This window comes from Corynebacterium sp. KPL2734 (genome assembly GCF_040225595.1).
Lineage (GTDB): Bacteria > Actinomycetota > Actinomycetes > Mycobacteriales > Mycobacteriaceae > Corynebacterium > Corynebacterium rhinophilum.
In genome coordinates this window covers 56,758-172,100 of record NZ_JBEHFO010000001.1, presented here as the reverse complement: position 1 = coordinate 172,100, position 115,343 = coordinate 56,758, and the positions used below count along the sequence as shown (strand labels likewise).

108 protein-coding genes (2 of these 108 only partly in view) are annotated in these 115,343 nt (G+C 59.6%); 30 read left to right on the top strand and 78 right to left on the bottom strand.

Features of this window, described 5'->3' with window-relative positions:
• The 6 genes in view from smc to ABRP88_RS00795 are tightly spaced (at most 57 nt apart) and all read right to left on the bottom strand, a layout consistent with a single transcriptional unit that may run on beyond the window.
• Nucleotides 1-643, bottom strand: partial view of a chromosome segregation protein SMC gene (gene smc, locus ABRP88_RS00820; protein WP_349835741.1) — the 5' portion only. The gene continues 2,870 nt to the left of window position 1, outside the view; the window shows 643 of its 3,513 coding nt (coding positions 1-643); it begins with the start codon at nt 641-643; the stop codon falls past the left edge of the window.
• A 57-nt stretch (nt 644-700) separates the two neighbouring features.
• Nucleotides 701-979, bottom strand: coding sequence for an acylphosphatase (locus ABRP88_RS00815; RefSeq protein ID WP_023022945.1), 279 nt, complete (start codon nt 977-979; stop codon nt 701-703).
• Between the two features lie 30 nt (nt 980-1,009).
• Nucleotides 1,010-2,512: an alanine/glycine:cation symporter family protein gene (locus tag ABRP88_RS00810; RefSeq protein WP_284850011.1), complete on the bottom strand. Its 1,503-nt coding sequence runs from the start codon at nt 2,510-2,512 to the stop codon at nt 1,010-1,012.
• 53 nt (nt 2,513-2,565) lie between these two features.
• Entirely contained in the window at nt 2,566-3,381 is an 816-nt protein-coding gene (mutM, locus tag ABRP88_RS00805; RefSeq protein WP_284850010.1) for a bifunctional DNA-formamidopyrimidine glycosylase/DNA-(apurinic or apyrimidinic site) lyase, read from the bottom strand.
• Nucleotides 3,382-3,384: 3 nt separating this feature from the next.
• Complete coding sequence (gene rnc, locus ABRP88_RS00800) at nt 3,385-4,155, bottom strand: ribonuclease III (RefSeq protein ID WP_284769568.1); 771 nt, start codon at nt 4,153-4,155, stop codon at nt 3,385-3,387.
• Nucleotides 4,152-4,700 (bottom strand): YceD family protein, encoded by a 549-nt coding sequence (locus ABRP88_RS00795; protein WP_284850009.1) that lies wholly within the window; start codon nt 4,698-4,700, stop codon nt 4,152-4,154. Before ABRP88_RS00795 ends, rnc begins: the two co-directional genes overlap by 4 nt.
• A gap of 150 nt (nt 4,701-4,850) precedes the next feature.
• Here ABRP88_RS00795 and ABRP88_RS00790 point away from each other — a divergent pair, with 150 nt between their 5' ends.
• Nucleotides 4,851-5,468 carry a hypothetical protein gene (locus ABRP88_RS00790; protein WP_349835739.1) on the top strand — a complete coding sequence of 206 codons (618 nt, stop codon included), beginning with the start codon at nt 4,851-4,853 and terminating at the stop codon, nt 5,466-5,468.
• A gap of 102 nt (nt 5,469-5,570) precedes the next feature.
• Here ABRP88_RS00790 and ABRP88_RS00785 read toward each other — a convergent pair whose 3' ends face one another.
• Together ABRP88_RS00785 and gdhA are read right to left on the bottom strand one after the other, a co-directional pair.
• On the bottom strand, nt 5,571-6,350 hold the full coding sequence (locus ABRP88_RS00785; protein WP_284864407.1) for an SPFH domain-containing protein: 780 nt from the start codon (nt 6,348-6,350) through the stop codon (nt 5,571-5,573).
• A gap of 239 nt (nt 6,351-6,589) precedes the next feature.
• Complete coding sequence (gene gdhA, locus ABRP88_RS00780) at nt 6,590-7,936, bottom strand: NADP-specific glutamate dehydrogenase (RefSeq protein WP_284769564.1); 1,347 nt, start codon at nt 7,934-7,936, stop codon at nt 6,590-6,592.
• A 201-nt stretch (nt 7,937-8,137) separates the two neighbouring features.
• Here gdhA and ABRP88_RS00775 point away from each other — a divergent pair, with 201 nt between their 5' ends.
• Nucleotides 8,138-9,223 (top strand): glycerate kinase, encoded by a 1,086-nt coding sequence (locus ABRP88_RS00775; protein ID WP_349835736.1) that lies wholly within the window; start codon nt 8,138-8,140, stop codon nt 9,221-9,223.
• On the opposite strand, the gene ABRP88_RS00770 is transcribed toward ABRP88_RS00775, so the two are convergent.
• Nucleotides 9,220-9,618 carry a hypothetical protein gene (locus ABRP88_RS00770; protein WP_284769562.1) on the bottom strand — a complete coding sequence of 133 codons (399 nt, stop codon included), beginning with the start codon at nt 9,616-9,618 and terminating at the stop codon, nt 9,220-9,222. The genes ABRP88_RS00775 and ABRP88_RS00770 overlap by 4 nt on opposite strands.
• A 36-nt stretch (nt 9,619-9,654) precedes the next feature.
• Here ABRP88_RS00770 and ABRP88_RS00765 point away from each other — a divergent pair, with 36 nt between their 5' ends.
• Complete coding sequence (locus tag ABRP88_RS00765; RefSeq protein ID WP_349835734.1) at nt 9,655-10,857, top strand: amidohydrolase; 1,203 nt, start codon at nt 9,655-9,657, stop codon at nt 10,855-10,857.
• Nucleotides 10,858-10,926: 69 nt separating this feature from the next.
• On the opposite strand, the gene pyk is transcribed toward ABRP88_RS00765, so the two are convergent.
• From pyk to hisD, 14 genes are all read right to left on the bottom strand, one after another.
• Nucleotides 10,927-12,345: a pyruvate kinase gene (gene pyk, locus ABRP88_RS00760; protein WP_284769797.1), complete on the bottom strand. Its 1,419-nt coding sequence runs from the start codon at nt 12,343-12,345 to the stop codon at nt 10,927-10,929.
• 124 nt (nt 12,346-12,469) lie between these two features.
• A complete protein-coding gene (gene lgt / locus ABRP88_RS00755) occupies nt 12,470-13,450 on the bottom strand; it encodes a prolipoprotein diacylglyceryl transferase (protein ID WP_284782196.1) in 981 nt (326 codons plus the stop codon).
• A gap of 53 nt (nt 13,451-13,503) precedes the next feature.
• Nucleotides 13,504-14,334, bottom strand: coding sequence for an indole-3-glycerol phosphate synthase TrpC (locus tag ABRP88_RS00750; RefSeq protein ID WP_284782198.1), 831 nt, complete (start codon nt 14,332-14,334; stop codon nt 13,504-13,506).
• Nucleotides 14,335-14,420: 86 nt separating this feature from the next.
• On the bottom strand, nt 14,421-15,056 hold the full coding sequence (locus tag ABRP88_RS00745; RefSeq protein WP_284782199.1) for a TIGR02234 family membrane protein: 636 nt from the start codon (nt 15,054-15,056) through the stop codon (nt 14,421-14,423).
• Complete coding sequence (hisI, locus tag ABRP88_RS00740) at nt 15,056-15,418, bottom strand: phosphoribosyl-AMP cyclohydrolase (RefSeq protein ID WP_284622832.1); 363 nt, start codon at nt 15,416-15,418, stop codon at nt 15,056-15,058. Before hisI ends, ABRP88_RS00745 begins: the two co-directional genes overlap by 1 nt.
• On the bottom strand, nt 15,415-16,185 hold the full coding sequence (gene hisF / locus ABRP88_RS00735) for an imidazole glycerol phosphate synthase subunit HisF (RefSeq protein WP_284769556.1): 771 nt from the start codon (nt 16,183-16,185) through the stop codon (nt 15,415-15,417). The genes hisI and hisF overlap by 4 nt, the downstream gene beginning before the upstream one ends.
• Before the next feature lie 36 nt (nt 16,186-16,221).
• The gene (locus ABRP88_RS00730) at nt 16,222-16,992 is read right to left on the bottom strand and encodes an inositol monophosphatase family protein (RefSeq protein ID WP_284769555.1); all 771 of its coding nucleotides are present in this window, start codon (nt 16,990-16,992) and stop codon (nt 16,222-16,224) included.
• A 3-nt stretch (nt 16,993-16,995) separates the two neighbouring features.
• A complete protein-coding gene (gene priA / locus ABRP88_RS00725) occupies nt 16,996-17,784 on the bottom strand; it encodes a bifunctional 1-(5-phosphoribosyl)-5-((5-phosphoribosylamino)methylideneamino)imidazole-4-carboxamide isomerase/phosphoribosylanthranilate isomerase PriA (RefSeq protein WP_284782200.1) in 789 nt (262 codons plus the stop codon).
• A gap of 13 nt (nt 17,785-17,797) precedes the next feature.
• A complete protein-coding gene (gene hisH, locus ABRP88_RS00720; RefSeq protein ID WP_349835730.1) occupies nt 17,798-18,430 on the bottom strand; it encodes an imidazole glycerol phosphate synthase subunit HisH in 633 nt (210 codons plus the stop codon).
• Nucleotides 18,431-18,433: 3 nt separating this feature from the next.
• Complete coding sequence (locus ABRP88_RS00715; protein WP_349835728.1) at nt 18,434-19,684, bottom strand: MFS transporter; 1,251 nt, start codon at nt 19,682-19,684, stop codon at nt 18,434-18,436.
• A complete protein-coding gene (locus ABRP88_RS00710) occupies nt 19,681-19,839 on the bottom strand; it encodes a CG2302 family histidine operon protein (RefSeq protein ID WP_034659193.1) in 159 nt (52 codons plus the stop codon). Before ABRP88_RS00710 ends, ABRP88_RS00715 begins: the two co-directional genes overlap by 4 nt.
• Before the next feature lie 12 nt (nt 19,840-19,851).
• Nucleotides 19,852-20,454: an imidazoleglycerol-phosphate dehydratase HisB gene (gene hisB / locus ABRP88_RS00705; RefSeq protein ID WP_284769551.1), complete on the bottom strand. Its 603-nt coding sequence runs from the start codon at nt 20,452-20,454 to the stop codon at nt 19,852-19,854.
• A gap of 3 nt (nt 20,455-20,457) precedes the next feature.
• On the bottom strand, nt 20,458-21,570 hold the full coding sequence (locus tag ABRP88_RS00700) for a histidinol-phosphate transaminase (RefSeq protein WP_349835726.1): 1,113 nt from the start codon (nt 21,568-21,570) through the stop codon (nt 20,458-20,460).
• Complete coding sequence (hisD, locus tag ABRP88_RS00695) at nt 21,571-22,881, bottom strand: histidinol dehydrogenase (RefSeq protein WP_349835724.1); 1,311 nt, start codon at nt 22,879-22,881, stop codon at nt 21,571-21,573.
• Nucleotides 22,882-23,018: 137 nt separating this feature from the next.
• On the opposite strand from hisD, the gene ABRP88_RS00690 reads away from it, so the two are divergent.
• Nucleotides 23,019-23,918, top strand: coding sequence for a YbjN domain-containing protein (locus tag ABRP88_RS00690; protein ID WP_349835722.1), 900 nt, complete (start codon nt 23,019-23,021; stop codon nt 23,916-23,918).
• Here the strand turns inward: ABRP88_RS00690 and ABRP88_RS00685 are convergent.
• Nucleotides 23,905-24,336, bottom strand: coding sequence for a hypothetical protein (locus ABRP88_RS00685; protein ID WP_349835721.1), 432 nt, complete (start codon nt 24,334-24,336; stop codon nt 23,905-23,907). The two genes, ABRP88_RS00690 and ABRP88_RS00685, sit on opposite strands and share 14 nt — an antisense overlap.
• A 118-nt stretch (nt 24,337-24,454) precedes the next feature.
• On the bottom strand, nt 24,455-25,216 hold the full coding sequence (locus ABRP88_RS00680; RefSeq protein ID WP_349835720.1) for a hypothetical protein: 762 nt from the start codon (nt 25,214-25,216) through the stop codon (nt 24,455-24,457).
• Nucleotides 25,217-25,377: 161 nt separating this feature from the next.
• Here ABRP88_RS00680 and ABRP88_RS00675 point away from each other — a divergent pair, with 161 nt between their 5' ends.
• The 4 genes from ABRP88_RS00675 (at nt 25,378) to ABRP88_RS00660 (ending at nt 29,091) form a co-directional block, all read left to right on the top strand.
• Nucleotides 25,378-25,911, top strand: a complete 534-nt coding sequence (locus tag ABRP88_RS00675) for a TetR family transcriptional regulator (protein ID WP_349835719.1) — start codon at nt 25,378-25,380, stop codon at nt 25,909-25,911.
• A 101-nt stretch (nt 25,912-26,012) separates the two neighbouring features.
• Nucleotides 26,013-27,392 (top strand): exonuclease domain-containing protein, encoded by a 1,380-nt coding sequence (locus tag ABRP88_RS00670; RefSeq protein WP_349835718.1) that lies wholly within the window; start codon nt 26,013-26,015, stop codon nt 27,390-27,392.
• Between the two features lie 72 nt (nt 27,393-27,464).
• Nucleotides 27,465-28,082 (top strand): hypothetical protein, encoded by a 618-nt coding sequence (locus ABRP88_RS00665; protein ID WP_349835716.1) that lies wholly within the window; start codon nt 27,465-27,467, stop codon nt 28,080-28,082.
• Between the two features lie 10 nt (nt 28,083-28,092).
• Entirely contained in the window at nt 28,093-29,091 is a 999-nt protein-coding gene (locus ABRP88_RS00660) for a GTP pyrophosphokinase (protein WP_284769543.1), read from the top strand.
• On the opposite strand, the gene ABRP88_RS00655 is transcribed toward ABRP88_RS00660, so the two are convergent.
• From ABRP88_RS00655 to ilvA, 4 genes are read right to left on the bottom strand one after another with little or no spacing between them, the layout of a single operon-like run.
• Entirely contained in the window at nt 29,088-29,477 is a 390-nt protein-coding gene (locus tag ABRP88_RS00655) for an RNA-binding S4 domain-containing protein (RefSeq protein WP_284769542.1), read from the bottom strand. The genes ABRP88_RS00660 and ABRP88_RS00655 overlap by 4 nt on opposite strands.
• The gene (locus ABRP88_RS00650) at nt 29,477-29,716 is read right to left on the bottom strand and encodes a hypothetical protein (protein WP_284769541.1); all 240 of its coding nucleotides are present in this window, start codon (nt 29,714-29,716) and stop codon (nt 29,477-29,479) included. The genes ABRP88_RS00655 and ABRP88_RS00650 overlap by 1 nt, the downstream gene beginning before the upstream one ends.
• Complete coding sequence (locus ABRP88_RS00645) at nt 29,713-30,357, bottom strand: YigZ family protein (RefSeq protein WP_349835714.1); 645 nt, start codon at nt 30,355-30,357, stop codon at nt 29,713-29,715. The genes ABRP88_RS00650 and ABRP88_RS00645 overlap by 4 nt, the downstream gene beginning before the upstream one ends.
• The gene (gene ilvA / locus ABRP88_RS00640) at nt 30,357-31,625 is read right to left on the bottom strand and encodes a threonine ammonia-lyase IlvA (RefSeq protein WP_284769539.1); all 1,269 of its coding nucleotides are present in this window, start codon (nt 31,623-31,625) and stop codon (nt 30,357-30,359) included. The genes ABRP88_RS00645 and ilvA overlap by 1 nt, the downstream gene beginning before the upstream one ends.
• A gap of 122 nt (nt 31,626-31,747) precedes the next feature.
• On the opposite strand from ilvA, the gene ABRP88_RS00635 reads away from it, so the two are divergent.
• Nucleotides 31,748-33,640, top strand: coding sequence for a choice-of-anchor I family protein (locus ABRP88_RS00635; RefSeq protein WP_349835712.1), 1,893 nt, complete (start codon nt 31,748-31,750; stop codon nt 33,638-33,640).
• A gap of 249 nt (nt 33,641-33,889) precedes the next feature.
• On the opposite strand, the gene dnaE is transcribed toward ABRP88_RS00635, so the two are convergent.
• On the bottom strand, nt 33,890-37,462 hold the full coding sequence (gene dnaE, locus ABRP88_RS00630) for a DNA polymerase III subunit alpha (protein WP_349835710.1): 3,573 nt from the start codon (nt 37,460-37,462) through the stop codon (nt 33,890-33,892).
• A 45-nt stretch (nt 37,463-37,507) separates the two neighbouring features.
• Here dnaE and rarD point away from each other — a divergent pair, with 45 nt between their 5' ends.
• Nucleotides 37,508-38,383, top strand: a complete 876-nt coding sequence (gene rarD / locus ABRP88_RS00625) for an EamA family transporter RarD (RefSeq protein ID WP_349835709.1) — start codon at nt 37,508-37,510, stop codon at nt 38,381-38,383.
• Between the two features lie 257 nt (nt 38,384-38,640).
• On the opposite strand, the gene ABRP88_RS00620 is transcribed toward rarD, so the two are convergent.
• From ABRP88_RS00620 to lspA, 4 genes are read right to left on the bottom strand one after another with little or no spacing between them, the layout of a single operon-like run.
• Nucleotides 38,641-39,663 carry an HNH endonuclease signature motif containing protein gene (locus tag ABRP88_RS00620; protein ID WP_349835707.1) on the bottom strand — a complete coding sequence of 341 codons (1,023 nt, stop codon included), beginning with the start codon at nt 39,661-39,663 and terminating at the stop codon, nt 38,641-38,643.
• A 60-nt stretch (nt 39,664-39,723) separates the two neighbouring features.
• Nucleotides 39,724-40,263, bottom strand: a complete 540-nt coding sequence (locus ABRP88_RS00615; protein ID WP_349835705.1) for a hypothetical protein — start codon at nt 40,261-40,263, stop codon at nt 39,724-39,726.
• Complete coding sequence (locus tag ABRP88_RS00610; RefSeq protein WP_284769533.1) at nt 40,260-41,186, bottom strand: RluA family pseudouridine synthase; 927 nt, start codon at nt 41,184-41,186, stop codon at nt 40,260-40,262. The genes ABRP88_RS00615 and ABRP88_RS00610 overlap by 4 nt, the downstream gene beginning before the upstream one ends.
• Nucleotides 41,179-41,679, bottom strand: a complete 501-nt coding sequence (lspA, locus tag ABRP88_RS00605; protein ID WP_284782235.1) for a signal peptidase II — start codon at nt 41,677-41,679, stop codon at nt 41,179-41,181. The genes ABRP88_RS00610 and lspA overlap by 8 nt, the downstream gene beginning before the upstream one ends.
• 32 nt (nt 41,680-41,711) lie before the next feature.
• On the opposite strand from lspA, the gene ABRP88_RS00600 reads away from it, so the two are divergent.
• Entirely contained in the window at nt 41,712-42,656 is a 945-nt protein-coding gene (locus ABRP88_RS00600; protein WP_349835703.1) for a hypothetical protein, read from the top strand.
• Nucleotides 42,657-42,662: 6 nt separating this feature from the next.
• Here ABRP88_RS00600 and ABRP88_RS00595 read toward each other — a convergent pair whose 3' ends face one another.
• Complete coding sequence (locus ABRP88_RS00595) at nt 42,663-43,298, bottom strand: WKL family lipoprotein (RefSeq protein ID WP_349835702.1); 636 nt, start codon at nt 43,296-43,298, stop codon at nt 42,663-42,665.
• A 107-nt stretch (nt 43,299-43,405) separates the two neighbouring features.
• On the opposite strand from ABRP88_RS00595, the gene ABRP88_RS00590 reads away from it, so the two are divergent.
• Nucleotides 43,406-44,320 (top strand): asparaginase, encoded by a 915-nt coding sequence (locus ABRP88_RS00590; protein WP_284784514.1) that lies wholly within the window; start codon nt 43,406-43,408, stop codon nt 44,318-44,320.
• On the opposite strand, the gene ABRP88_RS00585 is transcribed toward ABRP88_RS00590, so the two are convergent.
• Nucleotides 44,317-45,702: a DNA polymerase IV gene (locus ABRP88_RS00585; RefSeq protein WP_349835700.1), complete on the bottom strand. Its 1,386-nt coding sequence runs from the start codon at nt 45,700-45,702 to the stop codon at nt 44,317-44,319. The two genes, ABRP88_RS00590 and ABRP88_RS00585, sit on opposite strands and share 4 nt — an antisense overlap.
• Nucleotides 45,703-45,781: 79 nt before the next feature.
• On the opposite strand from ABRP88_RS00585, the gene ABRP88_RS00580 reads away from it, so the two are divergent.
• Together ABRP88_RS00580 and ABRP88_RS00575 are read left to right on the top strand one after the other, a co-directional pair.
• Nucleotides 45,782-46,426 (top strand): GntR family transcriptional regulator, encoded by a 645-nt coding sequence (locus tag ABRP88_RS00580; RefSeq protein WP_349835698.1) that lies wholly within the window; start codon nt 45,782-45,784, stop codon nt 46,424-46,426.
• The gene (locus ABRP88_RS00575; protein ID WP_284849988.1) at nt 46,423-47,655 is read left to right on the top strand and encodes an MFS transporter; all 1,233 of its coding nucleotides are present in this window, start codon (nt 46,423-46,425) and stop codon (nt 47,653-47,655) included. Before ABRP88_RS00580 ends, ABRP88_RS00575 begins: the two co-directional genes overlap by 4 nt.
• 139 nt (nt 47,656-47,794) lie before the next feature.
• On the opposite strand, the gene ABRP88_RS00570 is transcribed toward ABRP88_RS00575, so the two are convergent.
• The 3 genes from ABRP88_RS00570 to ileS all read right to left on the bottom strand — a co-directional run bounded on the left by ABRP88_RS00570 (nt 47,795) and on the right by ileS (nt 54,185).
• Entirely contained in the window at nt 47,795-49,156 is a 1,362-nt protein-coding gene (locus tag ABRP88_RS00570) for a hypothetical protein (protein WP_349835696.1), read from the bottom strand.
• A 514-nt stretch (nt 49,157-49,670) separates the two neighbouring features.
• Nucleotides 49,671-50,576, bottom strand: coding sequence for a hypothetical protein (locus ABRP88_RS00565; protein WP_349835695.1), 906 nt, complete (start codon nt 50,574-50,576; stop codon nt 49,671-49,673).
• Nucleotides 50,577-51,020: 444 nt separating this feature from the next.
• Entirely contained in the window at nt 51,021-54,185 is a 3,165-nt protein-coding gene (ileS, locus tag ABRP88_RS00560; protein ID WP_349835693.1) for an isoleucine--tRNA ligase, read from the bottom strand.
• Between the two features lie 286 nt (nt 54,186-54,471).
• On the opposite strand from ileS, the gene ABRP88_RS00555 reads away from it, so the two are divergent.
• Entirely contained in the window at nt 54,472-55,470 is a 999-nt protein-coding gene (locus tag ABRP88_RS00555) for an HNH endonuclease signature motif containing protein (protein WP_349835691.1), read from the top strand.
• A 313-nt stretch (nt 55,471-55,783) separates the two neighbouring features.
• On the opposite strand, the gene ABRP88_RS00550 is transcribed toward ABRP88_RS00555, so the two are convergent.
• The 21 genes from ABRP88_RS00550 to ABRP88_RS00450 form a co-directional block, all read right to left on the bottom strand.
• Nucleotides 55,784-55,990, bottom strand: a complete 207-nt coding sequence (locus ABRP88_RS00550; RefSeq protein WP_284769522.1) for a zinc-binding dehydrogenase — start codon at nt 55,988-55,990, stop codon at nt 55,784-55,786.
• A 135-nt stretch (nt 55,991-56,125) separates the two neighbouring features.
• Nucleotides 56,126-57,322, bottom strand: coding sequence for a DivIVA domain-containing protein (locus tag ABRP88_RS00545; protein ID WP_349835688.1), 1,197 nt, complete (start codon nt 57,320-57,322; stop codon nt 56,126-56,128).
• 208 nt (nt 57,323-57,530) lie between these two features.
• Nucleotides 57,531-57,821, bottom strand: coding sequence for a YggT family protein (locus tag ABRP88_RS00540; RefSeq protein WP_005278444.1), 291 nt, complete (start codon nt 57,819-57,821; stop codon nt 57,531-57,533).
• A 93-nt stretch (nt 57,822-57,914) separates the two neighbouring features.
• A complete protein-coding gene (locus tag ABRP88_RS00535; RefSeq protein ID WP_349835687.1) occupies nt 57,915-58,388 on the bottom strand; it encodes a cell division protein SepF in 474 nt (157 codons plus the stop codon).
• A gap of 103 nt (nt 58,389-58,491) precedes the next feature.
• Nucleotides 58,492-59,190: a YggS family pyridoxal phosphate-dependent enzyme gene (locus ABRP88_RS00530; protein WP_349835684.1), complete on the bottom strand. Its 699-nt coding sequence runs from the start codon at nt 59,188-59,190 to the stop codon at nt 58,492-58,494.
• Nucleotides 59,183-59,920: a peptidoglycan editing factor PgeF gene (gene pgeF, locus ABRP88_RS00525; RefSeq protein WP_349835681.1), complete on the bottom strand. Its 738-nt coding sequence runs from the start codon at nt 59,918-59,920 to the stop codon at nt 59,183-59,185. The genes ABRP88_RS00530 and pgeF overlap by 8 nt, the downstream gene beginning before the upstream one ends.
• 24 nt (nt 59,921-59,944) lie before the next feature.
• Nucleotides 59,945-61,294: a cell division protein FtsZ gene (gene ftsZ, locus ABRP88_RS00520; protein ID WP_284769518.1), complete on the bottom strand. Its 1,350-nt coding sequence runs from the start codon at nt 61,292-61,294 to the stop codon at nt 59,945-59,947.
• Between the two features lie 310 nt (nt 61,295-61,604).
• Nucleotides 61,605-62,276: a cell division protein FtsQ/DivIB gene (locus ABRP88_RS00515; protein ID WP_349835680.1), complete on the bottom strand. Its 672-nt coding sequence runs from the start codon at nt 62,274-62,276 to the stop codon at nt 61,605-61,607.
• Nucleotides 62,276-63,739 carry a UDP-N-acetylmuramate--L-alanine ligase gene (gene murC, locus ABRP88_RS00510; RefSeq protein WP_349835677.1) on the bottom strand — a complete coding sequence of 488 codons (1,464 nt, stop codon included), beginning with the start codon at nt 63,737-63,739 and terminating at the stop codon, nt 62,276-62,278. The genes ABRP88_RS00515 and murC overlap by 1 nt, the downstream gene beginning before the upstream one ends.
• A complete protein-coding gene (gene murG / locus ABRP88_RS00505; protein ID WP_349835674.1) occupies nt 63,740-64,849 on the bottom strand; it encodes an undecaprenyldiphospho-muramoylpentapeptide beta-N-acetylglucosaminyltransferase in 1,110 nt (369 codons plus the stop codon). It lies immediately after the preceding gene.
• A 20-nt stretch (nt 64,850-64,869) separates the two neighbouring features.
• Complete coding sequence (locus ABRP88_RS00500; RefSeq protein ID WP_284853332.1) at nt 64,870-66,273, bottom strand: FtsW/RodA/SpoVE family cell cycle protein; 1,404 nt, start codon at nt 66,271-66,273, stop codon at nt 64,870-64,872.
• Nucleotides 66,274-66,298: 25 nt separating this feature from the next.
• Nucleotides 66,299-67,696 carry a UDP-N-acetylmuramoyl-L-alanine--D-glutamate ligase gene (gene murD, locus ABRP88_RS00495; protein ID WP_349835672.1) on the bottom strand — a complete coding sequence of 466 codons (1,398 nt, stop codon included), beginning with the start codon at nt 67,694-67,696 and terminating at the stop codon, nt 66,299-66,301.
• Nucleotides 67,697-67,736: 40 nt separating this feature from the next.
• Entirely contained in the window at nt 67,737-68,849 is a 1,113-nt protein-coding gene (gene mraY, locus ABRP88_RS00490) for a phospho-N-acetylmuramoyl-pentapeptide-transferase (RefSeq protein ID WP_005278411.1), read from the bottom strand.
• A 30-nt stretch (nt 68,850-68,879) separates the two neighbouring features.
• Nucleotides 68,880-70,409, bottom strand: a complete 1,530-nt coding sequence (locus ABRP88_RS00485) for a UDP-N-acetylmuramoyl-tripeptide--D-alanyl-D-alanine ligase (RefSeq protein ID WP_284769512.1) — start codon at nt 70,407-70,409, stop codon at nt 68,880-68,882.
• A 2-nt stretch (nt 70,410-70,411) separates the two neighbouring features.
• Entirely contained in the window at nt 70,412-71,947 is a 1,536-nt protein-coding gene (locus tag ABRP88_RS00480) for a UDP-N-acetylmuramoyl-L-alanyl-D-glutamate--2,6-diaminopimelate ligase (protein WP_349835671.1), read from the bottom strand.
• A 9-nt stretch (nt 71,948-71,956) separates the two neighbouring features.
• On the bottom strand, nt 71,957-73,825 hold the full coding sequence (locus ABRP88_RS00475) for a peptidoglycan D,D-transpeptidase FtsI family protein (protein WP_284783564.1): 1,869 nt from the start codon (nt 73,823-73,825) through the stop codon (nt 71,957-71,959).
• Between the two features lie 211 nt (nt 73,826-74,036).
• A complete protein-coding gene (gene ftsL, locus ABRP88_RS00470) occupies nt 74,037-74,867 on the bottom strand; it encodes a cell division protein FtsL (protein WP_349835669.1) in 831 nt (276 codons plus the stop codon).
• The gene (gene rsmH / locus ABRP88_RS00465) at nt 74,864-75,904 is read right to left on the bottom strand and encodes a 16S rRNA (cytosine(1402)-N(4))-methyltransferase RsmH (RefSeq protein ID WP_349835667.1); all 1,041 of its coding nucleotides are present in this window, start codon (nt 75,902-75,904) and stop codon (nt 74,864-74,866) included. The genes ftsL and rsmH overlap by 4 nt, the downstream gene beginning before the upstream one ends.
• Nucleotides 75,905-76,072: 168 nt before the next feature.
• Complete coding sequence (gene mraZ, locus ABRP88_RS00460; protein ID WP_034654127.1) at nt 76,073-76,507, bottom strand: division/cell wall cluster transcriptional repressor MraZ; 435 nt, start codon at nt 76,505-76,507, stop codon at nt 76,073-76,075.
• Nucleotides 76,508-76,948: 441 nt separating this feature from the next.
• On the bottom strand, nt 76,949-77,350 hold the full coding sequence (locus tag ABRP88_RS00455; RefSeq protein ID WP_284769508.1) for a DUF3040 domain-containing protein: 402 nt from the start codon (nt 77,348-77,350) through the stop codon (nt 76,949-76,951).
• A gap of 119 nt (nt 77,351-77,469) precedes the next feature.
• Nucleotides 77,470-77,913 carry an SAV_6107 family HEPN domain-containing protein gene (locus ABRP88_RS00450; protein WP_284783552.1) on the bottom strand — a complete coding sequence of 148 codons (444 nt, stop codon included), beginning with the start codon at nt 77,911-77,913 and terminating at the stop codon, nt 77,470-77,472.
• A gap of 234 nt (nt 77,914-78,147) precedes the next feature.
• On the opposite strand from ABRP88_RS00450, the gene ABRP88_RS00445 reads away from it, so the two are divergent.
• The 3 genes from ABRP88_RS00445 to ABRP88_RS00435 are packed head-to-tail and all read left to right on the top strand — an operon-like array spanning nt 78,148 to nt 81,365.
• Nucleotides 78,148-78,702, top strand: coding sequence for a GNAT family N-acetyltransferase (locus ABRP88_RS00445; protein WP_284783553.1), 555 nt, complete (start codon nt 78,148-78,150; stop codon nt 78,700-78,702).
• A 51-nt stretch (nt 78,703-78,753) separates the two neighbouring features.
• Nucleotides 78,754-79,833 carry a polyprenyl synthetase family protein gene (locus tag ABRP88_RS00440; protein WP_349835665.1) on the top strand — a complete coding sequence of 360 codons (1,080 nt, stop codon included), beginning with the start codon at nt 78,754-78,756 and terminating at the stop codon, nt 79,831-79,833.
• A gap of 8 nt (nt 79,834-79,841) precedes the next feature.
• Nucleotides 79,842-81,365 (top strand): alpha-(1->6)-mannopyranosyltransferase A, encoded by a 1,524-nt coding sequence (locus ABRP88_RS00435; protein WP_349835664.1) that lies wholly within the window; start codon nt 79,842-79,844, stop codon nt 81,363-81,365.
• Here ABRP88_RS00435 and ABRP88_RS00430 read toward each other — a convergent pair.
• Nucleotides 81,334-81,738 carry an Rv2175c family DNA-binding protein gene (locus tag ABRP88_RS00430; RefSeq protein ID WP_005278391.1) on the bottom strand — a complete coding sequence of 135 codons (405 nt, stop codon included), beginning with the start codon at nt 81,736-81,738 and terminating at the stop codon, nt 81,334-81,336. The genes ABRP88_RS00435 and ABRP88_RS00430 overlap by 32 nt on opposite strands.
• A gap of 9 nt (nt 81,739-81,747) precedes the next feature.
• Here ABRP88_RS00430 and ABRP88_RS00425 point away from each other — a divergent pair, with 9 nt between their 5' ends.
• Nucleotides 81,748-83,082: a serine/threonine-protein kinase gene (locus ABRP88_RS00425; protein ID WP_349835660.1), complete on the top strand. Its 1,335-nt coding sequence runs from the start codon at nt 81,748-81,750 to the stop codon at nt 83,080-83,082.
• A 6-nt stretch (nt 83,083-83,088) separates the two neighbouring features.
• On the opposite strand, the gene ABRP88_RS00420 is transcribed toward ABRP88_RS00425, so the two are convergent.
• Entirely contained in the window at nt 83,089-84,477 is a 1,389-nt protein-coding gene (locus ABRP88_RS00420) for a class II 3-deoxy-7-phosphoheptulonate synthase (protein WP_284769502.1), read from the bottom strand.
• 44 nt (nt 84,478-84,521) lie between these two features.
• Nucleotides 84,522-85,031: a polyadenylate-specific 3'-exoribonuclease AS gene (locus ABRP88_RS00415; RefSeq protein WP_284784644.1), complete on the bottom strand. Its 510-nt coding sequence runs from the start codon at nt 85,029-85,031 to the stop codon at nt 84,522-84,524.
• 75 nt (nt 85,032-85,106) lie between these two features.
• Here ABRP88_RS00415 and ABRP88_RS00410 point away from each other — a divergent pair, with 75 nt between their 5' ends.
• A complete protein-coding gene (locus tag ABRP88_RS00410) occupies nt 85,107-86,294 on the top strand; it encodes a glycosyltransferase 87 family protein (protein ID WP_349835658.1) in 1,188 nt (395 codons plus the stop codon).
• Here ABRP88_RS00410 and ABRP88_RS00405 read toward each other — a convergent pair.
• From ABRP88_RS00405 to ctaC, 12 genes are all read right to left on the bottom strand, one after another.
• Nucleotides 86,200-87,294 carry an acyltransferase family protein gene (locus tag ABRP88_RS00405; RefSeq protein WP_296088811.1) on the bottom strand — a complete coding sequence of 365 codons (1,095 nt, stop codon included), beginning with the start codon at nt 87,292-87,294 and terminating at the stop codon, nt 86,200-86,202. The two genes, ABRP88_RS00410 and ABRP88_RS00405, sit on opposite strands and share 95 nt — an antisense overlap.
• A 62-nt stretch (nt 87,295-87,356) precedes the next feature.
• Nucleotides 87,357-88,097 (bottom strand): lysophospholipid acyltransferase family protein, encoded by a 741-nt coding sequence (locus ABRP88_RS00400; RefSeq protein WP_284769499.1) that lies wholly within the window; start codon nt 88,095-88,097, stop codon nt 87,357-87,359.
• A 23-nt stretch (nt 88,098-88,120) separates the two neighbouring features.
• The gene (locus tag ABRP88_RS00395) at nt 88,121-89,053 is read right to left on the bottom strand and encodes an ROK family protein (protein ID WP_296088814.1); all 933 of its coding nucleotides are present in this window, start codon (nt 89,051-89,053) and stop codon (nt 88,121-88,123) included.
• A 38-nt stretch (nt 89,054-89,091) separates the two neighbouring features.
• Nucleotides 89,092-90,195, bottom strand: coding sequence for a glycosyltransferase family 4 protein (locus ABRP88_RS00390; RefSeq protein ID WP_349835654.1), 1,104 nt, complete (start codon nt 90,193-90,195; stop codon nt 89,092-89,094).
• Nucleotides 90,196-91,239 carry a C40 family peptidase gene (locus ABRP88_RS00385; RefSeq protein WP_349835652.1) on the bottom strand — a complete coding sequence of 348 codons (1,044 nt, stop codon included), beginning with the start codon at nt 91,237-91,239 and terminating at the stop codon, nt 90,196-90,198. It lies immediately after the preceding gene.
• Between the two features lie 121 nt (nt 91,240-91,360).
• Nucleotides 91,361-91,990: a C40 family peptidase gene (locus ABRP88_RS00380; RefSeq protein WP_005278362.1), complete on the bottom strand. Its 630-nt coding sequence runs from the start codon at nt 91,988-91,990 to the stop codon at nt 91,361-91,363.
• A gap of 1,622 nt (nt 91,991-93,612) precedes the next feature.
• Nucleotides 93,613-95,235, bottom strand: a complete 1,623-nt coding sequence (gene qcrB, locus ABRP88_RS00375) for a cytochrome bc1 complex cytochrome b subunit (RefSeq protein ID WP_349835650.1) — start codon at nt 95,233-95,235, stop codon at nt 93,613-93,615.
• The gene (gene qcrA / locus ABRP88_RS00370; protein ID WP_349835648.1) at nt 95,235-96,455 is read right to left on the bottom strand and encodes a cytochrome bc1 complex Rieske iron-sulfur subunit; all 1,221 of its coding nucleotides are present in this window, start codon (nt 96,453-96,455) and stop codon (nt 95,235-95,237) included. Before qcrA ends, qcrB begins: the two co-directional genes overlap by 1 nt.
• Nucleotides 96,452-97,339 carry a cytochrome bc1 complex diheme cytochrome c subunit gene (gene qcrC, locus ABRP88_RS00365; RefSeq protein WP_005283937.1) on the bottom strand — a complete coding sequence of 296 codons (888 nt, stop codon included), beginning with the start codon at nt 97,337-97,339 and terminating at the stop codon, nt 96,452-96,454. Before qcrC ends, qcrA begins: the two co-directional genes overlap by 4 nt.
• A 56-nt stretch (nt 97,340-97,395) precedes the next feature.
• Complete coding sequence (gene ctaE, locus ABRP88_RS00360; RefSeq protein WP_369707792.1) at nt 97,396-98,007, bottom strand: aa3-type cytochrome oxidase subunit III; 612 nt, start codon at nt 98,005-98,007, stop codon at nt 97,396-97,398.
• A 539-nt stretch (nt 98,008-98,546) separates the two neighbouring features.
• A complete protein-coding gene (ctaF, locus tag ABRP88_RS00355; RefSeq protein ID WP_005278348.1) occupies nt 98,547-98,978 on the bottom strand; it encodes an aa3-type cytochrome oxidase subunit IV in 432 nt (143 codons plus the stop codon).
• Between the two features lie 19 nt (nt 98,979-98,997).
• Nucleotides 98,998-100,071 (bottom strand): aa3-type cytochrome oxidase subunit II, encoded by a 1,074-nt coding sequence (ctaC, locus tag ABRP88_RS00350; protein WP_349835645.1) that lies wholly within the window; start codon nt 100,069-100,071, stop codon nt 98,998-99,000.
• Nucleotides 100,072-100,459: 388 nt separating this feature from the next.
• On the opposite strand from ctaC, the gene asnB reads away from it, so the two are divergent.
• Nucleotides 100,460-102,382, top strand: a complete 1,923-nt coding sequence (asnB, locus tag ABRP88_RS00345; protein WP_284795970.1) for an asparagine synthase (glutamine-hydrolyzing) — start codon at nt 100,460-100,462, stop codon at nt 102,380-102,382.
• A gap of 92 nt (nt 102,383-102,474) precedes the next feature.
• Here the strand turns inward: asnB and ABRP88_RS00340 are convergent, their stop codons facing one another.
• On the bottom strand, nt 102,475-102,819 hold the full coding sequence (locus ABRP88_RS00340; RefSeq protein ID WP_005283948.1) for a HesB/IscA family protein: 345 nt from the start codon (nt 102,817-102,819) through the stop codon (nt 102,475-102,477).
• Between the two features lie 142 nt (nt 102,820-102,961).
• On the opposite strand from ABRP88_RS00340, the gene ABRP88_RS00335 reads away from it, so the two are divergent.
• Together ABRP88_RS00335 and ABRP88_RS00330 are read left to right on the top strand one after the other, a co-directional pair.
• On the top strand, nt 102,962-103,642 hold the full coding sequence (locus tag ABRP88_RS00335) for a DUF3043 domain-containing protein (RefSeq protein WP_349835642.1): 681 nt from the start codon (nt 102,962-102,964) through the stop codon (nt 103,640-103,642).
• A 12-nt stretch (nt 103,643-103,654) separates the two neighbouring features.
• Nucleotides 103,655-104,431 (top strand): nicotinate-nucleotide--dimethylbenzimidazole phosphoribosyltransferase, encoded by a 777-nt coding sequence (locus ABRP88_RS00330; RefSeq protein WP_349835640.1) that lies wholly within the window; start codon nt 103,655-103,657, stop codon nt 104,429-104,431.
• Between the two features lie 59 nt (nt 104,432-104,490).
• Here the strand turns inward: ABRP88_RS00330 and ABRP88_RS00325 are convergent, their stop codons facing one another.
• Nucleotides 104,491-105,585 (bottom strand): branched-chain amino acid aminotransferase, encoded by a 1,095-nt coding sequence (locus ABRP88_RS00325; protein WP_288747406.1) that lies wholly within the window; start codon nt 105,583-105,585, stop codon nt 104,491-104,493.
• A 105-nt stretch (nt 105,586-105,690) separates the two neighbouring features.
• Here ABRP88_RS00325 and ABRP88_RS00320 point away from each other — a divergent pair, with 105 nt between their 5' ends.
• Both ABRP88_RS00320 and ABRP88_RS00315 read left to right on the top strand, forming a co-directional pair.
• Nucleotides 105,691-107,187 carry a leucyl aminopeptidase gene (locus tag ABRP88_RS00320; RefSeq protein ID WP_349835638.1) on the top strand — a complete coding sequence of 499 codons (1,497 nt, stop codon included), beginning with the start codon at nt 105,691-105,693 and terminating at the stop codon, nt 107,185-107,187.
• Nucleotides 107,188-107,225: 38 nt separating this feature from the next.
• Nucleotides 107,226-107,762: an isochorismatase family protein gene (locus tag ABRP88_RS00315; RefSeq protein WP_349835636.1), complete on the top strand. Its 537-nt coding sequence runs from the start codon at nt 107,226-107,228 to the stop codon at nt 107,760-107,762.
• 5 nt (nt 107,763-107,767) lie between these two features.
• Here ABRP88_RS00315 and ABRP88_RS00310 read toward each other — a convergent pair whose 3' ends face one another.
• Nucleotides 107,768-108,178, bottom strand: coding sequence for a hypothetical protein (locus ABRP88_RS00310; RefSeq protein WP_005283964.1), 411 nt, complete (start codon nt 108,176-108,178; stop codon nt 107,768-107,770).
• A gap of 125 nt (nt 108,179-108,303) precedes the next feature.
• Between ABRP88_RS00310 and sucB the strand changes: the two genes are divergently transcribed.
• The 5 genes from sucB to lipB all read left to right on the top strand — a co-directional run.
• Nucleotides 108,304-110,460 (top strand): 2-oxoglutarate dehydrogenase, E2 component, dihydrolipoamide succinyltransferase, encoded by a 2,157-nt coding sequence (gene sucB / locus ABRP88_RS00305; RefSeq protein WP_349835635.1) that lies wholly within the window; start codon nt 108,304-108,306, stop codon nt 110,458-110,460.
• A 296-nt stretch (nt 110,461-110,756) separates the two neighbouring features.
• On the top strand, nt 110,757-113,600 hold the full coding sequence (gene gcvP / locus ABRP88_RS00300; protein ID WP_349835633.1) for an aminomethyl-transferring glycine dehydrogenase: 2,844 nt from the start codon (nt 110,757-110,759) through the stop codon (nt 113,598-113,600).
• Between the two features lie 2 nt (nt 113,601-113,602).
• Complete coding sequence (gene gcvT, locus ABRP88_RS00295) at nt 113,603-114,715, top strand: glycine cleavage system aminomethyltransferase GcvT (protein WP_349835631.1); 1,113 nt, start codon at nt 113,603-113,605, stop codon at nt 114,713-114,715.
• 45 nt (nt 114,716-114,760) lie between these two features.
• Nucleotides 114,761-115,153 (top strand): glycine cleavage system protein GcvH, encoded by a 393-nt coding sequence (gene gcvH / locus ABRP88_RS00290; protein WP_284769478.1) that lies wholly within the window; start codon nt 114,761-114,763, stop codon nt 115,151-115,153.
• 103 nt (nt 115,154-115,256) lie between these two features.
• Nucleotides 115,257-115,343: the 5' portion of a lipoyl(octanoyl) transferase LipB gene (lipB, locus tag ABRP88_RS00285; RefSeq protein ID WP_349835629.1), read on the top strand. Its footprint extends 717 nt past the window's final position; only the first 87 of its 804 coding nucleotides appear in the window; it begins with the start codon at nt 115,257-115,259; its stop codon lies off the right edge, out of view.

The following is a 115,343-nucleotide window of genomic DNA, read 5'->3' as shown; positions in this document are numbered from 1 at the left end:
CGCGCTGGGCGGCTTCTGCCTGCCGCGCCAAGGGCTTGAGCTGTTTTCCCAGCTCATCGGTCAAATCTTGCAGGCGATCCAAATTGGCCTGCATGCCCGTAAGTTTGCGCTGGGCTTTTTCTTTGCGGCGGCGGTGTTTGAGGACGCCGGCGGCTTCCTCGATATAGGAGCGGCGATCCTCGGGGCGCGATTCCAGGATTTCAGAAAGCTTGCCCTGCCCCACGATGATGTGCATTTCCCGGCCAATACCGGAATCAGAAAGCAGTTCCTGGATATCCATCAACCGGGCCTTCGCCCCGTTGATTTCGTATTCGCTCGCGCCGTCGCGGAACATGCGGCGGGTCACAGAGACCTCGGAGTACTCGATGGGCAGGGCACCATCGGCATTATCGATGGTGAGTGTGACCTCGGCCCGGCCCAATTGCTTGCGGTCGCCTGTCCCAGCGAAGATGACGTCTTGCATCTTGCCGCCGCGCAGGGTTTTCGCGCTGGCCTCTCCCATGACCCAGGCAAGGGCATCGACCACGTTGGATTTGCCGGAGCCGTTCGGGCCGACGACGGCGCAGATGCCCGGCTCAAATTTGAGAGACGTCGCCGACGCGAATGACTTAAAGCCTTTGAGCGTCAGCGATTTCAGGTGCATTTGGGATAGTCTAGCAAGCCGTTAAGACACGAGTTATAGCAAGCATTGGGTTGGCTATTAGCGCTCGACAAAGCCGCTTTCACCCTTCGCAGCCGCCCACTGCTCAACCACGAGATCGACGCTTCCCGGACGGCGGGTGGTGCTCGGTTCCTCTTGCAACAGTTCCAAGAGCTTCTCACACTCGGTGCGCGGGCCCTCAGCAACAACCTGCACGCGGCCATCTGCCAGGTTGGTCGCATGCCCAGCAAGGCCTAGTTCCAGGGCGCGCGAGCGCGTCCACCAACGAAAGCCCACTCCTTGCACGTTGCCGTGCACAAAGGCGGTCATTCTTTCCATGTCACTGCACCTTCCTCATTAATAGCGATATTAATAGCGATCGGCCTCGCCGCGATCGCGCAAGATTTTGCGATCAGCATCGCTGCGGCGGGTCACGGGATCGGAGCCGTCCCAGCACTCCACGCCGGGCACATCCGGAAGCATATCGCGGTGGAAGACCGGATCGATTCCCTTACTGCGCTGCTCGTTGAAGTTCTTTAGCAATTGAATGGCCACGCCGGATAGCGGGACAATGGCGATGATATTCAGGATCACCATCGTCGCCGCACCGGTATCCGCCAAGGCGAAGACCAAGGGCAAAGAACCGACGGCGCCGAACCAAACGAAGAACAGCACCACGAGGCGGAAGATTTGCAGCACCGTTTTATTGGTGGTGAGGTATTCCAGGTTGGCTTCAGCCAAGTAGTAGTTGCCCAAGATGGAAGAAAAGGCCAAGAAGAACAAGATGAAGCTGACGAAGTGAATTCCCCAGTGTCCAACCTCGGCGGACAAGGCCGCCTGCGTCAGGGAAACACCCTCGGCCTCTTCGCCGTAGGCAACTTCCGGGCCAAGCAGGATCAGGAAGGCGGTAATGGTACAGACCACGATGGTGTCGAAGTACACGCCCAAGGTCTGCACCAGGCCCTGCTTTACCGGGTGGGAGACGGTGGCGGTAGCCGCCGCGTTAGGGGCAGAACCCTCGCCTGCCTCATTGGAAAACAGGCCGCGCTGGATACCCTTCATCATCGCGGTACCGATACCCGCACCGGCGATTTCCTTAAAGCCAAGCGCGTGGCCGATGATATCTCCCAGCATGCCCGGGACCTTGTCAAAGTTCGTAATGACCACAAAGCCACCGATGAGCAGGTACGCCAGGGCCATAAACGGAACGACTACCTGAGTAATGTTCGCAATGCGCTTCACGCCGCCGAAAATGATGAGGCCCGCGGCAATCGCGATGATGATGCCAATGATAGATCCAAAGGTGGCATCGTCTTCGCGGCCGAAGGAAAAGGCCACGGCTTCAGCGATCGCGTTGGTCTGGAAAGAGTTATAGACCAAGCCAAAGGTAAAGACGATGGCAATAGAGAAAAGAACGCCGAGCGGGCCCCAGCCCAGGCCGCGCTTCATGTAGTAGGCCGGCCCGCCGCGGTACGTATCACCATTGCGCACCTTCCACAGCTGCGCCAGGGTGGATTCCACAAAGGCGGTCGCGCCACCGAGCAGGGCGATGATCCACATCCAAAAGACGGCGCCAGGCCCACCTACGGAGATGGCCACCGCGACGCCGGCCACATTGCCGGTACCCACCCGCGATGCCGCAGAAATGGTAAATGCCTTAAACGCGGAGATTCCCCCACTTCCTGCGCCCTCATCCTCATCGTCGCCTTTGGGGCGCTCGACGACGGCGCGCAGCATATCGGGTACCTTGCGAATCTGCACCACCGCGGTGCGAGCGCCAAATAACAGGCCTGCGCCGATGAGCAGCCAGGGCAGGATGTATGTCCACACGCCATCGTTAAATGTCGTGACGACATTTTCGAGAAATTCCATGCGAATTAATTTACTGCCTAAAGGTGCACAACGTGAATCTCACGGGTGCAGGCTTATTGACAGTGGGGGCAATAATGGCTCGAGCGTCCCCCGATTACACACCGCTCAATAGGTGTGCCGCAGCGGGAACATGGCTGGCCAGCGCGGCCATAGGCGGCAAGCGAGCGCGCGAAATAGCCAGATTCACCATTGACGTTAACGTACAAAGAATCAAAGCTGGTTCCCCCCGCTTTGAGGGCGGCCGACATCACGGTCTGCGCCGCGCTTAATAGCGCCACCGCGTCTTTCTGACGCAGCACAGAAGCCTTCTTGCGCGGTGAAATACGTGCTGCCCACAGCGCTTCATCTGCGTAGATATTGCCAATGCCAGATACCAGCGTTTGATCCAATAGCGCCGTTTTTGCCGCGGTTTTCTTCTGCCGCAGGCGGCGCGCGGCGCTGGCGATATCAAAATCGGGTTCCAATGGATCCAAGCCGATATGCGAAATCTTGGACCACGGCGCATACAGCCAGTATCCAAAGGTGCGCTGATCCACGAAGTGCAGCTCGGTGCCATCGCTGAGCTCTACCGTGATGCGGCGATGCGGGGAGTCGGTGTGGCCGATGCGCAGCTGCCCCGACATGCCTAGGTGAATAAAAAGCACGTCGCGGTGGCTATCCATCGGGTCCTCCCCCACGAATTCCAGCCACATGAATTTGCCACGGCGGGCGACCGCGGCGATTTCCTTGCCCACTATAAGGCCCGCGAGCGGCTCATCTTGGCCGCGGTTCGCCCGCGGGTGCGCAATGTCTACCGCCGTAATCTCTTGGCCCACGACGTAGGTTTCCACCCCGCGGCGCACCGATTCTACTTCGGGCAACTCTGGCATTATTTAGCCTTCTTTATGAGCGGTCCCTTGCACCAGCAACGGGGTTTCGCGCAGGGTTTGGCATGCCTCTTGCGCGGCCTGCTGTTCCGCTAATTTCTTATTGTGGCCCTGCCCGTGCCCCACGGTCAGCCCGGCGACGGTGGCAACCGCGCTGAAGGTTTGATCGTGTTCTGGGCCGGTAGCGGTTGCCGAATACACCGGCATGGGTGCCTTCAGCTCGGCACACAGCTCCTGCAAGGTGGTCTTCCAGTCCAAGTGGCGGCCACTGACGGAGGCATTATCGATCTTTTCCGCGAAGAGGCGCAGGATCACATCGCGGGCGGTTTCAAAGCCGTGCTCGCGATAAATGGCGCCGAAAATCGCCTCGGTGGTATCCGCAAGGATGGAATCCTTATCGCGCCCACCGGTGGACTGTTCACCCTTGCCCAGTAGGATATGCGGGCCTAGGTTGATTTCACGCGCGACATCGGAAAGACCATAGCGCGAGACGATGGACGCGCGCATCTTAGAGATATCGGATTCGGGGCGCGATGGATACGTCACGTATAGTTTCGCGGCCACCGATAGCCCTAAGACGGCATCGCCCAAAAACTCAAGGCGCTCGTTATTAGGCAGGTGCCCGTTTTCATTGGCAAAAGAACGGTGCGTGAGCGCCAAGCGCAGATTGTCCGGTTCCAGGGCAACGTCGAGCGATTCCAAGAGCGGGGTGTGATCGACCGCCGCAAAGGTAGCTTCCCACGCCTCTTGCCCCGTTAGCTTCTTCTTGCGGCTCATAGGAATTTCTCCAGACCTGCCCAGCGCGGGTCTATCTTCTCCGCTTCCTCTTCTTCCCCGGAGATTCCGGTGGTCACACCCTCTGGGGTCTGGATATCGCAGCCGTCTTCGCAGACGGGGGCGAAGGGAAGATTCAGGCCGGCTTCATCGATAACCGCCTGGAGTAGATCCAGCTCATCGTCTTGGATTTCGGGAATTTCATCGCCCGAACCGGCATCGTCAGAATCGGCTTCATCGCCGCTGACAAAGGACTCATCGGCGGCAAAGACCTGAGTCACGTGTAGATCCAGCTGCGGGTGGAGCTCATTTAAGCAGCGCGCACATTCGCCCGTGAGGACACCGGAGATATCCGCATCAACCAACACCCCTGAGCCCAGCGGGGTCAGGGTCGCAGCAACGGTGAGATCTTCGCCTTTGGGGATGGCGATCATTTCCACGCCAATCCTTTCCGGTGCAGGGCCCGTCTGGGTGCGTTGTTCCGGCAGTGCGTCAGCGCCTTGGGCGTTTAATAAATCGCCCACATCGAACTTCAATGGAGATGTCATAACAGTTGGTAGTCTACCCTGCCTCGCAAACTCCGCGTAGTTGCTGGCATGACCGCATTTTCTGGCAAGAAACTGAAGGTTTGGGCATAAAGCGCTATGGCTTGCCGGTTTTCCCTTTCCCGCAGGCCGCGGCGGCCTTAGCCTGAAAGCATGACTTACAACTTGGCCGCGGCCTCAGGAGATTTGAGCGCTATCGCTCCTAGATTCGGAGTGTTGTGCTGCCTTCCCGCCACCTTCTTGGTCATTTCTGGGGCAGTCCTCCACCGCCTGCCCAAGGCTGACCACTCTGGCATCTACGGCGACAAGGGCCTGCGCCTGTCCTCCGCCCTTAGCCTCAGCATGTGCGCGGGGCTGATTGCCGGCGCGATTTTGGTCATCCCCTCCGGCCTCGACCTCACGGTGCTTACCGGCGCCCTCGTATTTTCCGCCAGCGCCGCCGCCATCACCTGGCTCTCGCGCGAAGCCCTTGCCTGCACGCTGCTTAGCGTCGGCGCCATGTTCCTGACCGCAGGCGCAGTTATTAGTCTTAGCGCGATATTCTTCCCCCAAGACTTTATGAGCGGCTCGATGACCTCGCTAACCTCCTACTTCACCACGGCCCTAGTCACCTTCCTCTTCCCCGGCCTGGTCAGCGCGGGGATCGTGGCCTTCGTGGCAGTCCAAAACCAGCGCCCTCACCCTGCTACGAATGCTGCTGATGCCACGCTTGCCGATGCCCCCTCATCATCCCCCACGCCGCGCTACTCCACCTCGCGCAGCTCGGTCTAGACTCCCACAGGCACAATGAGTCCTGCTACACGGTGACGCGATTTGAGCAAATCACCCGTGCAGCAGGACTTTCTTAAGCGTCGTGCCTTGTAATTTAAGCCTTTAGCGCTCGGTATAACGGCGCTCGTAACCGTCGTCGCCGCCATAGCGTGCAGCACCGGTACCACCGGTAGCACCACCGCGGGGTACGCCAGCGTTAGTGGACGGCAGGTAGTCGCCGCCGCGAGAGCGCACGCCTGCCCCTCCGCGCAGCGCGGAACGATCGGAGTTTACGGTGCGCAGGAGGCCGCTGAGGGAACTTTCAAATTCGCTGAGCTTGCTATCTACAAAGTCATCGCACTCCGTGCGCAGCCGGTTGGATTCGGTGTATGCGGTTTCCACGATCCGATTGGCTTCTTCGTTGGCGCGGCGGACGACCTCAGACTCGGAGACCAAACGCTCTTGTTCTTGGCGGCCCTCCGCCACCGAGCGCTCGTATTCCTCGTTTGCCTGCGCAATGGTGCGGTCTGCATCTGCGCGGGCTTGCTCAACTGTGGCCTGGGCGCGCGCCTCGGCATCGGCCACCAGCCGCTGGGCATGTTCTTCTGCCTGCGCGACCGTGGTATCGGCCTCTTGGCGCGCCTGGTTCACCATGTCAGTGGCCTCCGCAGACGCCTCATTAATGGTGTTATCTGCGCGCTCTTCGGCGCCGCGGATAATCTCGTCTTGCTTGTCTAAAACGTCCTGCGCGTCGTCGATTTCTACGGGCAGCGCGTTGCGCAGGTCATCGAGAAGCGCCAGCATCTCATGGCGGGGGACCAAGCAATTGGAGGTCATGGGAAAGCCAGAAGCCTGCTCCAAATGCTGAACTAATTCATCAAGGGATTCAAAGACACGGTACATGCTGGGAATTCTACAACGCAGCACCCTGCATTGTGTGGAGGGCGCGCCTTGGATCCTCAGGCCGGTGCAACGCAGGCCAAAGCCCTCTGAGTTCGATCCGTTTCCCGTGTGCGATTAACCCATTTTCCCTCCACATACCCGCGGCACAGGCGCATACGGCTGCCGTGTCCTCGCAACAATGCAGAAACTCCCCACCTCCCCGCGCATGCGGAGAAATGGGGAGCGTGGGTTAAGGGAGTTTAGATAACACCTTGTGCCAGCATGGCGTCAGCCACTTTCTTGAAGCCGGCGATATTGGAGCCAGCCACGTAGTCGCCTTCACGGTCGTATTCCTTGGCCGTGTTGTCGATGTTTTTGAAGATGTTGCTCATGATGCCGCGCAGGCGGTCATCGGTGTACTCGAAGGACCAGGAGTCGCGGGATGCATTCTGCTGCATCTCCAGTGCGGAGGTTGCCACACCACCGGCGTTGGCAGCCTTGCCGGGTGCGAAGTTGATCTTGGAGTCCTGGAATACGTGTACCGCATCCGGGGTAGACGGCATGTTAGCGCCCTCTGCAACGTAGCGGACGCCGCCCTCGACGAGCTTCTTAGCGGATTCGCCGTCGAGCTCGTTCTGGGTTGCACACGGAAGTGCAACATCTGCCTGGACGTCCCAGATATTGCCACCCTCGTGGAACTCCACGCCATTGCCAGCTTCCTTGGCGTAGGTGGAGATGCGCTCGCGGCGAACTTCCTTGACATCGCGAAGCAGTTCAACGTCCACGCCATTCGGGGTGGAGATGTAGCCGGAGGAGTCAGACATCGCGACGACGGTAGCGCCCAATTCCTGCGCCTTTGCGGCGGCGTAGATGGCAACGTTACCGGAGCCAGACACGATGACCTTGGCGCCGTCGAAGGACTCGCCGTGGGTCTTCATCATTTCTTCGGTGATGTAGACGGCACCGAAACCGGTCGCCTCGGTACGTACCAAGGAACCGCCCCAGGTCAGGCCCTTGCCGGTCAGGACGCCGGACTCGTGCTGGGTGGTCAGGCGGCGGAACTGGCCGAAGAGGAAGCCGATTTCGCGGCCGCCGACGCCGATGTCGCCGGCAGGAACGTCGCGGTACTCGCCGATGTGACGGTGCAGCTCGGTCATAAAGGACTGGCAGAAGCGCATAACTTCCTGCTCAGACTTGCCCTTCGGGTCAAAGTCGGAGCCACCCTTGCCGCCACCGATGGGCAGGCCGGTCAGGGAGTTCTTAAAAATTTGCTCAAAGCCCAAGAACTTAATGATGCCCAGGTTTACCGAGGGGTGGAAACGCAGGCCGCCCTTGTACGGGCCGAGCGCGGAATTGAACTGCACGCGGAAACCGCGGTTGACCTGCACCTCGCCGTTGTCATCAACCCATGGGACGCGGAAGATGAGCTGGCGCTCTGGCTCACACAGGCGCTCGACCAGACCGTAGTCTGCGTAGTGTGGGTCCTTATCCAGGACGATCTTGAGCGAGTCCAGCACCTCGGACACCGCCTGGTGGAATTCCGGTTCACCGGCGTTGCGCTTGAGTAGCTTGTCGTAGTACTCAGAAATCTGGCTATCAACAGACATAGTGTATAAATCCCATTCTCGTGGAGTTTGACTAGCAGGAACCAGTTTCCTATCAATCTACCGATAATGCAAGTACAATTATTTCTCACTCCCCCACTTACCCGCTTTTACCTGCGACAATAAAGTTAAATATTTTCTGTAGAACGTTCGGATTCCTAGCAAAAAGCCGCCGCGGAGGTCGCGGGCTTTATAATCGCGGGCATGCATATTGTTGTCGCGCCTGACTCTTTTAAAGGTACCGCTTCTGCCACGGAAGCCGCAGCCGGAATAGCCAATGGAATCCGCCAGCACTACCCCACCGCCACCGTCACCACCTTGCCGATGGCCGATGGCGGGGAAGGCACCGCCCAAGTGCTGGCCCAGGCCGCCGCGGCGGGCGGGCAGGAAACCCAGACCATTACCCTGCCCACAACGGATGCGGTGGGGCGCTTGACCGAGGCGCAGTATTTCCTCGCTGGGCACACGGCTTTCATCGATGTCGCCGCCGCCACTGGGCTGCCCGCGGTCCGCGACGCGCTCGATCCCCTCCACGCGGATTCATATGGCACGGGCGTGCTGCTTGCCGATGCCCAATCCCGCGGCGCCACCTCCATCGTGCTCGGCCTTGGCGGCACGGCCAGCATTGACGGCGGTATGGGCATCCTTGCAGCCCTTGGCGCCGCCGCCCACGACGCACGCGGCTATGCCCTACCCAAGGGCGGTGCCCCACTGGTGCAGCTCGATTCCATCGATACCGCGCAATTAAATATCAAAGCGGGCATGGTTGATTTCACGCTCTTGGCCGATACCCGGGCTAAGGCCATGCAGGCTGCCACCATGTACGGACCCCAAAAAGGCGCGGAAGGCGAACAAGTAGCGCTGCTTGCCGGGGCACTTCTCCAATTGTGCAAGGTCACCGGCACAGATCCAGAGACGGAATTTACCGGTGCAGCAGGCGGCATTCCTATCGGGCTTACCTGGCTTTCTCGCGCCCTATGGGGCACCGATGAGCACGCCCGCGTCGTTTCTGGCGGGGCCCACGTGGCGAAGGCCCTCGGCCTCGCTGATGCCATTTCTCAAGCAGACCTCGTCATCACCGGGGAAGGCGCCTTTGATGAGCAATCCTTAACCGGCAAGGTCGTTGGCACCGTCGCGGACTTGGCGGCGGAGTCCTCTACCCCGGTCGGCATCATTGCCGGGGCCATCAATCAGGACACCGAGCACTTCACCGCGGAGCTAGACCAAGAAGGTGGGATGCCGGAGCAGCTGGCTAGGGCTGCCCGGGACATCGTCAAGCAGCTGGGCTAAGGGCGAATCTCGACCGTCCACGGAAAGATGGCCGGGCGCTCATGTGCCAATTCATCCTCCAGCAGCACGTGGTCCTTGGGCAATACAGCGTGCGGCGTGAGCAAGCGCGACAGCACCATAGCCAACTGGTTCACAGATCCGGTCGCCCCCTCCACCGCAATGTTGTAACGGTGGGCGTGCGCGCCTTCTAAATCGCGCTCTTCATGTTCATCGCGATAATTTTGCTGCAGCTGTTCCTCCAAGCCCTCAGGGAATTGGGGATCTGCTGGGCGAGTAACCTCGGCGGAGGCAAGCGATCCGCCCGCTACCAGCTTATCGGTGGCAGTGGTAAAAATTTCCTCCACGCGGTCCGCTTGCTCATCTGGAACCAATACATCGAATTGAATAGTCGGCATATAGCTGACCCTACCCTAACCAAAGGGATGAAAACTATGTCTTATTCCACAAACATCGCTTCCGTGGTCCACTCTGCGGATATTGACCTGGCGTGGCAACGGGACTTTTACGAAGATCTGCACCGCCACCCCGAGCTCTCCCACGAGGAGGAACGCACCGCGGCGCGCATCCGCGCAAAGTTGGCGGCGTTTGATTGCGAAGTAGAAGAAAACATCGGCGGGCACGGCATGGTTGCCATTTTCCGCAACGGCGATGGACCCACCGCGCTTATGCGCGCCGATTTCGATGCCTTGCCGGTCAAGGAAGCCACCGGCGTGGAGTATTCCTCGACCAATGACTACATGCACGCCTGCGGGCACGACATGCACACCACCGCCCTGCTCGGTGCCTGCGCGCTTCTCGATGCCTCCCGCGACACTTGGTCCGGCACCTTCCTCGCCCTGTTCCAGCCGGCGGAGGAATCATCCATGGGCGCGAAATACATGATCGCCGATAACCTCACCGAGCGCATCCCCCGCCCCGATATTTGCCTGGGCCAACACATCATGCCCGGCCGCGCCGGCACCGTGCGCCATACCGTCGGCCCCATCATGGCCGGTTGCGATTCCCTGCGCATCCGCATCTTTGGCAAATCCGCCCACGCCTCCATGCCGCATAATTCCATCGATCCAACCTATATTGCGGCGATGATCGTCACTCGGCTCCAGGCCATCGTCGGCCGCGAGGTGGCCCCGCACGAGTTCTTCGTCATCTCTGTAGGCGAGCTCCATTCCGGCGATAAAAACAACATCATCCCGGATTCCGCCGAGCTCGTGCTCAATACCCGCTTTTATGATCCAGCCCTGGCAGAAAAGGTCTATGCCTCCTTAGAGCGCATGGTAAAAGCCGAGTGCGTGGCCTCTGGCTGCGAAAAAGACCCCACCTTCGAGTACTACGCGCACGGCGAGGTCACCGATAATGATGCCGCCGCGTATTCGCCCATCGACGAGGTCTTTACGGCCACCTTCGGAGAATCATCCGTTACCGCCTCGCCCTCGACCGCTTCCGAAGACTTTTGTTACCTCCCGCAGGCATGGGGCGTGCCGTACGTCTTTTGGCACGTAGGGTGCACCCCAGATGCCGAGTTGGCCGATCCCCCGGTCAACCACCAGGCCAACTTCCTGCCGGATTACGAGCCCACGGTCAAGGCCTCCACCCAGGCCGCCCATGCAGCGGTGCTGGCGTACCTGGGCGCTTAACTCAACATAAAAAATCCGCCGCGTCCCCCTTTTCACTGGAGTTGGGGGCGCGGCGGATTTTTCAGTGCGCTAGTCCTTGATAGTTTCTCCCAAAATGTGGCACTGAATCATGTTGGTATTGCCGGAGATTCCCGGAGGGGTACCTGCAACGACGACGACCAAGTCATTCTCGTCGTACTCGTCCAAGTCCAGCAAGTACTTATCGATGGCCTCCATCATCTCATCCGTGGACTTGACGTCAGGGCTCAAGAAGGTCTCTGCACCCCAAGTCAGCGCCAGCTGGGAGCGCACATCTTCATTCGGGGTAAATACCAGCAGTGGCAGGTCAGAGTGTAGGCGAGCAACACGCTTTGCGGTATCGCCGGAAGAGGTAAAGGCAACGATGGCCTTGGCGTTCAGGCGCTCTGCAATATCGCGGGCGGAATAGGACATCACGCCGCGCTTGGTGCGCGGGACGTGCGCCAGCGGCGGGACCTGGCCATCGGTCTCGGAGCGCTTGACGATGCGCGACATGGTCCGCACGACGTTGTGCGGATCCGCGCCCACGGAGGTCTCGCCGGACAGCATTACCGCATCGGCGCCGTCGAGCACAGCGTTGGCCACGTCGGAAGCCTCCGCGCGGGTCGGGCGGGAGTTCTCAATCATGGAATCCAGCATCTGGGTGGCCACGATGACCGGCTTCGCGTTCTCGCGGGAAATCTGGATAGCTCGCTTCTGGAAGAGTGGCACCTCTTCCAGCGGAACCTCGACGCCCAAGTCACCACGGGCAATCATCACGGCGTCGAAAGCCAAGATGATGGATTCGAGGGCATCGACGGCCTCGGGCTTTTCCAGCTTGGCGATGACCGGCACGCGGCGGCCTTCCTCGTCCATGATCTCGTGGACCTTGTCGACATCGGCAGGCGAACGCACGAAGGACAGCGCAATGTAATCCACACCGAGTTGCAGGGCAAAGCGCAAGTCCTCAATGTCCTTCTCAGACAATGCCGGCACCGAAATGCTCATGCCGGGCAGGGACACGCCCTTGTTATTGGATACGGGGCCACCCTCGGTGACCTCGCACACCACGTCATTGCCGTCTACTTCTTTGCAGACGACAGCGACCTTGCCGTCATCAATAAGCAAGCGATCGCCAGGCTTTGCGTCTTCTGCCAAGCCCTTGTAGGTGGTGGATACGCGGTCGTGGGTGCCTTCTACATCGTCTACAGTGATGCGGACGATTTCACCGTTATCCCATTGCTCTTCGCCGTTCTTAAAGCGGCCGAGGCGAATCTTAGGGCCCTGGAGATCGGCCAAGATACCTACGTTCCGGCCGGTCTTTTCGGTGGCTTCGCGGACCCACTTGTAATTGGCTTCGTGGTCCGCATGCTCGCCGTGCGACATGTTAAGGCGCGCGACGTTCATGCCGTCTTCTACAAGGCGCAAAATTCCGTCCCCGCTAGCTACCGCGGGGCCGAGAGTACAGACAATTTTGGTTCTTCTATCCAGCATTATTGGCCTATTCCATCGGGGAAATTGAACAACCCCCAACCTACTCCCTCGCGCGCCGACAGGCCACAATTTTTTGGCGCCTTAACTAGGGCAATCGGACACGATCACACATAACCGGTCATTAGCGGCCGCTTGCTGTACCCGAGGTGCCTTGAGCACGCGCTGTTCCCACGCGTTTCTCGTCTTCCTCGACGCCATTTTCCGCAGCGCTCTCGGCCTGCTCGCGGTAGTAACGCGGGTCGACTTCTGCTGGGGTTTCGGGGCCCTTGCGCTGCCTGTCCAGCAAGAAGAAGACGATGAGACCGGCGATAAAGACAACGGCGGAGACGATGAGGTTCACACGGACGCCAAAAATTTCGGTGGCTTCGTCAGATCGCATGCCTTCGATGAAAAAGCGGCCCAGCGTGTAGCCCACGACGTAGAGGGCGAATACCCGTCCGCGGCCCAGCTTCCATGCTTTGTGCGCCCACAACAGGAACAGGCACACCAGCACGTTCCAGATGAGCTCATACAAAAACGTTGGGTGCACTGAAGCGATCACCTCACCGGTAGAGTGCCCGGAAACCGGTGCGTATTCCCCCGCTTCATCGACGCGGTAGTAAATATCCAGCGCCCACGGAACGTCGGTCGGCCGGCCGTAGAGTTCCTGATTAAACCAGTTACCCAGCCGGCCAATGCCCTGGGCAAGGATGAGGCCAGGCGCCACCGCGTCCGCAAACGGTGCCAGGGGGATCTTCTTAATCCGAAACATTACCCACAGCGCTACGGCGCTTAAGGCGACCGCGCCCCAGATGCCGAGACCACCATTGGTGACCTTGAGGGCATCGACGGGATTGCAGGTATCGCAGAAGTACTTCTGGTTATCCGTGATGACGTGATAGATCCGCCCGCCCACGATGCCCGCGGGGATAACGACGATGGTTGCATCCCACACGGTATCGGGATTGCCGCCCCGGGCTGTGTACCTCTTCAACGTCATCCACATACCCACGAGGATGCCGGCGATGATGCACAGCGCATACGCATGGATTGGAATGGAGCCAAGATGCCACACCACGCCCTGCGGCGGAGAGGGAATATTTGCAAGATTCTGAGTATGCACGTAGATAGTGTGCCTTATCAGCGTGCCCTTGAGCTAGTTTGGGGTGATTTTTCCTAGGGACTTTTACGCGAGGGGCAGGCTGGGTGTTGGCCCGCAGCCACCAAAGAGCGTGCCAAGGCGGTGGGATCCTGAGCCGCCATGACGGATTCGCCGACCAGTACCGCATCCGCTCCGCGGGAGGCATAGTGGAAAAGGTTGCGGGCATTATTCACCCCGCCCACGGCGATGCGCAGGATCGATTCCGGTAGCCCCGGGGCAATATCGTTGAAGGCCTCTCGGTTGATCTCATCCGAGGCAAGGGACCACGCATTGATCGCGATGACACTGCTGCCGGCCTTGATGGCGCGGTTGACCTCCCCGCAGGTTCGCACCTCCACGATGGCGGTCATCCCCAGCGATTCCGCGCGGTCCAAGAGGGCTTCCAACCGGGCTTGTTCTAAAAGCTCGACCTGCAGCGGGATCGCATCGGCACCAAAGCAGCGGGCCTCGTGAATCTGGTACGGATCCACGATGAGATCGCGCGCCATCATCGGGATATCGATGGCAGCGCGCGCGGCCGCCATATCCTCAAGCGATCCGTTAAACCGCCGCGTATCCGTCTGGCAGGCCATCAAATGCACGCCGCAGTCCTCAAAGGTGCGAGCCCATTCGGCCATCTGCTCGGCCGAGCCCACGTGGGCGATTTCTCCGGTATAAGGAACGGCACGTTTAAGTTCAGTAATGACTGAACAACCGGGTTTTAAAAGGGCCGCGCGGGCATCGCGGGGAGGCTCCATGTCCCGTGAGCGCGCCTTAATATCTTGGAAAGAAACGCGGGCTTCGCGCGCGGCGACATCCTCTAGCACCCCAGCGACCAGGTGATCGACGGCAATGGGTGTGGGCATGAGCACCTCCCTCCAAGCGCGATTAAAATCACACTTAGATTAACGCTATTCGGGGCGTTTCCGGAAATTGTGCTGCGCGAACGGGGCTATTTACGGCTCACATCAGTCGGGTCGATATCGCTATCGAGCGCGTCCCACATCACACGGCCGGAATCGGATGAGGTCTCCAAATCTTCCGCCAGCTTTTCTTGGCGGGCGGCAGGGGTTTCGTATTTGCTCGACGCCTTGACCTTGTCCTTGCCTGGGTTCTGGGCCAAGAGTACGGCGCCGAAAAATGCCAGTGCGGCCCCGATAATGGCGACGATGGGGCCGAGCTTGGTGATTTCCGTGGAAATGACGGTCGCCCAATCAGAAATTGCGGCAGAATCCACCGCGTTTTCATTTGCGGACGCGCCTTGCAATATTTTTTGCGCGCGCTCGGCATCGGCGCCGCTGGTCAGCAGGCTAATAGGACTCCACGCGGCGCCTGCGGCGGCGAGGGCGCACACGATGGCCACGATGCGGCGCCCCGTTCGGCGCAACGCTAGGCCCGCGAGTACACCGGCGAGGAGGACCAGCGTCAAGGCCATAAGCTCTAGGGACCAGGCGGACCCTACGATCTCATTGGTTGCTGAGCCTGATTTATCGTCCTCGCTTACCGCTTTTACCCAGGTGCTGCGGGAAGAAAACCACAGCACTGCCGTGCCCACCGCGATAAGGAGTGGGCCAAGTCGCCTCGTCATTAGGAATCATCCCCTAAAAGAACTGTCGCATCGAAGCAGGTCCGGTCACCGGTGTGGCACGCGGCACCGCGCTGGCGCACGGTCAGCAAGATGGTATCGCCATCGCAATCAAGGCGCACACCGAGTACGTCCTGCGTATGTCCTGAGGTCTCGCCCTTAATCCAATACTCGCCGCGCGAGCGCGAGAAGTACGTGCCCTTGCGTGTGGCCAGCGTGTGGGCCAGCGCGTGGTCATCCATCCAGGCAAGCATCAGCACTTCGCCGGAATCGGCCTGGGCAATGGCTGGCACGAGCCCTTGCTCATTGCGCTTGAGCAGCGCAGCTATCTGTGGGTCTAGTTCAAAGTCTGCGGGATTGCTCATCGGCGCACCTCGTAGCCAGACTCTGCCAGGGCCTTTTTGACCTCGCCAATTTCTACCTCCCCAAAGTGGAAAATGCTGGCGGCCAGGACGGCATCGGCACCCGCTTCAACGGCGGGTGGAAAATCCGCTGCCGCGCCCGCTCCACCGGAGGCAATGACGGGAATATTCACTGTTTCCCGCACCACGCGCAAAAGTTCGAGGTCGAATCCGGCCTTCGTGCCATCAGCGTCCATGGAGTTTAAAAGGATCTCCCCTACGCCCAGCTCGGCGCCGGTCCGAGCCCATTCCACTGCATCGATGCCAGCCGATGTCGTCCCGCCGTGCGTCGTGACTTCAAACCCCGACGGTGCGTGCGCTGCGTCGGTGCGCCGTGCGTCCACGGATAAGACGATGCACTGCGAGCCAAAGACTTCCGCCAATTCGCGCAGCAGGTCGGGATTGCCTATCGCGGCGGTATTGACCGATACCTTATCCGCGCCAGTGCGCAAGAGCTCGCGGACATCGTCAACGCTGCGCACTCCCCCACCCACGGTGAGGGGGATAAAGACTTGATCGGCGGTGCGGCGTACCACATCGAGCATGGTGGACCGGCCGTGCTTGGATGCGGAGACATCAAGAAAAGTCAGTTCGTCTGCGCCCAATTCTTCATAGCGTGCGGCTAATTCCACGGGGTCTCCTGCATCGCGCAGGTGAGCAAAATTCACGCCCTTGACTACGCGGCCTTGATCCACATCAAGGCACGGGATTATGCGAACGGCTACAGCCATGCGGGGCTTACTCCTTCACAGGTCGGTGGGGTGGGATTAATTTGTGTGGTGAGATAGGATTTCCAGGATTGTCTCGTGCACCTGCGGGGTACCAGAGACCATACCCCGCGACTTCACGGTCCACGGATTGCCCTCCGGATCCGTGACGATGCCTCCGGCTGCCTTGATAAGGAGCGCTCCCGCCGCGTTATCCCACGGGTGTGGAGAGAAATTGACGGCACCGTCAAAAACTCCCTGGGCAACGAAGGCATTATCTAGCCCCACTGAGCCCGTGATGCGTGGGCGCAAGCCGGTTTCGCGCAGCTCGTGGAATGCCGCGGTGGGCAGGTTGGAAAAACACCCCACGTGCCCACGGGCATCATCGAATTCTGGGGACTCCTCCCCTCCACCGAATCCGCCGGATGGTCCACCCGCAGAGCGCAGCGGCGATCCATCGCTGGCAACCAAGCGCCTGCCTAAAAGAGGAAAATCTGAGATGGCCGCAACCGGCTGGCCTTCGTGAACTAGGGCAACCAAGATGCCGGCCATGGGATTGCCCGCGGAATAATTTGCGGTCCCATCGATTGGATCGACCACCCACACGGTGTCATGGATGCTTCCGCCGGATTCCTCCCCATAGACCGGGATACCGGTCATCTGCTGCAAGATTTCGCGCAGCTGCTTTTCGATGGCCAAGTCCACCTCTGTGGCGAAATCGCCCCGGCTCTTAAAGTGGGCCGGTGGCGCCCCGATGCCGGATCGAAAGATGGGTTCGACTTGGTCAACGGCCGCCTCCGCGAAGGCCACCAACTCGCGCGGATCCATCATCGTTTACTCTTCCTCGGGGTCATAAGGATCGATGGGCACCTCTGCGGGAAGCGGCTCTACCTCTGCCACCGCCGCTAGCGCCTCATTCAGGCTGAAGTTTCCCTCATATAACGCTTTGCCAATGATGGCCGAATCGATGCCCTCATTTTCATACCGGGCCAGCTCGCTAAGATCTGCCAGGGAGGAAATGCCGCCGGAGGCGGTCACCTTGGCATCGGTTGCCATAGCTACCTCGCGCAGTAATTCCACATTGGGCCCAGTCAGCGTCCCGTCCTTGGAAACGTCCGTTACCACAAAGCGTTGACACCCAGCGGCATCGAGGCGCTCGAGTACCTCCCAGAGATCCCCGCCATCTGAGACCCAGCCATTGCCCTTTGTGCGCCACTCGCCATCTTCTAAGCGCACCGCCAAGTCCACGGCAACTTTCTCGCCATACTGCCCCAGGATCTTTTCTATCCACTCTGGGTTTTCTAAGGCGGCGGTGCCAATATTGATGCGGTTCGCGCCAGTGGCCAGCGCGCGCTCTACCCCGGCATCATCGCGGATGCCGCCGGTAAGCTCGACATTAATGCCGAGTTCTTGGGTAATCCCCGCCATCTGCTCGTGGTTGGAACCGCGATTAAAGGCAGCATCGAGGTCAACAAAGTGCAGCCACTGGGCGCCTTGGCGCTGCCACTCGAGTGCGGCGTCCCGCGGGGCGCCGTAGACCTTTTCGGTGCCGGCTTCTCCCTGATCCAAGCGCACGGCTTTTCCGCCGGCGACATCGACTGCGGGCAAAAGCGTAAAAGTCATGGTTTCATCCTACCTAGAGAGTCTGCATCCAGTTTTCCAATAGCTGCGCGCCCGCATCTCCGGATTTTTCGGGGTGGAATTGCGTAGCCCAGAGAGCGCCATTTTCCACCGCCGCCACGAAAGAATCCCCGGCGTGCGTGGACCAGCTCACCAGCGGCGGGCGGGTAATGACGGTTTCTAATTCCCAGCGGCGAACGCCGTAGGTATGCACGAAATAAAATCGCTCGTCGGCATTAAGTCCAGCAAACATAGCGCTGTCATCCGGCATCTCGACGGTATTCCAGCCCATATGCGGCAAAACGTCGGACTGCAGGCGCTCGACCGTCCCTGGCCATTCGCCGCAGCCTGTGGAGTGGATGCCGTGCTCGACGCCGGCATCGAAAAGCACCTGCATGCCCACACAAATGCCCATGACCGGCCGCTCCCCTGCTAGGCGCTGGCCGATGATCCTTGGCCCATTCACTGCCCTAAGCCCTTTCATGCAGGCATCGAACGCGCCCACGCCGGGAACCAGCAGACCATCCGTCTCGAGGGCCTGATAAGGATCCGCCGTGACGGTTACCTCCGCCCCGACGCGCTCGAGGGCACGCTGGGCGGAGCGAATATTGCCCGCGCCGTAGTCCAATAACACCACTGATTTTGTCATGGGCTATACCTTACGCATTCGACGCAACCGGGTGCGGATATCGTTGGTATCGCTGATGCGAGTCCGGCCCAGGATGAAGTCCGCCGTGGTCAAGAGCAACCCGGCGATGAGGATCGCAACCCCCGCTCCGAAAGCACCGTCGTATCCGTAGCCTGCCACCATGGCACCGAGCAGGGTCGGACCCAAGCCGGTGCCACTATCGTAGAAAATATTCCAAATGGCCGAAGCCTCTGAAACCCGCTCGCGGGGCAGCCGGTCAAACATGGATAGCAAGGCCTCGTTTTGCGCGATACCGAATGCGCCACCGAAAAGAACGGCGCCGAGCACGAGCCACCAGATGGAGCTTTCCATAAATAGGGTCAGGGAAATCGTCCCGACGCCGATGATCGCCATGATCTGGCTTGGAATGTACAAGCTACCTGGGGCCCCCGTGCGGTCTGCGACCACGCCGGCGAAATACCGAAAGATCATGGCCGCGCCGCCCACGATGGAAAGCATGACACCGGCCAGGCTGGCGCCCTTTGCGGCATCGAGCTCCTGCATTGCGGGGGACAAGAAAGAGGAAATAGCGCCGTAGCTCATGGAGAAAGTGGTCAAGGCCAGGGCCGGGACCAATACCAGCTTCCAGGTGGGAACGCGGATGATGTTGACTTCCTCGTCATTATCCTCGGCCAAGGTGACCTTGATCTTGGGAATGCGCAGGCACATAGCAAAGCCCAAGAAGCCGATGAGACCGGCGGTGATATAGGTAGAGGCGTACCCTAGCGAATCCGCCATGAACAGGCCGAGCGGCAAGAAGATCATCTGCCCCAAGCCTGTAAATACACCAATCATGCCGGTGGCCTTGCCCAGCAGACGCACCGGGGAGAGCTCTGCAATCAGCGCGGATTCGGACACGGTGAGGGCACCGAAGCCCACCCCGCGCATGGCGGAAAATAGCAAAACGATCCAGGCGTCGGTGCCCAGCAGGTGGCCAAAGGCCGGGACGCCTAGGGTAAAAGCGGATAGCGCCATCACGCGCCGGTAACCCCAGCGGCGCAATAGCCACGGGGACATGATCTGCGTGGCTACGGTAAAAGCCATAAAGATACCGGTGGTTCCACCCGCCAAGGTCGCGGAACCGCCAGAATCAATGACGGCCAGCGGCACCACGGGAAGCAGGATGGACCAGGCGCCAAAGGCGGCTGCGATGGCTACCATCGTCGGCGTATAGCCGGGCACCTTCCAAATATTGGTCTCTTGGGACTCGCTCATTTACTAAAGCCTCCAACCATCCAGGCGATGGCCGCGGCCACGGTAATAACGGCTAAAAGCGCGGCGACGACCGTAAAAAACTTCGAGTCCTGCTGATACGCGGACCAAGCCCCTCCTACCAAGAGGCCTGCCACCAAAAACAGGATGAGGATCATAAACTGCACGGGCTACAGGGCTCCCTTCGTCGAAGGGATGCCAGTCTGGCGCGGATCTTGGTCCACGGCAGCGCGCAGCGCGCGGGCTACAGCCTTGTATTCCGCCTCGGTCACGTGGTGCGGATCGCGGCCGTAGCGCACGTTGACGTGCAGGGTAATGGCTGCGTGCGTGGCCAGGGATTCGAAGAAGTGGCGGTTAATCACCGTGGCATAGTGCCCGCCGATGATCTGCCACTGCAGGTGTTCCGGCTCGCCATTCATCACGAAGTACGCACGGCCCGAAAAGTCCACTACCGCCTCTACCAGCGCTTCATCCATGGGTAGTAATTGGGAGCCGAAGCGGCGAATTCCGGCCTTGTCCCCCACGGCTTCCCGCAGGGCCTGGCCTAGCACGATGGCGGTATCTTCCACGGTGTGGTGGGCGTCAACCTCCACATCACCGGTGGCCTTTACCTGCAGGTCAAATAGACCGTGTGTGGCAAATGCGGTTAGCATATGGTCAAAGAACGGCAGCCCAGTGGAAATATCGCTTTTCCCGGTGCCGTCTAGGTCGATGGAAACGGTGATATCCGATTCCGATGTTGCTCTTTGGGCACGCCCCACACGGTTTGTCATATCTCACTCCTTTGAAGTATCCGCTCCCACTGTAGTCGCTAGCTTTTCCGCCGCAGCCAGAAAGGCCGCATTTTCTTCTGGCAGGCCGATGGTCACACGCAAGTACCCGTCGATCCCTACATCGCGGATGAGCACCTCTTCGTCCAAGAACTGTTCCCACACGCGGTGTTGGTCTGCAAAATTGCCAAAGAAAAGGAAATTCGATTCGCTCGGCATGACGGTATAGCCCATCTCGCGCAGGCGCCCTGCCACCATGTCGCGTTCGGCGGCGATGGTCGCCACGGTGGCGAGGGTATCTGCGCTGTGACGCAGGGCCACAGTGGCCGCTGCCTGGGATAAGACGGACAGGTGATACGGCAGGCGTACCAGCATGATGGCCTCCACAAAGGCCGGGTCCGCCACGAAATACCCCAAGCGACCGCCGGCAAAGTCGAAGGCCTTCGACATCGTGCGCGAGACCACGAGCTTGGTGGGGTATTTTTCTAACAGGCTCGTCGCGGACGGCGAGTCAGAAAACTCGGCGTAGGCTTCGTCGACGATGACGATGCCGGGGGCGGCATCGATAAGCGCGGCAATATCCTCCAGGTTGGTTACCCCGCCGGTGGGGTTATTTGGGGTAGTAACAAAGATGACGTCGGGCTGGTGCTCGGCCACCGCCGCCAAGGCGCGCTCCATGTCGATGGTGAAGTTCTCATCGCGCGGGCACTCGATAAAACGCGTGTGGGTACCAGCAGAAAGGATCGGGTGCATGGAATATGACGGCGTAAATCCCAGCACGCTGCGCCCAGGCCCGCCGAAGGCCTGCAAAAGCTGTTGCAGGATCTCATTGGAACCGTTGGCTGCCCAGACCTGCTCGTAGGTGACATCCACTCCGGTTTGCTGCGAAACATAGCGGGCTAACTCGGTGCGCAGTTCGACCGCATCGCGCTCTGGATAGCGGTTGAGCGAGCTGGCGCAGCGGCGGACCTCGTCCACGAGGGCATCGACAAGCGCGGGCGAAGGCGGGAAAGGATTCTCGTTAGTATTGAGTTGGTAGGCCACCCGCAGCTGCGGGGCACCGTAAGCGGTCTCGCCGCGCAATTCCTCACGCAGCGGTAGGTCATGTAGCTGGGCCATTTATTTCTCCTCGAATCGGGCTCGAATGGCCTCCCCGTGGGCGGGAAGGCGCTCGGCATTAGCAAAGGCAATGACGTTGGGGGCGATTTCTTCCAGGGCGCCGCGGTCATAATCGATGAGATTGACCGGCCGGAGGAAGGTGTGGGTAGAAAGCCCAGCCGAAAACCGCGCCGTGCCCGAGGTAGGCAGCACGTGGTTGGAACCGGCCGAGTAGTCCCCCAAGGGCACCGGGGAATACGCCCCGACGAAGATGGCGCCGGCGTGGTTGATGCGCTCTGCCACCGCGTGCGGCTCCGCGGTGTGGATTTCTAGGTGTTCGGCGGCATAAGCATTCGCCACGGCGATGCCCGCGTCCACGGAATCCACCAGCACGATGCCGGATTGCTCGCCCGTTAAAGCCTCGGCGGCGCGGGCGGAGTTCTCCGTCGCCGTATAGCGGCGCTCAACCTCCTGATTTACCTGCTGGGCCACGCTTTCCGATGCCGTAATTAACACGCTTGCCGCCATCGGATCATGCTCCGCCTGAGAGATGAGATCATAGGCAACGTAGACAGGGTTCGCGGTCTCATCCGCCAAGATGGCGATTTCGGTCGGGCCGGCCTCCGCATCGGTGCCGACCACCCCGCGCACCGCCCTTTTCGCCGCCGCGACAAAGATATTGCCCGGCCCGGTAATCATGTCCACGGGCTCTACGTCTTCGTCCGCATCGCCGTAGGCCAAAAGCGCTACCGCCTGGCCGCCACCAATGGCCCAAACTTCCTCCACGCCCAGCATGTGGCACGTGGCCAAGACCGTAGGGTGTGGCAATCCTCCGTGATCTTTTTGCGGCGGGGAGGCGACCACCAAGCTGGAGGCACCAGCCTCTTGCGCGGGCACGGTATTCATGATGACTGAAGACGGGTAGACCGCCTTGCCGCCGGGAACATAGAGGCCAACGCGCTCGATGGGGCGGAAAACCTCGGTCACGGTGGCGCCGGGTGCCAGCTGCGTCGTGTGCGGATCCGGCTTTTGGTCAGCATGCACGCGGCGCACTCGCGCAATGGAGGCCTCGATGGCTGAGCGCACCTGAGGATCAAGTTCTTCGGCGGCCCGCTCCAGTTCCGCCTGGGGCACGCGCAGGGACGACGGGCGCACCCCATCGAATTGCTCCCCATAATCCAACGCCGCTTGGACGCCTTCGTCGCGCACCTTATTCACCATCGGCACGACGGTGCCCATAACGGAATTGACATCGGTGCCACCGCGCGGAAGGACGCGGCGCAGCGTGGCGGGGCGGAGCTGTTGACCGCGGAGATCGATGGTTCGAAGCATTCCTGGCTCACTTTCTGGTTGATCACCGTGGGCTATATCTGTAGACAAACCAATATACTATCGCCCAAAGGGCCGCGGGGACACCCTCTTGAGCGATAGACTCAAATCAACTTCCAGCGAAGGCGAGTGTGCGGTGCATGATGATCGAATTTGAATCCACCAGTATTGAGCGGCACCTGCGCGCCATCGTCCGCGAGCTTGATTATTCCTATTGGGCGCTACCTACTGGGGAACTCGTCATTTCCCATGGGCAGGAGGGGTCCACTCTGGTATCTGTGTCGCAGGTCGACGATGTGGTTATCCATCTGCACACCACTCTGCGCGGCGCGGTTGACTTGGGCGAGGCCGCCGCGCTGTCCCGATTTATCACCGCGTGGAATGCCGATTGCCTCTACCCCACCGCCGTGCTGGACTATGACGAGGCAGGTTCGCTAGTGCTGAGTGGGCAGAGCCACTTCAGTACTGGAACTGCACCAACGCACGATCAATTGGCCGCTTTTGTGCCCGCCGCACTCAACGGCGCAGAGGTACTCATCAGCGTGGCGACGCGCGAGTTTCCCACCCTGGCCCAAGAACCAGAACTTGTGCTCGCTCCAGGCGATGCCGCTACACAGCCCGCGTTCACTTTGGATCTCCTTGCCGCCGCTCTGCCGCAAATAGGCATCGACCGCTTCCATAGCGATGGGGAAATCTGCCTATTTGCCCTAGTCAATTCCATCGCTTGCACCTTTACCCTCGACTCTGGGCCAAGCCTCATCATCACATGCCGGTGGGATCTGAATGCGGATGAGGACGATTTCACCCGTTTGTTTTTGATCTGCAATGACTGGAACCGAGCGAACCACAGCGCCACGGCCTACTGCCGCTCCACCGACGACGGCCTCCATATCCATGTCGATGTGCCGACCCTGACCGGGGCGGGCCTTAACCAAGGCCAACTGCTGCGGGTTTTAAGCCACAGCCTCGATGCCATCCTGCACGCAATCGATGACATCGCGCGAGAATTCTGTGGCAGCTCCCCGGTTAAGTGGGCGTAACTACTTCACGTTGCGCACTGGCCTCTTGAGCGGACTCATTGCCGGCAGCTTCCCAGTCCGCGTCGGAGCTAATAAACGCGGTACACCAGTAGGAAAACATGGCCAAAAATGGGGCTACCGCCCAGGCCACGGCCGGCGAAAAATTCGGCGCAAATTCCACGACGTCCCCTGGGGTCTCCGGCGGGTGCGTTGCGGTGATGCCACCAAAGACATAGAAGGAAGCCGCACCGGTAAGCGCGCATAGCCCTACCCACAGCAGCATCGTGAGACCGCGCCCGCGGCGCTGGGAAAATGCAGCCAGTCCGAGGCACAGCCCCAAGAAACCCGTGACGAGTGCAAAGGTCATAAACGCGACGAATTGTGCGTTGCCCACCGCTTCAATGGCGTAGCCGCCACCGTCAACAGCATGCCCGGTCATCGTAGGTCGCATAAACCCCCAAAGCGCGCCACAGATGCCGAAAACGAACAGGGAACACGCCAGGAGCCCCGCACCGAAACCGAGAGTGCGGGGCAAGCGAGCTTGGCGGAAAGACAATTTAGTTACAGAAGGTCCAGTTACCGTCCTCGCGGCGGAAACGAACGGTGGAGGTATCGGTACCTTCCGGGTTCGACACGCTCACGGTAGCGGAGGCATCATCGCCATTGACCACAACGTCATTGATCGATTCCAGCTTGGTGGAGGTAGGGATGGCCTCTAGTTGGTTGGCGAACTCGTTAATCTTGGCATTGCCCTGGCTTTGCTGGCGCATGGAGTTTGCGTATTCCGCAAAGGACTGGTTGGGCAGGCTATCGACGTAGTTGAGGTACTGCTGAAAATCCCCGGACTCGCCTTCGCGCACGGCCTTGCAGGCATGTGCTGGCATGTAGCCAAAGTAGTCCTTGACATTGTCAATCTCATGCTGTCCGCGCACCAACTGCTCAATGGCCTGCTTATCGCCATCGCTTGCTTCGTGCCCACCTTCAATGGGCTTGATGTCCTGGGCGTTGGCGAAGGGATCATCCCCATTCTCAATGGGGTTTGCGTTGGCGCCCGCATTGCCGCCTTCTTCACCCTTCTCCTTAGGGTCCTCGGAGGTCTTTTTCTTGTCCTTTTCTTCCTTCTTGTCCTTATCGGCGTCTTTGTCCTCAGACTTTTTCGCCGATTCCTTCGCGGAGGTCTCAGAGGACGTGGTAGCAGGCGAAGACGACGTGGTCTTCGTCGAATCGTCCTCATCGTCCGAGCTACATGCAGCTAAGGCAAGCGGGGCAACCATAGCGACCGCGAAAAGGGACTTCTTTGCAGGGGTCAAAAAGGACAAGGGAGAGCTCCTGAATCAATCTTTCGAATGCGAAGCCGCCTCACGACGGGTTGTGTTGTCCCCGCAATCCTAACAATGCAAGTTTGCAAGAGACATTATTGCAGTCTTAAAAGTACCTGTGAGCTATTCCTTGCCGCGCTGAAACACGTACAATTTCCACTGTGCAACTACATCGCGAGAGCATCATCGAGGCCGCCACGACCCTATTGAATACTTATGGGCTTGCCGATGTCACCATGCGCCGCGTCGCTTCCTCTCTCGGCGTTGCTCCAGGCGCATTGTATTGGCACATCGCCAATAAGCAGGCGCTCATTGCCGCTCTTGCCGAAGATACTATCGCCCCCGTCGCCGGCTCCACGCTGGAAGACATTAGCCTGCACCTGCGCGAATTGCTCCTAGCCCGCCGCGATGGAGCGGAGGTTGCCATAGCTGGGCTCTCGCAGCCTGATTCCCAGGCATGGGATCACCTCGTCGCGCAGTTTAGCTCCGCCACCTGCCCCGATTTCGATGATACTGCTCGCAAGGCCGCTGCCCTTTCTGCAGTTCACCTCGTCCTAGGCGCCACGCTTCTCGAGCAATCTCAGCGCCAACTGCTAGAAACCACCGGCGGGACCACCGCGGCCGACTATCGCGCCGATTTGGTGCATGGCGTGCAGATTATCAATGCCGGTTTGCAGCACAGCGGGGCGGATTAAAACTCTTCACCCCCGCGGCGGATTTCCCATCAGCACAAGCGAGTACGATCTCTGTGCAGCAGCCCTCTTTAGATTGTCACCTCAGAAGAAAGGCCATTTTCGTGTCGTATCCCGCGCATGGCGTATTCATCGATGTCACTGCGGAAAAAATCGTGCTTCACCGCAGCCTGCTCTCCCGCAGCTTGGGCGCGCCTGCCACCGCAGAAATCGCGCTCGATGCCATCGATGACCTGCGCGTCCACGAACCCACCGCCACCGGTTTTGGTTCGCTGTCCCTAGGCAGTGCCGGCAGCATTGCCTTCGCGCCGCACCAGGATCCCCACCGCGTGGCGCGCGCCATCGAGGCGGCACAAAAGGGCGACGCACCGACGGACGCCGCAGCCGCACCCGAACCCGCAGCAGCTGCAACCCCAACCGCTAGCGCAGAAAACCCAGGGCTTAATTTCGTTGCGGTAGATGTAGAAACCGCCAATGATAATTGGGGATCCATCTGCCAGATCGGTGCCGTGCGTTACCGCGATGGCCAAGAAACCGCGTCCCAGTCGTGGCTGTGCACCCCGCCCCCAGGTTTGGAGCACTTTGCCGAAATCAATATCTCCATCCACGGGATTACCGCCGCCGATGTCGAAGGAGCCATACCCTTTGTCACAGCGGCCGCAGAGCTCTTTGACTTCATCGGCAGCGATGTCATCGTCGCGCACAATGTCCAATTCGACTCATCCGCGCTGCGCTCCGGGTTGCTGGCAGCCGGGGCCGATGTCCCCACCGTCCCGCTGGCCTGTTCGCTCGCTTTGTCCCGCGACGCTTCCAAGCAAGGTGTTATTTCGGTGGCCAACCACAAGCTTCCCACCGTGGTGAAACACCTAGGCGGTGCCTCTTTTACCCACCACGATGCCACCGAGGACGCCCGCGCCGCTGGCAACATCATCACGGCGCTGGCCCAGCGCTTCGGACATACCGGAAGCATCACCGCTCTCTTTACCAGCCGCGAGTTTCGCCTCGGCCGCCTCGAATCCTCGGCCATCCTGCCGGTCCTGCGCGCGCATACCGCGCCCACCTCCGGCGACGATTTGGGCGCCGGTACCGATTTCCGCGATTCCACTCGGTCCGCGGGAACTAGCCAGAAACCTGCTTCGTCCAACCGGGCGCCGTGGCAGGCCGTTGCCACCCCGGATACCATCCCAGAACCCAACCCCGACGCCGATCCTCAAGGCGCACTCTACGGCCAGCACGTCACCCTGACCGGCGATTTCGAGCCATACGATAAGGGGCTGCTGTGGCAGGGCATCGCCAAGCGCGGTGGGCAAGTGGGCAAAAACGTCACCAAGAAGACTACGCTGCTCGTCGTCGGCGAATGGGCGAAGAAGACTTCCAAGGAAAAGCGCGCCGAAGAGCTGCAAGAAAAGGGCCAGGACATCACCATGTGGACCGGCGCCCAGCTCTTTTCCGAGCTGGAGCTCAACGCCGAGCCGCCTTTTTAAACCCGCAGGGAACCACCTGGCCATTTCTCCAGTCCAATAAGGGCGGATACTCACGACCCTGGAGAAATCGCCATGACCCTCACGCTCGACGCACCCCGCCCCACCACCACTAATTTGCTGCCGGCGCTATTCGCGCGGTCGTGGATTAAGCACCAGCGGCTTTCCGATGACGGCTTTTGCGACTCCCTCGCCACCATCCAGCTTTCCCCCAACCTGTCGATGGCGCTGGTCTTTCCCGGGCAGCGCACTTTTCGCCGGCTCAGCCACCGCGGCCTCGCGGACCTGGATGTCTCAACTCGCCAGGCGTGGAACTGTGCCTCGCTGAATCTGCAGCGCGCCGCGCTCGACTCGCAGGGCCTGCGCTTTTGGACTCGCCCTGCCTACTGCGCCCTGCCTGCCGCAGCGCCCTATGGCGGCCTGCAAGTCCGCTCCCACGGCGCCCCGATTTCTTCGTGGTTAGCGCACCCAGAAACCTTCACCGTGCTGGATAAACACATGCGTCGCCTCATGCGTTCGCATTCTTTGACCTACCTGGTGCCGGATTCCGCGACGGTTTTTGTCTTCGCCCACCTACCCGATGAATATGCCCGCGACCTCGCCCACACCGCCGCCGAACAACTTCCCCGCCATCGCACCGTTTTACATTCGCGCCCGCTAGTATGGTCTAACGGATTTCCCCGCGAATTATGAGAGGAGCACCATGGCGGAAAGCAGGATGTCGCGGCTGAGCAATCAGTACCATGCCTGGACCCGCAGCCACCCCACGGCGGCGGAGGATTTTCGCACCGCCATCGAGGATCTGCTCAATGACGCCGGCATCATCTTTGACCGGGTATCCACCCGCGTCAAGGCGTGGTCCTCACTCAAGCGCAAGGCTAAGAAGCGGGGCGAGGACGGCGATTTTATCTACCCCACCCCGTGGGATGATATCCACGATGTCATGGGCGTGCGCGTCACCTTGTACCACTCCACCACCATTCCCAATGCGCTAGACGTGCTGGGCGAGTCCTTCAAGGTCGTGCGCTCTGTGGATAAGGCGGCCGAGACCCGCATTTCCGGCGGCTTTGGGTACGGCTCTCACCACCTGGTGCTCACCGTGACCGACGATAGTGCGGCGGCCATGGAGGAGCTCGCCGATTTCGTGGGCTGGACTTTTGAGGTACAAATTCGCACCGTTCTGCAGCACGCATGGGCGGAATTCGAGCACGATATCCGCTATAAGCAAGGCCCTACCCCGCCCTCGCCGGAGGTGGACCGCCTATTTACGCTGGCCGCCGGCCTCATCGAATTGGCTGATCAGCAATTCGATGAGATCGCCGCGCTCAAAGCCCCGCGCACGGAGGCGGATACGGACGTGGAGCTTACCCCGGAAACCCTGCCTGGCGTCCTGGCCATCATTTTGGGCAATCGCTTCCCGCTTTCACGCTCGGAGCACTACCGCTTCCTCGCGGAAATCTTGGAGGAAAACGATATCCGATCCTTAGACCAGCTCGAGCAGCTGCTTGACGATGACGCCATTGCCCACGTCCACGACACCATGCGCTATCGCTTTCGGCCCGGCCAAGTGCGCCTTATCGATGATCTGCTGCTCAATAAGTTCGGCAAGCAGCACATCGAGGCCACCGCCGAATCCGGCGACCGCGCCGGCCGGCGGCGCCGCCTGAACGCGCGCCTTAAGGCGCTGCGCGCAAACTCTTAGCGGAATCCGCCGCGGAATTTTTCCATATCGCGGCGTTCCTTCTTCGTCGGCCTACCCGCGCCGCGGGGGCGAACCGGCACCGCGGGCTGGAATTCCTTGGGCGGTGGCGGCGGCGCGTGATCGGTATAGCAGGTGCGCGCCACCGGCGCGCCCACGCGCTTGGCAACGGTAGCCAGCACCTCCAAATCGTGCTCGTGGTGGTTGCGCCACACGCGCACCCTATCGCCCGGCACGACTTGTTGGGCGGGTTTTACCGCTTCACCGTTTATTTTCACGTGCCCGGCGCGCACCGCGGTGGCTGCGGCGGATCGGGTTTTGAACATGCGCACCGCCCATACCCAAGCATCAATGCGGACGGGGCGGCCGCTTGGCTGCGGGGTAGGCATTAATAATTATTGTGGTTCTCGTTGACGATTTTGCGGATCTTCAACCAGTTATATCCACCGCCTACCACGGCGATGATAAGGCCCAAAATCATCCAAGCGGCAAAATTAGCAGAAAGCACACCTAAAACGACTCCTGCGCCGACACCACCGGCAACGGAAATAACGGCGTTGCGGGAGTGCTTGCGCACCTGCTGCTTACGCTGCGCAATGGGGTTATTCGGTCGCTGCTGCATAGTCATGACCCAGATACTACCTCAACCCAGGCAGAACCTGCTTCGCGCGCGCTGATTTCACCTTGGGAAAGCGCGGCGAGCATAGCCTGGAGCTCATCGAGCCCACCCGGGCGCACGGCGACCGTAAAAGTCACGGCTGCGCCGTATTCGGTGTCGGTAATATCGATGCCGCGCCCGCGCAAATCCGCCTCGAGACGCCCAGCCGTGGCGTGCGGGCATTCCACCGTATAAAGCTCCCGGCGAGCCCGGGTGACCGCCTCGACCTTCTCCATGGCCTCGCTAACCGCCCCGCCATAGGCATGCACGAGGCCGCCCGCGCCCAGCTTGATACCGCCGAAGTAGCGCACGACCACCGCACAAATATCAAGCATTCCAGAGCCCTTTACCACATCCAGCATGGGCTTTCCGGCCGTCCCGGAAGGCTCGCCATCATCGGAGGAGCGCTCCACAGGGTTCGCGTCGTCGACGTGGTAGACATAGGCGGAGCAATGGTGGCGGGCATCGGGAAAGCGCTGTCGGGCGGCATCGATAAACGCCCGTGCTTCTTCCTCATTTGTCACCCGGCCGATCAAGGTAATGAACCGCGAACGTTTGATCTCAATTTCGTGCTCCACCTGGCCGGCGGGGCGCCGATACGAATCGCGCATTAGGCCACCAAGAAATCGTACTCGGGGGTATTCGGCTGCAGGTGCTGCACCGAAATCTTGGACTCGGCCATCCGCTCCTTCAGCCCTGCCAGGTCTTCGGCACGGCTGAGCTGTATGCCCACCAGCGCGGCACCGGTCTCGCGGTTATTGCGCTTGAGGTACTCGAAGAGCGTGATGTCATCGCTGGGCCCCAGGATTTCAGACAAGAAGTGGCGCAGCTGGCCCGGTTCCTGCGGGAAATTGACCAAGAAGTAGTGCTTTAGGCCGCGGTGCACCAGCGAGCGCTCCATGATTTCGGCGTAGCGCAACACGTCATTATTGCCTCCAGAAATCACGCAGACCACCGTCGAACCTGGCTCCAGCGGCACCCGCTGCAGCCCAGCCACGGACAGTGCACCCGCGGGCTCGGCGATAATCCCCTCATTTTGGTACAGGTTGAGCAGGTCCGTGCACACCGCCCCCTCAGAGACCGTGTCCCAGTGCAGGCGCTCTTGGTTGGCCTCCAAAATCTCATAAGGCAGCGAGCCCAGGCGCTTGACCGCCGCGCCATCGACAAACGGATCCACGCTGTCTAGTGCCACCGGCCCGCCGTTGCGGAAGGCTGCTCTTAGCGATGCCGCCCCTTCCGGCTCCACTCCTACCACCTTGGCGTGCGGTGCCATATCCGCCATATAGGAGGTGATGCCAGAAATCAGCCCGCCGCCGCCGACGGGCACGACGATGGTATCGACCGAGGCGCCCTTTGCCGAAAGCTGCGCCAAAACTTCCGCCGCGACAGTGCCCTGGCCGATGATGGTATCGCGGGCATCGAAGGGCTCGATGAAGGTGGCGTGGCGCTCGGCGGCATCGGCATGCGCGGCGGCCGCGGCCTCGTCAAAGTTGGCACCCACGACTACGAGTTCCACCTGGTCTCCGCCGTGCACGTGGATGCGGTCGCGCTTTTGCATGGGTGTGGGCTCTGGGACGAAAATCTTACCCGGAATCCCCATGGTGCGGCAGGCATAGGCCACGCCTTGTGCATGGTTGCCAGCCGATGCCGTCACGATGCCCCGCTCCCGCTCCTGCTGCGACAGACTGGAGATGCTATTGAGCGCACCGCGAATCTTATACGAGCGCACGTCCTGGAGATCTTCGCGCTTTAAATAGACCTCACAGCCCGTTTCCGCAGAAAGCCGGGGGCAATACTGCAACGGCGTCGGCGCGATTTCGGAGCTGATGCGTGCCTGCGCCTGCTGGATATCGGATGCGTGGATGGTCGATTCAGTCATGATTGCAGAGTCTACCCGCCCTACCTAGTGCTCGACCGATTCACCTATATTTCATTCCGGTTTAGCGCAGCGGTTACGTGGGATCGAGATAATGGAGTGCTCCACAAGAAAGGACTCTCTCTATGTTTAAGCGCACCTCCATCGGCATGGCCGCCTGCCTTGCGCTCAGCTGCGCCCCTGCTGCCAACGCGCATATCGTCGATAATGTTGTAGAACACTCCGCCGACAATGCTGCGGTAAAGCTAAGCCCCATCGGCTCCTATGAGGCCGGGGTGATCGGCAAATCAGCAGCGGAAATCGTGGCCTACCACGCCGCCTCCCAGCGTATTCTCACGGTGAATGCGCAATCGGGCAAGGTGGATATACTGGACGCCTCCGACCCCACCAATCCTAATAAGGTTGCTGAGGTCTCCGCCGGCGGCGATAAGGAGATCAACTCCGTGGCGGTGCGTCCCGATGGCCTCGCCGTCGCCGCCGTGCAGCAGGCAGACAAGACCGAAAACGGCGAAGCCTTGATTTTCGATGTTACTTCCGCCGAAGAGCTTGGCCGCGCGCCGCTCGGCGCGCTGCCAGATAACGTGCACATCACCAAAGACGGTGCCTATGCCTTGACCGCGAATGAGGGTGAGCCCTCCGATGAGCTCAACTCCGACGGTACCGAATACGCAAAAGACCCAGAAGGAACCGTGTCCGTCATTTCCCTGCCAGACGGCGTCCAAGCCCCCTCCGCTGCGGATGTTCGCACCGCCGACTTCCGCGCCTTCGATGGCGCAGATGCAGAACTTGACCCGTCCATTCGCGTCTTCGGCCCAGAAAACCACCACAACAAGCCTTCGCTTGACTTTGAGCCTGAGTATATTTCCTCCGCCGATGGCAAGGCGTATGTTACCTTGCAAGAAAATAACGCTATCGCAGTGGTCGATATTGCCTCCGCCACCGTAGACAAGGTGTTGCCCGCCCACATCGCGGACCACTCAGATGTCCCCATTGATCCCTCCAATAAGGACGGCGCGGCAAAGCTGCGTACGATCCCTGTGCATGGCCTGTCCATGCCGGATTCGATTGGCGCCTTCCAGACCAACGGCGAGACCTACTTCGCCACCGCTAATGAGGGCGATGCCCGCGAATGGGGCGGCTATACCGATGAGGTCAAGCTGAAAGATCTTGTTGAAGAGGGCCAGATCTGTGATTCTGTCGACCTGCCAGAAGGCATCGAGGACAAGAAATACGCCGGCAACCTAAAGTTGAGTAATGCCTCTGGATGGAACGAGGAAAAGGGCTGCTTCGATGGCCTGTATTCCTACGGGTCCCGCTCCTTTAGCATTTACGATGCCGAGGGCAACGTCGTCTTCGATTCCGGCTCCGACTTCGAGGAAATCACCAAGGACATCGAGGGACTTAACTTCAATGCCGATAATGAGGATCCCGACTTTGACGATCGCTCCAATAATAAAGGCCCCGAACCGGAAGCTCTGACGATTGGAACAGTTAGTGACCGAACCTATGCCTTCATCGGCATGGAGCGCGTGGGCGGCATCTTTGTCTATGACGTCACCGACCCCGCTCATGCCGAGTTCGTCACCTATAGCAATAACCGCGATTTCGCCGTGGACTATGACGAGGACAATGCCGCCGCCACCAGGTTGGCCGGCGACTTGGGCCCCGAGGGGCTAGCATTCGTTAGCAAGGAAGACTCTCCTACCGACGATGCCCTCCTTATCGCCGGCAACGAGGTGTCCGGGACCACCACGGTCTTCTCTGTCGCCGATCTCGTAGGCGGCTCCGAGGACGAAGGCGAGAACGCCTCCGATGAAGACGGCGACGCTCCTGACGATGCCCCCCCCGGGGCATGGCTGCCGGGAGACGGCTCCAGCAGCATCGCGAAGGGCGTTGGAATCATCGCTGGCGTCATTGCCCTCGGCGCCATGTTGAGCGGTGTTCTACACTTCATGCCGCAGGTAGCCGATCAATTCTATAAGATGCTTCCAGAACCGGTCCGTCAGCTACTTCCGTAGATTTCGGTATTAAAGCGGTGGCATTTGGGGCGCGCGATCAGCTCCCCAGCCACCGCCTGCCTGCTCCTCTTGTACTACATTGCCAGCGGTGACCGCGCGGGAACTTGTGCGCTTTCACAAATCCGACCCATGGACGGCACGCCAACTTCTGAGGCAGAAGCGAGCGTTTTCTGCTGTCACCGCAGGTGCAGCGATATTGCTTTCCCTGGACTGCGGTAACGGTGTATGTAAAAAGTACAGGAGGAGTTTCTATCCCAAAATACCTGCGCCCATCGTGGCCTTCAGGTCTCCCATGAGGTTGCCGGATCGTTCCACGCGGAGGTGCTCACCGAGGACCATGGTGGTGGATTGGTCGCCCTCGACAAGCTCAAGGTAGACATCGGACTCACCGTGATTTTTAACCAAGACCTGCTTGAGTCGGGCGATATTTTCCATCGTGCACTGGTCTGTACGCATGGTCAGGCGCAGTGGCAGGCTCGCGCCACCGCCTGGCCCCAGCTCGGGAACGCGAATATCGGAACAAAACAGCGACCGACGCTCATCGCGCACCTTGACATTCACGCGCGCCAAGATGATGTTGTCTTCCACAATATGCGGCGCTGCCAGCGAGTAGACCTTGTTAAAGACCAAGATCTCTACCTGCGCGCCGTTGTGGTCTTCTACCGTGACAATCGCCCACGGGGAACCATCGCGCTTAGAAAAGCGGCGGTCCACACCGGAAATGATGCCGCCGATGATGAGTTCCTGCCCATTGTGCACCTCATCGTTGAGGATCTTGGTCAACGGCGTATTGGTCTGTGCAGCCAGGGCCTCTTCGAACCCGTCGAGTGGGTGGCCAGAGACGTAGAGCCCCAGCATCTCTCGTTCTAGCGCCAACTCGTGCTTGCGATCCCATGAATCGTCCGGCACATCAATGGCAAAGGCGCCCTCCGAGGAGGCATCGTCACCACCGCCGAAGCCGGCAAAGAGGTCGAATTGCCCCTTATCGGCCGCCTTCTTGGTGGTTTGCACTGCATCGACGGCGTCCTCGTGAATAAGCATGAGGCCCTTGCGCGGCTGCTGGAAATCATCAAAGGCACCGGCCTTAATCAGCGCCTCGGTCACGCGTTTGGAACACGCTGCCAAATCGATCTTGTCAAGGTAATCACTAAAGGACGTAAACGCCCCCTTTGTTTTGCGCGAAGCAATGATGGATTCGACGACTTCCGAGCCCACATTGCGGATAGCGCCCATGCCGAAGCGAATATCCTCGCCCACAGCCTGGAAGTCCTCTTCGGATTCATTGACCGAGGGCGGCAAAACGTTAATGCCCAAGTGGCGGCAATCCGACAGGTAGATGGCGGACTTATCCTTCTTATCGCCCACAGAGGTCAACAGCGCTGCCATGTATTCCGGTGCGTAGTAGGCCTTGAGGTAGGCCGTCCAGAACGAGACCAACCCGTAGCCCGCGGCGTGGGACTTGTTAAACGCGTACGACGCGAAGGGCTCGATGGTCCCCCACAGGGCATCCATGGCGGATTTGGAGTAGCCATTTTCTTGCATGCCGCCCCAAAATTTATCGTATTGCTGGGCTAGGACCTCGGGCTTTTTCTTACCCATCGCCTTACGGAAGCCGTCTGCCTCGCCGGCGGTGTAGTTCGCCACCTTCTGCGAGATACGCATGATCTGCTCCTGGTAGACGATGAGACCATACGTCTCATCCAGGATTTCCTTCAGCGGCTCTTCGAGCTCAGGGTGAATCGGGGTGATTTCCTTGCGTCCGTTCTTGCGGTCGGCGTAATCCCAGTGGGCATTCACACCCATCGGGCCAGGGCGGTACAGGGCCAAGGAGGCCACGATGTCTTTGAATCCGGTAGGCTTCATGCGCTTGAGCAGCTCCTGCATACCACCGGAGTCCAGCTGGAACACGCCCAAGGTATCCCCGCGCGAGAGCAGGTCATAGACCTTGGAGACCTTGGGGTCATCGGCATGCAGCTGCTCGAGTTGCACTTCCTCGCCGCGGTTGCGCTTGATGTTTTCGATGGCATCACCAATAACGGTGAGGTTGCGCAGGCCCAAAAAGTCCATCTTCAGCAGGCCAATGGCCTCGCAGGCGGGATAATCCCAGCCGGTGATATAGGCGCCATCGGCAGGCCGCTTCCACATCGGGATGTGGTCCATCAACCGCACGGAGGCCATAATCACCGCACAGGCGTGCACGCCGGCCTGGCGGACGACGCCTTCCAAACCGCGCGCGGTGTCATAAATCTTTTTCACATCCGGGTCGGTTTCCACCATCTGGCGGACCTCGGCGGCCTCGGAATAGCGCTCGTGGTCGGGGTCAGTAATGCCCCGCAGCGGAATATCCTTCGCCATAATCGCCGGTGGCAGCGCACCATTGATGCGGTCAGCCATCTGGAAGCCGGGCTGGCCAAAGTGCACCTTGGCGGAGTCCTTAATGGCCTGCTTGGTTTTCACCGTGCCGAAGGTAATGACCTGGGCTACCTTATCCTCTCCCCAGCGCTCGGCGGCGTAGGTTATCATCTCGCCGCGGCGGCGGTCGTCGAAGTCGATATCGATATCGGGGGCCGACGGGCGCTCGGGGTTCAAAAAGCGCTCGAAGAGCAGGTCGTGTTCCAGCGGATCAATATTGGTAATGGTCAGCGCGTAGGCCACGAGCGCGCCCGCCGCAGAACCACGGCCGGGCCCCACGCGGATGCCTACAGAACGCGCGTACTTAATTAGCTCCGCCACGATAAGGAAGTAGGAGGGGTAGCCCTTCATCTCAATCACGGAAATCTCGTACTTGGCGCGCTCAATGTAGTCCTCCGGCACCTCGCGCCCGGGGAACCGCCGCTGCAGCCCCTCCATCACCTCGTGGGTCAGCCAGGAGGTGGGCGTGTGGCCCTCGGGGACATCGGCAATGGGCATGCGGTCGTGGGTGTGTTCCTCCCACACCTCGCTGTAGTCCTGCACGCGCTCGGCAATCCACAGGGTGTTGTCGCAGCCATCCGGAATCAGGTCGTCCCAGGTATCGCGCATCTGCGCGGCGGACTTGATGTAGTAGCCGGTACCGCCGAACTTGAAGCGGTCTGGGTCCATGAACGTCTTACCGGTCTGCACGCACAGCATGGCCTCGTGCGCCGGCGCCTGGGATTCCAGCACGTAGTGGCAGTCGTTGGTTACCAGCGGCGGCAGGTCGAGCTTGCGGCCGATTTCGAGCAGCCCATCGCGCGTGCGCTTTTCGATGTCCAGCCCATGGTCCATCAACTCCAAGAAGAAGTTGTCCTTGCCATAGATGTCTTGCCACATGGCCGCGGCCTCGAGGGCCTCGTTGAATTGACCGAGGCGCAGGCGGGTCTGCACATCGCCGGATGGGCAGCCGGTGGTGGCGATGATGCCATCGGCATGCTCGGCGATGAGCTCTGCATCCATGCGCGGCCACTTGCCCAGCTGTCCTTCGTAGGAGGCGAGCGAGGACAGCGTGAACAGGTTGCGCAGACCGGTCGCATTTTCCGCGATCATCGTCTGGTGCAAATACGCGCCCGAGGCGGAGACATCATCGCGCTTTTGATCCGGAGTGCCCCACAACACGCGTTTTTTATTAAAGCGCGATTCCGGGGCCATGTAGGCCTCGATGCCGATGATGGGTTTCACCCCGGCGCTGGTCATGCGCTTGTAAAAGGCATCGGATCCATACATATTGCCATGGTCTGTCATGCCCACGGCGGGCATGTTTTGCTTGACCACCTCATCAGCCAACATATCGACCTTGGCCATGCCGTCCAGCATGGAGAACTCGGTATGGTTATGCAGGTGGACGAAGGAGGAATTTTTGGCCATGCGGTCATCTTAGCGGGGCGGTCAAGATGACGATATTATGCGGGGATGATCTACACGCTCGCCGCATACATCATGTGGGGGTTCTTCCCCGCGTTCTTCCCGCTCCTGCTACCGGCCACACCGCTGGAAATCCTCGCCCATCGCGTGTTGTGGACCGCGGTTATCGTCACGGCGTTTTTAATCTGCAGCGGCGGCTGGCGCGAATTGGTGCGCTTGGACAAGCGCACGTGGGGCTGGCTTGCCGCCGGGGGCGTATTCATCACGGTCAATTGGGGGACCTATGTGCTGGCGATTAATACCGATCACGTAGCCGATGCCGCTTTAGGATATTTCATCAATCCTCTGGTATCGGTGGCGCTCGGCATGATCTTCTTTAAGGAGCAGCTGCGCCCATGGCAGGCGACCGCCGTCGCCGTGGCGGCAATCGCGGTGCTGTATCTGACCTTCTTTACCGGACAGGCGCCGTATATCTCGCTGTTGTTGGCGGCATCGTTTGGCATTTACGGCCTCATCAAGAAACAGGTGCGGGTATCGGCGGCGGTCTCGGTCGCGGCAGAGTCTTTGGTGGTCTCCCCCGTTGCCATTGCCTATATCGTGTGGATTGAACAGGCAGGCCGAGGCACCTTCGTTACGGAAGGCACGCCACACATGCTGCTTTTAATCAGCGCCGGCCTGATTACCGCGCTGCCACTATTGTGCTTCGCCCAAGGCGCGCGGACGCTGCGCTTGTCGACGATCGGCATGCTCCAATACCTCACCCCTATCATGCAGATGCTGTGGGCGCTCTTTGTCACCCAAGAACACTTCTCCACGCACCGGTGGATTGGCTTCGGCATCATCGGCGTAGCAGTCAGCATCTACATTGCAGATCTCATCCGCGTTCGCCACAACGCGCCGCGCAAGAGTGCGCGGCGCAGGTAAACCTGCGCGCAGAAATTCGCAGCGCGAAAGACGGTGCGTGAGCCGCGCGCAGTAGTGCACAGCGCGAGAAAACGGCACGCAAAAGTTAGCGGTGTGGAAGAGGGGTGTGCAAAAGCGCGCGGCAACGGGGCGCTGCGCACAGGAGTGCGCAGCGCGAAAAACGGCACGCAGAAATGCGCTGTGGATGAGCTCGGCGCTTAGGAATTCGCGGGCGGGAAAGTCGCCGCTGAGGGTTGGGCCCGGCTCAACGTTGTGAGCTAACTGGGCCCGGTATCGACGAGGTCCGGCGGTGGCGGCTGCCAGGGTTTAATCCACCGCACGCCGCCGTGCACGCGTTCGAAGCGGCCATTGCGGGGGCGGGCGGCGCGGTCGTCGTCATTGCGGCCGTTGTGATGCGGGCACGCGACGGTGAGGTTCTTGGCATTGGTCCACCCGCCGCCGGCCCAGCTATAGATGTGGTGGACTTGGCACTCATCGGCTGGGCGGTGGCACCCGCGCGCCGGGCAGACGGGGTTTTCGGCGGCGGCCATCATAAATTGCTTCCACGTTGCCCCGCGCCGCATGCGGTACAGGTTCACCGGCCCCTCCACGGGGTGGAGAAGGGTAATAAAACCTTCCTCCGCCATTGCGCGCTGGGCCAGCTCGGCGCCGCTAATTTGCGCTCCGTTGGTCATGGTGACCGTGACGTCTTTATCGCCCTGCGCGATGGCGCTCAACTTATCCAGCGGGATTACCACGTTGGTGCGCACGGTGGAGGTGGAGGCGCCGGAGTGGAAGAGGGCGGCGACATCGGCAAGCGTGCCTGCTTGGTTATGCAGCTCCGCGACGAGGCTGGAGCTACCTGTAATCGTTAGCGTCCATGGTTTGCCCGCGGCGCGGCGGCGCAGCCTCACCCCTGGTTTGGGTTCGCGCGGCGGGCGCAGCGCTCGCACCTTCTTGCGGGCGAGCTTGTCCATCGCCTGGGTATCGGCGGATACCTGGGTAAGCTCCGCGCGCAGGGCCCAGGCCCGAGCTTGGGTGGGCGCGCGGCGGGCGTGCTTTTCGATGACCTCCAACGTCGGCAGCGAATGCCCATTGCGCCGCGCTCCCTCGACCGCCCGACGCTGGCGGCGCGTGAAACTGGTCGGCCCGAAATAGATCTGAGAGAGGTGGGCTATCGACGCGGCGGCAACATCCGGCATGCCGGCGGCGGTCAGCTCGGAGGCGGGCATATCGGCGGCCTCGGCGAGGATATCCATCGCCGAGTTTAAAGCCGCAATATATGCCCGAATGTGTTCCATGTCCCCGATGCTAAGCCGCCACCCCACACCCCGCGCGGCGAAGCGTTCAGGATGGCAAATTTAGCTGGGTGGGCGCACGGCGAAGCTACCCCAGGCGGCATCGGCAGGCGCGGGCTCGACGGCGGCGACGGCGGGGAGGGAGGCGACATCGGCAAGCTGGGTGCCCGTGCCCCACACCACGGCGGCGCTCACCGCGCTGGGGCGCTGGCCGTAGGACGCACCTATGCGGTCGAAGGTGCGGTTAATCACCGCGGCGCGATCCTCGCCGGCGACGGGCTCCGGCACCGCGATAGGCGCGGTCGAGCCCATCAGGATGGCGTCCATGCGCGGAATATCAGTCAGCGCGGCGGCGACGGCGACAGGGGGCAGCTCGGTATCGAAGGTGACCAGTGCATACGTGGCGGCATCCGGATCGATGTCCATGGAATTAACGCGCTCAATATACTCCGCGCGCGATTCCCCGTCCGGGCCCAGCTGGTCGCCTTGCACGCGCGTGGATGCCTGCGTGCCCAGCGTGCCAAAAAGCACCAGAGCCACCACGCCCGCCACCAGCACCAGCACCAGTGCCGCTAGGCGGCGCCGCCAATAAAACTTCCTCATCCCTGCAGTCGCTCCAGGGCATGCTGCAGGTCATCGGGATAGGGCGCGCGGGCCTCGAACCACTTCCCGGTGCCGGGGTGGGTAAAGCCCAGCTGCACCGCATGCAGCCACTGGCGCTCCAAGCCCAGGCGGGCAGAAAGCTGCGGATTCGAGCCGTACATGGGATCGCCGACGCAGGGATGCCCGGTAGCGGACATATGGACGCGGATCTGGTGGGTGCGGCCGGTTTCCAAGTGCACCTCGATGAGGCTGGCCTCGCGAAAGGCCTCGATGAGGCGGTAGTGGGTGACCGCGGCTTTGCCATCATCCAGCACGGCGAATTTCCAGCCCGATTTCGGGTGCCTGCCGATGGGAGCATCGATGGTGCCTTCGATCGGATCGGGCAGGCCCTGGACCACCGCGTGATAGGTCTTTTTCACGGTGCGGGACTTAAATGCCTGCTTGAGCGCCGAGTAGGCGCGCCCTGAGGAAGCCACCACCATGACCCCGGATGTGCCCACGTCTAGGCGGTGGACGATGCCCTGCCGCTCGGTGGGGCCAAGCGAGGCCACGTTATACCCTGCCGCGCGCAGCCCGCCGATGACCGTCGGCCCATCCCAGCCCACGCTCGGGTGCGCGGCGACGCCCACGGGTTTGTGCACGCAGATGATATCGGCATCGCTATATAAAACGTCCATGCCCTCGACCAGCTCCTCGCGCGGCAGCAGGGGCTTTTCCGGCTCCGGAAGCAGAACCGAGACCACCTGACCGGAGGCGAGGCGCTCGGATTTACCCAGCTCCTGCGAATCCACGGTGACCCCGCCCTCGGCGCACAGCTGGGCGGTGGCCGAGCGGGAGAGGCCGAGGAGCTTGGCAAGCGCGGCATCGGCACGCATGCCCTCCAAGCCTTCTGGAATGGGGAAACTGCGCAATTGCCTATTCATTTTCCGCCCTCCGTTCCGCAATTAGCATGGCGCCGATGAAGATGACGACGCCGCAGGTAATGGCCGCATCTGCGATATTAAAGACCGCGAACGAGCCGACCGAGATATAGTCCACGACGTGACCGAACCAAAAGCCTGGGTCGCGGAAGATGCGGTCTGCAAAATTGCCCAATGCCCCACCAGCAATGAGCGCCAGCCCCAGAGCCTGGCCCGTATTGTGGATGCGCGGGGCGGCGATGGCAACGCCTAAGACGAACGCCAATTGAATGGTGGTAAACAGCCAGGTCGATCCCTCGCCACCGATGGAAAACGCCGCGCCGGGGTTAAAGAGCAGGTTAAACCTGAACCAGTCCCCGATGACATAATGCGGCTCGCCCTCCGTCAGGACGGTAAGCATGAGTTGTTTTACGGCTTGATCCACAACCGCCACGGCGATGACCACCGCGGCGATAAGACCTGTCTTACTCCTTCGTTTTTGGCTCACCCACATCATTCTAATCTGGAGTGTCCGGTATTTTGGTAAGCGTGTTTCGAGTCAAAGTTTTTACAGCCCTTTCCGCCGTCGCCGTAGCGCTAAGCGCCTGTTCTTATGAGACCCCCGGCCCTGCAGTGGAGCAGCCGGTCGGCCTGACTATCGATGCCCCTCGCCTGACCGTCGAAGATGCCGGAACTGGTGAGAAGAAACTGCTGGAATATCACGACATCGACTCCTCGCAGGAGGTAACTTACCGCGCCACGGAGGGATTTTCGCAGGACTTGCTGAATAAATCCGCCGCCGCCGATTTCCAGGCCGCCGATGTGGATAAGGAGACCACTACCCTGCCGCTTTCGGCGTCCGTAGATAAAGCCACCGAGGACGTCGAGGATCAATTGCCGGCCTCGCGCAACGCGTTTGTCACCGCAGGGGATCCGGAATACTCCGGCGATACTGATATATCTTCTGCGTCTGGGTTCCAATTCGGCTGGCGCAGTCAAGATAATGGCCAGATGAATTCCCTGCGCTTGGCCGCCCCGCAGGACGCGAGCGATGAGGCGCGCGGCACCGTCGAACAGGCAATCATGAAGCTGACCGCGCTGCCCATCGTCTTCCCAGAGGAAGAGGTGGGCACCGGCGCGACGTGGACGGTGGATTCGCGCGTAACGGGGGAATCCACGCTCCTGCAAACGACACGCTATACGGTCAAGTCCATCGATGGTGACCGCGTCACGCTATCCGTCGAGGTGGAACAACGCCCCACCCTGGGCGCTTTATCCTTCGAAGGTCAGGCCGCGGGCACGGAGTTGGAGGATAAGGAACTCGACGTGCTGGATTCTTCTACCAATTCCTCGGGCAACGTCACGGTGGATCTGACCAAGCCGCTCCCCGTGGGCGGTGACGTGTCCTTCGATACGAAGGTAACCTACGGCACCGCCGATTCAGACCTGCGCGTGGTGCAATCAAGCCTGACGGAGCTGGCGTTTTCTGAGTAACAGGATTTACTCGGCGGGAGCCTCTACGGGGGCCTCGGCAGGCGCCTGCTCTGCGCCGTCTACGGGGGCATCGCCCTGGGCAGGGGCAGCGTCGCCTTCATCAGCAGGCAGCGCGCCCGCACCGGTATCGGCACACATCTCCGGAACCTGCTCAGGCGGCACCGTGTTTTGAATCAGCGTGCAGGCCCAGGTCTTCGACAGCTTCCAGGTGCCATCCTGATAAATGAATTCCACCTGGTCCGCGGTCTGCTCCTGGCCATCTGCGGTGGTGAAATTCACCGTGGTCAGCACGGATTGCGGGTCATAGCCGGGCAGGACGGGATCCACGACCGCAAATTCCGCGCCGGATTCTTCCTTGGAGCGCGCCATGGTGTCAAAGATCTCTGGGGCGGATTCGCCGCCTTCCACCGTGGCGGTCTTTTCTTCCTGCGATGCCGCCGGGTCCGTGGCCTTTGCCAGGATAGCGTTCAAGTCAGCGGCGGACGGCAGCGCGGGGGCCGCGGAATCGCCGTCGGCGGACGCGGATTCGCTGGATTCGCTGTTCTTGGTGGTATCTTCTTGCTCGTCATCAGAAGAGCAGGCGGACAGGGCGGCCGCCGCGCTCAATGCGAGGCACGCGGCACCAAATTTGCGGAATTTCACTTCTCACTCCTCACGTCTGGGATATAAACTCCCATCAGTTTACATTTGCCCCAGCTGTTCTGGTTCGCGCCTGCCGCCTCGGCGCGTCTTCTTTTATTGTGGGGTGCATGACTCATCTCGCCCTCATCGCCACCGGCGGCACGATTGCCTGCACCACGGTGCAGGATGGTTCCCTCGTTCCCACCGTCACCGGCGCGCAGCTCGCGGCCGATATCGACGCCGAGGTTGTGGAATTTCGCCAGCTCGATTCCTCTTCTATTACGCTTGCGGACCTCGACGAGCTCATTGCGGTGGTCAATGAGCAGACCGCCCGCGCGGACATTGACGGCGTCATCATCACCCATGGCACCGATTCGATGGAAGAGACGGCGATGGCGCTGGAGATTTTTTGCGCCGGCGATACGCCCATCGTGCTCACCGGCGCGCAGCGTTCCTACGATCACCCGCACCCGGATGGCCCGCGCAATCTCCGCGATGCGCGTGAGCTCGCCCTCAGTGGGCGGCCCGGCGTCTTTATCTGCTTTGGCGGCATGACCATCCCGGCGCGCGGGGCCCGCAAGCAGCACACCTCTGACCTGCGCGCTTTCGAGTCCCTTCGGGTACCGGATACCACCCCGCGGCTACGGCCGCGCCCCTTGGCGCCGCACCCGGTAGAAATCATCCCTGCCTACCCGGGTGCGGGGCGCGTGCTTGTCGATGCCGCCCGCGCTTCCGCCGCCGGCCTCATCATTGAGGCCATGGGCGCGGGCAATATGAGTGGGGACATGGGCCGCGCGATTGCCGATGCCCTCCGCGACGGCCTCCCCGTCGTCATTTCCACCCGCACCCCGTATGGGGAAACCGCGTTGTCCTATGGCGGCGACGGCGGCGGGGCGAACCTGCATAGCCTGGGCGCGATCAACGCGTGGGCCTTCCGCCCCAGCCAGGCGCGCATCTTGTTGGCCGCGGCGCTGGCCACCGGCACGGACCCCGCCGAGGTATTCCGGCAAAACCCTGACCCCAAGCGCTATGTTGCTATCTAATCTTGGGTTTCCAGCCAGTCGTGCCAGTCTAAGGAATCGAGCGGATCGGCCGGCACCAAATCTGGGTCACTGGCGGCAAAGGATTTCGTGCGGCCGGGTCCGGTGGCGCGGGTTTCAAAACGCACGCTGACCACCCCGTGCCCGGTGCCCTGGATCCAACCGTGGCCAAATTCCGGGTGGTAGACGTCCTGGGTGGCGTGCCACTGATCCTCCACATCGTCTTCGACCACCACGGTGGTCGGCGCCGGTGGCGGGGAGTCATCGCTCACGCCCGTTTCATAGTCACTATCCGGCAGCACGGGCCGCACGATTTCGCGGTCGAGCTCCGGAAATAGCACGTCTTGGCGCGCGGCTTCCAGGCCGGAGTAGCTCACCCCCACTAAGCGGATGGGGCCCAGTTCGTCCGGGTAGCGCGCCAGCTTGAAGGCGGCTGCCGTCAATACCTCCAGGTCATCGGTGGCATAGGCCAGGGTGGTCGAGCGCGATTCGATATGGAAGTCTGCCATCCGCAGCTTTACCGTCACCGTGCGCGCCCCGCGGCCATCCTTGAGCAGGCGGCGGTGTGCGCCCTCGGCCGCGCGGGTAATTGCCGCATCGACATCGGCAACCGTGAGCAGGTCCTTGGGATAGGTGTGCTCCGTGGAAATCTGTTTGGATATCGCGCGCGGTGCCACTTCCCTATCGTCGATGCCTTGCGCGAGCTGCCACAGCTGCACGCCGACGACGCTGCCGATGGAGATTTCCACCTCCTTTTGGGTCATGGCGGCCAGCGCGCCGATGGTCTCCACCCCGATGCCTTTGAGCTTGGCCTCCGTGACCGGCCCCACACCCCACAGCTTTCCCACCGCGAGCGGATGCAGCATCTCCAGCTGCTTTTCCGCTGGGATGACATAGGTGCCATCGGGCTTGGCTTCACCGGAGCCGATCTTGGCAAATTGCTTGCCGGAGCCCGCGCCGATGGAACACGGCAGGCCCGTTTCCTCGCGGATGAGCGCGCGCAGGCCATCCGCCCACTGGTGCACCTCGTCCGCCGTCGCACCCACCAATGCCTCTGGCTCCATAAAGGCTTCATCGATGGATAGCTGCTCGATCACCTCCACGTGCTGGGAGATGATCTCAAATACCCGGCGCGAGGCCGCCGAATAGACCGCCCGGCGCGGGCTTACCACCACCGCGCGCAGGCCCACCAATTGCTGGGCGCGATACATCGGCATCGCCGAGTGCGCACCGTATTCACGCGCCTCATAGGATGCCCCGGCGACGACCCCGCGGCCGCCGACCCCACCGACGAGCACCGGCCGGCCTTGCAAAGTCGGTCGGGTCAATTGCTCGACGGAGGCAAAAAACGCATCCATATCGATGTGTAGGACCCAACGCTGCATGCCTTCCAGTCTAGGTCACGCCAACCCCAGAATTGGGAATAGGTTGACGCTTAAACTAACTTGTATGCAAGATGTATGCATGAGCGATACAAGCATGCAGCCTGCCGCGGAGCGGGTTTATGAATTAGTCAAAGAAAGGATCATCGGCGGCACCATCGATTCCTCGCAGATGCTGTCAGAGGCCGCACTCGCGGCCGAGGTAGGAGTCAGCCGCACCCCAGCCCACGAGGCTTTCCTGCGCCTGGAGCTCGAGGGCTTTTTGCAGCTTTATCCCAAGCGCGGCGCGCTGGTAGTGCCAATTAGCCCCCAAGAAATCCGGGAGGTCTACGAGGCCCGCCTGCTTGTCGATGCCCACAGTGCCGAGAAGATCTGCCAGCTGGGCGAGGAAGAACGCGGGGGCATCGCCAAGCGCCTGCACGAAAACATCGCGGCCCAAGACGCCGCGCTGGATGCCGAAGACCTCCGCGAATACACGCGCCTAGATGCCCAATTCCACCAAATCATCATGGACAGCGCCGGCAATAGCTTGCTGGCCAACGTGGGCCACCAGCTGCGCGAGCGCCAGCAGCGCTTTACCGCCACCGCCATCGGGCGCAATGTGGAACGGGCCCGCGCGTTCGTCGACCAGCACCGCACGCTTGCCGATGCCCTCCTCACCGCCAACCTGCCCGACTACCTCTCCGCACTCCGCTCGCACCTGAAGAATTCGAAGGATCAACTATGAGTCAAGACACCGCCAATCGCGACTGGTTACCCGTCGCAGGCAGCATGGTGGCCGTTGCCTGGGGCGGCAATGAATTTACTCCCCTGCTCGTGATGTACCGCGAGCAATCCCACTTCTCACAGGTCACCGTCAATGGCCTTTTGGCGGCCTACGTCATCGGCATCGTGCCCGCGCTCCTCATCTCTGGGCCGCTCTCGGACTACATTGGCCGGCGCCCCACGATGCTGCCCGCGGCACCGCTCTCCCTGGCCGGGTCATTCCTGCTGTCCATCGCTCCCGAAGAGCCCCTCATCATTGCCGCCGGCCGCGTCCTGTGCGGCCTCGCCCTGGGCATCGTCATGGCGGTCGGCTCCACCTGGATTTCCGAGCTCATCACCCGCTCCGGCGGTGACCCCGCCGCAGGACCGCGCCGGGCATCAATGTGCCTTACCGTCGGATTCCTCATTGGCGCCGCCTTGGCCTCGGTACTAGCCCAATGGGGACCGTGGCCCACGCACCTGGCCTATGTCCTGCACATCCTGCTCACCGTCATCACCGCGGTCTGGCTATTGAAAACCCTCGAAACCCGTCCACCCCGCGGCGAGACGGTCAAAGACACATTCTTGGATTTAAGCATCCGCGATATGCTGCACATGCTGCACATTCCATCCGCTGCGCACCGCCGCTTTTCCCGCATCGTCCTTCCCGTCGCGCCCTGGGTATTTGGCTGCGCGGGTGCGGCCTATGCCCTCTTGCCGCAGCTGCTTTCCGATTCCGCCGGCGATGCCCCCATCGCCTTTTCCGGCCTCATGACCGTCATTACGCTGGGCTGCGGTGTTGGCATCCAAATGTTTGGCAAGGTCATTGACACCCACCGCTCCGCCCGCGCCTCCGCGGTTGCCATGGCCGTCATTACCGTCGGTACCATTTTCGGCGCCATCGCCGCACGCACGCTTTCCCTCCCGCTCGGCATCACCAGCGCCGCCGTCATGGGCGCCGGCTACGGCCTAGCACTTGTCGCCGGCCTTTCCGAAGTCCAGCGCATCGCCGGAAAAGATGACCTCGCCGGCCTTACCGCCGTGTTCTATTCCGTGTCCTATACCGGCTTCTTTATCCCCATGGCCTTTAGCGCGCTCGCGCCCTACATAGGCTTCACTGCACTATTCCTCATCGGCTCCCTGCTGGCCATGTGCTGCCTCATCAATGTGATTCACGGCTGGCGCGCCCACCTTCCCGGCCCAGTGCGCTAAGCCAAGACCCGCAACATTCGGCCAGAAAACGCAAAAACCGGAGCACCTCCTCATGGAGGGCTCCGGTTTAGTCACTGCCAGTAGCCGAGTCTGAGCATCAAGCTCGCACTAATCCGCTCATCTGCTGGTTCAAACAAGATTAGAACTTGAACAGTGAAAAGAAGTTACGCAGTGGTTGCAACAGGCGAGCGAGGCCCGAGTTCTTGTTGAAGAACTTGGCAACACCTTCAACCAAAGCAGCCAAACCAGGAATTCCTTCAAAGACCTTGCCGAACTTTGAGCTACCCTCTCCAGCACCAGGGGTACCTTCAGCGCCCGGAACCGATGGCTGTGCCGGCTTTGTGGAACCGCTGCCTCCCTCCTTGCCCTTGCCATTACCGTTACCAGGGGCCTGCTCGGGTTGCGACTCGCTGCCCTTATCAGCAGCCTTCACGATGAGCTCTACGCTATTGCTTTCACCGGTTTTCGGATCCGTGACGTGAGGAACTGGGGAAACGGTTACCTTGTCACCTGCCATTAGCTTGACGTCCGCAGGTACATCGATTTCGAACGAGACAAACTCACCTTCAGGAACTTGGCCCTTCTGTGCAGACTTTTTCTCTAGCTTGACGACAGTCGTCTGAATCTTTCCGCTGGGGAAAGAAGCCTCAATTTCCACCTCTTGGCCTGGGTACAAACGAACCTTACCGGTAACCTTTTTGTCTCCTGCCTTGATGTCATTTACTTCCGCGGTAACAGCAAACGGGAATTCGCCTTCAGAGTCCCCAGAATCTGGACGCTCTTCCCCAGCCACATCCGCAGACTTAACAACTACTGGTATGGATTTGCTCTTACGATCGTCTGGAGCCAAGGAATCATAGAGCAAACTAAAGAGTAGTGTTTCACCTGCCTTTAAGTTAATCTCTTCAGGAACATCGAATTTAAAGGTCACAGCTTTACCGTTAGAGGCTCCACCCTCCTCAACAGAGTTTTCCTCAAGCTTTACGTCCGTAGTTAAAGACCTGAAGCTTGGGAAATTAATTTGAACTCTCTTCTGTTGACCTGGGAGCAAAAACACCGAGCCAGTGATTTCCCTATCCCCCGCCTTGACATCATTCACCATTAGAGGAGCCTCAGACTGCTGTCCGCCTTCAGCAGGCCCTTTGCCATCATCGTCGGAAGCGCCATTGATCCGCGCTTCCCTGACAACCTCAGAATGTGACAAACGCTTCAACTCTTCTTCAGAATAAAGAGGAGTGTTGTCCTTCCCCAGGAGCTCCTTAGCTGTCTGTGTCATTTCGCCAACACTTAGCTCAGTGATCTGCCCCACACTCAACTTGCAGTTACGCTGCAGATGCTCCGCAACGTTGGCATTGATGCGAGCATCAAAATCGACGCCGGCTCGGAAGTTCTGTGCGCAGTTAAGATGCTCACCAGCAGCCCAAGCAACTGGGGTAACAGTGGTAGCCATGAGAGATGCAGAGATAGCTGCAGAAGCGAGAACACGCTTATTGAGTTTCATACGAACCTTCCAAGGGGTACTTCGAACTACGGGTCCTGTATGCCTCGTTACGCTTTCAAAGAAGGTAAAGCATAGGGCGAACACCGCAGAAAGTGGGATAACACGATCTTTATCGTGCTATTTACGTTTTTAAACGCAGGATTAGTAAACCATATTGGTTTTTCATCCAAAAGTGGCCAATCGGAAAAGTGTGCGAGATCACTTTATGACCACGCCTTTAGTGCAACAAAACAATCGCAGGAGATGGGCACTACTCAACAGAGGCCGACACCTTTTACTTCGGCTCCTACAACACATGCAGGATCAAACTCAGCTTGGGTCGCATAACCGCTGCAAAACATAAGGCCATTCAGGTAGCACGAGATTTAAATTAAACAACCAAAACCCGCTTTCCTGACCCTATTCGTCAAATAGAAACCGGAGCTTCCCTGCAAAGAGGTGCTCCGGCTTTAATTAATGCCTGAAGCATTAGTCAGGGCATCGAGCATCCGTATATCCGCTAATCCAGACAGGATTAGAACTTGATATTAAACTGCGACAAAAGGTCACGGAGTGGCTGCAAGAGACGACCGAGACTTGAGTTCTGGTTGAAAATTTTAGCAACCCCTGCCACCACAGCAGCCAAACTAGCAAAGCCACCAATTCCGCCAAAGATATTGCCAAAATTAGAGCTGCCCCCTCCAGAGCCAGGGACACCATCGCCCGGAGACTTACCACTTTCTGCAGGCTTAACAATAACTTTAACGGGTAAGTCCTTGTTAGTGGCCTCTTCTGCGGCAGCAAGGAACCGAGTAACCATTATTTCATCTCCGGCGTTTAATTGAATTTCTTCAGGAACACCGAATTTAAAGGTGACAACTTTACCTTCAGCGGTTTTGCCCCCTTCACCAGGCTTTTCGTCAGATTTTAGCACTTTAGTCGAAACGATCCGGCTTGGAAAATGTGCCTGAATTGTCTTCTGCTGACCTGGGAGCAAATACACCGAGCCAGTAATTTCCCTGTCCCCTGCCTTGACATCATTCACCGAAAGAGGAGGCCCGGATTGCTGTTCGCCATCAGCGGGCCCCTTGCCGGTATCACCCGGAGAAACGTCGATATCCTTTGCTAGAGCGATGACGTAAGAGGGCGACAGACGGTTCAACTCTTCTTCAGAATAAAGAGGAGCACCGTCCTTCTTAAACTCCCTAGCAACCTGTTTCATATCTTCAACATTCAGCCGAATGATCTGGTCCACACTCAAATGACAGTTACGTCGCAGATGTTCCGCTACGTTGGCATTAATACCAGCATCAACGCCGGCCCGAAAGTTCTGTACGCAGTTAAGATGTTCACCAGCAGCCCAGGCGACTGGAGTAACAGCGGTAGCCATGAAAGATGCAGAGATAGCTGCAGAAGCGAGAACACGCTTATTGAGTTTCATACGAGCCCTCCAAGGGGTACTACAAGCTACGGGTCCTATACACACCACGATTTACTTTCAAAGAATGCAAAGCATGGGAGGCGGACACCGCAGAAAGCGGGATAACACGACCTCTATCGTGTTATTTACGTTTTTAAATGCAGGATTAGTAAACCATATTGATTTTTCACTCAAAAGTGGCAAACCGAAAAAGTGTGCGAGATCACTTAATGAACACGGCTTTCATGCATGCTGTCAAGGTTGGCAATGGCGTCCTCGCTAAACAAAGACCACGATTACTTCAGCTTCTCCGGCCCCCTAAAAACAAAGTGCACAGCCCCATCTCTTGTTTTATTTTCATTCTTGCGCATATTGGACGCACTGATTGATAAGCGCAAAGCGGCCCGGCCGGACGCTGTAGATAGCATCAGGCAGGGCCGCTTAACGTTTAAGCTTTGTGCGCTCTTAGTTCTTGGCTACGGTGGCGGTGACTCCGGTGAGGATATCGTGGGCACCCGCAAGCGGCTCGGTGACCACGGAGAACTCCGTAGCCAGCACTTCGCCTGCGATGGTGTCAGCATGACGCTGCGCCCACTCCTTCTTATCTTCGGCAACGCAAAGGACCACGGAGATGCGGTCAGATACGTCGAAGGCGGAGTTCTTGCGGGCATCCTGCAGGCCGCGGATGACATCGGCGGCCCAGCCTTCTGCCTCGAGCTCTTCGGTGACCTCGGTATCCAGGACGACGAGGCCATCCAAGCCCTCGATGCGGGCCGTGGAGTCTGGGTTCGCAGCCTGCAAACGCTCGGTGTATTCCTCAGGGCTCAAGACGATGTCACCGTCTACCACGACCTCATCGCCGCGGCGCTCGTAGTTGCCCGCCTTGAGATTCTTGATGGCGCGCTGGACATCCTTACCCAAGCGTGGGCCGGCAACCTTGGCGTTGCAGACCACCTGGAAGGTGCCGACGGAATCGACATCATCAGTAAGCTCAACCTCTTTGACGTTGACCTCGTCGCGGATAATATCGGCGAAGTCCGACAGGCTCTGCGAGCCGGCGAAGGCCACGGTGAGCTTTGGCAGTGGCAGGCGGTTGCGCAGCTTATTGGCCTTACGCACCGAGGACGCAGCCGATGCCACCGCGCGAGTGGCGTCCATGGCAGACACCAGGTCCGCATCCGCGGGGTAGTCCTCGGCCTTCGGGAAGTCCGCCAAGTGCACAGAGCGCTCACCGGTCAGGCCGCGGTAGATGACCTCGGCGACGTGCGGCAACAGCGGGGCAACCACGCGCGTAGTGGTCTCCAAAACGGTGTAGAGGGTGTTGAAGGCCTCTGGGTTGGCGTCCTCGCCGCCCCAGAAGCGGTCGCGGGAGCGGCGGACGTACCAGTTGGTCAGCACATCGGCGAAAAGGCGAACCTCTTCGGTGGCGGTAGCGATATCGGTCCCCGCCAGCGCAGCATCGACATTGGCCACAAGATCGTGGGTCTTAGCCAGGATGTAGCGGTCAAGCACGTGCGTGGAGCTCGTATCGAACTTAGCTTCCTGCTCGGCGTAGAGCTGCAAGAAGGTGTACGCATTCCAGATGGGAAGCAGCGCCTGGCGCACGCCCTCGCGGATGCCCTGCTCGGTGACGATGAGATTGCCGCCGCGCAGGATGGGCGAGGACATCAGGAACCAGCGCATGGCATCGGAACCATCGCGGTCAAAGACCTCATTGACGTCCGGGTAGTTACCCTTGGACTTGGACATCTTAAGCCCGTCATTGCCCAAGACGATGCCGTGGGCCACGACCTTCTTGAACGCCGGGCGGTCAAAGAGCGCGGTGGACAGCACGTGCAGCAGGTAGAACCAGCCGCGGGTTTGCCCGGAGTACTCCACGATGAAGTCCGCCGGCGAGTGGGTTTCAAACCACTCCTTGTTTTCAAACGGGTAGTGCTTTTGCGCAAACGGCATCGAGCCAGACTCGAACCAGCAGTCCAACACGTCCGGCACGCGGCGCATGGTGGACTTACCGGTGGGATCGTCCGGGTTGGGGCGGGTCAGCTCATCGATGTGCGGGCGGTGCAGCGACTCCGGGCGCTTGCCGAAGTCCCTCTCCAGCTCATCCAAAGAGCCGTAGACGTCCATGCGCGGGTACTCGTCATTATCGGACATCCACACCGGGATGGGCGCACCCCAGTAGCGGGTACGCGAGATATTCCAGTCGCGGGCGCCTTCCAGCCACTTGCCAAATTGGCCATCGCGGATGTGCTCCGGCAACCATTCGATCTCGTTGTGGTTAAGCTCCACCATGCGATCGCGGAATTCGGTGACCTTCACAAACCATGCGGGCAGCGCCATGTAGATAAGCGGCTCGCCCGAGCGCCAAGAGTGTGGGTAGGAGTGCTCAATGGTCACGTGGCGCACCACTCGACCAGCGGCCTTCAAGTCCTTGATAATGGACTTATTCGCATCGAAGACCAGCTGGCCCTCGTATGGCGGGACCTGGGAGGTGAACTTGCCGTCCTCATTCACTGGGACCACCAGCTCGATGTCGTACTCGTTGGTGGTATTCATATCGTCTTCACCAAAGGCGGGTGCCTGGTGGACAACACCCGTACCGTCTTCGGTGGTGACGTAGTCTGCCAACAGCACCTGGTAGGCATTGCGCAGGTCTGGAAAGAAACCGAAGATTGGCTCGTACTTAAAGCCCTCGAGCTGCGCGCCGGTAAAGGTGACCAGTACCTCGGCCTCACCCAGTTCCTTTTCCAGGGTGCCCAGCAGGTTTTCGGCCATGATGAACGTGCGTCCGGCGAATTCGCCGTCGGTGGCCTTAAATAGTGCGTAAGAGACCTCCGGGTGAACCGCCAGCGCCTCGTTGGACGGCAGGGTCCAGGGGGTGGTGGTCCAGGCGAGGAAGGAGGCATCGGCAAGCGCGGGGTTTTCCGCCAGCGCCTTTTCCGCCGCGGTGCCCTCGCGAGCACCTGCGACCGGGAAGGTCACCGTCAAGGTGGGATCCTGGCGCATCTTGTAGGAATCATCCAAGCGCGTTTCCTGGTTGGACAAAGAAGTATGCTCCGCCCAGGAGTAAGGCAGCACGCGGAAGCCCTTGTAGATCAGGCCCTTGTCATACAGCTCCTTGAACGCCCACATGACCGATTCCATGAAGTTGATATCCATGGTCTTGTAGCCATTGTCAAAGTCCACCCAGCGAGCCTGGCGGTTGACGTAATCTTCCCACTCATCGGTGTATTCCAGCACCGACTTAGCGCAGTACTCGTTGAACTTATCTAGACCCATGTCCTCGATCTGGGCTTTATCGGTGATCCCGAGCTGCTTTTCCGCCTCCAGCTCCGCTGGCAGGCCGTGGGTATCCCAGCCAAAGACGCGGGGGACGTAATTTCCGGACATCGTGCGGTAGCGCGGCACGATGTCCTTAACGTAACCGGTCAACAGGTGGCCGTAGTGCGGCAGGCCATTGGCAAAGGGAGGGCCATCATAAAAGATGTATTCGGGGCAGTCCTTGGTCTTTTCCAAAGAGGCCTGGAACGTATCGTCCTGCTTCCAGTACTTCTGGACTTCTTCTTCCATATCCGGGAAACGGCTCGAGCCGCCGGTCATATCGACCTTGGGGTAAATCTTTTTCACCATTATCTTCCTTCACGCTATAACTTGATGCAGGGACGGGCCAGTGGCTCGCGGTACCACCCTGCTTGAGCTAAAAAGCTCCGCTTCGTTTCGGTGAAGGAGATAACGGTCCCACCCGTTCAGTTCTACTGAGCCTTCTGGCTGTTCTTCTGAATTGCTCCCCCGGTGATGGCCGGATCATCGCATGTGCCCGCCAGTATAGCGTCACAGGAACGCTGTACACAAAAGTTATCCACAGGTAGAAATTTTCCTGTTGTACTTGGTTGCACGCGGCCATAGATTATGAAGCATGACCGCGCTCGAGAATTACTTAGCAGCTATGGCCCCGGGAATGGATATCGTCACCGGGTGCGCTGGTCTGTCTGAGGACGATCTGCGGGCGCACGGTGCCCCGGAACACACGGCGCGGGAGCTTATCCTGCTCAAAGAGGCTTATTGCGGGAATACTAAATTCACCGGTCGGCGCCGGCGCGCCATGGAAGGTGCCCGCCGCAACGGTCATTCCATTGTGGCGTTGTCCATCATAGAAAAGTACGCCCGCAAGATGCCCACGCTTTTCGATGCCTGGCTTCTCCGCGAGCAGCTCTGCACCACCAATGCTAGCACGGCGGACCTAGAAAAGCTGGCAAAATCCAAGCTACCTGCGAAAAAGAAGAAGGTTAAGCCTGGGGTGCGCATCATTCGCCGCAAGAATGCGCCGTGGACCCTGGCCATCGATGCGCGCTCCTCGCTCATTGCAGACCTTCATGCCGCGCTAAAAGAGAGCGGAAAAGAGCCGCTGGAGGCGGTGGAACAGACCTTTTTCGGCGGCGGATCCGCCGTAAAGACCACGGTGATGACCAATGTCCTGGTCAACCTGGATAACTTCGTGCGCATCATCAATGGCGATGGTGAGGAAATCCAGCTGCAGATGACCAATGGCGCAACTCTCACTGGCGCCGAATACCTAGAGCGCGCGCTCAAGGAACGCGGGCTAATTACCCTCATTAGTCCCTTTGAAGGAGCGGTTAATCTGTACCGCACGGAGCGTTTTGCCAATGCGAAACAACGCCTTATGGCCGCCGCAGAGAATCCCATCTGCCCGTGGCCGCGGTGCAATAGACCCGCAGACGAATGCCAGATTCATCATTTGGAACCGTGGTTGCACGGTGGATTGACCAACATAGGTAACTTATCCACAGCCTGCGCCTACCACAACGGGGTCAACGACGATGATCCCAATGCCCCGCCACTGCGCGGACACCTGGTCCGCAGGAATGGGACCATCCGGTGGGAACCTCCGGATTAGGCAGGAGCATCTGAAAGCTCGTGGCGCATTCCCGGCGGGGGATCCGCCTGGGAGTCCGCCTGAGGATCCGTTTGAGGATTCGTTTGGGAATTCGACGCCGGATCCGAGGAAACCGTCATCCAATAAACCGCAGAAGTTGTGGGTGACACGATTGCTACTGAGGCTCGGGTCCCAGCCAGTTGAGGCGCCGGCGTGCGCCTACTTTGGCATGCCGTAATTGCGTGGAAATTCTTTCTGGCCGCTCACTTTGATCGAATCAACCAAGCCGCACCGAAAGTGAGCGGACCTAGACAGATGTGAGCGGTGAAGAGCCTTAGTTCTGCTTCCATCCATGGGACAAGTCTTCTTCAAGGGCATTATTATCCGTTCGGTACTTGCGCGCCCAGTCGATGATAAACAAAACGATGCCAGAACCCGCTGCGATGAAGACGAGGTACAACGCCCAATCGGCGGTATTTAAGACATACGTCACCAAAGCCACGAAGGCCACGAGGGCGAGGACGAGGGCGGCAACGAGCATGGCAGTTCCTCTCAGGGGTTAAAAAGAAGCGATGGGAACAATCATAGCGGGGATAAAACCACAATAGCGCCCACTCCCCTAGAGGTGTGGGCGCTACGGGTAACTAATTTGGTTTAGTTACTGCCAACCAGCTTCTTAGTTCTTGCCGGCATCGCCGTTTGGTGCGGCGGTTCCGCGGGTCTCGAGCTCTTCCAGCTGGGACTCGAGGAGAGTCTTCAAGCGGGTGCGGTACTCGCGCTCGAAGGTGCGCAGCTCGGAAATGCGTGCCTCCAAAGCGGTCTGCTGCTGCTTGACCGTGTTCATCACTTCGGTGTGCTTCTTCTCGGCATCAGCCTGCAGCGATGCGGCCTTCTCCTCTGCCTGGCGAATCTGGGCCTCGGCACGGGAGGAAGCATCGGACTCGGTCTGCTGAGCCTTGGACTCTGCCTCAGAAACCAGCTTCTTGGAGCGGGTTTCTGCATCCTGTACCTGAGCATCGTACTTCTTCTGTGCCTCGGCAAGTTGTGCCTTGGAACGAGAGTCGGCATCGGAAAGCTGCTTTTCTGCAGCCGTGCGGGCCTCAGACAGCATGGATTCAGACTCGGCACGAGCCTCAGAGGTCAGGCGATCCGCCATCTCCTGGGCCAAGCCCAGCACGCGGGCTGCTTGCATGTGCGTATCCGGGGTAGCCAGGCCGTCGACGCCCTGTGCTGCACCAGCACCAGCAGCGGCCGCTGCGGCGCTGGAGGCAGCCGAGTTCGAGGAGCCAGCGGCAGACGCGGACTTCTTCAGGCTCTCGTTCTCGCGCTGGGAAGACTCCAGCTCCTTCTTAGCCTGCTTAGCCTCTGCGCGAGCCTCCTCGGCTTCCTTCTTAGCCTTCGCAACTTCGTCGCGAGCCGCCTTGAGCTCGGCGGTATTAGCGGCAGCGGTGGCACCAGCTGCTGGGGCATCGGCACCGCTTTCCTTTGCCTTTGCAGCCTCAGCCTGGGCGGCCTTGACCTGCTCCTGGGCCTTCTTGGTTTCTTCCTTAGCGCGAGAAACCTCGGACTTGGAATCTGCCAACTTGGTTTCATACTCAGCACGCAGCTTAGCCTCAATCTCCTTGCGCAGAGCTGCTTCATCTGCACCAGAGTTTGCGGCAGCTGCGGCACCAGCCCCTGCTCCGCCGGCCTTGGCCCCGGAGCTAAGATCGCTCACCTGCGCCTGCAGGTCTTCATTTTCATCCTGCAATTGGGCAAGGGCATCCTCAACGAGGTCGAGGAACTGATCTACCTCATCCTCGTTGTAGCCACGCTTGCCAATCGGCGGCTTGCTGAACGCGACGTTGTGTACATCAGCTGGTGACAGTGGCATGACTTGTCTTCCCCTTCGAGTTGATACAACCCCGGAGGTTCCAGGGCCTTAGGAGCTGCGGTTCCAGTTTATTTAAACCTTCCCCACAAAGTTATATGTAGTTCATGATACGGGTTATCGCATTTTATTGTAACCGAAAGTCCACAATAATGGACGTAACGCTGACTCTCAATGTCTACCACAGGTTACGGGGTGATGCGGGGTTGTCCTACAAGAAAATAACCTGCAGGAAAAGCGTCAGGAACGACAGGATGAAAAACAGCACTAGGACGGAAACATCCAGCGCGATTCCGCCCATCTGCAGCGGAGGAATAACCCGACGCAGCGCTTTGACCGGTGGATCCGTGATGGCGAAGAGGGGTTCAGCGATGATCATAAACCAGCGCGGGGGGTTGAATTGCCGCGAGAAGGATTGGATCATCTCGATAATAATTCGGGCAATCAGTACCCATGTATAAACCCTCACCAAAAAGATGAGAATAATTCCAATTTCAGTCACGATTACTCAGCCTATCGAATAGTCCCCCGCACGTGCGCATTGCGCTCCGTACGGGGGTTATTGGGTGTGCGTCGTTGTGCTTGGGCCGCGCTCCTAGCGCAGGCCGGCGGCGCGCTCCAATTCAGGTTTGGCGATATCGGCGGACTTCGGCACGACGGCGAATACCTTGCGCTGGGTATCCATACCCTTCGACAGGTTGAGCATGCGGCCTTCTAGGCCGAAGCAAAGACCCGCTGCAAAGTCGATGAAGCGCTTAGCGGTGCCGCGCTCGGCATCGGTAAGTTCAAAAACCACTGCATCCCCATCGCGGAAGGGCTCACCCACCTTGGCGGCATCGTTGAACGAGGTCAGGGAGATTGCCACGATAGTCGGGACGAACTTTTCCTCGACAGGCGCCGGCGCTGGGGTTGGCTCATAAGCCTGCGGGACGCGGCGCGGGGCGTATGCCGCAGAAGTAGCTGCTCCGTTGCCCGCGTAACGCGGCTCGTCGTTGTAGTAAGCGTCGTCTTCTTCGAAATCCATCGGACCAAGCCCGAAGAAATTCTTCGTCCTATCAATGAATGACATTTTTGGGTCTCCCTCTGACCTAAATTTGTTCAAGTTCAAGCGCGTAAATGTGAATGATGTGACTCATGTGATTTACGCTGTGAAATGCGCTTTTGCGATATTTTTAACCTACTGGGCGCTTTCCCATGATGCTGGTTCCGACACGCACAATATCGGTGCCCGCAGCAATCGCCGCATCCATATCCGCGCTCATCCCGGCCGATAGTTTGAGCTGCCGGCCAAGGCGTTCGGAGAGGCGATCCACGTCTGCGCGCACTGTAGTAAATACCTCCCGCGCATCGGCATCGAGGGGAGGAACCACCATGAGCCCTGCGAATTCTAGGTGCTCCGCCGCCTCAACGGCCTCAATCACCTCATCCAATTCCTCGCGGATTACTCCCCCGCGGGAGGTATCGCCATCGGCGGAGACCTGAATAAATACCGGAAGGTTAGTATCTCGCTCGCCGCGCTCGTGCGCGAGACCCACACCACGGTCCAGCGCATTGGCCAGTTTCACCGAATCTACCGAATGCACGCTAGTGGCCCACCGCGCGACGTGGTTGGCCTTCTTGGTTTGAATCTGGCCAATCATGTGAAAACACAGCTGGTCTAGCTCCTGTGCCTTTGCCCGGGCTTCTTGCTCGCGGTTTTCCGCTACATCCTCTACCCCAAGCTCCGCTAGAAGGGCGATATCCTCTGCGGGGTGAAACTTGGTCACGACCAATAACTGCGGTGCTGGGCGGTCATGCTCGGCGGCAATGGCTCTAATGTGTTCTTTTGTTGCGGCGAGATTATCTGCCAATTCTTGTTTCCGGTTACTCATAATTAGCCTCCAACCAAATCACACCGGCCTGGCGGCCAGTGGTTCCTTCGCGGCGATAAGAAAAGAAATCCGTGTCCTCAATGGTGCAGCGCGGATCAGAATCGATATTGGTAATGCCCAAGCCCATCAATTGACGGATCAGCCCCGCGCGCACGTCGATGCCCCACGTCCCTGTCGCGGTCTTACATTTCGAGCCGGGAAGGCGCCGTTCGACATCGTTGGCCATGTCTTCCGGCACCTCGTAGTTTTTCCCGGACGCAGCAGGCCCCATAACTACCTGGATTCGTTCCGGCTGAGCGCCAAGTTTCTGCATCTCGCGCACGGTATTGACCACGATGCCGTTGCGGGCACCGAGCCGGCCGGCGTGCACAGCGGCGATGACGCCGGCGGGGACATCGACAAGCAGCACGGGCGTGCAATCCGCGACGAGGACACCAAGGCCAAGCCGGCGTTGCGTGGTCACAATCGCATCCGTTGCTGGTACTGGGGACTCTTGCGGGCCATCGATGACGGTGACCGTATTTGTATGGAGCTGTTCCATCCACACAATGTTTTCGAGCCCGGTAACGCGCAAGAGGCGCTCGCGGTTAGCCGCCACGTTGGTGGGATCGTCGCCGACGTGGCCGCCAAGATTAAAAGACTCATATGGATATGCAGACGCCCCGCCTGCACGGGTGGTAAAAACCATGCGGACGGGGCGGCTGGTGCGATGTTCCTCGTTTACTGGCATGCACACCAGCGTAGCGGTTTGCGCTTAGCGCATGAAGGACGGCACATCGAGATCGTCGTCGCCATCATCATCGCGGCGCTGGCTTGGCCGGGACAGGCGGTAGTCTTCGCGACGCTCCTCGCGGAAACGATCGGAGTTGGTGAACAGGCCGCTAGACTCGCTGCGGCGCTCCTCGGGGCGGCGTTCTTCCACGCGGCGGTCGTCGTAGCGACGATCGTCTACGCGGCGCTCATCAGCGCGGCGATCCTCCACGCCACCCTGGCCGGCGCGTGGCTCATAGGAGTGGCGCGGTGCGTAGTCATCGGCCGCGGGCTGAGCAGGCGCCGGGGTGGCCGAGTTGCCGGACTCGCGGTCGCGGTTATCAAAGAGCGAACCGGGCTTGCGCTGCTCGGGAGCGCGCTGTGAAGATGCTGCCTGAGCGGCATTAGCCTCGGCATCGAAACCGGTGGCGATGATGGTGATGCGGATTTCATCGCCCAAGGTGTCATCAATGATGGTGCCGAAGATGAGGTTAACGTCTTCATCCGCGCGCTCTTCGACCATGGAGGCCGCGGAGTTGACCTCGTGCAGGCCCAGGTCGGAGCCGCCGGCGATGGACAGCAGCACGCCCTTGGCGCCTTCCATCGTGGATTCCAATAGCGGCGAGTTGATGGCCTGCTCGGCGGCGGTCATGGCGCGGTTATCGCCCCGTGCGGAGCCGATACCCATCAGCGCGGAGCCGGCATCAGACATGACGGAGCGAACGTCAGCAAAGTCGACGTTGATCATGCCCGGGATGGTGATCAGGTTGGTAATACCCTGGACACCATTGTGGAGGACCTCATCGGCCGCGCGGAAGGCTTCCACGATGGAAAGCTCTTCCCCACCGAGCTGCATCAGGCGGTCATTAGGGATGACAATGAGGGTATCGCAGACCTCGCGCAGCTCCTCGATGCCGGCCATAGCCTGGCGGGTACGGCGCGCGCCCTCGAACTTGAAGGGGCGGGTGACAACGCCCACGGTCAGCGCGCCCATCTTCTTCGCAATGGAAGCCACAACGGGAGCGGCGCCCGTACCGGTGCCGCCACCCTCGCCGGCGGTAACGAATACCATATCGGAGCCCTGCAGGGCGTCCTCGATTTCGGACTTGTGGTCTTCCGCAGAGGTCTTGCCCACCTCAGGGTTGGCGCCTGCGCCCAATCCGCGGGTGGCTTCGCGGCCGATGTCGAGCTTGGTATCGGCATCGGAGAAAATCAGCGCCTGGGAGTCAGTGTTGATGGCGACGAATTGGACGCCCTTCAGGCCTTCTTCGATCATGCGGTTCACGGCGTTGACGCCGCCGCCGCCGACGCCGACGACCTTGATATCCGCGAGATTGTTGTTGGAAGAGATCATGTGAGCAGGTCTCACCTTTCGCTACTTTAAGTCTGCACGTGCATTAAACGAGGATTGTATGCGCTTCACCAGAGTGAATCGCGTTCCCCTCCATCTTTAACGACACACCTGTAATTTTCATGCTCATTTTACGCGTGTCGAGACTCTCAAGTACCACTTTAGGGTTGTTGGCCTGCGGTTTTGCCCACCACTTCCGCACCATTGACACCACCCGAGAGAGAAAATAAAAGACCCTGCAGCGCATACGCTGGGGGTGCGGCGCGGCAGGGAATTTTTCGGGTCTATCTCAACCTCCACCGAGGTATCTACCCTATCCGCGGGTAGTGACCAATTCAGGGTTAGAGATATTCCATTCTTGGCCCTCCATCTTCAGCACGGTGGCGAAGGCGCGAGCCTTATCATCGTTATTTTTATCGCTGGCACCCCAGAAAATGTGGCGATCATCCTTGGTAGTGAACTGCAAGGAATAGGAATCGGTGACTTCGAGGGTGGCGACTTGGTGGCGCACGTCATCAGACAGCGCGGCAATGGCAGCCACCGCGTCTTGGGCCTCGGAGGATCCACTGTCGATGTCCCCGGTAAGTTCCACCGCACCTTCGGGAGGCTCTGCGGAGGTAAACTCCTCCCCCTTGTCATCGATGAGGAAAGTAGTGTCGTCTCGCTTCACGAAGGCGACGGGCTTGTGTTCCTGCACGGAGATAGTCAAGGTCGATGGCAGGTCACGCGAAACCGTCACCGAATCCGCCCAGTCCAAGCCGGCGACTCCATTGGCGGCCGCGTGCACGTCCACCCGCAAGAGATTTTCGCCCTCGGGCACGCCTGCGGCCTCCTGCACCTGGGCGGCATCGAGTTGGTGCACACCTTCTACCTCAAAATTTTTCACCTTAAAGATGGGCAGCGCCCACACCGCGATGGCCACCAGCAGCACGAGGGCAAGCAGGCCACCGGCGATGCCGAAACTGAGCTTCTTCGACACCCGCACTAGTGGGCCCGCAATTCATCGAGGATTTCCGCGGCCACGAGGGTGATAGAACCGGCGCCAATGGTCAAGATGATATCGCCCGGCTGTGCGATGGAGACCACGTCCTTGGCCGCGGCGGAAAAGTCTGGCTCGAAGATAACCTCCATCTCTTCCGGCATCTTATTGGTAATAATGCGCGAGGTAATGCCTTCCACGGATTGTTCACGGGCGCCGTAGATATCGAGTACAACGGCGGCATCGGCAAGCGCAAGCGCCTGCGCAAACTCGGCGTCGAATTCCATGGTGCGCGAGTACAGGTGCGGTTGGAAACAGGCGATGACGCGGCCCCCATTGCCTTCGGCCGCGACCTTAGCGCGCGCGGCCCGCAGCACCGCGGCGACCTCGGTGGGATGGTGGGCATAATCGTCGAAGACGCGGACGCTACCGCCCTGCCAGTCCACGCTGCCCCGGTACTCAAAGCGGCGGCGCACGCCGCTGAAATCCGCGAGTCCCTCCGCGATGGTGCTGGGCTCGCCGCCCGAAAGCACGCCGGCGATAAGCGCCGCCATGGAGTTGAGCACCATATGGTGGCCTGGAATCTGCAGCTGGTAGCTCACGGATTCCTCCACGCCGGGCAGGGAAAGTTGCACCGTGCACGCCATGCCGGCTGCGGTGGTCTCCTCCGCAGTCAACGTTGCGGCAAGCGGCACAGAGGTAGTGCGCGCCTTCTCCGCGCCGCCATAGCCGATGACGTTAATGCCGCGGCTAAGTGCTTGCTCACCGATCTCGGCGGCATGCTCGTCCTCTGCGCACACAACGAGGTAACCGGTTTCCGGGGTGACCAAGTCCGCGAAGTCCGCAAAGACCTTGAAATAGGCGTCCGCGGAGTGGAAATAGTCAAGGTGGTCCGGCTCCGCGTTGGTAATGACGGCAATATCGGGGCTATAGCGCAAGAGCGAGGCATCGGACTCATCAGCCTCGGCAACAAAGGCCTCGCCAGTGCCACCGTGTGCATTGGTGCCGGCGCGATTGAGCTGACCGCCGATGGCAAAGGAGGGATCCAACCCCGCGTGCTGCATGGCGCTGACGGCCATCGAGGTTGTTGAGGTCTTGCCGTGCGTGCCCGCCAGCAGCACCTGGGTGTGGCCCTCCATCAGCGCGGCAAGCAGGTCCGAGCGACGAATGAGCGGAATATTATTCTCCCGCGCGGCGACGAGCTCTGGGTTATCCTGCGGAATCGCTGCGAAGGAGGTGACGACGGTGGTGGGCAGCTCGCCGGAAAGCTTGAGGTTTTCCGCAGCGTGGCCGATGGCTACCTTGGCGCCCATCGAGCGCAATACCTCCACCGGGGTGGAGTCCTTCACATCGGAGCCGGTCACGACGGCGCCGCGGGCGGCTAGGATGCGGGCAAGACCCGACATCCCGGAACCACCAATGCCGATGAGGTGGACGCGGCTGAGATCGTACTGTGCGGGATCGGTCATTTACTTATCCTTCTTTCCTGCCTGCAGTTCTGCGTCCTGCACGCGGGTGGCGATGCGGTCAGCGATGATATTCGCCGCATCCCCCGCCTTGGATTGGGCGGCGGCCTGCGTCATGGATTTCAGGCGCTCTGGATCATCGAGGATGGCGCGGACCTCTTCGATGAGGCGATCGGGATCCAACTCGGCATCGGGAATCTGCACCGCAGCGCCGGCTTCTACCAATTCGCGCGAGTTCAGCGCTTGCTCGCCATTGCCGTGCGGCAGCGGGACGTAGATGGCGGGAAGGCCCGCGGCGGAAACCTCTGCCACCGTCATCGCGCCCGAACGGCACACCACGAGGTCCGCCGCAGCGAGCGCGCCGGCCATGTCGTCGATATACGGCAATGCGGCGTAGTTCGGGTGAGGCTTAGGCGGATCGTTTTTCTTGCCATAGGCGTGCAGGAGCTGGAAGTCCTTGGTGAGGTCCTCCGCTGCGCCCGCCACGGCGCCGTTGATGCTGGCCGCACCCTGGGAACCGCCGGTAATGAGGATGGTGGGCAGCTGCGCCAAATCCCACTTCGTGCGGGCATCCGCGGCGGTATTCCCGTCCTTATCCGCGGCGTCCGCGGCCAGGCTTGGGCGCACCGGGATGCCGATGACCTCGCCCTCCATGCCGGAATTGGCGTGGGCGTTGAGCCCAATGCCGCCGAGCTTGACGCCCAGCTTATTGGCCATGCCCGCCAGGGCATTGGTCTCGAGGACGTAAAAGGGAATGCCTAAGGTCTTCGCCGCGATATAGGCGGGCCCAGAGACGTAACCGCCAGTACCGAATACGACATCGGCCTCCACATCCTTTAAGACCTTCCGCGCCTGGCGGACAGAGCGTGCGAGCTTGACGGGCAGCTTGGCCAGGTTGGTGCTCACCTTGCGGGGAATCGGCACGGGGGTAATCAGGCGCAGGTCCACGCCGCGGGCGGGAATAATATCGCTTTCCAGCCCCTTTTCGGTCCCTAATGCGGTAATCCGAGCGCCGTAGCGCTCGCGTAAAGCTTCACCGACGGCAAGTGCGGGCTCAATATGTCCTGCAGTGCCGCCACCTGCAAGGACGACGGAAAATGGCGTGGAATTCATAGCCTAAAGGCTACCAGCGCCTACCGCCTCGGGCGGTGCTCGGCGCGCGGATACCTCCGCCCACTTCCGGTCACCGGCCGGCCGTAGCGCTCGTCGCGCACCCGCGGACGGGTCTCCTGCGGCTGAGCGTGCCGGCCCCGCTTTTTCTGCTTCCTCGCCGTCGGCGGCTGCGGCTCACCGATGAAAAAGAGGCGATCAAACAGCGGGCGCCCAAAGTTTTGCATGGCAGAAATCTGCATCGGCTCGTGGCGCGCGACGTTGCACAAAATGCCCATCGAGCCAATCGTAATAATCGCGGCCGTACCACCCGCGGAAATCATCGGCAGCTGAATACCGGTCACCGGCAGCAAGCCAACAACGTAGGCAATATTGATAAACGCTTGGGTCACCACGCCGATGGTCAGCGTCGCGGCCAGCAGGGATTGGTACTGGTTCTGCGCGCGGGTGGCGGTGCGCAGCCCCACATAGCCCAAGGCGGCGAAGAGGAAGATCACCAGCGCGCCGCCCCACAGGCCGAGCTCCTCGCCCACGATGGCGAAAATGAAGTCGTTCTTGGCTTCTGGCAGGTAGAACCACTTGGCGCGGGATTGGCCGAGGCCAACGCCCCAGAAGCCGCCATCGGCAAGCGAGAGAAAGCCCTGGTAAGACTGAAAGCCCGTGCCCTGGGTATCGGAGATATTGCCAAAGAGTGCATCGAAATAGGTGTGGAACCGGTGGGAGCGGAAGCCGCCGATGAGGAAAACGGCGACCAAGCCCAGCGCACAGAGAATGCCGATGATGATGGGCACGCGCCTGTTAACACCAGCGAAAAAGAGCGTGAAAACCACCACGAGGGCAAAGGACAAGGCCATGCCCAAGTCACCCTGTCCCACAATGAGCAGGAACATCAAGCCCGCGATGAGCGAGTACATCATGAACGGGTCCGAGAGCTTGAGGGAATGGTGTTCCTTATCCGCCAAGACCGAGGCGCCGAACATTCCTACCGTGATGCGCGCCAGCTCGGAAGGCTGCAGGGAAATCGGGCCGATATAAATCCACGACTGGGAGCCGACCTCCTCGCGGCCCGTACCGACGCCCGGGATGAGCACCGCGATCAACAGCAAAATAGAAAGGGCCAAAAGCCACGGGATGAATTTGCGCAGCGTATGCGGGGAAACCTTCAGGCCGAGCCAGAATGCGCCCAAACCAATGATGACCATGGCGGTTTGCCGCAGCGCCTGGTTCCACACGCCACCATCTTCTGTCAGCGACGTAGCCATGGACGAGGAAAAGACCATAACCACGCCAATGCCAATGAGCGAGAAGATAATCAGGCGCAGCAGCTGATAATCCAGCCCGGCTTGTTGGCGGGCTTGTTCGCGCACATCACTAATGCGCTCGCGCAGGCTCTTTGCCCGGGGGCGCTGCGGGGAGGTGGCCGTCATGAAGTCTCCTAATTTTTAAAAAGGTCTAATGCGCGCGGGCGATATCCCGCGCCGCTGCGGCAAAAAGGTCGCCGCGTTGGGCCATTCCGGTATACATATCCAACGATGCCGCAGCCGGCGCCAAGAGGACGGTATCGCCCGCCTCGGCGTGTTGCGCGGCGGCGCGCACTGCAGCGTTCATCGCTGCCTCCGGGTCGGTAGCCTCGATGAGCTCAACCGGGGTTTGCGGGGCGCGGCGGGCCAGCGCTTTAGCGATAATGCTCTTGTCGATGCCCACCAGCACCGCCGCCTTCAACCGCGCGGCGTGAGTAGCGATGAGCTCATCCACATCCGCGCCCTTAAGCTGCCCGCCGGCGACCCAAACAACGGAATCGAATCCCTCTAGGGCAGCATCGGCCGCATGCGGGTTGGTGGCCTTGGAATTATCGATAAAGGAAATCCCGCCGTACTCGTGTACCACGGCGCCGCGGTGACCAGCCACCGCGTAGGCGGCCAGGCCTTCCTTGATGGCGGCGGGGCTGGCACCCGCCAACCGCGCCACACTCGCGGCCGCCGCCGCGTCGAGGACACCTGCAAGGCCCGCCGGCTCGATTCCCTCGGCGGAGGCGAGATCTATGGCGTCCTCGCCGTCCAGCCTGGAGACCAGGCGCCCGGCGCTCACCCCTATCTCACCGGCAACCGGTTCGCCGGCGGTAAAGCCGTACACGCCGTCGATTCCTTCGGCGTAGCTGCCCGCCGCGGCATCGTCCTTGCCCACCACGGCGCGAGTGCCGCGCAAGGCCTTGGCCTTGGCGCGGGCGTAGGCATCGAAGGACCCGTGCCAATCCAAGTGGTCTTCGGCCACGTTGAGCAGCACGCCGACATCGGGGCGCAGCTCGCTGGACCAGTGCAATTGGAAGGACGAAAGCTCGGCGCACAGCACATCTACCCGCGGGGTGGCGGTCAGGGCATCAAAAAGCGAGACCCCAATATTGCCCACGGCTTGTGCGCGTAGCCCGCTGCGGGCGGTATCGGCTTGCATGATCTGGGTCAGCATTCCCGTGGTAGTGGTCTTGCCATTCGTGCCGGTGACTACGAGCCAGGTGCGAGGTGGGCCGAAAACCTCGGCGCGGTCGAGACGGTAGGCCAGCTCGACATCGCCGATGACCTCCACACCTGCGGCCTGGAAGGAATCTAAGAGGGCGGAATCGGGCCGCCATCCCGGCGAGGTCACCACCAGGTCATACTCGCCCGGTGCCGGGGCATCGGTTGATACCGTCGCCACGCCGAACTCTTCCGCCAAGGCTGCTAGGGCCGCTGCGTTGGAATCGGCGACGGTGGTATCTACGCCTAGGCGCGCGAGCATCGCCACGCACCCACGGCCAGAGACGCCGGCTCCTGCGACGAGGACGCGCCCGCGCAGAAAAGGTGGTAGCTCAGCCATGATGAGTGCCTCAATCCTTAAGTATCTAGTGTCGAAACTTTTATTGCAGGTTTCCAAAGCTGACTGCAGAGAGCCAATCGCCGTAGAAGATGCAGATGCCCGCCATTGCGGCCATTGCGCTTAATAGCCAGAAGCGCGTGACAACCGCGGTTTCGGCCCAGCCGCCGTTTTCAAAGTGGTGGTGGATGGGCGCCATGCGGAAAAAGCGCTTGCCCGTCGTGCGGAAGACCACGATCTGGATGACTACGGAGACCGTCTCGATGACGAAGATGGCGCCGATGATGATCATCAGCAGCTCGGTGCGGGTGGTCACAGAAAGGCCGGCGACGAGGCCACCGAGCGCGAGCGAACCGGTATCGCCCATGAAGATTTTCGCAGGTGCGGCATTCCACCACAGGAAGCCGAGGCAGCCGCCTAGGCCCGCGGCCGCGAGAACCGCAAGATCCAAGGGATCGCGGACCTCGTAGCAGCCGGCGGCCGGGGAAATCGAGCACGAGTTGCGGAACTGCCAGAAGCTAATGAGCGTATAGGCACCCATCACCATCGCCGTGGTACCGGCGGCGAGGCCGTCGAGGCCATCGGTCAGGTTGACCGCATTCGACCACGCGGCGATGAGCAGGTACAAAAAGACCAAGAAGATGATCGTGCCAATAACGGCGCCGCCGACGGCAATATCGAAGGTGTCGAAGTCGCGGACGAATGACAGGTTTGTGGACGCGGGGGTCAGCCCATTGGCATCCGGGAATTGTAGGGCGAGGATGCCGAAGATGAGCGCGATGGCCAGCTGTCCTACCAGCTTCGCTGTTTTATTAAGGCCGAGGTTGCGTTTTTTAAACAGTTTGATGAAGTCATCAGCAAAACCCAGTCCGCCGAGTCCCATGGTCAAGAAGTAGACCAATAACCCCGAGGGGCTAAATCCACCGTTGCCTGTCGCGCGGGCATAAATTCCCACGATGAGGTAGGCCACGGTGATGGCCAGCAGGATCGCCAGTCCGCCCATCGTCGGGGTGCCCCGCTTACGCAGGTGGAGCTGCGGGCCGTCTTCGCGGATTTCTTGGCCTTTTCCGACGCCAGAAAAATACCGAACCAAAACTGGGGTGGTAAAAATCGCGACGAGGAAACTAACGACGCCCGCGATAATGATCTGAGTCATTGCTAGAGATCTTTCTCCTTGAGATAGGGACTATCGGCGATTGAGCTGTTCTGCCACGCGCCACAGGCGCTGGGCATTCGAGGATTTCACGAGGACGACGTCCTTGGCCGTGCGCGCGAACCAATCCTCCACCCCAGCAGGGGCTACCCGCAAGATATTGTCCACGGCCGCCGTCGCGGCCTCAATATCGGGGCAAAGTTCAGTCTGGATGCCGTGCGCGTGCGCGGCCTCCGCCATGGCTACGGTATGGGCTCCTTCTCCTACCGCGACGAGGTGATCCACATGGTACTTCGAGAGCACCGATCCAAGAATGCGGTGGGCTTCGACGGCTTCGCCGCCGAGCTCGCCCATCTCACCGAGCACCGCGATGGAACGGGCATCGGGACGGGCCGCGGAGGTATAGGCCAAGGCGGCAATCGCCGCGTGCATCGAATCCGGGTTGGCATTATAGGAGTCATCGATGACGGTGACGCCATCGCGGCGGGTGCGCACGTCCATACGGTGCGCCGAACTCGTCTGGTGTCCGCTGAGCGCACGCGCGACAACCGTGGGTTCCACGCCCGATTCGATGGCCGCTGCGGCCGCAGCCAGGGCGTTGGAGACCTGGTGCTTTCCAAAGACCTGCAGTTTAATCTCCATCGGCGCGACGCCAGGGGCGTGGAAGGTAAAGGACGGGCGGGCGACATCGTCAAGCTCAATGTCTGTGGCATAGTACTGCGCATCCGCGGCTTGCGGTCGATTGGCGGAATAAAATACCACCTTGGCCTGCGTGCGCGGTGCCATAGAAGCCACGAAGGGATCGTCCGCATTCAGCACCGCTACCCCGCCGTCTGCCGCGGCGGGCAGGGCCTCAATGAGCTCGCCCTTGGCCTGGGCGATATTTTCGCGCGAACCAAACTCCCCCAGGTGGGCAGTGCCCACGTTGAGCACCACGCCCACCGTAGGGGCCGTGATCTCGGTCAAGTGGCGAATATGGCCGATCCCGCGCGCGGACATTTCCGCCACGAGGAAACGCGTATGCTCATCGCAGCGCAGGGCGGTATAGGGAAGGCCCACCTCGTTATTGAAAGAGCCGGGCGGGGCGACGGTTTCGCCCTCAGCGCGGAAGATGGTGGCCAGCAGATCCTTGGTAGAGGTCTTGCCCGCGGAGCCGGTAACGCCGACAATATCCAGGCCCTGCTCTGCGGCGAGGCGGGAGGTCACCTCGCGTGCGAGATCGGATAATGCCCCGATCACAGCCGCGGCGGAACCATCCTCATCATTGGCATAAATATCCGCATTCGCGGAATCACCGGTCACGCGGCCTTGGGGCTTGACGATGACCGCCGGTACCCCCACCGGCCGAGCGGCCAGCACGGCCACGGCGCCTTGTTCTATGGCTTTCTCAGCAAAATCATGGCCATCGACGCGGGCACCCGGCAGGGCTACGAACAAGCTGCCGCTGGTGACTTTGCGCGAGTCAAACTCCACGAAACCGGTCACGCGTTCATCGGGATCATCAACGCTATCCAGGCTACCGCCGGTTATCGCGGCGATATCTCCAATAGAAAGTGGAATCATTACTACTCCTTCGTATCCCTAAGAGTATCGCGATGCGCCGTTCCCGCCAGCTTTTCCTCAATGGCGCGCGCCATTTCCTCTCGGTCATCAAAGTGCAGGGTGCGCTCGCCCACAAGCTGGCCTACCTCGTGGCCCTTGCCGACGACGATGATGGCATCGCCCGGCTGCGCCCAATCCACGACTTCATCAATGGCACGTGCGCGCGAGCCCTGCTCCCGGATATCGGCGTCCGGCGCAGCCTCCCGGGCGCCCTGGATAACCGCCGCGCGGATTGCGGCGGGGTCTTCGGTGCGCGGGTTATCATCGGTGACCACCGTGAGATCCGCCCGGGTGGCCGCAGCCTCTCCCATAATCGGGCGCTTGGTGCTATCGCGGTCACCGCCGGCGCCGACGACGACACCCACTCGCCCGGAGGTGCCCTCCAATTGCAGGCGCAGGGTATCGAGCACTGCAGCAATGGCTGCGGGCTTGTGGGCATAATCCACTACGGCCACGAAGTCCTGACCGCGGTCGATCCTTTCCATGCGGCCCGGAACGGCGACGTTTTCCACGCCGGTCAAAAAGACCTGCGGGTCTTCGCCCACCGCAGTAGCCATCCCTAGGGCGAGCGCGGCGTTGGCGATATTGAATTCGCCGGGCAGCGGTAGCCGGAAGGAATAGTCGGTGCCATCTAGGTTGAGGTCAACCTCCTGTGCACCGGTAGCCTCGGTGGCCGTCTGCTGGGCGGAGATCGTGGCATCGCCTGCGCGCGTAGCCACCGTCGTAACCGGGGTATCCGCGTCTTCTACCATTCCGTGCAGACGCTCACCCCACTCATCATCAACGCAGATGACCGCGCGCTCGGCGGCCTGCTCACCTAGGAATAGCCGGGACTTGGCCGAAAAGTACTCCTCCATCGTGGGATGGAAATCCAGGTGGTCCTGGCTGAGGTTGCTGAACCCAGCCACGGCAAAGTTGGTGCCGCGCACGCGGCCGAGCTCCAAAGCGTGGGAGGACACCTCCATGACTACGTGGGTAACACCCTCGTCCTTCATGCGGGCGAAAAGCTCTTGCAGCCGTGGGGCTTCCGGCGTGGTCAAGGAGGTGGGCACCGGCGTGCGATTGATGCGGGTGCCGGTCGTGCCGATAAGGCCTACGGAGTGGCCAGCCTGCAAGAGACCAGCCTCCAACAAGTAACTAGTCGTCGTCTTGCCGGACGTGCCGGTAATCCCCAAGACCGTAAGATCGCGAGTGGGGTGCCCATAGATTTCTGCGGCGATGGGGCCTAAGACGGAGCGGATATCGTCTACCACGATGATCGGCCGAATCTCGTTGGCCTGGCGGAGGTGGTCGAGCCCGGGGGCATCGGTAAGCACCGCGCCCGCCTTGGTATCCCCGACGAACTGCGCGCCGTGCACGCGCGTGCCCGGAAGGGCGGCAAATAATGCGCCTTCGGGAAGGCTGGTGGAATCCAATCCGCACGCGCTGACCTCAACGGTGCCATCACCGATGACGCGTCCGTGCGAAAGCTGCGCAAGTTTTTCTAAGGAAACAGACATTTCAAGCTCCTATTGTTCCCGCAGGGTCATCCGCGGCGCTGGTGTCGAGGTCGGAATATTGTCGCGATTGAGCAGCCAGGAAGAAATATCCCGGAAGATGGGGGCCGCGGACTGGCCGCCACCACCATTGTCTTCCACGCCGGACTTAGGCTCATCGAGCATGACTGCGACGACGAAACGTGGGTCATCGGCAGGCGCAATGCCCGCGAAGGTAATCCAGTACGCGGAATTAGAATACGCCCCGGAATTCGGGTCCACCTTCTGCGCGGTACCGGTCTTGCCGGAGAGCTGGTAGCCATCCAATTGGGCATTAGCGGCCGTACCGTTTTGCACCCCGGCATCGTCATCTTGGAAGACGGCGCGGAACATATCCACCGTAGTTTTGGCGGTTTCCTTGTCTACTACCTGGGTCTTCTTTGGCTCGGGCAGCTTTTCCGTTTCGCCATCGGGGTCTTTGATCTCGTCGATGATGCGCGGTTCGATGCGCTCGCCGCCATTGGCCAACGCTTGGTACACGCTAGCCATCTGCAGCGTCGTCCACGCCTGACCTTGGCCGATGGGCAAGTTGGCAAAGGTGCCGCCTGACCACTGCTCTTGGTCTGGCACCGTGCCGGCGGATTCATTCGGCAGCTCAATGCCCGTGTTAGCGCCCAAACCAAACTTCTTCAGGTACTCCGCATATTTCTCAGGCCCGAGCTTATCCGCGATCATCAAGGTGCCCACGTTGGAGGACTTACCAAAGATGCCGGTGGTGGTATACGGCTCGGTGCCGTGAGTCCAGGCATCGTTGACGGTCACGCCAGCCATGTCGATGGAGCCCGGAACCTGGTGCACCTCGTCCGGAGTAGTGATACCCTCCTGCAATGCGGCTGCCGCCGTCACTATCTTGGCAACGGATCCCGGCTCATAGGGGTGGGAGATGCTGCGGTTCTCAAAGTCCTTGCCCTCTTTGAGCTGGTCTTCGATATTCTTATTCGGGTCCACCGTATCGGTATTAGCCATGGCGAGCACCTGGCCCGTCGCGGCATCAAGCACTACAGCCTCGGCACCCTCCGCCTGCGAATTGGCCTTAGCCTTTTCCAGCTTTTGCTGGACGTAAGTCTGCAGATCCAAATCGAGGGTGAGGGTGACGTCGCGGCCGTCAACGGCATCCACGACATCGCGCAGGGTGCCGGGGATAACCTGCCCATCGGTGGAGACATCCTCCGTTGACTGCCCATCAATGCCGGTCAGCTCGGTATCGCGGGCCGCCTCAAAGCCAAATTGGCCGTGGCCATCCATCGAGACCTTGCCCACGACGTTTTCTGCAATCGCCCCATTCGGGTACTGGCGGATATCCTGCCGGTCAGCTGCCACACCGTGGTACTTATTGGAAATCTCTACGGCAACATCCGGGTCCACATTGCGGACCAAGACCTCGTACTGCGTATCGGCTTTGAGCTTGTTTTTAATATCGTCCGCATCCACCTTGGAGGCAGAGGCACCCGAATCCTCAATCATCTTCGGGATACCCTCAGCCATCTCCTTGAGCTTGTCCTCCATTTGTTTGGTGAGGTACTCATCTTTTTTGCTCTCATCCATGCCCTCGAGTTTTCCCTCGGACGTGGCTTCCATCTTCGCCTGCTCTTTCAGTTCATCGCGCAGGCGCGTGGGAGAGACAGTCAAAGAACGAGACTTCATTGTATAGGCCAAACGCTGGCCATCCCGATCCAGGATCTCTCCCCTGCGGGCGGGGTCGATGTAGACGCGTTCGCGCTGGGTAACGGCCTTCGCCGCAAGGTCTGGACCCCAAACCAATTGCACCCAAGCAAGGCGGCCGCCCAAAGCGACGGTGGCGACGACAACACAGGTCAAAATGATGCGCAGGCGCTGGCGCATGATCGCTTTTTGGGGCACAACAGAGCTAGCAGCGCGGCGCGGCCGCGGACGGTGTCCACGGTTGCCACCATTATTCGGTGCAGTCACGGTGCTCAGTCACCTTCCCTTCGCCGCCACAGGTTCTTGCGTGTATCGATTGTGCCCTACAAGATGGGCAGTGCCCGCGCTACCACGCGCGAGCACAGAGAATTTCACCACTTATTCTGTCCGTTTAATCGGCCTGGCTGGTGTACGGCGCGCGGGCGGGAAGGTTGGGGCGACTATCGCTGGCGTTATCGCGGTTATCGTCGTCATCGCTGCCGCGGTGCTCATCCCGGTTCTCGTCCGCATCGTTGCCGCGGGCATGTTGCTGCTGTCCGCGCGGCACGGCGTTGAGAGAATCAGACATCCCCTCCGTATCCTTTGGATCGCTCGAGGCTTGGCCCGGGCGGATGGGTTCACCGTTGACATCGATAAGCTTTTCCGTATCCGGGGTGCCTTCGCGCTTGGCGATGATCTCTCCATCCCCGCCTACCTCAGTCACGCCGGGTTGCTTGGGCACTGCCATGCCCAATTCATCCGCGCGGCGGGCAATATCAGCCGAGGAGCTCAAGTTTTCGGCGTCCCGATTCAGCGATTCAATCTGATTATCCAACTGCGATTCCTGCACCGTCAGCTGCTGGATTTTAAACGTCTGCGAGGTGGACAAACCCGAGAGCCACATGGCCAGCACTACCCCGCCAATGAGCAAGGTAACGGCCAAGACGGCAACTCGGACAAAAGCGTTATTCTGCTTCGTCTGCTGTTGCAGCCGCCGGCCGCGGAAGCTGACGACCTGCTTCGAACCAAGCCGGTTCGGCCCGCGGTGCGGCACCCGGGTACGGCTGGGGGCCGTGCGGCGCACCGTTTTGCCAGTGGTCCTGGTGGAGGTGCGCTCGCGCACTGCGGTAGGCGCTCCCGTATCGATTCCGGTGGTGAAGTCTCGGCTGGCGCCCATGCTGCGAGTGGCCTCTCTGTCGCGGCTATCCGTTAAGTGCTGGTTTCGGCGTGGGATGGTGCTCATTTCTTGCCTCCCGGGGGTAAAAATTCTGGCGTGCCTTCAAGCCGTTCTAGGGCGCGCACGCGCACCGACGCGGCGCGGGAATTTTCTTCTACTTCCGCCTGAGATGCCTTTTCGGCCCCACGGGTAACCGTGGCGAATTCCGGTGCGGTACCCGGCAGGTCCATCGGCAAGCCGGCAGGCGTGGTGGACGTAGAAAGGTCCTTGAATGCCGCTTTTACGAGGCGGTCTTCTAAGGACTGGTAGCTCATAAAGACCGCGCGCGCCCCAATGGAAAGCGCATTTGTAATAACGGGAAGCACATTTTCAATGGCCTCCAACTCGCGGTTTACCTCTACCCGCAGCGCTTGGAATGTGCGCTTTGCGGGATGCCCACCCGTGCGGCGCGTTGCCGCCGGAATGGTCGAGTAAAGAAGCTCAACCAGCCGGCCCGAGGTGCTAAAAGGTTCCTTCTCGCGCTCCTTGAGCACGGCGGAGGCAATCTTGCCTGCGAAGCGCTCGTCACCATAGGTCTTAAGAATCCGCGCCAAGTCCCCGTGCGAATACGTATTGAGTACGTCAGCGGCGGTAAGTCCATGGCTCGGATCCATCCGCATATCCAGCGGCGCATCCGTCTTATAGGCAAAGCCGCGCTCTGCCTGATCCAGCTGCATGGAAGAAACACCCAAATCAAAGAGGGCTCCCGCAATACCGTGGGCGCGGGCAGTTTCAAAGATATCGCCCTCGCCCTTGGCAATGGCGGTGCCGAGCTCATCGAAGCGAGCATTGACCGCGTAAAAACGCGAACCATAAGGCTCTAGCCTCGCCGAAGCATTCTGTAATGCCTGCTCATCGCGGTCCACACCGATAACGCGCGCCTGCGGAAAGGTCTGGAGGAAGTACTCGCTGTGGCCGCCGGCACCCAAGGTGGCATCGACAAGCACAGCCTGCGAGCCCGCATCCTCTACCCCGGGGCGCAGGAGCTCTGCCATGCGCTCGCGCATGACCGGCACATGGCCGTGGTTATCCGCCACATCGTAATTAAGGTCAGTTGTAGCCATGTCTCCCCGCGTCCCCCTTTCTTATTTCCGCTGTGCAGGACTTCCTATCGTGGAAAGCACGACGAGTGCATATAGGGCCCTGTCCGAGGCAGGTTTCTGATATCGGGGAAGTACACCAGAATCATCCGCCTCGGACAGAGTCCTTACACGCACTCGAGATGCGGGCTTCTACAGCAATCCCGCAAGTACGTCATCGGCATCTGCTGCCGAATAAGCATCTTCAGTTTGCGATTGATACTCAGCCCACGCGGCTGCATCCCAAATTTCAAGGAAATCTACCGAGCCAACCACCACGCACTCTTTGGACAAGCCCGCGTACTCACGGTGGCCTGCGGACAAGGTGATGCGACCATGCCCGTCGGGCCGCTGTTCGTCCGCACTTGCCGCCAAGTTACGAATGAAAGCGCGTGCTTCCGGATTGGTTCGAGAAACCGCCGCAGCCTTCCGTGCGCGTTCGGCGAACTCTTCGCGCGGGTACACGGCCAAAGAATGGTCTTGCCCCTTAGTGACCATCAGGCCACCTGCGAGTTCATCACGAAATTTTGCAGGAAGCGTTAAGCGCCCTTTGTCATCAAGTTTCGGAGTGTAGGTTCCGAGAAACATCCCGGCGTCCACCTTCCTCACTCGACAACTCCGGATTCCCTCACGTCAGAAGAGAGTTTTTCAACCCCATTCCTCCGCTGCGCCCCACTCTACCCCACTTTCCCCCACATGCCCCACTTAAATCGCTATATTCTTAATAACTCAAAACGTATGTGCAGTTAAAAGGGTGTTTTTACGGTGGGCAGATTTCCCGCGCCCCACCTTGACACCCCCGGAGATCCACCCCTTTAATCCCACCTACAACATCAAAATTACTTCACCCCATACGCCACTCACAGCGCATTGCCTGCATAGAGCCCAGGTATTTCCCCCTCCAGCACCCACAATCCCCCACCGCACCGCAGTTTTGGTAAGAAGGTGGGGCAAAGTGGGAAATTTTGGTGAGCCATAAAAAATCCCCAGCCACCCTTTATGGTGACTGGGGAAATGAAAAGTTCGCGGTTAGCTCTCCTCAAAGCGCCGACGGAAGTTTTCTTCCAGCTTGCTGCCTACTCCATTACTACGGGATGACGCTGCCTTCTTTGCCCGCCCATTAGTGGACTTTTTCTTTCCTGTGCTAGCGGGCTGGTCGCCACGAAGCATCCACACACCAGAGGCAAACATGACAAGGAATCCGGCGATGGACAGCGCAATAAACCACAAGTTTTGCTGCGCCAAGGCCACGCCGCCGACGAGCATGCACAGACCAACCACGATGAGCGCAACCCCACGCAGGGTAAAAGCGCCGCCGGAACCGCCGATCGAGGTAGATTCAGACACAGAAGCGCCAAATTTAGGATCGTCCGCTAATAACGATTCCTCTATTTCACGGAGCGTGCGTTGCTCCTGTTCAGAAAGAGACACTTTTCCTCCAACTAGGGACTGGGCTTCGGCCGATATATCTTCTACCTATACTAACGTCCAGAGTAACCAGTATGTTCCCCAAAAGGTAGTTATTCCTCTCAGCAGTGATTATGCCGCGGTTATGCCGCAAAAGAGCCCAGAATTGTCTCGGCTTCACTCTCATCTAAAAACTGCGCTGCCTGCTGCATTAATCCGTAGACATACTCCTCATCCGGAGTTGCATCCAAACCAGATGCCACCCGGGCGCGAGTGCGAGAATAGGACTTGAAAGCCTCCGCCCACTGCTTTTCTTCGGCCCCGATTAGAGCCAAGCGATCCCACGCGCTCGTTGGCAGGCGCCGGCGACGAGAGACCACCGATACCGCTACCCGCGCGCCAGCCGTACGCAATGCAGACTGATAGGCCACCTCCAACGCCTGATCAAAGCGACCCTCCGCCGCGTAGCTTCTCGCCTGATCTAAAAGCTCGCGGGCTTGAAATAAAAAGTGTGCCCGCTTCGCACCCTGCTTGCCAGTGAAGCGACCGGTAGTGCGGGACTGCGTTGCCGAAATAATCTGTGCCATTGTTTTTCTCCTGTAGTGCGCCAATAACTAACCGTGTTCGACTGCCGTTGACTTTAAGCAGCCGACTGGACATCTAGTTTCTATTCTAGGTCACATGTTCGAATTACTCAAGAGTTTTACCAGCCATATATCCCTGCATATCGAACATTGTTCGATAGTTTTTAATGTTCGATGGAATAACCCCACCCCACCCTCGTCCGCCGGTAGCCGCACGTATCTGGTGAGATAGATACCGTGAGTTTCGAAATCCGCCGCTTAACCCCGCAAGAGTTCTCAATGTTGTCTCCTCAGCTCGTGGAGATATACATCGAGGCCATGGGATATGACCCGGTCACGTTTTCGCGCAGTGTTGACCATTGGCGGGCTGATTCCATGCGCCCAGGGTTTACAGCGCTTATCGCCACGCATGACAACGGCGTCGTGGGCGTGGCATATGGATTTTTGGGATCACCGGATAGCTGGTGGGATTCCGAGCTGCGCCGAGCCCTGCGCCGCAATGGCGGCCCAACGGAGTCCGAATGGCGCATGCTGCGCAATTACTTTGAGGTGGCCGAAGTACACGTGCTACCGGCCTTTCAAGGACACGGTTTAGGCAGGCAGCTACTAGAAGGGCTGCTGTGGAATATCCCTGCCCAATACGCTTTATTATCAACACCGGAGGCGCCACAGGAAGCCAACGGGGCGTTTCGCCTCTACCGGTCTGTGGGCTTCTTTGATGTCGTGCGTCACCATCGCTACCCCGCGGATCCCCGGCCCTTCGCCATTTTGGGAGTGAGCCTGCCGCTATAAACCTGCGTTATTTCTTCTCGGCTCTAGGCGGTATCGTGTGGAGGTGTGACTATGACGAATATTCCTGAGCTTGCGGATATCCCCGGCGCGGTGCGCGAAAAACTGGCCATCTTCTTGGATCAGCGCCGGGATCACGTGGCAGAGATCGGCGCCCCGGTCAGTACCGCCATGAGCTTCTTGGAATCATTCGTCCTCGATGGCGGAAAAAGGGTGCGCCCCATGTATGCGTGGGCGGGTTACCTCGCCGCAGGCCGCGGCTCGGAATCCCCTGAGGCCATGCTGCGCGCGGCGTCCTCGCTGGAGTTTATCCAGGCCTGCGCACTTATCCACGATGACATCATTGACGCGTCGAATACCCGGCGCGGGAAACCAACGGTGCATCGGGAAGCAGAGCGCCTCCACCGGGAATCTGATTTCTTAGGGGATCCGGAATTCTTTGGTACGTCGGTCGCCATCTTGGTGGGTGATTTTGCGCTGGTCTATGCCGAGGATATGTTTCAGGATTCCGGGCTTAGCCCGCAGGCGTTGCAACGTGCACGCGAGCCTTGGCGTGGAATGCGCACCGAGGTTTTGGGCGGCCAGTTGCTCGATATTTCCCTCGAGGCAGCCGGTTCCGAATCCGTGGCGCTGAGCAATTCCGTCAATCGCTATAAAACCGCCGCCTATACCATCGAGCGACCCCTGCATTTGGGCGCTGCCATCGCGGGTGCGAGCGAAGAGTTAATCTCGGCTTTCCGCGGCTATGGGCACGATATCGGCATTGCTTATCAGCTGCGCGATGACCAACTGGGAGTTTTTGGGAATCCTGCGATCACCGGCAAGCCCGCTGGGGACGATCTACGGGAAGGCAAGCGCACGGAGCTTCTCGCCCTAGCGCTACAGCGCGCCGATGAACGCGATCCCAGCGCCGCCGCTACCCTGCGGAAATTCATCGGCCGCACCTCCGATTCGCAGGACTTGCTGCGCCTGTCCCAAATCATTGCGGATTCCGGCGCCCCCGATGAGATTGAGCGCCGCATTACCGCGTTGACGGAATCCGGGTTGGCTCATCTGCGTGCGGCACATGTGGATCCGCAGATCACGGAAACGCTAGAGCATCTAGCCATTCAGGCGACGACGCGACAAAAGTAGGTATCACTGTGGCCAAAACCTACTCCTTGCCAGTCCCCCGCGCGCTCCCGCTGGGCCTCGTGGCCTCGTGCATACTTCTGTTCTCGTCTTTTTCTGGCGGCTCGACCCGCAATCGCGGCGGCGTGCTCGAAGCGCTCAATATCGGCTTCTTATCATATGGTCACGGGCGCAACCTCGGGTTGGTGCTGTATTGGGTGGGCATTTTCCTCCTCGCCGCCGCCTGGGTGCTTGCCGGGCGCATGATTATTCGCCGGCAGCTTAAGCACCCGCGCCCGGAGGGAGGGGTACGCGAGTTACAGCGCATCCTTATCGCATGGGTCACCCCGCTGCTTTTCGCCGGCCCCATGGCTTCCCGGGACGTGTATTCCTACCTCATGCAGGGCGCCATGGTCCGCGATGGGTTCGACCCATATACCGAGGGCGCCGCCATCAACCCCGGGCCCTTCCTGCTGGAGGTCTCGCAAGATTGGCGCAATACCACCACCCCGTATGGGCCACTGCACCTGTGGATTGGCAAAATCGTCACCACCGTCGTGGGCGATAACGTCACCGCCGGGATCATCATCTATAAGCTGCTTTCACTATCAGGCTTTGTCCTCATTGCGTGGACGGTGCCGCGCATCGCCCGAAAGCTCGGCGCGGATCCGGCGGTCGCGCTGTGGATTGGCGTTGCCAACCCGGTCATCATCTTGCACCTTATCGGTGGCATGCACAATGAATCCCTCATGGTTGGCCTCGTGTCCTTAGGGCTATTGGCCGCGCTGCACCAGCGCTTCCACGCGGCGTTGCTGTTAGTCGGTACGGCGGTGGCAATGAAGGCTACCGCGATCTTCGCTGCCCCCTTCATCGTCTGGCTCATGGTGCACCGCTACGCGCCTAAGGGTTCTACCGTGGTGCACACGGCGGTAGCCTTCTTCTGCTCAGGGGTCATCGCGGCCGTGGAAATCATCGCCACGGTAGCGCTTATTACTTGGGGCTCCGGCACCTCATGGGGGTGGCTTTCCCAGGTCAGCGGCAACTCCAAGGTGATTAACCCCTTGGCAGGCCCGACATTGGCCGCAGACATCATCGTTCCCGCGGTCCACATTTTTGATCCGGACGCCTCCTATAACGCCATCTTGGGCGTCCTGCGCACGATCGCGATGGTATGCATGCTCATCGGCTTAGTCATCGTGTGGTGGCTAAGCCGACATACTGTCCGCGATGCCATTATGGGAACCGCGGCGGCCTACCAGGTTGCCTTCGTCTTCAACTCGGTGACCCTGCCGTGGTACTACGCCTCCATCTTTACGCTCATGGGCACCTTCCGCCCGCCGCTGTGGCTGCTGAAGTTTACCTCTGGCGTAGCGTTATTTATCAGCTTGAGCTTTTCCGGCGACGGCAACCACCAGCTCTATAACTGGTTCTGGGTCATCGGCCTCATCGTTGTGTCCTGGTCCGCAACGCAGTGGATGTTCGATGGCATTGGGCACAAAGGCCCTCAACTGCCCACACGCAGGGCTAAAAAGCAGACGCCTGAGCCCGCCGAATAACCTCGCGCGCCAGGTGCCCGTGCAGGGCGTCAATGGGCCGGCCAGGAAGGGAGTCATCTGCGGTAAATAGGTGGCGCAGGATTTCCTCGTCGTCATAGCCGCCATCGGTAAGCACGGTAATAACGCCGGTGACATGCTTGGCGATGCTCCCCTTGTCATTGAAGAATGCCAGCGGCACACGCTTGCCTTCGGGCGAGTCCCAGACAATGAATTTGCGGTCCTGGAGCAGGTCATAGGCGCGCGTGATGGGAAGACCTAGCTTGTCTGCCACCTGCTGCATGCTGAGCAGCTCTTCGCCGGCCAATAAGGAATTCAGGGAATTTTCTGCATTAGTCACGCCACCTACTTTAACGCGGCCTAGTGGATCGGCCATACTGGGAGTATGACTAGGTTGGAAATTGGTGACGTGTTGGAAGACCGTTACCGCATCGATCGCCCCATCGCCCGCGGCGGTATGTCTACCGTCTATCGCTGCGTGGATATGCGCTTGGGCCGCCAAGTGGCCGCAAAGGTCATGGATGAGCGCTATGACGATGACCCGGTTTTTATCAAGCGCTTTTCCCGCGAGGCCCGCGCGATGGCGCGGTTGCAACACCCCAACCTCGTGGCCATTCATGATTTTTCCGCCGATGGCGAGCCTATTTACCTCATCATGGAGCTTATCGATGGCGGCACCCTGCGCGAGCTGCTTGCCGAAGGCGGCCCGCTGACCGTCCCTGCCGCATTATCGACCCTGCGCAGCGTGCTCCAAGGCTTGACCGAGGTACACTCTACAGGGCTTATCCACCGCGATATTAAACCCGATAACGTGCTCATTACCTCGCATCACCGGGTGAAATTGGGCGATTTTGGCTTGGTGCGTGCGAGGAATGCGCAAGCGACCTCGAATATGATCGTCGGCACCGTTTCATATTTGGCGCCGGAACAGGTCACCGGCGAGGATATAACACCCGCCACCGACGTGTATTCCGCCGGTATTGTGCTATTTGAACTCTTGACTGGAACCGTGCCCTTCTCCGGGGATACCCCGATCGCGCACGCCACCGCGCGCCTATATGCGGATGTTCCCGCCCCATCCACGCATGGTGAGGACGTGCCCAAGCTTGTCGATGCCCTCGTGGCCACCGCCACTGCCCGCGATCCCCGCGAGCGCTTTGCCGATGCCGGGGAATTTTTGGATGCCCTCGAGGATATTTGCCGGGAATTGGATCTGCCCACGGTCACCATCCCGGTCCCCCGCAACGCCGCTGCCGCGCGCACCGCACAAACACCCACTGACTATTCCGGCATCGGCGCCACGGATGTATTTGAGCCCACGCGGACCATCCCGCAGGGCGCCACCGAGCACTTGGACGGCGGGCCCACCGAGGTTATTCCTCCCGAGCCGGATCCGCAGCAGCCGGACTTTGAAACGCGCCTCGATGTGCCCAAGGCACCGGTCCCCCCGGAGCCGCCACTGCCACCCGCCCTAGCACCGGCCTCGGCGCCTGTCCCCGCACCAGCGCCCGCTGCGGGCGTGGGGGCAGCGCATTCTCCTGCACAAGCCCCCGCGCAGGTGGCAGAAGAAGAACCGGCTGAGCGGCCGCTAACCAATCGCCATCCTGCATCACTGCTGGTCTTTCTCCTCGCAGTGGTGGTGGCAACCGGTGCGGTCGCTATCAGCGGGTGGTGGTTTGGTTCCTCCTATTACGAAGGAACCCCTTCCCTCTGGGTCTAGTGGGAGCTAGTTCCGCAGCATCTCTGCGATGAGGAAGGAAAGCTCGAGGGACTGTTGCGTGTTCAGGCGCGGATCGACGGCGGATTCATAGCGGCCCGGCAGATCTAGGTCGGTGATGTCCTCGGCGCCGCCGAGACATTCCGTGACATCTTCGCCGGTGAACTCGAGGTGCACGCCGCCCGGGTGGGTGCCCAAATCGCGGTGTACCTCGAAGAAGCCCTGCACCTCGTCGACGATCTTGTCAAAGTGGCGGGTCTTGTACCCGTTGGACGAGGTAAAGGTATTGCCGTGCATGGGGTCGGACTGCCACACCACGGTGTGCCCGGAGTCTTCGACGGCCTTGATGATGGGTGGCAACACGCTGCGGACCTTATCGTGCCCCATGCGGGAGATGATGGTCAAGCGGCCGGGCTCGCGGTTGGGATCCAACTTTTCGGCATATTCCACGGCCTGCTCAGGCGTGGCGCCAGGACCGAGCTTGATGCCCACCGGGTTGCCGATCATGGCGGCGAAGTTGACGTGGAAGTCATCCAGACCACGCGTGCGCTCACCAATCCACACTTGGTGCGCGGACAGGTCATAAAGCTTGGTATCACCATTATCGTCTTGGCCCAAGCGCAGCATGGAACGCTCGTAATCCTTCAACAGCGCCTCGTGCGAACAGTAAATATCCGCCGAGTGCAAGGTGGAATCCTGCACGCCGCAGGCATTCATGAATTTCAGGCCGTTTTCAATCTCGCGGGCCAGATCCTGGTAGCGGGCACCGGCGCGCGATTTACGGACGAACTCCCGGTTCCATTCGTGCAGGCGGTACAGGTCAGCGGTGCCGGAGGAGGTCAAAGAGCGTACCAAGTTCATGGCCGCGGAAGAGTTAGCGTAGGCGCGGATCATGCGTGCCGGGTCATGACGGCGATCCTCATCGGTGGGTTCCACGCCATTGACAATGTCCCCACGGTAATTCAACAAGCCATTCGCGTCCGTATCCGAAGAACGCGGCTTCGCATACTGCCCAGCAATGCGACCCAGCTTCACCACTGGAACGGAAGCACCATAGGTCAAAACGACGGCCATCTGCAGTAAGGTTTTGACGTTGCCGCGAATATGCGGTTCGGTATTCGATTCAAAGGTCTCGGCGCAATCGCCGCCTTGCAGGAGGAAAGCGTTTCCTAGTGCGACATCGGCAAGCTGCCGCTTGAGCTTCTCAATCTCCGGGGCAACCACGATGGGCGGCACCGACTCGAGAATCTTGCGCACGTTATCGGCCTGGGTGGGATCCCAACTAGGCTGTTGCTTTGCGTCACGCTTGATGACGTCCTGGAAGACCTCCTCAATGCCCTCTGGCAATGGTGGAAGATCAGGCAGAACACTTTGCGGAATATCTACTGTCCAACTCACTCTTCCATTTAACCATTTACTGCCTGTCGATTGGTAGTTAACTGCTAGAAATTGATTCTATTCCCCTTGGACAAGGGCAAGACCTCGGTGCAGGCGCGGAATTTGGCGAGGTTATGGCGGGCATCGACAAGCGCATCGTGATTGCCCTTAGGCACGGCCGGCAAGCTGGGGCGGCCGGCGAACTCCCACAGCTGCTTCAACTCGCGGGTATAGCGCGGCAGGCGCTTGGGCAAGCTCGCCATATCGCCCCACAGCTGCGCCAAGACCACGTGGTCATACGCGCCGACCCAAGCCCATAATTCAATGGGCGTAGAGCTGCGCGTGAGAAACTCCAGGATTTCCGTGCGGATGGTGCGCGCCGGCTTCCATGCAGAATCCTGGGGGCTGGGCAGCTTAGCCAACACGTTTTCCTTGACCCAAGAATTGGCCTTAGACGGGTCAAAATCCGTGGATACGGCATAATATTCACTTCCGTTTTCACCGACGATGCCGATGGAGACCAATTCAATGGTCTTGCCATCCTCGATAAATTCGGTGTCATAGAAGTAACGCACGTTTCCCAAGCCTAGCGCTGCGGCGATGGGCGCGGGAAATTGGCCCCACGATCGCGTCACTGTAAAATTTTGCGGGTGAGCAGAACCGATAATAAAGCCCTGTGGACCACCGCCCTCCCCCTAATCCTGTCTGCGCTCGCGGCGCTGTGGTGGATTATCGATATTCCTGCGTTATTCTCGGGCGAGCTTCGTGCCTTTTACCACATTGACCTCGATGTTTACCGCGAAGGCGGGGCAGGTTTCGGCAGTGATCTTTATGATCGTGACTATTTCGTAGGCACTGACCGCAACTTTTCCCTGCCTTTTACCTACCCACCGTTTGCGGCCCTGCTCTTCGCCCCGCTGCAGTGGGTCCCCCTCACCGCTGCCGCCGTGGTAGTCACGGTCCTCTCCGTACTCGCATTGTGGGCGTGCATTGCGCTGGTATTGCGCTCCCTCAACTGCCAGGAATGGGCGGCTTGGGGGCTTTTTGCCGCCATGCTGGCCGAGCCGATTACGCAGACCTTTAGTTTTGGTCAGATCAATATCCTGCTGACCGCACTCGTGGTCATTGATTTGCTGTGGGTGAAAAAGGCCCGTGGCATCCTGACCGGCATCGCCATTGCTATCAAGCTCACTCCCGCCGTCTTTTTGGCCGTCTTCTTCGTCCGCCGCGAATGGAAGGCCTTCTTTACCACCCTGGGATCCTTCGTAGCCGCTGGCCTCATAGCCTTCGCCGCCAATCCGCATAGCTCGATTGAGTATTGGACCTCCACCTTGCGGGATTCCGAGCGCATCGGCGGCCTAGCCTATAGCGCCAACCAGTCCTTGCGCGGCTTGTTTACCCGCCTTAGCCCCGATAACGCAGAAACTCTGTGGCTCATTGGCGTTATCGTCGTCATTGCAATTGTGTGGTTTGCCATGGAGCGCCTTTCCCACGGCAATCAGGTCGTGCTCATGCTGCTGGCGGCGTCTGTGTCGCTGCTGTGCTCCCCCGTATCGTGGTCGCACCACTTCACCTGGCTGGTATTAGCGGGCGTCTACTTGGTTGCCAGCCGCCGCTGGATCCTAGCGGCACTCACTTGGCTAGCGCTATTTGCCCGCGGCCACTGGAAAGTTCCGCATACCGAAGACCAAGAACTGGACTGGACCTGGTGGCAGCACATCGTTGGCAATGACTACGTCATCATTACCGTGTTGTTGGTTGCTTGTTCGCTACCATTGGCTCTACGGCGGGGCGGCGCCTACCGATCCGCGGCGGAACCAGTGTCCAGCCAAGGATAGGGACCTTCCCCAGCGCCCACAGTGCCAGCGAAGAAATAGCCGTAAAGATAAAGCACATACCGATCCAGAACCACGTGTTTTCCAGCGGCCACTCGCCCGCCAAAGACACGACATAATCGTGATGCGCCATGTAGTACCCGTAGCCCACGGTCAAGCCAATAGGGTGCGACAAATAAATCGGTAGCGTGTGCCGTCCGACGAACTTCACGCCTTCTGCAATCCACGGAATGTGGCTAATGAGCACGGCGCCGATAATGCCCGCCGGCACCTCCAGTGCCTGTTCCACGAGGCGCACTAATAAGTTGACATCTCCCCAACCTAAAAAGTCCGCGCCCAGCAGGGGCCAGTTAAAAGCAACATCAGCATCGTTGCCATCCCACACGTGGCGCAGGGCTAGGCCTGCACAATAAGCGCCGATGGCTGAGGCATACGCTCCAGCACTGCGCATGCTCCACGAGCCGCGGAATATCTCTTCTGCCGCAGCAGCAAAACGCGTGATTGGCTCGCGAAGATAGGCGGCGCCCACGAAGATGGGAAGGAACATAATGGCCTTGCCAATAAACTGAAACTGTTCCTGCCACGCAATAAAAAGCACGGGAGTAAAGCTCAGGCCGATTCCTGCCCACGCCGGTAAAGCACGCACACACCACAAAAATAAATTGAACAAAATGAGCGCGTGGATAAACCAGGCCATCGTATGGCCAAGGAAAAGATTTTGCAGCATCTCGGCCATACCCATGGAGGAGTCGCCGAAGACCCACTGGTATTCCAGCTGTTTGGTCATATGCTCCACGGACATCCACACCAAATATGGGATGAGGAAAAACCAGAGCCGGCGGGTAAATAACTCGGCGAAACTGTAACGAAAGACTTTAAAAGAGAAGTAGCCGGAGACCAGAAAGAACAGGGGAAGGCGCAGGGGGTCGAGAAAGGTATTGAGAGTTGCGAGCCACGTTTGTTCGGCTCCTGGCACCTTCAGCGTGATGTGTAGGAGCACCACGCCGATGATAGAAATTCCTTTTGCGGTATCCGGCCACGCTAAGCGGGCCTGAGGAATTGTAATTACCTCCCTTTAATCTCCGCACCGGCGGGGTATCCGTGGCCGGCCTTTAATGATTCCTTTACATCAGCCGCATAGACATCCACATAGGGATTGCCGGAGAGCTCAGCTAGTGTCCCCATGACCATGTCCGTGAACGCGCGAATGGTCTCGTGCTGCTGCGGATCCATGCCGTGCTCGCGCGCCCAATCGTGCGGGTAAATGGGATCTCCCACGCGCATCCCCACCTTGGCGGGACGGACAATCCACGAGCCGATTGGGTTAGCCTTGCGGGAATTGATCATAACAACGGGATAGACCGGCTGATTGGTCTCCATGGCAATGCGCCCCATCCCGGTACGCCCCTTGTATACACGCCCATCTGGGGACCGCGTTCCCTCTGGGTAGATACCAAAGAGATCACCGCGCCCCAAAATCTTCCGTGCGGTCTCGAGCATGGCCTCCCCCGCTGATTCATGATCCCGCTCAATGGGAACTTGCCCGACGGAGCTAAAGAACCACTTCTGCATGCCGCCCACGAGGCCGGGGGTGGTGAAATACTCCGCCTTGGCCAAAAAAGTAATTTGGCGCGGGCACAGCAGGGGGAAAAAGAAGGAATCCATCACCGCTTGGTGGTTGGACACCAAAATCGCGGGCCCCTCAGCAGGGATTTTTTCCATCCCTTCTGACCAAGGGCGGTTCCATACACGCAGGGCGGGCCCGAAAAAGATGTGCTTAAACGCCCAGTACCATTTGTTTTTCATCTCCAGCTCGTCCTTCGCTCATTCTAGTGGCCGCGGCGGGCCAGGTCAGCTACGCCAATCATACCTGCTGCCGAGCCCAATTCCGCGGTTGCAACGCGAGCAAGGGGGCGATGCCCAGCGCCGACTATATCCCGGCCCATGGCAGCGGTGGCTTCCTCTAAGTACATATCCGCATCTTGGGACACGCCGCCGCCAATGACAATGAGCTCCGGATCAAGCACATCAGCCACGATGGATAGGCCTTGGCCCAACCACTGCCCAAAGTTCTCCATTACCGCAATACCAAGTGGGTCTCCCCCACGTGCCGCGCGTGCGACCTGCTCACCGGTGGGATACGGCGGCAAGGAGGTCTCATAGTCTGGGCGCAGTTCGCGCGCGGTATCCGGCAGGGCCGTGCCAGAGGCATAGCGCTCCAAGCAGCCCCGTTTGCCACACGAGCACTGCCTGCCATTGGGAACCACAACGATATGACCAAATTCCGGAGCAGTTCCAAACGCGCCGCGGTAGATGGTGTCGTGGGTCATCAAGGTAGCGCCAATGCCGGTGCCGACCGCAAAAAATACCCAATCCTTCGCGCCGCGCCCCGCGCCAAAGCGCCATTCTCCCCAAGCGGCGGAGTTGGCATCATGCTCCAACCGGACATGCAGCCCCAAGCGCTCCGCAAGGTTTTTCCGGACGGGCGCATTCCGCCACGGAAGATGCGGGGCGAAGCGGACGGTCTCACACTCTGGATCCAAAAATCCCGCAACGGCAAGGCCCACCGCCCCCACGGGGTAGTCTGCGCGCAGCTCTTCAACGATTGCTACTAGGTCATCATCAAGTTGGCGCGGGTCGCCCGAGGTTGGCATGGTCCGACTCGCGAGGATGTCCCCGTTTCGAGTAATTACTCCACCGCGCACATTGGTGCCACCGACATCGAAGCCGATAGTAAGATCGGCGGAGTTGTTTTCAAGCATGGATATCAGAATATACCGACAACCGGGCCAGGGTCACATCAAGCCATAAGCTTTCTCAGCCGCTGCCCCATGATCTCCCAGCTCCAGTGCTGTTCAACATGCCTGCGCCCCGCCTGCCCCATGCGTTCACGCATTTCTGGCGAGCGCAAGAGCGCCTTCAAGGCCTCCACGAGCTCATCGACGGATGCGCCCTTGACGACGATCCCCGTCTCCCCCGTAACAGTCTCCGGCGCTCCCCCAGAATCACCGGCAACGACCGGCAGCCCGCAGGCTTGTGCTTCCAGATAGACGATGCCCAGGCCTTCCACGTCCAAGCCGCCGCCCCGGGTGCGGGCCGGCATGGCAAAAACATCGGCGGCGTGGAGGGCGGTCTCAATGCTGGGGGCCGGTTGAATCACCGCATCGGGACAGTACATCTCTGCCAATTCTTGCAGTACGTCGTGGTAGCGCCCGCGCCCAATCAACATTAGCTGCGCATCGGGGAATTCTTCTCTGACCTGTGGCATCGCCCGCAATAATTGGTCTTGCCCCTTGCGCGGGACTAACCGGGAAATACAGACGATGGTTGGCCCATTTACCCCAAACTCCGCCTTTGCCGCAGCGCGCTGGGCAGGGGTTGCGGGGGAAAGTGAATCTAGGCTGACCCCGGAAGGCAGGTGCGCCCACTCGGGGTGCGGGCCAAACGCTCCACGCAGGCGACGCTGAGTGTAGTCCGAAATATAGGTAATGACATCGGCGTTATTGCCAATCAACCGCAGGCACTGCCGGGCCAGCGGAACCATGGACCAGCCCACCTCGTGGCCGTGCGTGGTCGCCACCACGCGGCGCGCCCCCGCCTGTCGCGCGGCCCTGCCCATCAGCGCCAGTGGTGCGGCCGCGCCGAACCATACGACGTCAATGGATTCTTGCCGGATGATCTCCTGCATGCGGCGCATGGTTGCCGGGGTGGGCAGCATCACGCGATGTGGCCACCGAATGACTTTGTAGGCGACGGAGGCGTCATAGTCCTCCGGCGGCTCTTGGGTCGAAGCGAATACTACGACATCGTCTGGGTCGAGCGCGTCTAGGTAGTCCCGCAGGTAGGACTGGATTCCTCCAACTTTGGGAGGAAAGTCATTCGTTACCAGCAGTATGCGGGCCACTTAGAACCGTGCAGTCCCCGAAATCGGCATCGAGTTAAGCGGCACGACCTGAACCGGCACACCATAGGTCGAGGCGTGTACAACCTGGCCGTTGCCAATGTACATTCCGACGTGGGTAACTCCTGGGTAGTAGCCCACGATATCGCCAGGCTGCAACTGGTCAACCGGCACGGACGTGCCACCAGCAATTTGCGCCTGCGAGGTGCGCGGAATGGTCTTACCAATCTGCTGGTAGGCCCAGTACATCAGGCCGGAGCAGTCGAACTGATTCGGGCCGGCAGAGCCCCAACCATAGGGCGAGCCCAGCTTGGACAGAGCCGCAGAGCTAGCACCATCGGCGATCTCACCCAAGTCGATGTCCAGCTTATCCGTGCCGCCGAATTGTCCCTCCCAGGCTTCACGCTGCTCATCGCTGAGCGCATCCACCTGCGCCTCGATATCGGCCTGCTGCTCTTCCAGCGCCTCCTTTTGCTTTACCAGCTCATCGCGCTGCTTTTCGAGATCCTTCTTTTCCTTTCGGACCTTTTTCGCAGCCTCAGCCGCTTCCTGCTGAACCGCTTCGGCCGTTGAGGCGGCATCAGCCTTGGCATCGAGGGTGCGCTGCGCCTTACGCGAGAGCGCACCCAAGTAGCCCATGCGCTCTACGGCGTCTGCGGGGTCTTCTGCCGCCAAAGCGCCCGAGACGGCGGAACGGGAGTCTCCCCGGTAGCGAGACTGTGCCAGATCGTCCACCCGGCCCTGCTGCGTGAAGACATCGCCCTGCGCGTCGCGTACGCGCTCTTGTGCCTGAGCGGCGTCCTCTTCTGCTTGAGCGACCTCTTCTTCCTTGGCCGCGAGCTTATCTTCTAGCTCTTTGACTTCCTCGTTCTTAGCAGAGACCTTGCGGGCGACTTCACCGACACGATCCACCAGCTCATCAACATTTTCAGTGGCAGATTCTTGGTTCGGTTCCGCCTCTTGCGCGATAACTTGCGGCAGGCCAGAAAGAGAAGTAACAGCGAGAACTGCAGTTAGTGCAGCGGCTGGGAGCACACGTTTAGACACGAGAAGACCTTCAACTCAAAATTTTCAAAAATCGAATTTACTATAGCGGGTTTTGGCCGCTGTTGCACAACAAAACCCTTCCCTTTTTTACAAAGGGAAGGGCATGTCATTTCACTGCCAATTAGAAACGCACAGCGTTGTGGATCGGCATGTAGTTCAAGTCGCGCTCCTGCACAGGGGTGCCGGAGTTGAGCGCGTCAATGATGGTGCCGTTGCCGGTGTAGATACCGACGTGGGAAGCGCCACCGTAGTAGGAAATGATGTCACCAGGCTGCAGCTGGTCCAGGGAAACCGGGGTACCGCCAGCGGCCTGAGCCTGGGAGGTACGCGGAATCTGAACGCCAGCCTGGGAGTATGCCCAGCTGGTCAGGCCGGAGCAGTCGAATGCGCTCGGGCCAGCAGCGCCGTAAACGTACGGCGAGCCAAGGACGGAGCGTGCAGCTTCCAGAGCCTTCTGACCAACGGTGGACGGTGCCGGAGCAGCCTGCTGCTCAGCAGCGGCAACGAAGTTGTCGCCACCCTGGTTGGAAACCTGGCCCAAGGACGGGACGTACTTGTCAATGTTCGGGACTTGGTCAATGTTCGGAACGTTTTCCAGACCGGCAACCTCGAAACGGTAGTCGGTATTAGGAACAACGACCTCAGCAGCCTGAGCGACGCCTGGGGCGGCGACAGCTGCGGTTGCAGCGATAGCTGCAGTAGATGCGATACGACGGGTATTTACAGTGCCCTGACGACGGTGCTTTGCCACGAGAAAAACTCCAAATCTTCCTACGCGTCTACTTTCCCTTGTAGAAAAGCTCTGACCCTGGGGCCTAGTGTTCATTGGAGGGCCGTTCCTTTAGGCCTTCCTCCACTCGGCCCCTCACTAGGAGGAGCCAGATGCGACGCTATAAATTTTCATTTCGTATTGAGCACCTTTTCGGGCGGTAACTCAATGTCTCGAATAGGTTACGAAATCATCACAATCAATGTCCATTCACTACCCCGGATCTAGCTTTGTTACACGTTCGTTATCTTATTTTGACCAAGCCGAGACAAACCGGAGATATCGAAGATTCAATAAAGCTATTACTGATTTTTAAAGGCCATACACTGGAACAATAGCCAAGGCTTACCCCGCCTTCAACAGTCACTCCTTCCGCGAACGAGGGCTTCAACAAGTTCAAAAATTATTATTTGTGACTTTCAACACATACTATGTGTGACAATCACTTTCGTACCATCAGCCTCGTCCTTGAGCGCCTTCGGATCGCGTAAAACCGGCCGCCCTATCCAGCGTTATCGCTCCGGGTTTTACTGAGCCCGCGAGCCTATTGCGTGCTGAGCCCAAGAGGCCACCTCGTGGCTTGTTGCCAGGCACTGGGGCCGGTTAGGTAACGCCGCTTCCAGTACCCACCGGGCGAGTAAGGTTTAGTCCACCCCAGTTCCTCGCTTTACGGCGTGAGTCCCTATAGAAAGGCCTTGGTCCGCCTCGTCTCTGCAGAGGCCGGCAATACTTATTTAAGGGTCCGGAACGAACGAGTACCTCACTGCAGTATCTAAGGGCGGAGAATAACGCCTATATTTCGCGCCCCGAGGAACGCTCTCGTTGTCGGATTGGGTGATTCCCAATCCAAATATCTGTACAAAGCACAGCGCCCTTCAATTGACCCAGGCGAAAGGGTGAAGAGGATACGAACGTGGATCCTGCGACTGCTCTTGGCGACTATGCACTCGAAGAGTTCTAGCATTAGCAGAAAGCTGCAACGACGGCCCCAGATGAGGCTCACGCTTCTAGTGATGATGACTACAGAAGAAAAGGAGCCAATAAGGACTGTGCTAACTGTGCCCAAAAAGTGAAGCAAAGGGAAAAGAACATATTAGTGCAATAGCTATTCCGAAGCCCTGTAGACCACGCTTAAAGACAAATACCGACTATGGGGCTCGCTCAAAGGCCCATACGCGGAAATCATCCATCCCAGGTTCAGTGGCAACAGCATGCTCCTAGGACGGCTACCCTACTGTTAACTAACAGGGCTAGCGCTTTTCCCCACCGCTAGACAAGGCGTTTCCGCATGAGCCAGCGTTTGTCGGCACTTCCATTCCCGTATGTGGAGGACGACGAGGTTCTTACCGTCTAGGTTGACCCCGGGTTTGTGCGAGGCCATCTACCAAGATAGTTCAGGCAAAAATCCGGTTTTCGCCCAAAAGAGACAGTCCCAGGGTGTCTGTATTATGTGCCGACTCCTAGCTCGATAGCCCAGTAGAAGCAACCCGGGATTCCTTAAGAAAGCGACGATTCCAAAACTGAAACGAGCCCGCTTACCACCAGGTATTGGTGGCTTAGCGGGCTCGTTTAGTGAGCGTGTATCGAGCTAACCCAAGGAAAGGTTAGATGCGACCGTTTTCCTCGTCATCACGGCGGTTGGCCTCGTTGAGGCGACGGAACATCTCCGCTTCCTCTTCGTGGTTCTCCTCGTGAATCTCGTGAACGCGGCGCATGAGTTCCGGATCGTCCGGGCTGAAGGTGCCCTGAATCTCGGAGTCAGCGTAACCGAGGTGGTTAAGTTGCTTCGGCACCTGAGCGCCTGCGTACTCAAGCGGTACTGCGTGGCCGTGCTCATCAACCGGGCCGAGCGGCTGGTGAACTTCAATGAAGGCACCGTTAGGCAGCTGCTTGATGACACCGGTAGCAATACCGTGCTCGAGCACCTCGCGGTCAGAGCGCTGGAGACCAACGCAAATGCGGTAGGTCATGAAGTAAGCAATCGGCGGCAGGACAATCAGGCCGATGCGTCCGACCCAGGTCATCGCATTCAACGAAATCTGGAAGAAGTGCGCAACGTGGTCGTTACCACCGGAGAGAGTAACCAGCAGGAAGAACACGATTGCTGCGGCACCGATAGCGGAACGCGTAGGAACGTCACGCGGACGCTGCAAAAGGTTGTGGTGCGCATCGTCACCAGTGAACTTCTTCTCCAGGAACGGGTAGGTAATAAGCAGTACAACCATCAGGCCACACAACAGCGCAACCCAGAAGGCGGAAGGAATCGTGTAGTTACCCAGGTACAGCTCCCAAGCGGGCATGACACGAGCCACACCGTCAGTCCAGAGCATGTAGATATCGGGCTGGGAACCTGCAGACACCTGTGACGGGTTGTACGGACCAAGCAGCCAGATGGCGTTGATGGTCAGCACACCGGACATCAAGGCCAGCACGCCGGCGACCATCATGCCCATGCCAATCGCCTTGGTGGCGAAGACCGGCATAATACGGACGCCAACCACGTTGCTCTCTGCGCGACCCGGTCCAGGGAACTGGGTGTGCTTCTGGAACCACACCATGATCAGGTGGGCCGCGATGAGGCCCAGGATGATGCCAGGGATGACCAGAACGTGCAGGATGTAGAAGCGGTCCAGCATCAAGTCGGACGGGAAGTCGCCGTTGAAGATGGCCCAGTGCAGCCAAGTACCAATGATCGGCAGACCAAGGATGATGGCGGACATAATGCGCAGACCGACACCGGAAAGCAGGTCGTCCGGCAGGGAGTAACCGAGGAAGCCCTCGATCATGCCCAACAGGATAAGGGTGCAACCAATAATCCAGTTAGCTTCGCGGGGACGACGGAATGCACCGGTGAAGAAGATGCGCAGCATGTGCGCAACCATCGACATCATGAACAGCAGTGCTGCCCAGTGGTGCATCTGGCGAACGAAGAGGCCACCACGGACCTCGAAGGAAATATCGAGTGCGGTTGCATAGGCGCGCGACATCTCAACGCCGTTCAGCGGTGCGTAGGTGCCGTCGTAGATGACCTTCGTAATGGAAGGGTCAAAGAATAGCGCCAGGTATGTACCGGTTAGTAGAAGAATGATGAAGCTGTACAGCGCCATCTCACCGAGCATGAAGGACCAGTGGGTCGGAAAGACCTTGTTCAGCTGCGTCCTTAGCACGCCGGCGGCGCTGTAGCGCTCGTCCATGTTGTTGCCCATTTGGGCGAGTTTATTGCTCATTATGACTTACGCTCCCAGAATGCCGGACCGACAGGCTCAATGAAGTTGCCCTCTGCAACAAGGTAGCCCTCATCGTCCACCGTGATGGGCAGCTGTGGCAGAGCACGGGCGGCCGGGCCGAAGACCGGCTTACCGTAGTGCAATGCGTCGAACTGCGACTGGTGGCAGGGGCACAGGATTCGGTTGGTCTGTGCCTCGTACAACGACGTTGGGCAACCAATGTGAGTACAAATCTTGGAGTAGGCGTAGTAATCGCCGTGGTGGAAGTCTTCCTGACCCTCACGCTCGATCGCCTTCTGCGCATCGGAGTGGCGCAGACGAATCAACATCACCGCGTTGCGGTTGCCGTGGATGGAGTGCATGTGGTGCTCGTATACGTCGCGCTTAGCGTCGTACTGGTCACCGTCGTTGACGTCTTCTTCCGCAAGCGGGAAGACGGTTTCCATGCCGCCGGCAGCCAAGTCCTCGGGGCGAACGCGCACCAAGCGGGTAACGCCTTCGGTGGTGTAGTGTTCGCCGGACTCGCCGGAGTGCTTCTCAGCGATGGTGCCGGTGTCACGAGCGAGGTAAAGCTTTACGCCCTTCTCGTGCATCGTCCAGCCGGAGGTCCACAGCGTGCCATCACCGGCGTAGTTCACCTCGTGGCGAACCTTCCATGGATTGCGGATTGCGCCGGCAAGCGGGGCGATAACAGTCAAGCCGAAGAGAACGCCTGCACCACCGAGCAGACCTTGGATGGTCTTGCGGCGGCCGAGAGTGGAGGTCTTCCAAGAATCGTTCAAGAGAGCGGTAAGAGTACGGCGGTCAACTTCTTCGGAAGGACCATCGTGGCGACGCTGCACGGAGATTTCTTCCGGCAGGATCTTCTTCACGTACTGAACGATGGCAAAGCCGAGTCCGAAGATGGACAATGCAGCGGTAATACCAAGCAGCGGGGTGTAGAGAATGTGCCAGACGAGGCCGTCCTCCCCTAGCTGCTTGTACTGCCAAGGCCAGAAGAGGTAGACGCCCAAGAAAGCCAATCCGCCGATAACGGAGAGTGCCAGCCAAATGGCGACATTGCGACCCGCACGCTTTTCCGCGGGGTCACCTTCAACCGGGAAACGCTCCTTGCGGAACGCTACGGTGACATCATCGAGCTCGGTACCAAGTGCAGCAAGTTCATCATTGCTCATCTTATCGAGCTCTGCGTCAGTGTAATTCTTTTTCACATTGCTCATGAGCGCGATCCAATCCACATAGCAGCGGCGCACAGGGCGCTGATACCAATAATCCACATTGCCAGGCCTTCAGCCACAGGGCCGAGACCGCCAAGGTCCCAACCGGCAGGAGACGGAGTCTCTTCTGCAGACTTCAAGTAGGCGATGATGTCCTTCTTTTCATCTGCAGTCAGCTGGCGGTCAGAGAACTTTGGCATGTTCTGCGGACCGGTCAACATTGCCTGGTAAATTTCCTGCTCGTTAGCAGGTGCCAGCTCCGGGGCGTACTTACCGGAGGACAGCGCACCACCCTGACCGGTGAAGTTGTGGCAAGATGCGCAGTTCATGCGGAAAAGCTCAGAGCCCTTGGCAACGTCTTCGGCCTGAATCTGGCCGTTGTAGTTGGCGCCGCGAAGGGATTCTTGGGCGATACTTCCATCGTCGTTGTAGACAATGTCTGCGCCGCCGCCGTTAGCAGCAACATAAGCGGCCAGCGCCAAGGTCTGCTGTTCGGTGTAACGAGGAGCCTTGCGCTCTGCCTGTGCGTCGTTGGACATCATCGGCATACGGCCGGAGTGAACCTGGAAGTACACAGAGCCGGCGCCGATACCTACGAGAGAGGGGCCACGGCCTTCGATGCCTTGCAGATTGGCACCGTGACAAGTGATACAAGCGGTGTCGTAGATGTCCTTACCCTCTTGCACGAGGGCTTGATCATCTTTTTCCGCCGTAGCGACCTGAGCGTCAGGCGTCAAGGCAGAGGCCAAGACGCCAGCGCCGGTCAAACCGATGGCCAAAGCAAAGCCACCTGCAAGGGTGCGCTTCGCCTTGCGGCGACGGCGGGTCTTCTTAGCCGAGGCAGTGGTCTGCTCCACTGCCGCGGACTGCGAATTGTTATCCATCATTTTCCTTTAGATAACTCGAACACGGGAGGACTGTTTTGGGGAGAGGGTCGCCGACACTACTGAATCAAGTAGATAACGGTGAACACACCGATCCACACAACGTCAACGAAGTGCCAGTAGTAGGACACTGCCATCGCGGCGGTAGCCTGTGCCGGCGTGAATTTAGACTTAGCGATACGCGCCAGGATGATTGCAAAGGAAATCAAACCGGCGGTTACGTGCGCAGCGTGGAAGCCGGTGATGATGTAGAACACCGAACCAAAGACGCTGGACTGTACCGTCACGCCTGCGTGAATCAACTCAGCCCACTCAAACGCCATGATGCCCAGGAAGACAACACCCAATACCAGCGTGATGGTGTACCAGAGTCGAAGCTTGTAAACGTCACCCCTTTCTGCGGCAAACACGCCGAACTGCGAGGTCACGGAGGAAGAAATCAACACTGCAGTAATGAGAAAGCCCATTGGCAGGTTGATATGGGCAGTGTGCTCTGCCCAATCGCCTTCCTGGCCGTTCGCTCGCGAGGTGAACCACATCGCGAACAGTCCGGCAAAGAACATCAATTCCTGAGACAGGAACACGATGGTGCCCACGCTGACCATATTGGGTCGGTTCAGCGAGGCAACACGTGGTGCTGTCATACCTTGGTTAGAAACTACGCTCGTCACAGTGGTAATTATGGCCGTTCTGGATCCTAAAGTCACTTCAATTCCCCCCGCTTTCTCTATTCGGATTTCACCAAATTGCCAGCTACCAATAAGGAAACGAACGAGATCCGTCAACAATAAATACCTGGGAACTTTTTGTATTCTTATCCGACGAGACATCGACGCAGGTGACACACTTAAACTCCGGCTATAGCCGCAATTCCTACGACTCGACCTAGCCGATGTACGATGATCCACCCTTCGTCCGCAACCGGTTTCGGCAAGTTTCTTAGAGAGATAAATCACACGGTGGTTTCCGGGGAAAATGGCCCATTTGCAACTTTCGGTTGACCCCCGCAGAAATAGCCGTTTACGTGCTGGGATGCGCTTTTGCTGCCCACTTAAAACCTGGACGCAACCCCGCTCCCCCTTCTCAAAAAAATTTAGGAACCGCGGGAACTTTACCCGTCGATTTCCGACGCAGATCGCCAAAGCCCTCCCCACCGAGGAATGGTGAGGAGGGCTGAGAAGTTTAGGCAGTGGCTGCGACTAGATAATTTCTAGTGCTTTTCCTTAGGCAGACCGTATTGCAAGGACAGTCCGGTGCAGGCAGCAATCAAGCACACGGCGCCCAAGGCGATGAGCCAGTAGTACAGGAAGATGACGCCCAAGCCCAAGAAGCCGATGGCACCGGCCATGGCCAGCGGCCAGATGGAGCTTGGGGAGAAGAAGCCCAAGATACCAGCGGAGTCTTCGGTCTCTGCTTCTTCCCAGTCTTCCGGCAGAACGTCGCTGCGGTTATCGGTGAAGTGCAGGTAGCCGCCCAGCATGAGGCAGAGCACGACGGAGAGGAACATGCCCACGATGCCAACCCACTCGGCACCGTAGAGGTAACCATCATCCTTCACGAGGGTGACGCCAAAGATATAAACAATCAGCGAGACGAAAAGGTAGGTCGCGATTGAGTAAAAGACTTTCGATGTAGCACGCATTGTGTAATGTCCTTATCTCTTATGCCGCGGTCTTAACGTAGTTGTCACCATCGGCGGTGTCGCGCTCGCCGGAGAACGGGTGGGTGGTAACTGCGTACGGATCCTGGCCGATTTCCTTCAGCGCCTCGGCGTTGGTGGCGTTCGGGTTCTTCTCGCGGAAGTCCATGTAGGCATTGAAGTCCTCTGGGGACACAACGCGAATCTCGAAGTTCATCATGGAGTGGTAGGTACCGCACATCTCAGCACAGCGACCAACAAAGGCGCCTTGCTTATCAATCGATTCGATCTGGAAGCTGCGCTCCTGGGCGTTGGCTTCAGGGTGTGCGTACACGTCGCGCTTGAACAAGAACTCCGGTACCCAGAACGCGTGAGAAACGTCAGCGGAAGCCAGACGGAACTCGATGGCGGTATCGGAAGGAAGCACCAGAACCGGAACCTCTTCGGTGGAGCCTACGGTCTCAATCTTGTTGTAGTTGAGGTAGGAAAGGTCACCCTTGGACTTGCCGTGAATCGGGTTGGGGTTATCCACACCCTCAGGGTCATGGGCGGTCTTTTCCGCTTCAGCCTGACGCGCTTCGTCCGCACCGTTGTAGTTTTCACCGTTGACGCGGTTTTCGGCGTAGCCGAACTTCCAGTTCCACTGGAATGCCGTGACGTCAACGGTAACCTTTGGATCCTTATCCAATGCGGTGACCTTCTGCTGGGTCTGCACCGTGAAGAAGAACAAGGTCATGATGATCAGGATTGGAACGATGGTCAGCACCATCTCCAATGGCACGTTGTACTGCGTTTGGCGCGGGAATTCACCCTTGCCATCGCGCTTGGCCTTCTTCGCGCTCCAGCGGAAGATTGCAGTAAGGAAGAGGCCCCACATGACGAAGCCGACAATCCAAGCTGCAACCCAGACCCAGATCCAGAAGTTGTACATTGCCTCAGCCTCAGGGGTCACACCCTTTGGCCAACCGAATCCCAGGAGGTTCTCTACAGCAGTTGGCGCCTGAACGTCACAACCAGCCAGGGCGAGACCGCCTAGGGCAAGTGCGCCAGCTACGCCCGCCTTACGGGCGTAGGTGCGCTTATTACGCTGTCCCACGTGTGTTCTGCCTTTCTGTCCACACAAACTTCTCGAATACTCACAGAGCACCCTTACCCAATCAGAATAATGGATAAATGCTTGGTTCCCAGCCTTTTTGAAGCTTAAAAGGAGACCCAGGGCGCTCAATTTATATCCACGTTCCAGTAGGTTACCGCCCCACCTGCACAATGTTCCAACCGTACCCCCAGTCTGCACCTTTGCCATGTGCCTTAACTCACAGGGAACAATTCCGGCCATCATCCGAAAGTTCGCACCCTTACGGGGAAGCTGAATTTAAGCTTTTCCGCAGCTTCTTCCAAGCCGTGGCGCTTTCTGGTTTCCACCCCATGCACCGTAGAGTAGGACACCGAGCACTAGTCGCTTAATTAAAAGGAGCTATCTTTACATGTGCGGACTTCTTGGCATGCTCGCGGCCACCGGAAACGTGGACAAATATGTCGACGCGCTCGAGCGGTCGCTTCCTTGCATGCACCACCGCGGACCGGATGCAGCCGGTACTTGGCATGATGGCGACGCCGCCTTCGGCTTTAACCGCCTGTCCATTATCGACTTGGAACATTCCCACCAGCCCCTGCGCTGGGGTCCCGAGGATGAACCAGAGCGGTATGCCCTTACCTTTAACGGCGAGATCTACAACTACGTTGAGCTCCGCGAAGAACTCAAGGCCTTGGGCTATACCTTCTATACGGAAGGTGATGGCGAACCCATTGCGGTGGGCTATCACCACTGGGGCAAGGACGTCGTCGAGCACCTGCGCGGCATGTTTGGCATCGTTATTTGGGATACCAAGACCAAGACCATGTTTGCCGCGCGCGACCAGTTCGGCATCAAGCCGCTTTACTATGCCACCACGGACGCCGGCACCGTCTTTGCCTCCGAGATGAAGTGCATCCTGGAGATGGCCGAGGACATTGGTCTAGAACTCAACCTTGACCGTCGTGCTATTGAGCACTATGTCGACCTGCAATACGTCCCGGAACCGGAATCCCTGCACGCCAATATCCGCCGGGTGGAATCCGGCTGCACTGTGACCCTGAAGCCGGGCGAGGAGGTCGTCTCCGAGCGCTACTTTAAGCCGCGTTTCCCGGTCCAGCAGGTACCAGAAGGAAAAGAACAGCAGCTCTTTGACCGCATTGCAGAAGCGTTGGAGGATTCCGTCGCCAAGCACATGCGTGCCGATGTCACCGTTGGCTCTTTCCTCTCTGGCGGCATCGACTCCACCGCCATCGCTGCCTTGGCCAAACGCCACAACCCGGATCTGCTGACCTTTACTACAGGCTTCGAGCGCGAAGGCTATTCCGAGGTGGACGTGGCCGCGGAATCGGCGGCCGCCATCGGCGTGGAGCACATCGTCAAGATCGTCTCGCCGGAAGAATACGCCGAGTCGATTCCTAAGATCATGTGGTACCTGGATAACCCGGTGGCCGATCCTTCCCTCGTGCCGCTGTACTTCGTGGCCCAAGAGGCCCGCAAGCACGTCAAGGTGGTCTTGTCCGGTGAGGGCGCCGATGAGCTCTTCGGTGGCTACACCATCTATAAGGAGCCGCTGTCGCTCGCCCCATTTGAGAAGATCCCCTCTCCCCTGCGCCAGGGACTGGGCAAGCTTTCCCGCGTGCTGCCAGAAGGTATGAAGGGCAAGTCCCTGCTCAACCGCGGTTCCATGACCATGGAGGAGCGCTACTACGGCAATGCGCGGTCCTTTAACTTTGAGCAGATGCAGCGCGTTATCCCATGGGCCAAGCGCGAGTGGGATCACCGCGAGGTCACTGCGCCCATCTATGCGCAGTCGGAAGACTTTGACCCGGTAGCCCGCATGCAGCACCTTGACCTATTTACCTGGATGCGCGGTGACATCCTGGTCAAGGCCGATAAGATCAATATGGCCAACTCCTTGGAGCTGCGCGTGCCATTCCTGGATAAAGAAGTATTTAAGGTCGCAGAATCCATTCCGCACGATCTGAAGATTTCCCACGGCACCACCAAGTACGCGCTGCGCAAGGCCATGGAACAGATCGTTCCCGCGCACGTCCTCAACCGCAAGAAGCTGGGCTTTCCCGTACCCATGCGCCACTGGCTGGCCGGCGACGAGCTCTACGGCTGGGCACAGGACACCATCAACGATTCCCAGACGGAGGACATCTTCAATAAGAAGGAAGTTCTGGAGATGCTCAAGGAGCACCGCGATGGCGTATCCGATCACTCCCGCCGCCTGTGGACCGTGCTGTCCTTTATGATCTGGCACGGCATCTTTGTGGAAAAGCGCATCGACCCGCAGATCGAGCAGCGCGACTACCCAGTCAAGCTTTAGGCCGCATTGGGTAAAGCTCTACACCGAGCCATAAAGACATAAAAAGAGGGTGAGTGCCGCGAAGCACTCACCCTCTTTCTTTATCCTTCGGTTTAGTTGAAGGAGTCGCCACACGCGCAGGAGCCGGTAGCGTTCGGGTTATCAATGGTAAAACCCTGGGACTCGATGGTGTCAGCGAAGTCGATCTTGGCACCGGTAAGGTACGGCACAGACATCTTGTCCACGACGAGCTTGATGCCACCTACCTCGTCGACCTTGTCACCATCGAGGCTGCGGTCGTCGAAGTAGAGCTGGTAGCGCAGGCCAGCGCAGCCGCCGGGCTGCACTGCGATGCGCAGGGAGAGATCGTCGCGGCCTTCCTGATCAAGCAGGCCCTTTGCCTTTGCAGCTGCGGCCTCGGTCAGAATGACGCCGGTTTCGGAAACTGGAGCGGTCATCACTTCTCCTCAAATATGTCTTGGTTGCGTAGCCACTACCCTACCCGCATCTACGAGGAGGGAAAAGGTAGCCCATAGTAATAACAACGCCGTGGGCGGGCCTATTCCCCTCTTGGGGTCGAAACCTTGTAGTCTGATCAGCGTGAAACTTCCGTGGCAAAAAGATGACAAGACCTCCCCTGAACCTGCTCCCGTGCAGGAAGAAGTTCAGGAAGAAACCCACCGCAAGGGGTATACCCCTCCGAAGGGCCGTCCCACGCCAAAGCGCCAGGAACAGGAAATCGCGCGCGGCGTGAAGCGCGATCCACATGGGGTATCCGATGCGCAGCGTTATAAGCGCCGCAAGGAACTCAAAAAGTCCATGAATAAGGACGAGTGGAAAGAATATAAAAAGCAGGAGCGCAAAGAGCGCAACCAGCGCAACCGCGAAAACCAGGAACGCATGGCTGAAGGCGATCCGCGCTTCCTCCCAGCCCGCGACCAGGGCGAGGAGCGCGCCTACGTGCGCGATTGGATCGATGCCCGTCGCACGCTTTCGGAATGGGTCATGCCGATGGCGCTTGCCCTTATCGTGGTGGTCTTCGTGACCTATGCGGCTCCCAGCATCGCAGGCCTTATCAACGCGATTGCCATGGTGGTCATCCTTATCTTCGCCATCGATGGCATCTGGCTGGGCCGCCGTGCTAATAATGCTGTCCGCAAGAAGTTCCCCGGCACTACCGCGACCGGCTTTGGCCTGGGATTCTACGCATTTTCCCGCGCCAGCCAGCCCCGCAAGTGGCGCATTCCTCGCCCGCGCGTAGAGCGCGGGGCCGACGTTTAAGGAAGCACGCTGATGGCTGATTCCCCGCAGCATTATCCCTACGGCAGGCTAAGCGATGCCGCACAGTGGCTAGCCGCCTGCCAGGATCGCTCCCCCGCTTCCGAGCCACAGCGGGTTCGAGCCATCATCTTCACCGAGGACAGTGACGGGATCCCACAGGCCACGGAGACCGCCGCTCGGCGGGTCGGGGCCAGCATTAAATCCGTCACGGTGACAGATTGCTCCTCGGCCTATGACCTAGGCGTGCAGGCAGCGGATGCGGAAATCGATGGCGGTACGGATCTGCTAATTCCTGGCGGCATCGATGGAACGCAGGCTGCCGCGGCCGTCATGGGGATCATGGCGCAGGAGGAGCCGGTGGTGGTCGTCAGCAAGCAGCCGAGCGTCGAGGCTTGGAAGGCCGAGGTTGCGGCCATTCGCGATGCCATGTTTCGGATGCGCGACCTGACTGGGCGGGAGCTCATTAAGGCCTGCGGCTCCCCCGTTTTGGCCGCGCTGGTGGGCTTTATCTCCCAGGCGGCGCGGCGGCGCACGCCCTTGCTTGTCGATGCACCCTTGACCGCCACCGCCGCCGTATGCGCCGCTGCAGACACGCGGATCCACGACTGGATCCTTGCCACCAATATCGCGCCGCAGCCGGCTCACCGGTTGGCCTTAAAGAAGCTGCGGCTGGAGCCCCTGCTCGAGCTGCAGATGGAACCGGTGCCGGCGCTCGGCGCTTTGGCTGCCCTACCCCTTTTATTACTGGGCGTAGAAATCACCGCGGACGCGACGCAAGCAGAGACCTAACTGCGCGCGGCAGGGCAACCAACCCCGCGCTGCGTCGTACTCCGACTCGGACAAGCGCGCTAGACCAGAGTGTGCAACCAGCCGTGGGCATCATCCACGGCGCCGCGCTGGATGCCGGTTAGGCGCTCGCGCAAGGCCATAGAGACCTCGCCGGCCTCGTTATTATTGACGCTAAAATCGGTGTCCTCACCAAGCACGCGCCCCACCGGCGTGATGACGGCGGCGGTACCGCAGGCAAAGGCCTCGGTCATCTCACCCGATTCCACATCTCGCTGCCATTCTTCGGCAGTGATGCGCCGCTCAGTTACCTTGTACCCCATGTCTTCGGCGACCTGCAGCAGGGACTGGCGGGTAATGCCGGGCAGCAGAGATCCGGAAAGGGCCGGGGTGACGATCTCGGCGTCGCTGCCGGTACCGTAGACGAACATGAGGTTCATCCCGCCCATTTCCTCGATATACCGGCGTTCGATGGCATCCAGCCAGACCACTTGATCGCAGCCCTTTTCTTCGGCTTGTGCTTGCGCTAACAAGGAACCGGCGTAATTGCCGGCGAATTTCGCGGCACCGGTTCCGCCCGGCGCGGAGCGGACATAATCCGTAGACAGCCACACCGAAACCGGCTTAATGCCGCCGCTGAAATACGCACCGGCGGGCGAGGCCAAGAGGATGAAGCGATACGCATTGGCCGGGTGCACGCCCAGCGATACCTCGGTCGAAATCATAAAGGGGCGCAGGTAGAGCGATGCTTCCCCGCCTGCCTCTGGAACCCAGCTCTTATCGATGTCCACCAGCTGGCGCAGCGCCTCGATGAACTCTTCTTGCGGTAGCTCGGGCATCGCCAAGCGCTGCGCCGAATTGATAAAACGCTGCGCGTTTTGCTCGGGGCGGAAGGTAACGATGGAATCATCGGGCTGCCGGTAGGCCTTAATGCCCTCGAAGACGGCCTGGCCGTAGTGGAAGACGTTGCTCGCTGGATCCATCGTCAGCGGGCCGTAGGGGCGGACCTGCGCGTCGTGCCAGCCCTTGTCCGTGGACCAATCGATGGTAACCATGTGGTCCGTAAAGTGCTGGCCAAAGCCGGGATTGGCCAGGATTTTATCTAAATCTGCTGCCGCCGTTGGTTGATTCGTACGGGTGATCGTGTAATCAAGCATGCCCACAATCTACTCCTTTTATCTATAGCCGGGTAGGAATATGTTCACTCTAGCGCGGTATCATGGGCAGAAGTTTCATTAGTACCAATTAAAAAGGAGGACTTTATGTCTCAGCACACTGGACCCGCACGTGGGGCATTTCCGGAGCTTAAGCTAGAAAAGAAGGCCCCGAAGAACGCGCAGGCCCTACTCATCGCCGCATTTAAGGGCGAGGAGGGCATTGAGCTTCCGGGCACCTCGCTGCTCAAGTCGGCCGCGCTGCGCGAAGCATACGAGTCCCTTATCGCCGTGGGAGCAACCGGCAAGGCCAATGAGGTCACCCGCATCCCAGCGCCTAAGAAGGCAGAGGTCGATTCCATCATCGCCGTCGGCCTTGGCGATGCCGAGGACCTCGATGCAGAAACCTTGCGCCGCGCCGCCGGCAGCGCCGCACGCTCGATTTCCAAGGTGGAAGAGGTAGCCACTTCCTTGGGCGATTTCGGAATCGCTCCCACGGTAGAAGGCCTCATCTTGGGCGGCTACAAATTCCAGGGGCTGCGCTCTAAGCCTGGCAAGGATTCCGAGCAGCCAGCCGCCTTTACCGTGGTGGCAGAAAAGTCCGCCCGCGAGGAGTTCGAGGCGGCCAAGATCACCGCGGAGTCCGTGGTGATTGCCCGCGACCTGGTCAATACCCCGTCCAACCTGCTGTACCCGGAGTCTTATGCAGACTTCCTCTCCGCCCAGGCTAAAGAAGTTGGCCTCGAGGTAGAAATCCTAGATGAAAAGGCGCTGCAAAAGCAGGGCTTTGGCGGCATTACCGCCGTAGGCCGCGGTTCCGCTCGCCCGCCGCGCTTAGTACGCCTAAGCTGGAACCCAAAGAAGGCGAAGAAGCACGTGGCGCTCGTGGGCAAGGGCATCACCTTCGATACCGGCGGCATTTCCTTGAAGCCAGGTTCTGGCATGTGGGACATGATTTCCGATATGGGCGGTTCCGCCGCCATGGCCGCCTCCATCATCGCTGCGGCAAAGCTCAACCTGCCGGTAAAGATCACCGCTACCCTGCCGCTGGCAGAAAATATGCCGGGCGATAACGCCACCCGCCCAGGCGATGTCATCACCCACTACGGCGGCATTACCTCTGAGGTTCTCAATACCGATGCAGAAGGCCGCCTCGTGCTTGCCGATGCCATCGCGCGCGCCAGCGAGGATAAGCCCGACTTCCTCATCGAAACCGCCACGCTGACCGGTGCCCAGATGGTTGCCTTGGGCGAGCGCACCGCCGGCGTCATGGGTTCGGAGGACTTCCGCGACCGCATGGCGGGCATCGGCCGCGAGGTCGGCGAAAATGCGTGGGCCATGCCGCTTTTGGAAGAACACGATGAATCCGTGAAATCCGCCAGCGCCGATATCCGCAATATCAACGCCAAGCGCGAGGGCGGCATGGAATACGCAGGCACTTACTTGAAACAGTTCGTGGACGAGGGCATCGAATGGGCACATATCGATGTCGCCGGGCCTTCCTTCAATACCACCGGCGCTTATGGCTATACGCCAAAGATGGGTACGGGCGTTCCCACCCGCACCGTCATTGCTGCCCTGCGCGAGATTGCTGAATCAAAGTAATACCCCGCACAGCCGCCTGGGCATAAAATAGCGGAGTTATGAACACTGCTTTAATCATCGTTGACGTCCAACACGACTTTTGCCCAGGCGGCGCGCTTGGCACCGATCGCGGCAACGAGGTTGCAGAGAAGATCTCTTCTTTGCAGACCGAGTATGACACCGTCGTTGCCACGCAGGACTGGCACATCGATCCGGGTTCCCACTTTGCTGAGGACCCGGATTTTGTCGATTCCTGGCCGGTGCACTGCGTCGCCGATTCCTATGGCGCCCAGATGCACGAGGCCATCGGGCCTGCGCAAGCATATTTTCGTAAGGGCGAATACACCGCCGCGTACTCCGGCTTTGAGGGCGCAGCACACGGCGTATTGCTGGCGGAGTGGCTGCGCGAGCACGATATCAACGCAGTAGATATCGTCGGCATCGCCACGGATCACTGCGTGCAGGCAACCGCTGCGGATGCTTTAAAGGAAGGTTTTTCCGTCCGCGTCTTAAGCGAGTATTGCTCTCCTGTTGATCCAGATCGCGGGGATGCCGCCCTAGCGAAGTTAGGAAAGGCCGGCGCCACCATCGTCTAGGCCGATTAACTTAAGTCCTGCCCCGAATCAGGGTTTTCGCCGCGCTCAAAGCGGGCGCGGCGAAGGCGCTGTTCTTCCCTTTTACGCAAGATGCGTTGGCGTTCCATGCGCTCGCGCATGCGTTGGGGGTACCCGGTTTCTTCGACATCAAAAACGTCGCACTGCAACAGTTTTCCTACCGCGTCAATCCCCTTCGGCCCGCCGATACGCCGGCGAATAAACTCACCCTTTTCATCCACAACGACCACGGACATTTCATTGACCACGGTCTCTGGCTCGATAAATGCCTCAATAAATGCCTTATCGGCGGCCCACATTTTGAGCTCTTGTTCATCTTCTGGGCGGATAGTTTCTCCCGGACCGCGGGGCGGTCGCAGTGGCGATCGGGACTTATTGCGGCGGAAGAGGTTGAACATAACCCACTAGTTTACCCGCATGGAGGGTATTACTAACCCCACTACTGCACGATGACGGGCATCACGCTGTAAGATTGTGCGGTAGCGATAGAATACTTCCAACTTTTCGAGGAGTCTTAAAACTCATGGCGAACTCCGTTGAGATGCCCGAGCTGGGCGAGTCCGTAACCGAAGGCACCATTACCCAGTGGCTTAAGTCCGTCGGCGACACCGTCGAGGTGGACGAGCCTTTGCTCGAGGTCTCCACCGACAAGGTCGACACCGAAATCCCTTCCCCCGTTGCCGGCACCATTCTTGAAATCAAGGCCGAAGAAGACGACACCATCGAGGTCGGCGAGGTGATCGCCGTCATCGGTGATGAAGACGAAGCTGACTCCTCTTCCTCCTCTGATGATTCTGACGACTCCGACTCCGACGACGACAAGTCTGAGGACAAGGAAGAATCCAAGTCCGAGGATAAGAAGGAAGAAAAGGACGAGAAGAAGTCTGGCTCTAGCTCCAAGGCTTCTGGCGAGGCCACCGATGTGGAGATGCCAGAACTCGGCGAATCCGTCACCGAGGGCACCATTACCCAGTGGCTCAAGTCCGTCGGCGACACCGTCGAGGTAGACGAACCACTGCTCGAGGTCTCCACCGACAAGGTCGACACCGAAATTCCTTCCCCCGTTGCCGGCACCCTGGTAGAAATCCTCGCCGAAGAAGACGAAACCATCGAGGTCGGCGAAGCCATCGCCCGCGTCGGCGACGAAAACGCCGCACCATCCTCCGACGACTCCGATGACTCCGACGACGACAAGTCCGAAGAAAAGGAAGAATCCAAGTCCGAGGATCAGAAGGAAGAAAAGGACGAGAAGAAGTCTGGCTCTAGCTCCAAGGCTTCTGGCGAGGCCACCGATGTGGAGATGCCAGAACTCGGCGAATCCGTCACCGAGGGCACCATTACCCAGTGGCTCAAGTCCGTCGGCGACACCGTCGAGGTAGACGAACCACTGCTCGAGGTCTCCACCGACAAGGTCGACACCGAAATTCCTTCCCCCGTTGCCGGCACCCTGGTAGAAATCCTCGCCGAAGAAGACGAAACCATCGAGGTCGGCGAAGCCATCGCCCGCGTCGGCGACGAAAACGCCGCACCATCCTCCGACGACTCCGATGACTCCGACGACGACAAGTCCGAAGAAAAGGAAGAATCCACGTCCGAGGACAAGCAGGAAGAAAAGGAAGAATCCAAGTCTGACGAGAAGAAGGAAGACGAGTCCGAGCCAGCCAAGGAAGAGAAGAAGGAAGAACCGAAGCAGGATTCTTCCCTGAACACCTCCACCAAGGTCAACAACGGCGATAACGTTCCATACGTCACCCCGTTGGTGCGCAAGTTGGCTGATAAGCACGGCGTGGACCTCAACTCCATTGAGGGCACCGGTGTGGGCGGACGCATCCGCAAGCAGGACGTCCTTTCCGCTGCTGGTGAGGGCGATGCGAAGGCATCCGCAGGCGACGATAAGAAGGCTGCTGACTCCCCACGCGCACGCTGGTCCACCAAGTCTGTGGATCCGGAAAAGCAGGAGCTTATCGGCACCACCCAGAAGGTCAACCGCATCCGCGAAATCACCGCTACCAAGATGGTGGAAGCGCTGCAGATTTCCGCACAGCTTACCCACGTGCAGGAAGTCGATATGACTCCTATCTGGGATATGCGCAAGAAGAACAAGCAGGCGTTCATTGATAAGTACGGCTCCAACTTGTCCTTCCTGCCGTTCATCGTGAAGGCCACCACGGAGGCTTTGGTCTCCCACCCGAACGTGAACGCCTCCTATGACCCAGAGACCAAGGAGATGACCTACCACGAGGATGTCAACGTCGCCATCGCCGTAGACACCCCGAAGGGTCTGCTCACCCCGGTCATCCACAAGGCACAGAACCTGTCCTTACCGGAAATCGCGCAGCAGATTGCGGAGCTGGCTGATAAGGCCCGCAATAACAAGCTGAAGCCGAATGACCTGACCGGTGCCACCTTCACCGTGACCAATATCGGTTCCGAGGGCGCACTGCTCGATACCCCGATCCTGGTTCCGCCACAGGCCGGAATCCTGGGTACCGCGGCTATCCAGAAGCGCGCTGTCGTGGTCAACGAGAATGGCCAGGATGCTATCGCCATCCGCCAGATGTGCTTCCTGCCCTTCACCTATGACCACCAGGTCATCGATGGTGCGGACGCAGGCCGCTTCATCACCACCATCAAGGACCGCCTGGAGACTGCAGACTTTGAGGCTGACCTCGATATCTAAAGCAGTTAGCTAACTGGCATACCTCCCGTTCCTTCCGCGCGAAGGGACGGGAGGTTTTGTCATGCCTGGGGTACCGCGCGGGGGTGTAGCGCGTAAACTTCCGGCAAAAATATCAGACGAATTTTATCCCGGCGCTGCAGGATATATTTCACTAATTAGGAGGTAAGCGGGCTACGACACATTTCCCTCGGTGAGTTGCTGCATAAAAGTTTTTCAAGGGCGCTGTTTTTACCGGTTATTAAACATATACTTAGGGGCGGTTAAGACCATTGCACCCGATGAAGGAGACCTCACAGATGGATTTCATCTCCCGCCACCTAGGGCCGGATTCTGCCGAGCAGGCCACCATGCTCGGCACTGTGGGCTACGACAGCGTGCAGGCGCTTGTCGATGCCGCCATTCCACCCAAGATCCGCGCTACGGAACTTCCCCACTTGCCAGAAGCACTCTCTGAAGACGGGGCACAGGCCGCTTTGCGGGAGTTCGCCGATCAAAACACTGTGCTTAAACCCTTCTATGGCCAGGGATATTCGGACACCCTGACCCCCGCCGTCATCCGCCGCGGCCTGCTTGAGGATGCCGGCTGGTATACCGCGTATACCCCCTACCAGCCTGAGATTTCCCAGGGCCGCTTGGAGGCCTTGCTCAACTTCCAGACCATGATCGAATCCCTGACAGGGCTGCCCATCGCGAATGCTTCCCTGTTGGATGAGGCTTCCGCTACCGCCGAGGCGGTCGGATTGATGTCCCGCGCAGTAAAGAAGGGCCGCCGCGTCGTACTGGACTCCCGCCTGCATCCGCAGGTGCTCACCGTTGCCGCTGAGCGCGCCCGCGCCATTGACCTCGAGGTAGAGATCGTGGACGTGCACGAGGGCTTGGTGGGCGAAGACCTCATCGGTGCAGTCATCGCCTACACCGGCACCGAAGGAGAGATTTTCGATCCTTCTGCCGTGATTGAAGAGCTGCACACCCGCGGCGCGCTGGCCTCCGTGGTCACTGACCCGCTGTCCCTGCTGCTTCTTGAAGGCCCCGGAAACTTGGGTGCCGATATCGTTTTGGGCTCGTCTCAGCGCTTTGGTGTACCCCTCTTCTTCGGCGGCCCCCACGCTGCCTACATGGCGGTAACGGATAAACTCAAGCGCCAGATGCCGGGCCGCATCGTCGGCGTCTCCAAGGATGCAGATGGCCGCCCGGCCTACCGCTTGGCGCTGCAGACCCGCGAGCAGCACATCCGCCGCGAGCGCGCGACCTCCAATATTTGTACTGCCCAGGCACTTTTGGCCAATGTAGCCTCGATGTACGCCGTCTACCACGGACCGAAGGGGCTGAAGGACATCGCCGAGCGCGTGCACGACTTGGCCTCCTCCTTCGCCCAGTCCATCGTGGATGCCGGCCTGGAAATTACATCGCAGGACTTCTTCGATACCGTCACCGTCAACGGCGTTGACGCGCAGAAGATCAAGGCTGACCTGCAGGATGCAGGCTACTTGGTGCGCGCAATTGGCACCGACAAGGTATCCGTATCCTTCGGCGAATCCGCCACGCAGCGCGATGTCGCACACTTGGCAGAAGCCTTCGGTGCTACCCCGGCTGAGGCCAATTTTGAGCTGCCGGAGAACCTGCAGCGCGCCGAGGAACCGCTGGAGCACGAGATTTTCCACTCCATCCATTCTGAGACCCAGATGCTGCGCTACTTGCGCAAGCTCGCGGACAAGGACTTGGCACTGGACCGCTCCATGATTCCGCTGGGCTCGTGCACCATGAAGCTCAACCCCACCGCGGCCATGGAACCCATCTCCTGGCCAGAATTCGCCGGTATCCACCCATATGCCCCGGAAGAGACCACCACGGGTTGGCGCGCGTTGGTGGAAAAGATCGAAGGCTGGCTCGCCGAGCTTACCGGCTATGCCAAGGTCTCCATCCAGCCCAATGCCGGCTCCCAGGGTGAGTTGGCGGGCTTGCTGGCCATTCGCCGCTACCACGTGGCCAATGGCGATAATGAGCGCGATGTTGTGCTCATCCCGGCCTCCGCACACGGCACCAACGCGGCCTCTGCCACTCTGGCAAACCTGCGCGTCGCCGTGGTCAAGACCGCCGAGGACGGCTCAATTGACGTCGCGGACCTGGAAGAAAAGATCGAAAAGCACGGCAACCACATCGCCGGCATCATGGTCACCTACCCCTCCACCCACGGCGTCTTCGACCCCGAGGTGCGCGATGTTTGCGATAAGGTGCACGCGGTCGGCGGCCAAGTCTACATCGATGGCGCCAATATGAACGCGCTGACCGGTTGGGCTCGTCCGGGCGATTTCGGCGGCGATGTCTCCCACCTCAACCTGCACAAGACCTTCACGATTCCGCACGGTGGCGGCGGCCCGGGCATCGGCCCGGTGGCGGTGGCAGAACACCTCATTCCGTTCTTGCCCAGTGATGCTGCATCCCCTGAGCTTGATGCCACCGCGGAAACCCCTGTTGGCCAGGGCGTTCCCATTACCGGCAGCAAGTACGGCTCCGCCGGTGTCCTGCCTATTTCGTGGGCCTACCTGGCCATGACCGGTGCCGAGGGCCTCGCCGCCGCATCCGGCCACGCAGTGTTGGGCGCTAACTACCTGGCGGCCTCACTCAACGAGTACTTCCCTGTCCTCTACACCGGCAACGAGGGCTTGGTAGCGCACGAGTGCATCATCGATTTGCGCGAGCTTACCGATGCCTCCGGGGTCACCGCCGCCGATGTGGCCAAGCGCCTCATTGACTTCGGCTTCCACGCCCCCACCCTGGCCTTCCCCGTGGCCGGTACCTTGATGATTGAGCCCACCGAGTCTGAGGACAAGGGCGAGCTGGATCGCTTCATCGAAGCCATGCGCACCATCCGTGCCGAAATCCAGGAGATCATCGACGGTGAGGTGGCCTACGAGAACTCCGTTATCCACCACGCACCGTTTACGGCTGAGTCGGTAGCTACCGATAACTGGGAGTACTCCTTCAGCCGTGACAAGGCCGCGTGGCCGGTCAAATCCCTATTGCATAGCTACAAGTATTTCCCACCGGTTCGCCGCCTCGATGAGGCTTACGGCGACCGCAACCTGGTGTGCAGCTGCCCGCCGCCAGAAGCATTCGAGATCGACGATTCCGAGGAGTAACAATGACCGAACTTCTAACCTCCCCGCTCAATGCCAAGCACGAGGAACTCGGCGCTACCTTCACGGCCTTTGTGCCGTGGAATATGCCGCTGAAGTACAACAGCGAGCTGGAAGAACACCGCGCCGTTCGCAACAGCGCAGGCCTGTTTGATCTCTCCCACATGGGTGAAATCTGGGTCAATGGACCCGACGCCGGCAAGTTCTTGTCCTACTCCTTCATCTCTAACCTAGATTCGCTGAAGGTGGGCAAGGCCAAGTACTCCATGATCACCGCTGAAGACGGCGGCATCATCGATGACCTGATTTCCTATCGCTTCGAGGATGACAAGTTCCTCGTCGTGCCCAACGCCGGCAATGCCGATACCGTCTGGGACGAACTCAATAAGCGCTCCGAGGGCTTCGACGTAGAGCTCAAGAACGAGTCCCGCGACGTTGCCATGATCGCCGTGCAGGGCCCCAAGGCCGCCGAGATCCTCGTCCCGCTGGTAGAGGACAATAAGCAAGAAGCCGTCTATGAGCTGGGCTACTACGCCGCCACGATGGGCAAGGTGGCACGCACCTTCGCCATCATCGCGCGCACCGGTTATACCGGTGAGGATGGCTTCGAGCTCATCGTCTACAACTCCGATGCCCCGCAGCTGTGGGAAGAATTGCTCAAGGCGGGCGCGGAATACGATATCAAGCCGTGCGGCCTGGCCGCGCGCGATTCCCTGCGCTTGGAGGCCGGCATGCCGCTCTACGGCAACGAGCTCTCCCGCGATATCACCCCGGTAGAGGCGGGCATGTCGCGCGCCTTTGCCAAGAAAGAAGCTGACTTCGTGGGCGCAGACGTCATCCGCAAGCGCGCCGAGGAAGGCCCACAGGTCGTTATCTCCGGGCTCACCTCGGATCAGCGCCGCGCCGCGCGTGCCGGCGCCGAGGTTTATCTCAATGACACCAAGGTCGGCACCGTCACCTCGGGTCAGCCCTCCCCCACTCTTGGCCACCCAGTGGCCATTGCGCTGCTTGATACCAGCGCGGAGCTCGAACCGGGCACCGCGGTGGAGGTAGAAATCCGCGGCAAGCGTTATCCTTTTGAGGTAACCGCGTTGCCGTTCTACAAGCGCGACAGGTAAGCCACCCGCACACCCTAAAATCTCAGCCCGAAAGGACTACACACCATGTCTAACCTGCCCCAAGACTTTTCCTACTCCGAAGACCACGAATGGGTTAACGCCGCGAAGGACGCCGTAGAAGGCAAGACCGTTCGCATCGGCATCACCTCCGTTGCCGCAGACCGCCTAGGCGAGGTCGTCTTCGCCGAACTGCCTGAGGTAGGCGATACCGTCACCGCCGGCGATTCCTGTGGCGAGGTCGAATCCACCAAGTCCGTATCGGACCTGTTCTCCCCAGTCACCGGCACCGTGAAGGCCGTCAACGATGCCGTGCACGATGACTACGCCGTCATCAACAACGACCCCTTCGGTGAAGGCTGGCTCTTCGAGGTCGAGGTGGATGAAGCAGGCGAGCTCATGGAGGCAGAGGAATACGCCTCCGCTAACGGCCTCGACTAAAAGGCGGTTAGTTCGACGCCCTCGAACATAAAATAAGGCGGGAGGATGCCAAGGCATTCTCCCGCTTTGCTTTTTCCTACCAAAGAAGACGACACTAGAGATTATGACTGCACCACGCGATCCTTTCTTTCCCGCTGAACGCTCCATTCGCGCCTCGGATAACCCCTTTGAAATTCGCCACTTGGGCCGC

Coding starts and splice junctions, on each gene's coding strand:
- ABRP88_RS00815 (WP_023022945.1), bottom strand. CDS start 979: ATGGAAAGAATGACCGCCTTTGTGCACGGCAACGTGCAAGGAGTGGGC.
- ABRP88_RS00810 (WP_284850011.1), bottom strand. CDS start 2,512: ATGGAATTTCTCGAAAATGTCGTCACGACATTTAACGATGGCGTGTGG.
- mutM (WP_284850010.1), bottom strand. CDS start 3,381: ATGCCAGAGTTGCCCGAAGTAGAATCGGTGCGCCGCGGGGTGGAAACC.
- rnc (WP_284769568.1), bottom strand. CDS start 4,155: ATGAGCCGCAAGAAGAAGCTAACGGGGCAAGAGGCGTGGGAAGCTACC.
- ABRP88_RS00795 (WP_284850009.1), bottom strand. CDS start 4,700: ATGACATCTCCATTGAAGTTCGATGTGGGCGATTTATTAAACGCCCAA.
- ABRP88_RS00790 (WP_349835739.1), top strand. CDS start 4,851: ATGACTTACAACTTGGCCGCGGCCTCAGGAGATTTGAGCGCTATCGCT.
- ABRP88_RS00785 (WP_284864407.1), bottom strand. CDS start 6,350: ATGTACCGTGTCTTTGAATCCCTTGATGAATTAGTTCAGCATTTGGAG.
- gdhA (WP_284769564.1), bottom strand. CDS start 7,936: ATGTCTGTTGATAGCCAGATTTCTGAGTACTACGACAAGCTACTCAAG.
- ABRP88_RS00775 (WP_349835736.1), top strand. CDS start 8,138: ATGCATATTGTTGTCGCGCCTGACTCTTTTAAAGGTACCGCTTCTGCC.
- ABRP88_RS00770 (WP_284769562.1), bottom strand. CDS start 9,618: ATGCCGACTATTCAATTCGATGTATTGGTTCCAGATGAGCAAGCGGAC.
- ABRP88_RS00765 (WP_349835734.1), top strand. CDS start 9,655: ATGTCTTATTCCACAAACATCGCTTCCGTGGTCCACTCTGCGGATATT.
- ABRP88_RS00750 (WP_284782198.1), bottom strand. CDS start 14,334: ATGCCCACACCCATTGCCGTCGATCACCTGGTCGCTGGGGTGCTAGAG.
- ABRP88_RS00745 (WP_284782199.1), bottom strand. CDS start 15,056: ATGACGAGGCGACTTGGCCCACTCCTTATCGCGGTGGGCACGGCAGTG.
- hisI (WP_284622832.1), bottom strand. CDS start 15,418: ATGAGCAATCCCGCAGACTTTGAACTAGACCCACAGATAGCTGCGCTG.
- hisF (WP_284769556.1), bottom strand. CDS start 16,185: ATGGCTGTAGCCGTTCGCATAATCCCGTGCCTTGATGTGGATCAAGGC.
- ABRP88_RS00730 (WP_284769555.1), bottom strand. CDS start 16,992: ATGATGGATCCGCGCGAGTTGGTGGCCTTCGCGGAGGCGGCCGTTGAC.
- priA (WP_284782200.1), bottom strand. CDS start 17,784: ATGACTTTTACGCTTTTGCCCGCAGTCGATGTCGCCGGCGGAAAAGCC.
- hisH (WP_349835730.1), bottom strand. CDS start 18,430: ATGACAAAATCAGTGGTGTTATTGGACTACGGCGCGGGCAATATTCGC.
- ABRP88_RS00715 (WP_349835728.1), bottom strand. CDS start 19,684: ATGAGCGAGTCCCAAGAGACCAATATTTGGAAGGTGCCCGGCTATACG.
- ABRP88_RS00710 (WP_034659193.1), bottom strand. CDS start 19,839: ATGATCCTCATCCTGTTTTTGGTGGCAGGCCTCTTGGTAGGAGGGGCT.
- hisB (WP_284769551.1), bottom strand. CDS start 20,454: ATGACAAACCGTGTGGGGCGTGCCCAAAGAGCAACATCGGAATCGGAT.
- ABRP88_RS00700 (WP_349835726.1), bottom strand. CDS start 21,570: ATGGCCCAGCTACATGACCTACCGCTGCGTGAGGAATTGCGCGGCGAG.
- hisD (WP_349835724.1), bottom strand. CDS start 22,881: ATGCTTCGAACCATCGATCTCCGCGGTCAACAGCTCCGCCCCGCCACG.
- ABRP88_RS00690 (WP_349835722.1), top strand. CDS start 23,019: ATGATGATCGAATTTGAATCCACCAGTATTGAGCGGCACCTGCGCGCC.
- ABRP88_RS00685 (WP_349835721.1), bottom strand. CDS start 24,336: ATGACCGGGCATGCTGTTGACGGTGGCGGCTACGCCATTGAAGCGGTG.
- ABRP88_RS00665 (WP_349835716.1), top strand. CDS start 27,465: ATGACCCTCACGCTCGACGCACCCCGCCCCACCACCACTAATTTGCTG.
- ABRP88_RS00660 (WP_284769543.1), top strand. CDS start 28,093: ATGGCGGAAAGCAGGATGTCGCGGCTGAGCAATCAGTACCATGCCTGG.
- ABRP88_RS00655 (WP_284769542.1), bottom strand. CDS start 29,477: ATGCCTACCCCGCAGCCAAGCGGCCGCCCCGTCCGCATTGATGCTTGG.
- ABRP88_RS00650 (WP_284769541.1), bottom strand. CDS start 29,716: ATGACTATGCAGCAGCGACCGAATAACCCCATTGCGCAGCGTAAGCAG.
- ABRP88_RS00645 (WP_349835714.1), bottom strand. CDS start 30,357: ATGCGCGATTCGTATCGGCGCCCCGCCGGCCAGGTGGAGCACGAAATT.
- ilvA (WP_284769539.1), bottom strand. CDS start 31,625: ATGACTGAATCGACCATCCACGCATCCGATATCCAGCAGGCGCAGGCA.
- ABRP88_RS00635 (WP_349835712.1), top strand. CDS start 31,748: ATGTTTAAGCGCACCTCCATCGGCATGGCCGCCTGCCTTGCGCTCAGC.
- dnaE (WP_349835710.1), bottom strand. CDS start 37,462: ATGGCCAAAAATTCCTCCTTCGTCCACCTGCATAACCATACCGAGTTC.
- rarD (WP_349835709.1), top strand. CDS start 37,508: ATGATCTACACGCTCGCCGCATACATCATGTGGGGGTTCTTCCCCGCG.
- ABRP88_RS00620 (WP_349835707.1), bottom strand. CDS start 39,663: ATGGAACACATTCGGGCATATATTGCGGCTTTAAACTCGGCGATGGAT.
- ABRP88_RS00615 (WP_349835705.1), bottom strand. CDS start 40,263: ATGAGGAAGTTTTATTGGCGGCGCCGCCTAGCGGCACTGGTGCTGGTG.
- ABRP88_RS00610 (WP_284769533.1), bottom strand. CDS start 41,186: ATGAATAGGCAATTGCGCAGTTTCCCCATTCCAGAAGGCTTGGAGGGC.
- lspA (WP_284782235.1), bottom strand. CDS start 41,679: ATGATGTGGGTGAGCCAAAAACGAAGGAGTAAGACAGGTCTTATCGCC.
- ABRP88_RS00590 (WP_284784514.1), top strand. CDS start 43,406: ATGACTCATCTCGCCCTCATCGCCACCGGCGGCACGATTGCCTGCACC.
- ABRP88_RS00585 (WP_349835700.1), bottom strand. CDS start 45,702: ATGCAGCGTTGGGTCCTACACATCGATATGGATGCGTTTTTTGCCTCC.
- ABRP88_RS00580 (WP_349835698.1), top strand. CDS start 45,782: ATGAGCGATACAAGCATGCAGCCTGCCGCGGAGCGGGTTTATGAATTA.
- ABRP88_RS00575 (WP_284849988.1), top strand. CDS start 46,423: ATGAGTCAAGACACCGCCAATCGCGACTGGTTACCCGTCGCAGGCAGC.
- ABRP88_RS00570 (WP_349835696.1), bottom strand. CDS start 49,156: ATGAAACTCAATAAGCGTGTTCTCGCTTCTGCAGCTATCTCTGCATCT.
- ABRP88_RS00565 (WP_349835695.1), bottom strand. CDS start 50,576: ATGAAACTCAATAAGCGTGTTCTCGCTTCTGCAGCTATCTCTGCATCT.
- ileS (WP_349835693.1), bottom strand. CDS start 54,185: ATGGTGAAAAAGATTTACCCCAAGGTCGATATGACCGGCGGCTCGAGC.
- ABRP88_RS00555 (WP_349835691.1), top strand. CDS start 54,472: ATGACCGCGCTCGAGAATTACTTAGCAGCTATGGCCCCGGGAATGGAT.
- ABRP88_RS00550 (WP_284769522.1), bottom strand. CDS start 55,990: ATGCTCGTTGCCGCCCTCGTCCTCGCCCTCGTGGCCTTCGTGGCTTTG.
- ABRP88_RS00545 (WP_349835688.1), bottom strand. CDS start 57,322: ATGCCACTGTCACCAGCTGATGTACACAACGTCGCGTTCAGCAAGCCG.
- ABRP88_RS00535 (WP_349835687.1), bottom strand. CDS start 58,388: ATGTCATTCATTGATAGGACGAAGAATTTCTTCGGGCTTGGTCCGATG.
- ABRP88_RS00530 (WP_349835684.1), bottom strand. CDS start 59,190: ATGAGTAACCGGAAACAAGAATTGGCAGATAATCTCGCCGCAACAAAA.
- pgeF (WP_349835681.1), bottom strand. CDS start 59,920: ATGCCAGTAAACGAGGAACATCGCACCAGCCGCCCCGTCCGCATGGTT.
- ftsZ (WP_284769518.1), bottom strand. CDS start 61,294: ATGATCTCTTCCAACAACAATCTCGCGGATATCAAGGTCGTCGGCGTC.
- murC (WP_349835677.1), bottom strand. CDS start 63,739: ATGACCGATCCCGCACAGTACGATCTCAGCCGCGTCCACCTCATCGGC.
- murG (WP_349835674.1), bottom strand. CDS start 64,849: ATGAATTCCACGCCATTTTCCGTCGTCCTTGCAGGTGGCGGCACTGCA.
- ABRP88_RS00500 (WP_284853332.1), bottom strand. CDS start 66,273: ATGACGGCCACCTCCCCGCAGCGCCCCCGGGCAAAGAGCCTGCGCGAG.
- murD (WP_349835672.1), bottom strand. CDS start 67,696: ATGGCTGAGCTACCACCTTTTCTGCGCGGGCGCGTCCTCGTCGCAGGA.
- mraY (WP_005278411.1), bottom strand. CDS start 68,849: ATGACTCAGATCATTATCGCGGGCGTCGTTAGTTTCCTCGTCGCGATT.
- ABRP88_RS00485 (WP_284769512.1), bottom strand. CDS start 70,409: ATGATTCCACTTTCTATTGGAGATATCGCCGCGATAACCGGCGGTAGC.
- ABRP88_RS00480 (WP_349835671.1), bottom strand. CDS start 71,947: ATGTCTGTTTCCTTAGAAAAACTTGCGCAGCTTTCGCACGGACGCGTC.
- ABRP88_RS00475 (WP_284783564.1), bottom strand. CDS start 73,825: ATGCGCCAGCGCCTGCGCATCATTTTGACCTGTGTTGTCGTCGCCACC.
- ftsL (WP_349835669.1), bottom strand. CDS start 74,867: ATGAGCACCATCCCACGCCGAAACCAGCACTTAACGGATAGCCGCGAC.
- rsmH (WP_349835667.1), bottom strand. CDS start 75,904: ATGGCTACAACTGACCTTAATTACGATGTGGCGGATAACCACGGCCAT.
- mraZ (WP_034654127.1), bottom strand. CDS start 76,507: ATGTTTCTCGGAACCTACACTCCGAAACTTGATGACAAAGGGCGCTTA.
- ABRP88_RS00450 (WP_284783552.1), bottom strand. CDS start 77,913: ATGGCACAGATTATTTCGGCAACGCAGTCCCGCACTACCGGTCGCTTC.
- ABRP88_RS00440 (WP_349835665.1), top strand. CDS start 78,754: ATGACGAATATTCCTGAGCTTGCGGATATCCCCGGCGCGGTGCGCGAA.
- ABRP88_RS00430 (WP_005278391.1), bottom strand. CDS start 81,738: ATGGCCGATCCACTAGGCCGCGTTAAAGTAGGTGGCGTGACTAATGCA.
- ABRP88_RS00425 (WP_349835660.1), top strand. CDS start 81,748: ATGACTAGGTTGGAAATTGGTGACGTGTTGGAAGACCGTTACCGCATC.
- ABRP88_RS00400 (WP_284769499.1), bottom strand. CDS start 88,097: ATGAAAAACAAATGGTACTGGGCGTTTAAGCACATCTTTTTCGGGCCC.
- ABRP88_RS00395 (WP_296088814.1), bottom strand. CDS start 89,053: ATGCTTGAAAACAACTCCGCCGATCTTACTATCGGCTTCGATGTCGGT.
- qcrB (WP_349835650.1), bottom strand. CDS start 95,235: ATGAGCAATAAACTCGCCCAAATGGGCAACAACATGGACGAGCGCTAC.
- qcrA (WP_349835648.1), bottom strand. CDS start 96,455: ATGAGCAATGTGAAAAAGAATTACACTGACGCAGAGCTCGATAAGATG.
- qcrC (WP_005283937.1), bottom strand. CDS start 97,339: ATGATGGATAACAATTCGCAGTCCGCGGCAGTGGAGCAGACCACTGCC.
- ctaF (WP_005278348.1), bottom strand. CDS start 98,978: ATGCGTGCTACATCGAAAGTCTTTTACTCAATCGCGACCTACCTTTTC.
- asnB (WP_284795970.1), top strand. CDS start 100,460: ATGTGCGGACTTCTTGGCATGCTCGCGGCCACCGGAAACGTGGACAAA.
- ABRP88_RS00340 (WP_005283948.1), bottom strand. CDS start 102,819: ATGACCGCTCCAGTTTCCGAAACCGGCGTCATTCTGACCGAGGCCGCA.
- ABRP88_RS00330 (WP_349835640.1), top strand. CDS start 103,655: ATGGCTGATTCCCCGCAGCATTATCCCTACGGCAGGCTAAGCGATGCC.
- ABRP88_RS00325 (WP_288747406.1), bottom strand. CDS start 105,585: ATGCTTGATTACACGATCACCCGTACGAATCAACCAACGGCGGCAGCA.
- ABRP88_RS00320 (WP_349835638.1), top strand. CDS start 105,691: ATGTCTCAGCACACTGGACCCGCACGTGGGGCATTTCCGGAGCTTAAG.
- ABRP88_RS00315 (WP_349835636.1), top strand. CDS start 107,226: ATGAACACTGCTTTAATCATCGTTGACGTCCAACACGACTTTTGCCCA.
- ABRP88_RS00310 (WP_005283964.1), bottom strand. CDS start 108,178: ATGTTCAACCTCTTCCGCCGCAATAAGTCCCGATCGCCACTGCGACCG.
- sucB (WP_349835635.1), top strand. CDS start 108,304: ATGGCGAACTCCGTTGAGATGCCCGAGCTGGGCGAGTCCGTAACCGAA.
- gcvP (WP_349835633.1), top strand. CDS start 110,757: ATGGATTTCATCTCCCGCCACCTAGGGCCGGATTCTGCCGAGCAGGCC.
- gcvT (WP_349835631.1), top strand. CDS start 113,603: ATGACCGAACTTCTAACCTCCCCGCTCAATGCCAAGCACGAGGAACTC.
- gcvH (WP_284769478.1), top strand. CDS start 114,761: ATGTCTAACCTGCCCCAAGACTTTTCCTACTCCGAAGACCACGAATGG.